The sequence below is a fragment of the Streptomyces sp. NPDC079141 genome (assembly GCF_040686775.1).
Classification (GTDB): Bacteria; Actinomycetota; Actinomycetes; order Streptomycetales; family Streptomycetaceae; genus Streptomyces.
The window spans coordinates 1-109072 of sequence record NZ_JBFBLP010000024.1 but is presented as its reverse complement, the minus strand read 5'-3'; the positions used below and the strand labels follow the sequence as shown (position 1 = coordinate 109072).

Sequence of the window (109072 nt, the reverse complement as noted above, 5' to 3'; positions counted from 1 at the left end):
TGCGCCCGCTGCCGGGCCTGCGCCTGCGGTTGCGCGACGAACTTGGCCAGCTGGTAGCGGGTGCGCAGGCTCTGGTCGGTGACGTCGACGTCGAGAAAGAGCGGCGGGTAGTACTTCACTCCGTACCTGCCGAGACAGCCCCTGGCACGCTCGGCCAGGTCGGCGAGGGCCTTCTCCTCCGTGGCGGTGGCGGTGTTGAGCCGTCCGTCGGCGCACTCCAGGGGTACGTAGTCGATGGTGCTGCCGTCCCGGTCGGTGAGGACCGGCCGGCCGCTCGCGGTGCGCACCACGGTCGCGTCGACGCCGTTGCGGGCGAAGCACTTGCGCCGCTTCTCGGCGAGCCCTGCCAGTTGTTCACGCTCGGCGGCGGGCAGCCGGTACGGGCCCACCACCCGCGGATCGACGCCGCTGCGCTGGGCTCCGCGGTCGGTGTGGGTGTCGCTGGTCAGCGGGTCGACGGTGGCAGCGGCGCGTGGCGGCAGCGGGGTGCCGGGCGGCGCGGAGTCGGCGATCACCCGGCGGTCGGTGGTGGTCAGGGCGATACGCCGGCCGATCTGCCGGGACAGCTCGCGCACGGTGCCCTCCACTCCCGTCCACTCGGGGTGGGTGGCCGCGTAGCCGCTGAGCCGGTCGAGGACGTCCATGTCGTCGGCTAGCACCTGGCCCTGCTCCTCGCGCAGGGCGCGGGTGGTGGTCTCCACCGCGAGCCAGGCCGTCGCCGCCACACAGCACACGGCGATCAGCACGGAGGCGACCAGCAACCGCACCAGCAGCCGCTTGCGCAGGGGTATCCGGGACCTCATCCGCGTCCGCCGCTCAGCTTGTAGCCGACCCCGAAGACCGTCAGCAGCCGGGCCGGGCGGCGCGGGTCGGCCTCGATCTTCCGGCGCAGGTTCATGATGTGCACGTCGACGGCCCGTTCCGTCGAGGCCCGGTCGGTGCCGCGGGTGCACTCCAGCAACTGCCGCCGGGAGAAGACGCGTTCGGGTTCGGCGGCCATGGCGAGCAGGATCTGGAACTCGGCCGGTGTGCACTCCACCGGCTGCCCGTCGCAGGTCACCTCGTGCCGTACCGGGTCCACGGCGATCCCCGCGGCCCGTACGGCGGGGTCCTCCCGCCGGTCCCCCGCCCGCCCGCTGCGCCGCAGGACGGTGCGGATGCGGGCCATCAGCTCGCGTGGGCTGTAGGGCTTGGTCATGTAGTCGTCGGCGCCGAGTTCCAGGCCCAGCAGGACGTCGTCCTCGGCGGAGCGGGCGGTGAGCATCAGGACGGGGATGTCGTCGTCCCGGCGCAGCACCTCGCACACCCCGAACCCGTCGATCACCGGGAGCATCAGGTCCAGCACGACGAGGTCGGGCCGCAGCCGCCGGGCCGCGTCGAGGGCGGCCGGGCCGTCGTGGACCACGGTGGCGGTGTGACCCTCCGCCAGCAGGGAGCGCCGTATGAGTTCGGCCTGCATCTCGTCGTCCTCGGCGACCAGCACATGTGCGCACACCCGGCGGATCCTAAGCGGTTCGGTTGCTTCAGCGGGCAAGGGACTTGGCGTCGCCCATGACGACGACCGGGTTCTTCTCCGGGTCCAGGGCCAGGAGCAGTTCCTTCATGTGCTCGCGCGCGATGCTGACGCAGCCGTGGGTGGGGCCGCCGTGGTCGACGTGCAGCCATATGCCGCCGCCGCGCTCCGCGCCGAGCGGGCGGGTCCAGTCCAGGGGCGAGGTGCCGGGCTTGCGGTTGTAGTCGATGGCGATCACGTAGTCGAAGGAGCCCGCGAGGGGTTCGCCCTCGAAGCCGGTGCCGGTCGCGGTGAACCCGATGGAACGGTCGTACGGGAGCCGGGTTCCGGGGTCGGCGAGCAGGCCGCCGGCGTCCGAGAGGGTGAAGACGCCGATGGGGGTGCGCAGGTCGCCGAGGCGATGGCGGCCGGTCCAGCCCCGCTGTGCGTTGTGGGCGGGCCATGCGCGGCCGGCCTCCCAGCCGGCGTCGGTGCGCTCGTACAGGACGACGGTGGAGCGCGGGGAGTTCTTGTCGCGTCCGCTCACCACGACGGCCTGCCGGGTGTCGGAGGGCACCTCGGCCCAGGTCCCGGGTCCGAGGCCGGGGATCTGCTGCGGGGCCACGTCGAGGGAGATCTCGGGCTGGGGTGCGCCGGTGCTCGTCGTGGGAGCGGCGGCGGTGTGGGCCACGGCACCGCCGCCGCATCCGGTGAGCAGGAGGGAGGCGGCCAGCAGGGCGGCACGAGGCTTCGGCGTGATCATGCGTCGACCTTGACGGACACTTGTGAGGAACCCGTCAGCTCCAAGGGAGAAGGCCCCGTGAGCGTTCGCATCCGCCGCGTCTACGAACCCGCCGAACCCGGCGACGGCGTCCGTGTCCTGGTCGACCGGCTCTGGCCGCGCGGGGTGTCCAAGGATGCCGCGCGCGTGGACGAGTGGCCGAAGGCGATGACCCCGTCGACCGAGCTGCGCCGCTGGTACCACGCGGGCGAGGGCTCCTACGAGGAGTTCACCCGCCGCTACGAGGCGGAGCTGGTCGCCCCCGAGGCGGCCGAGCTCCTCGATCGCGTACGGGAGTTGGCGCGGACGGGGCCGGTGACGCTGCTGACGGCCGCGAAGGCTCCCGAGGAGAGCCACGCGGCCGTGCTCGCCCGTCTGCTGGGCTGACGGCTCAGCGGGTCTGCTCGGCGGCGGCCCGTCCCGCCGCCCGCCCGGAGAACAGGCAGCCGCCGAGGAAGGTGCCCTCCAGGGCGTTGTAGCCGTGGACGCCGCCGCCGCCGAACCCGGCGACCTCGCCCGCCGCGTACAGGCCCTCGACCGGCTGTCCGTCGGCGCCCAGGGCGCGGGAGTCGAGGTCGGTCTGGATGCCGCCGAGGGTCTTGCGGGTCAGGACGTGCAGCTTGACGCCGATCAGCGGGCCCGCCGCCGGGTCGAGGATGCGGTGCGGCGTGGCGACCCGGCCGAGCCGGTCGCCGATGTAGCGGCGGGCGTTGCGGATGCCCTGCACCTGGGCGTCCTTGCTGTACGGGTTGGCGATCTGGAGGTCGCGGGCCTCGATCTGGCGCCGCACCTCGGCCGCGTCCAGCAACGGCTTGTCGGTGAGCGCGTTCATCTTCTCGACGAGCTGCTCCAGGTTGGGTGCGGTCACGAAGTCCGCGCCCTTGCGCAGGAAGGCGTCCACCGGTCCGGGCGCGCCCTTGCCCAGCACCCGCTCCTTCAGGAAGCCCACGCGGTCCTTGGCGGTGATGTCGGGGTTCTGCTCGGAGCCCGAGAGCGCGAACTCCTTCTCGATGATCTTCTGGGTGAGGATGAACCAGGAGTGGTCGTAGCCGGCGATGTCCTCGGTGGTGCGCAGGTACTTGAGGGTGCCGAGGGTGTCGTAGCCGGGCAGGCACGGGTCGGGCAGGCGGCGGCCGAGGGCGTCGAACCACATCGAGGACGGGCCGGGCAGGATGCGGATGCCGTGGCCGGGCCAGATCGGGTCCCAGTTCTGCAGGCCCTCGGTGTAGTGCCACATGCGGTCGCGGTTGACCAGCCGTACGCCCGCTTCGGCACTGATGTCGAGCATGCGGCCGTCGACGTAGGCGGGGACGCCGGTGACCATCTCGGCGGGCGGGGTGCCGAGGCGTTCGGGCCAGTAGCGGCGGACGATGTCGTGGTTGGCGCCGATGCCGCCGCTGGTGACGACGACGGCCTGGGCGGTGAGCTCGAACTCGCCGACGGGGTCGCGGTTGGACTGCACGCCGCGGGCCGAGTCGTCCTCGGCGAGGACGGTGCCGCGTACGCCGCGCGCGGCGCCCTCCTCGATGACGAGTGCGTCGACCCGGTGGCGGTGGTAGAAGGTCAGCAGCCCGTCCCGGGCGGCCTGCTTGGCGTACTGGACGAAGGGCTCGACGACTCCGGTGCCGGTGCCCCAGGCGATGTGGAAGCGGGGCACGGAGTTGCCGTGGCCGTGGGCCCGCAGGTCGCCGCGTTCGGCCCAGCCGACGGTGGGCAGGAACTTGATGCCGTGCCCCTCCAGCCAGGACCGCTTCTCCCCGGCCGCGAACTCGACATAGGCCCGCGCCCAGCGCACTGCCCAGGAGTCCTCGTCGTCCACGCGGTCGAAACCGGCGCTGCCCTGCCAGTCGTTCCAGGCCAGGTCGAAGGAGTCCTTGATGCCCAGGCGGCGCTGTTCCGGGGAGTCGACCAGGAACAGTCCGCCGAAGGACCAGAAGGCCTGTCCGCCGAGGTTGCCCGCGTTCTCCTGGTCCACCAGGGCGACCCTGCGGCCCTTGCTGGTGAGTTCGTGTGCGGCGACCAGGCCCGCGAGGCCCGCTCCGACGACGATGACATCGGCGTCCATGCGACCTTCCCTTCCTATTGGGGGTTGCCGCTGCCGTCGGTCAGCAGCGCGGTGAGGAGTTGTTTGAGCCAGGCGCGGGCGCTGTCGACGTCCTTGTCCAGCAGCAGTTGGGTGGTGACTCCGTCGTAGGCGGCGACCACGGCACGGGCGGCGCCGTCGGCACCGCCGAGCACGGCGGGCAGCCCGGGGAGTCCGGCGAGCCGGTGCTCGATGGTCCGGCGCAGCCGTTCCCTGTGGTCCAGGAGGGAGCGGGCGACGGCCGCGTCGCGTGCGGCGTGCACCAGGAAGTCCGTCTTGACGAGCAGCCAGTCGACGTCGAGCAGCAGCACTTCGGTGACCCGGTCCACGGACGCCGGTACGTCGAGGTCGGGCCCATCGAGGGCGAGGGCGCCCGCGACCTGCTCGGCGATGAGGTCGGCGCGCTGCCGGTAGAGGGCGAAGAACAGTTCGTCGAGGCTGGCGAAGTTCGAGTAGAAGGCGCCCCGGCTGTAGCCGGCGGCCTCGCAGACCTCCTCGATCGACACCCGGCCGAAGCCCTTGGCGGCGAACACCTGGAAGGCGGCGTCGAGCAGGTTGGCGCGGGTGCGCACACGACGCCTGGTCACGCGCCGTGTCGTCTCCTCGACCGCCATGTCGCCCCTCCGTTCGATACGGGAATGTATCCGATACACCGATGTATCGAAAGAGCCGTGCAACCCCTGAATCGAATGGGAACAGATTTTCGAATAAGGAGTACGCTGGATCCATGACCACGCACCTCCAGGGCTCCCTCTTCGACCAGGCCGACCAGCTCCGGCTCGGCCCCCTCGACGGGATCCGCCGCACCGGACTCGGCCGCGGCGCCTGGATCGACGTACTGCCCGGATGGCTGTCCGGCTCCGACACCCTGTTCGAGGAGCTCGCGACCCAGGTCCCGTGGCGCGCCGAACGCCGCACGATGTACGACCAGGTCGTCGACGTCCCCCGCCTGCTCGCCTTCTACGGCGCACACGACCCGCTGCCGCACCCGGTACTGCAGGAGGCGCGTGCCGCACTGTCCGCGCACTACGCCGGGGAACTGGGCGAGCCCTTCACCACGGCCGGGCTCTGCTACTACCGCGACGGCCGGGACAGCGTCGCCTGGCACGGCGACCGCATCGGCCGGGGCGCCCGCGAGGACACCATGGTCGCCATCCTCTCCGTGGGCGCACCCCGCGACCTGCTGCTGCGCCCCATGCACGGCGGCGGCAGCACCGTGCGCCGCCCCCTGGGCCACGGCGACCTGATCGTGATGGGCGGCTCCTGCCAGCGCACCTGGGAACACGCGATCCCCAAGACGACCCGCGCCGCCGGACCACGCATCAGCATCCAGTTCCGCCCGCACGGCGTGCACTGAGGCGACTGAGGCGGCCGCTTCGGGTGCACGCGGGGGCCGCCTCCGGTGGACGGTGCCGGGGGCGGCCCGCGGCGGTGGTCCGCCGCTCTGGTTGGCTGTCCTCCGTCGGACATCCACCTCGGATTGCGGGAAGACCATGCGGGCAGACGTGCACCAAGTCGCGGACGGCACCTACCTGGTGCACGGCAGCGATACCAACTGGGTGATCCTCACCGAGGGGGACGCGGTCACCCTCGTCGACACCGGGTATCCCGGGGACCGTGAGCGGCTGCTCGCCTCCCTTGCGCAGGTGGGGAGTTCACCGGAGGCCGTGACGGCGGTGCTGATCACGCACGCGCACAACGACCACCTGGGATCGGCCGAGTACCTGCGTGCCGCGCACGGCACACCGGTGCTGCTGCACGAGGCCGAAGTGCCGCACGCGCGGCGGGAGTTCCTGCATCAGGTGTCCGTGGGTGAAGTGCTGAAGAACGGCTGGCGGCCGGGGGTGCTGCCGTGGGCGGTGCACGCGCTGCGCTCCGGCGGCACGGCCAAGGTGCCGGTCGCCGCCCCGGAGGCGTTCGCGACGGACGGTCCGCTCGACCTGCCCGGGCGGCCCGTGCCCGTGTTCACGCCCGGGCACACCGACGGGCACTGCGCCTTCCACCTGCCGGACGCCGGGGTGCTGATCTCGGGTGACGCGCTGGTGAGCGGGCATGCGACGTCCCGGATCCAGGGGCCGCAGCTGCTGGCCGACATGTTCCACCACGAGCGTTCCCGCGCCCTGGCCTCGCTGGACGTCCTGGCCGGTCTGGACGGCGACCTCATGCTGCCCGGGCACGGTCCGGTGCACCGCGGTCCAGTCCGTGAAGCGGCACTTCAGGCACGGGAGCGCGCCCTTTAGGGTGAGGTGACGATCACCCCCGCCGAGACGAGGACGCACCGCCCATGGCCCTGCAGATCAGCGCGACCAACCCGGAGCACCCCGCGCTCCTGCTGGAACTGCCGTGGCAGCTGCCCCTGGAGGAGTGGCCGGACGACGTCCTGGTGCCGCTCCCCCGCGGCATCTCCCGGCACGTCGTGCGCTACGCCCGGGCCGGCGCCGAGGTCATCGCCGTCAAGGAACTCGCCGAACGGCCCGCGCTGCGCGAGTACGAGCTGCTGCGCGACCTGGACCGGATCGGCATCCCCGCGGTGGACCCGCTGGCCGTGGTCACCGGACGCATCGACACCGGCAGCGCCCCGCTGGAGTCGGTGCTGGTCACCCGTCACCTGGGCGGCTCGATGCCGTACCGGTCGATGTTCGAGACGACGATGCGCCCGGCGACCATGCACCGGCTGATGGACGCGCTGGCCGTGCTGCTGGTGCGGCTGCACCTGGCCGGGTTCGCCTGGGGCGACTGCTCGCTGTCCAACACGCTGTTCCGCCGCGACGCGGGCGCGTACGCCGCGTACCTGGTGGACGCCGAGACCGGTGATCTGCACCCCCGGCTCAGCGACGGCCAGCGCGACTACGACCTCGATCTCGCCCGCGTCAACATCAGCGGCGAGCTGCTCGACCTGGAGGCGTCCGGCGCGCTGCACCCCTCCGTGGACCCGATCGAGTTCGGCACCGAGATCTGCGCCCGCTACCACGGCCTGTGGCAGGAACTGACCCGCACCTCCGTCTACCCGGCCGGCAAGTACCACTACATAGAGCGCCGCATACGCCGGCTCAACGACCTCGGCTTCGACGTCGCCGAGATGCAGATCGAGCACTCCTCCAACGGCGACTCCGTCACCTTCGTGCCCAAGGTCGTCGACGCCGGCCACCACCAGCGCCAACTGCTGCGCCTGACCGGCCTGGACGCCGAGGAGAACCAGGCCCGGCGGCTGCTGAACGACCTGGAGAGCTGGATGGCCACCCAGGACGACTACGCCCCGGGCGACCCCCTTGCAGCCCGCCCCGAGGTCCTCGCCCACCGCTGGGTGCGCGACGTCTTCCGCCCCACGGTGCGAGCCGTGCCGCTGGAGCTGCGCGGCTCGATGGACCCGGCCGAGATCTACCACGAGCTGCTCGAACACCGCTGGTACCTGTCCGAGCGGGCGCAGCACGACATCGGCCTGGACACGGCCGTCGAGGACTACATCAAGGACATCCTCCCCAAGGCGCGCGAGACGCTCCAGCCGACCTCGGACGCGGCCGACTGACCTACGCCGGCGGCACCACCGCCACCGGGCAGTCCGCGTGGTGCAGCACGCCGTGCGCCACCGAGCCGATCCGGGAGCCCACGGCCGTGCGGTGGGCACGCCGCCCCACGACCATGAGCTGGGCGTGGGCGGCCACCGACAGCAGGACCTGGCCCGCGCTGCCCATCTCCACGTGCTCGATCACATGCACGTCGGGGAAGCGTTCCCGCCACGGCTGGAGTGCCGCGGTCAACGCCTTCTTCTCGTACGGTTCCAGGCCGCCTGCGTCGTCGAGGAGCTTCAACGAGGCCGGGCTGTAGGAGAACAGTGGCGGCAGCGTCCAGGCGCGGACGGCCCGGATCGAGGCACCGCGTGCCGCGGCGGTCTCGAACGCGAAGTGCAACGCCTCGGCGCTGTCCTCCGGTTCGCCCTGCTGGCCGACGACGATCTCCCGCCCGGCGACCTCGTGCGAGGCCTTGTCCCCGGCCCGTACCAGGACGACCGGCCGGGCGGCCTCGACGATCACCTGCTGTCCCACGGAGCCCAGCAGGAAGCCGACGACCGCTCCGTGGCCGCGCGAGCCGAGCACCAGCATCTCGGCGTCCGCCGCCGCGGCGGCCAGCGTGTCCACGGGGTTGCCCTCCTGGACGTCGGTGGACACCTCAAGACCGGGGTGCTTCTCGCGCACGCCCCGCACCGCGTCCGCGACGGCCTCGTTCGCCCACGCCGCCTGTGCGTCGGGGCCGGCCGCCTCGATCGCCTCGTACGGCTGGAACCGCCAGGCATGCACCACATGCAGGGCGCGTCCGCGGCGGACCGCCTCGCGGGCGGCCCAGCCCAGCGCGGCGAGGCTCTCCTGCGATCCGTCCACCCCGGTCGTGATCGGGCGCGTCATCCGACTGCCTCCTTGTGTCGCGGTCACGTGCGTGGGACCAGTCTTCACCACGTCCGGTGCGCCACGGTCGCGCCGGTCAGCCGGGTGTGGTCCCCGTCGAGTGTGATCGACAGTCCGGTGGCGGTGACGTCGACCGCCGTCGCCGTCAGTCCCAGGGGGTAGTCGGCGTCGGTGCGTTCGCCGAGCCCGGTCTCGATCCGGTCGACGAGTGCGGCGGGGGCGGGGCCGCCGAGGAACTCGGCGTCCTCCAGACGCAGGGTCACGTGTCCGTCCTCCAGCCGGGGTTGCAGGGTGGCCCGGCCGAGCCCGCCCTGGAGGTCGAGGGCGATGGTGTCGGCCCGGTCGTCGAGGCGTACGCCGGTCACGGGGAGCCGGCCGGTCATCTCCTGGAGGGAGGCGGCGGGCACCTCGACCTCGGCGTGGGTGCGGGCGACGCTGACCGAGCGGCCGCCGGTCAGCCGCAGGTCGTCCAGGCGGGCCTGTACGGACACGTCGGGGATCCGGCCGAGGGCGGCGTGGCCGCTGGTGAAGGTCACGGCATCGAGGTGCCGGTCGAACAGGTCGAGCACGGCCGGTCCCCCTTCGACGTCGACGTCCACGTCCTGGCCGAGGGCCCGGCCCGCCGCGGCGGTCAGCCGGCCGTGCAGCAGGGTGCGGGCGGCGACCTCGGCGACGACGGCGCCGAGCAGGACGACGGCGAGGACGACGGCGGTGACGGAGGCGGCGCGGTGCCGCCGGAACACGGCGCGGATCATCCCTGGTCCCCCGAACCGACCGGTACGGCGGCCCGGTCCGGGTCCGGGACGGCGGCGGGCGCCGGGCCCTCGGGATCCAGATGCGGCAGGAGGCGGTCCAGCCATGCGGGCAGCCACCAGTTGGCGCGGCCGAGCAGGTACATCGTGGCCGGCACCAGGACCAGCCGGACCACGGTGGCGTCGATGACCACGCTGACGCCCAGGCCCAGCGCCAGCATCTTGATCACCACGTTGGTGGAGAGCAGGAAGGCCAGGAAGACGCTGGTCATGATGAGGGCCGCGCAGGTGATGACGCGGGCGGTGCCGGCCAGGCCGGTGGCGACGCTGAGGTGGTTGTCGCCGGTGTGCAGCCAGGACTCGCGGATCCGGGAGAGCAGGAAGACCTCGTAGTCCATGGACAGGCCGAAGACGATGGCGAACATCATCATCGGCACGTACGACTCGACCGGCACGGGTTCGTCCACGCCGAACAGGGAGCCGCCCCAGCCCCATTGGAAGACGGCGACGACGACACCGTAGGCGGCCCCGATGGACAGCAGGTTGAGCACGGCCGCCTTGAGCGCGACCAGGAGGCTGCGGAAGACGGTGAGCAGGAGCAGGAAGGCGGCCGCGACGACGACCGCGACGATGACGGGCAGTCGGTCCACGACCACGTCACGGAAGGTGAGTTGGGCCGCGGTGACGCCGGTGACGTACCCCTTCGCGCCCTCGTCGGCGACGGTGTCCTCCAGGCGGTGCATCAGGTCGGAGGTGGCCTCCTCCTGGGGGCCGGATTCCGGGGTGACGGTGGCGATGAGGAGGGCGTGGTCGTCGGTGGCGACGGGTGTGGTCGCGTGGGCGACGCCGGGTGTCGCGGTCAGCGCGTCGTGCAGGGCGGCGGCGTCGGTGGGTGTGCCGTCGAGGTCGACGACGATCGTGAACTGGCCGTTGGTGCCGGGTCCGAAGCCGTCGGAGACCAGGTCGTGGGCGCGGCGGTCGGTGTAGCTCGTCGGATCGGCGCCGTTGTCGATGTGGCCCAGGCGCATGGCGGCGGCGGGGACGGCAAGCACGCCCAGGACGAGAGTGCCGACCGTGAGGAAGAGCCAGGGGCGCCGCCCGACCCTGGCGGCCCAGCGGTGCCAGGTGTCGGCCGTGCCGCTCGGCTCGTCGACCGGGGTGCGCACCCGCCAGCGGTCGACACGGCGGCCGACGACGCCGAGGAGCGCGGGGGCCAGGGTGAGCGCGGCGACGGCGGCGACCAGCACGGTCAGGCCCGCCGCGGCGCCCAGGGTGCCGATGAAGGTGACGCCGGACGCGTACAGGCCGGCCAGGGCGAGGGCGACGGTGACGGCGGCGACGATCACCGCGCGGCCGCTGGTGGCCACGGCCCGGCCCGCGGCCTCGACGGGGTCGTCGAGATCGCGCAGGAGCCGCCGGTGACGGGTGATCAGGAACAGGGCGTAGTCGATGCCGACGCCCAGGCCCATCATGGTGGCCAGGGTGGGTGCGGCGTGGCCGAAGGTGAACGCGGCGGCCAGGAGCCCGAGGGCGGCGAGGCCCGACAGCAGTCCCACGAGGGCCGTGAGCAGGGGCAGCCCGGCGGCGGCCAGGCTGCCGAACCCGGCCAGCAGCACGATGACGGCGGTGGCGAGCCCGATCACCTCCGACAGCCGGTCCCCGGCCTCGGGACGGGCCAACTGGCCGAGCGGGCCGCCGTACTCGACCTGGACGCCGTCGGCGCGCAGCCCGTGCACGGCGTCGTCGACGCCGTGCAGGTACGACGTCTCGAAGCGGGCCGGATTGTCCGTGAAGCGGACGGTCACGATGCCGGTCGCGCCGTCCGCGGAGACCGCTCCGGGCGTGGCCAGCGGGTCGGCCACCGAGATCACCTCGGGCAGCCGTTGCAGGTCGGCCACCGTGGCGTCGACGGCGTCGCGGTGGGCGGTGAGGGTGCCGTCGTCGGAGTGCAGCACGATCTGGGAGGCGGTGCCGCGGACGTCGTCGGATCCGTGCGCCTCCAGCAGGTCGGCTCCGGTCTGTACGGAGGTGCCGGGCAGGGCGAAGTCGTCCTCGTAGGTGCCGCCCCAGGCGCGGTCGGCGCCGAGGGCGGTCAGCAGCACCAGCAGCCAGGTGCCGATCACCCACCACGGCCGTCGTGCGCACCAGCGGCCGAGCCGGTGCAGTCGGCCGGGTTCCTGGGTCGGTTCGGTGGCGTTGCTCATTGCGTCGTTCCTTGCGTCTTTCCTTGTCGGGCGGGGTCGTCCGGTCCGGGGCGGGGTCGCTCAGTCCTGCCGCCAGAAGTCGCTGCGGCGTTCGGCCCAGCGGCGCACCTCGTCGCCGTAGGCACCGGCGAGTGCCTTGTCGCGGATCGCCGTGCGCTCCTCGCTGCGCTCGTCCCCGGTGAGGCCGCGCAGCTCCTCGATGTCGTCCTGGAGTTCCTCGGGCAGGGCCCCGAAGCGGTGCCGGGCCGTCTCTGCGCGCAGCTGTACGCGGGCGCCGTACTCCCCGGCCAGCGCGTCCTGCCAGATCCGGGCTGCCGCCTCCCGCCGCTGGTCCGGCTCCGTGGCGCGCAGCTCGCGCAGGTCCGCGCGGAGTTCCCGGGGCAGCCGCCGGAGCGGGGGCAGCGGATCGGTGCCGACCAGGCCGATCGCGTCGGCGTCGGCCAGGGCGACCGCCGAGGTGGTGACGGCGGCCGAGGCCGTGCCGTCGGGCCCGGACGAGACCGCCACCCAGGCGAGTGCGGTCACGGCGGCGACGGTGGTCGCGGCCAGCGCGGCGGTCCGGGTCCGGTGGGTTGCGGCGGTACCGGTGCGGTTCACGATGTCCTCCCCTTGTTCGATCTCGGCGCTCAGCGTGGCCGGGACGTGCGAGCAAGAGGTTCGGCGAATGTTCGGGGCGTGTAAGGGCCGCTCGGGACGGCGTTCGCGCAGGCCGGAGGGTGGCTAGCCTGGAGGCGGGTCGCAAGGGGAGAGGCACATGCCGGAGAACAAGGGGCTCGTCCTGGTCGTCGAGGACGAGCGCAACATCGCCGACCTCCAGCGGCGCTATCTGAGCCGGGAGGGCTTCGGCGTCCATGTCGAGGCCGACGGAGACGCGGCCCTGGCCGCCGCCCGCCGGATGCGCCCGGCGGCGATCGTGCTGGACATCGCCCTGCCCGGCATGGACGGCATGGAGATCTGCCGGCGGCTGCGCGAGGAGGGCGACTGGACGCCCGTGCTGTTCGTGACGGCACGGGACGAGGTCACCGACCGGATTCTCGGGCTGGAGCTCGGCGCCGACGACTACCTCACCAAGCCGTTCTCCCCGCAGGAGCTGGTCGCCCGCGTCAAGAGCCTGCTGCGGCGCGCCGCCAACCCGCAGCGCGACCAGGTGCGCCGGGTCGGCCGTCTCGCCCTGGACGCCGGCCGCCGCACCCTGCACGTCGACGGCGAGCCGGTGGAGCTGACGACCACCGAGTTCAACCTGCTCGCCTTCCTGATGCACCACCCCGGCCAGGTCTTCACCCGCGAACAGCTGCTCGCCCAGGTCTGGGGGTACGCCGGCTACCGGGACACGCGCGTGATGGACGTCTACGTTTCCCAGCTGCGCGCCAAGCTCGGAAAGGCCAGCCCGCTGCGCACGGTGCGCGGGGTCGGCTACGGCATCAGCGACTCCGGCCGGTGAACGTCCTGCGCCGGCACGGATCCCTGGCGGGGAGCATCGTCCTGCTGACCACCGCCGTGGCCGCGGTGGCGGTGGTCCTGACGGCGCTGTTCGCCTGGCGGATGATCCGGACGAACGCCGAGGCGCAGGAGCGCGAGCAGCTCTCCCGCCAGGCGGAGGTCATGGCCCGCACCCCTCCGCTGGCCGCCTGGCTGTTGGAGCGGCAGGAACGCATCGCCGGGCCCGAGGACATCCGGCTCGCCCTCGTCCACCGCTCCGGCGCGGTGGACGGACCGGCGGCAAGCGTGGTCGACGAGGCTCGCCGCAGGGCGTTGCTGGACGGCGAGGAGGTGTCGGCGACCGCCCGGCTCGACGGGCACTCGGTGCTGGTGGAGGGGGTGCCGACTCCGAACGGCGGCGGCCTGGTGCTGACCCAGCCGATGAGCGCCGTCGACGCGGCCACCGACCGGATGCGCGGGGCCCTCGTCCTGCCGCTGGTGCTGGGCCTTATGGGTGCGGCGCTGGCCGGGGCGCTGCTGGGCCGGCGGCTGGCCCGCCCGCTGGTCTCGGCCGCCCGCACGGCCCACCGGCTGTCCGAGGGCGAGCGCGGTCTGACGGTGCCCTCGCGGGGCCCCGCCGAACTGGTGGAGCTGGCCGGGGCGTTGAACACCCTGGACGCGGCCCTGGCCCACAGCGAGAACCGGCAACGGGAGTTCCTGCTCTCGGTCTCCCACGAGATCCGCACCCCGTTGACGACGGCGCGCGGCTACGCCGAGGCCCTCGCCGACGAGGTCGTCACCGGCGCGGAAGTGCCCGAGGCCGGCCGTGTCGTGCGCACCGAGATCGAGCGGCTGGAGCGCTTCGTGGGCGACCTGCTGGCCCTGGCGCGCCTGGAGGCCGACGACTTCCGCCTGGACATCGCCGAGGTCGACCTCGACGCACTGCTGGGCGAGGCGGCGAAGGCCTGGTCGGCGCGGTGCGCCGCGCACGGCGTCGACTTCCGCGTGGAACGCCCGGCACACCCGTTGACCGTGACGACCGACGGCTTCCGCGTACGCCAACTCCTCGACGGTCTCGCCGAGAACGCCCTGCGGGTCACTCCGTCCGGCAGGCCCCTCGTACTGGCCCTGCACGCGGACGGTCCCGGCGCCCGCATCCAGATCCGTGACGGCGGCCCCGGTCTCACCGCCGAGGATCTCGCGGTCGTCTTCGAGCGCGGCGCGCTCGCCGACCGCTACCGCGGCGTCCGCGCCGTGGGCAGCGGCCTGGGATTGGCCATCGCCCACCGCCTGACCACCCGGCTGGGCGCCACCATCACCGCGGAGCGCGGAGCCCCCGAGGGCGGTGCCTGCTTCACCGTCCGTCTCCCGCGGGACCCCGGGCGCCCTTACCCGCCCCGAACACGGGGCTGACACGCGCGTCGCCTCGCGCGGGCACGCTCCGGTCCATGACGAGACGGAGGCAGGAGCGATGCTTTTCCGGAACAGGGAGTCGACACGTGCGCCCGGCGGGCGGCCACGACGGCGCCGAGCCGTCGCCGACGAGGAGCGACTCATGCCGCTGCGCCTGCGCCAGGACCTCGACCGTGCTCTGTCCTCGACCGGCGACGCGGCCCGCCGCGCGGCCGTCGACCGCGTCGTGCGAGGTATCGCCAACGGCGTCTACGGACGAGGCTTCCAGGGGCGTGCGCAGCAGGGCGGCCGACCCAACGCGAACTGAGCCGCCCCGGGAAGAATCCGGGCCCCCGGCGCGCTGTTCCTGGTACGAGGCCGGGTACATGGGCGTCACCCTGACGACCGCCGGGACCGGAGCCGTCGGAAGGGACGTGGACAAGATGACGAGGACCGAGGGCGACTCACCTCTCGTGACCGGCTGCGGGCGCCACATCGAGGTCCGGCGTCTGCGCCTCGCGGCCTCGGACCGGCCCATCAGCCGGCTCGCACTCGACGTGGGCCGGGACCAGGGCGGCGAACCGGGCGTCTGGGCGGCGCTCACCCCCGACGAGGCCCGCCGCCTGGCCCAACTGCTGCTGGCGCAGGCGGGGGCGGCCGAGCGGGACGTCAGGTGAAGATGATCTGGCCCCCGGCGGCGTGCTCGTAGAACTCGCCGACGGTGATGATGCCTTGGACCTGCTCGACGAGGTCGTCCTTGTCCAGCTCGAAGAGGTCCACCGACGCCTTGCAGGCGTAGATGCCCGCGCCGGTGTCGGAGATCATCTCGATGAACTCGGGGACCGGCGGGATGTCGAGCCTCTCCATCTTGCGTTCCATGTACCGGGTGATCAGATCCGGCACCCCGGGCATGCCGCCCAGCAAGGTGGGCAGGTGCAGGCCCGGGTTGCCGACCGTGGCCAGCTTGATGTGCTCCCAGCGCTTCTTCGTGATGGCGTCCAGGCCAAAGAAGGTGAAGAACAGATCGGCCTCGATGCCCTCGGCGCGGGCGCCGTTGGCCATGATCAGGGCCGGGTAGATCCCTTCCAGGGATCCCTTGGAGACGATGATCGAGACCTTCTCGATCGTGGCGGTGCCTGCCATGACGGGCGCCCCTCTCTCAGATGCAGCCGCGCGGCTTGGGAATTCCGGCGATCTTCGCGGCCGTCTTCGCCGGGCCCTTGGGGAAGAGCTGGTAGAGCTCCTTGACGCTGACGCCCGAGGTCTTGCCGAGGACACGCACGGTGGGGCCGGTGCCCTTGGCCGCGTAGGCGGTGCGCATGAAGCGGATGACCTGCCAGTGCCGGTCGGTCAGTTCCTCGATGCCGGACTCGCGGGCGAGTTGTTCGGCCATGGGCTCGGTCCACCGGTCGGGGTCGGTGAAGAAGCCCTCGTCGTCGACGGGGACGGCGGTGTCGGCGTAGGTGACGGTGGGCATGGCGGGTTCTCCTCCGGTCCTGGTTGGATCTCCCGCCGGGTCAGGCGGGCACGTGGGTCTTGCCGTGCTCGGGCATCTCCGAGCCGATTCCGGGCAGTTCGCGGCCGGGCAGCAGGCTGTGCCAGTACAGCCACTCGAAGGCGAGCTTGCCGAGGTGGTTGGCGTGCGACTCCTTCAGCAACGGCAGGCCGACGGTGGCCGGGTAGTGGCCGGGCAGCGGTTCGGTGTCGTAGTTGAAGTCGATCAGCAGGGCCTTGTGGAATCCGGTCTCGACGAAACAGTTGGCGTGTCCGTCGAACGTGGCGTCCGCCGGCTGCCCGGCAAGGTGACGGCCGATGTTGCGCACCAGCGTCTCGCCCTCGAAGTGGGCCACCGAGCCCGCCTTGGACGCGGGCAGCGCCGCCGCGTCACCGATCGCGAACACCTCGGGACGGCCGGGGAGTTGCAGGGTGTGCGGATCGACGGGTACGAAGCCCAGCTCGTCGCCGAGCCCCTCGGAGCGTCCTACGTACTCCGCGCCCCCGTGCAGCGGCACGACCACCGCCAGGTCGAAGGGCAGCTCGCGCTCGTCGTACGACACCAGCCGCCCGCCCGCGCCGTCGACCTCGCCGAGCGTGAACTCGGTCACCAGCTCGATGCCCTTGCGTTCCAGCAGCCCGCCGAGCGTCCTCGCGGCGACCGGCTTGGTGAAGGCGCCGTCCAGCGGTGTGGCGTAGGTCAGGCGCACCTTGTCCCGGATGCCGCGCCGCTGGAAGTACCAGTCGGCGAGGAAGGCGAACTCCAGCGGGGCCACCGGGCACTTGATCGGCAGGTCCGCGACGTCCACGACGACATGCCCGCCCTGGAAGTGCTGCAGGGCCGCGTGCAGACGCACGGCGCCGGGCAGGTCGTAGAAGGTGTGGACGTTTTCGCCCCAGCCGGGTCCGGTCAGTCCCTCGGTCTCCTCGGGCAGGAGTGTGGCTCCGGTGGCGACCACGAGAACGTCGTATCCGAGGCGGATCCCGCCGCCGAGGTGCACCGTGCGCGTGTCCAGGTCGACCCGGTCGATGCGTGCCTGCTTGTAGTCGACGGCCGGGTGCAGCTGCCGTGGGCGGGAGCGGACGAGGTGGTGCGGCTGGGCCGCGCCGAAGGGGACGAACAGCAGGCCGGGCTGGTAGAGGTGGTCGCCGTCCTGGTCGACGACCGTGATCCGGCACGCGTGCTCGTCGTAAGTGCGACACAGGCGGTTGGCCGTCATGGTGCCGGCGGTGCCGCCTCCGAGAATCACGATGTGTGTGCCCATACCCCCACTGTCGTGCGGGAGATGGGGACGAGCCTTGGGCCACTCGTCCCCACTGCGGTACCCACCGGGGTATGTCTGCCCGGTAATCGCCGGAGGGCCGAACGGCCCCCTCGGACTCAGCGGTCGCGCAACGCGGCCAGCGCGGCGTCGAGTTCGGCCGCCCGTGGGCGGTTGTGCGGCAGCTTGCCGAGGACGGCGGCCATGCCGCAGGTGTTGGTGAGCGCGGAGAAGACCAGACCGCCCGCGATGCCCGCCGCGAGGAGCTGGAAGGCCGGGTGCACGAGGAGGCCGAGCGCGAGGCCCAGGAGGACGATGGTGCCGGCGGTGAAGCGCACCTGCCGTTCCATGCTCCAGCCGGAGCGGGTGTCGCAGGCGGCCGGGGTGTGCAGGTCGTGGCCGTCGGCGGCCCAGGCGGCGGTGCCGCCGGTGAGGGTGGCCGTCGGGATGCCGTGCTCGGCCAGCAGCTTGCAGGCGTTCTCGGAGCGGGCGCCGGAGGCGCAGACGACGAGGACGTCACCGCGCTCGGCGGCGTGCCGGATCTCCGGCAGTGCGCGCCGGACGTGGTCCAGCGGGATGTTCACCGCGCCGGGCAGGTGGCCGGAGGCGTACTCACCCGGGGTGCGCACGTCGAGAACGGTGAGTTCGTGCAGCCGCGTGCGTGCCTGGTCGGTGCCGAGGGCGGCGGGGGCGGGGGTGGGGCTGTTGGTCATGGCAGGTGTGATCCTTGATGGTCGACGTCGTCCCGAACCGGGACGTACAGTACCCCTAGGGGTATTTTTGAGGAGTGATCGTGGAACTGGAGCTTGAGGGTGCGGACCTGAAGGCCGTACTCAACCGGCTGCGCCGGGCGCAGGGCCAGATCTCCGGTGTGATCCGGATGATCGAGGAGGGGCGTGACTGCGAGGACGTCGTCACGCAGCTCGCCGCCGCGTCCCGCGCGCTCGACCGGGCCGGTTTCGCGATCATCGCCACCGGCCTGCAGAAATGTGTGGCGGACATCGAGTCCGGCCGCAAGTCCGGCGAGGACGCCGAGCAGATGCGGGCGCGCCTGGAGAGGCTGTTCCTGTCCCTGGCCTGAGCCGCGGCCGGGTGCGCATCAGAGCACCGCGTCGATCAGCATGAACGCGGCGACGGCCAGCAGCACCAGGGCGAAGATCCGCCGGAGTGTGTGCGTGGAGACCTTCGCGGCCAGCCGTTTGCCGTCCCATGCACCGAGGATCGCGGCTCCGGCGAAGGGCGCGACGACCGCCCAGTCCAGCCCGTCGGCCGTGCCGGCGCGCGTCGCCAGCGCGGCCAGCGAGTTGACGGTGATAACGAGCAGGCTCGTGCCCACCGCCTCCCGCATCCGCAGACCGACCGCCCCCACCAGCGCCGGTACGGCGAGAAAGCCGCCGCCGACGCCAAGGACACCGGTGACGGCGCCGAGCCCGGCCCCCGCCGCCGCGGCGCGTCCCGGCCGCACCGGCACCGGGGTGTCCGCGGCCGTGCCGGTCCGCAGCATGCGGGTCGCGGCCACGGCGGCCACGACGCCGAACGCGGCCGTTAGCACGGCCGACGGAACACGGCCGGCCAGCGCACCGCCCAGCATCGCCGGGCCGATCCCCGCCGCCGCGAACAGCGGCCCCGTACGCCATCGGACGTGGCCGTCACGCGCGTGCGCGAACAGCGCGACGGCCGAGGTGAGCGTCACGATGATCAGGCTCGCGGTGGTGGCCGCGACCGGGCTGAAGCCGAGCAGGTAGATCAGGGCGGGCACGGCCAGCACGCTGCCGCCGCCCCCGAGCGCGCCGAGCGCCAGACCGATGACGGCCCCGGCGGCCAGGGCGAGGACGAGAGTGCTCACGCGATGGTGCCGTTTCCGCCGCGCGAGTCCACCACCGGCAGCCCCGCCCCGGCCCAGTCCCGCATCCCGCCGATCACATCCACGGCGTCGACACCTCGGGCCGTCAGCAGTTCGGCCGCCCGCCGGGAGCGGCTGCCGGAGCGGCAGATGACTACCAGGGGCTGTCCCTGCGCCCGGGCCGGCAGCGCGGCTCCGGCCGCCAGCGCGGACAGGGGCAGGTGCACGGCCTGCGGAGCGTGCCCCGCCGCCCACTCGTACGGCTCCCGGATGTCCAGCAGTACGGCGCCGGTGCGCGCGGCCGCCTCCTGCACGGTCACCCGCGCCGGACCCGGTCGGAGGATGCTCATGCCGCCTGCCTCCACACGACGAGTCCGGCCTGTTCGGCCGCGTCGAAGGAGTCGTCCACGGCGACGACGTCACGGCCCGCGGCATCGAGCATCGAGGCGGCGATGGCGGCCCGCATGCCGGCGCCGCAGTGCACCCACACCTCTCCGTCGGGCACCTCGTCGAGACGGCGGTGCAGGGCGTGCACCGGGATGTGGACCGAGCCCTCGACATACCCGCCCGCGCGCTCCGAGCCGCGCCGGACGTCGAGCACGACCACGCCCTCCGCCCGGCGCCGGTCCGCGAGGTCGGCGAAGGTGGCGCGGCGGAAGGAGGCCGGTGTCTCACCCTCGCGCACCCAGTCGGCGGGCCCGCCGGTAGCCGCGGCGGCCGGGCGGTCGATGCCGACCCGGACCAGTTCGCGCTGGGCGGCGGCCAGTTGCCCGGCGGACTCGGCGAGCAGGGTGACCGGCTTGCCCCACGGGATCAGCCAGGCCAGATAGGTGGCGAGTTGCCCGTCCGCCTCGAAGTTGAACGAGCCGGACACATGCCCGGCCGCGAACGCGACGCGCTGACGCAGGTCGACCACCCACTCCCCCGCGGCCAGCCGGGCGGCGATCTCCTCGGCGTCGGCCACGGCAGGCGGCGTCAGATCGACGGGCGCGGGACCGGCGGCGTTGGCCGGGCCCATGTGCGCGTAGTAGGCCGGGATGTCGTCCAGGCCCGCGAGCAGGTCGGCGACGAAGGCGTCCACGTCCCGGGTGAGGGCCGCGTTGGACGCCTTCTCCTTGCCGATGGTGGTGTCGCTGCCCTCCGCCTGGCTGGAGGAGCAGAAGCTGCCGAAGCCGTGCGTGGGCAGCACGGCCGTGTCGTCGGGCAGCTCGGCGGCCAGCCGGCGGGCGGAGGCGTGCTGCGCCCGCGCCAGCCGCTCGGTCAGCCGCGGCTCGACGAGGTCCGGGCGCCCGACGGTACCGATCAGCAGCGAACCGCCGGTGAAGACCGCGACCGCGCTGCCGTTCTCCTCCAGCGCGTAGGCGGTGTGGTGCGGGGTGTGTCCGGGTGTGGCCAGCGCGCGCAGGGTCAGCCCCGAGTCGACCTCCACGCCGTCACCGTCGTGCACGGGCACGCGCTCGAAGGAGACCCGCGCCCCGGCCGGCACGAGGTAGGCGGCACCGACGGTCCTGGCGAGCTCCAGGCCGCCGGTGACGTAGTCGTTGTGCACGTGGGTCTCCACGACGTGCGATATCCGCACCCCACGCCGTGCGGCCACCGCGAGGACCTGGTCGAAGTCGCGCGGTGGATCGACCACGACGGCCGTCCGCCCACCCCCGGCGAGATAGCTGCGATTGCCGAGCCCTGACACCTCGATCGTGTCGATGAAGAACACGAGCTGCTCCCTTCCAGTGAAGAATTACCCCGGGGGGTATGTCTTCGACGGTAGCATGGGTACCCCCGGGGGTATTTTCAGGGACGCGGAAGGCCCGCGCAGAGACGAAGACACGCCACAAGCACCTGAGGAAAGGCCGACACCATGCGCTACGACCGCACAGTCCACCTCGACACCGACTTCGCCACCGCGGTCACCCGGGTCCGCGAAGCCCTGGCCGCCCAGGGCTTCGGCATCCTCACCGAGATCGACGTCACCGCCACCCTCAAGGCCAAGCTGGACCACGACATGGAGGACTACGTCATCCTCGGCGCGTGCAATCCGCCCCTCGCCCACCGCGCCCTGGACACCGACCGCTCCATCGGCCTGCTGCTGCCCTGCAACGTCGTGGTGCGCACCGACGGCGACCGCACCGCCGTACAGGCCCTCGACCCGAACACGATGGTCGCCCTCACGGAACTCGAAGCCCTGCGCCCGGTCGCCGAGGAGGCCACCCGCCGCCTCGACGCCGCCCTCGCGGCCCTGACCGCAGGCGGGGCGACCGACTAGTTGCCGTCATTCCTCCGGCAGTTCCACGATCACCAACGTGCCCCGGCTCCCGGGACGGACCGCGTGTGCGGTTTTCGCCGGCACCATGAACAACTCGCCCGCCCGCACCGACACCGGCACGCCGTCCACTTCCAGCTCCAGCCGGCCGTCGAGGACCAGCAGGGCCTCGGCGGTCCGATGGCTCTCCTCCTCGACGGGCAGCTCGTCCATGCGCAGGACCTTCACACAGGCCGCCCCCACCTTGCCCAGCGTGCGAGAACTCCACGCCTCGGGCAGACCGGCCGCCGTCTCCGCAAGGTCGACCGCATTCATGGCACACCCCTTCCCACGGACCCGGTCGGCATGCCGAACGAGCCCGTGCGTAATGATCATTGGATGCCCTGAAAGCTACCTGACCAGGGAAAACAAGTGGTCGACCGTTTGGCAAAGCCTGCCGGTGGCCCGCGCCGTCAGTTGGACGTGCGGGGGTTGTGGCCGTGCAGGCCGATGTTCAGGGAGCCACCCAGGACCGTGAACCCCGTCACGGACTGCTGTACGACGATGTTGCCGCTGTCGGGGCCTCGGGCGCCCGGTGTGGCCGGGAACGCTTCGACGAGTTCCCGTAGCGCGGGAGCCACATCCGGCTCGTCCGCCAGCCACAGACGCAGACGGGCCACCCAGCCGGGCAGCAACTGAGCCCTCGTCTCGTCCCGGGACTCCTCGGCGGCGTCCTCGACCGCCCGCGCCAGGTCGCTGATACGGCGCTCGACCTCGCGTTCCCGGCCGGCGAAGATCGCGACGAAGCGGTGCCCGACGGCGTGCCACTGCGGCTCGCCGGCCGTCGACACCAAGAGCCGGGCCGCCTGTTCGGCGAGCAGACTCAGCTGGGAATCCATCCGCCCTCCCTGGTCCGATTCGCGCGCAACGTGAGGATACCCGTCATCGATCTCCCCTTACGCCGTTCAGGGCGTTGTGCAGGGACTCCGTCAGAGCGTGGGCTGAACCCAGGGCGCGTGTGGAGACCTCCGCCGCGCGCGCCAACACGGCCTCGGCCCGGTCGAGTCGGCCCTCCGCTCGCAGCGCCTCGCCGAGGTAGAGCTGGGAGCCCAGCGTGTCGGGGTGGTCCTCGCCGAGCACGAACGCACGCTCGGTCGCCGTCCGCTCCAGAAGGCTCATGGCCCGCGCGCGGTCGCCGACCGACAGGAGCACATAAGCCAGCGAGGCGTAGGAGGTCAGGGTGTGGGGGTGGTCTTCGCCCAGCAGTCGGGACCGCTCCGCGGCGACCCGTTCCAGCACTGCGATCGACCTGTCCGGTTCGGTCTCGCTGTACACCAGCGCCAGGCTGTCGAGCGTCGCCAGCGTGCGCAGGTCGTCGTCGCCGAGCACTCCGCGCTGCGCCTCCAGCACCTCTTCGAACAGCCGCCGCGCCTCCTCGACGTCCCCACCGAGGAAGGTGACGTAGGCGAGGTTGCCCCGTGTGGTGATCGTGTCCGGGTGGGTCTCGCCCAGTACCCGCGACAGGTCCTCCAACAGATGGACGTAGCGTTCGCGTGCCCCTTCCAGATCGCCGGCCTCGGCGAGCGCAGCGGCGAGGTTGTTCTCGGTGCCGAGCGTCTGGAGGTGGTGCGCGCCCAGGACCCGGACCTGGTCGGCGAGGACCTGCCGGAAGGTCGCGACGGACCGGTCGAAATCACCGGCCTCTGCATAGGCGGCCGCGAGGTTGTGCCGGGTGACCAGCGTGTGCGGATGGTCGTCGCCGAGCACCCGCAGCTGGAGGTCCAGGATCCGCTCGTAGGACTCCATGGCCCTGGCCACGTCGCCCAGCGACTGATAGGCGAGGGCGAGGTTCGCCCAGGTCACCAAGGTCTGGGGGTGTTCGAGGCCGAGGCTGCGGGACTGACCCTCCAGGGCACGCTCGTACAGCTCGACCGCCCTGTGCACCTGCCCCGCTGATGCACAGGCACCCGCGAGGTTGTTCGTCAACACGAGCGTGTCCGGGTGGTCGCTGCCGAGTGCCGCCATCACGTCGTCGACCGCGTGCTCGAACAGGATGACCGCCTGCCGCACACTCCCCTGCCCGTGCAGGAAATCGCCGGTGCGGCCCCGCAGCACCGCCATGGCCATGCTCGACCAATCGCGCGGGGTGCGCGCGTCGAGCTGGTTGACGTGCGGCGCAAGTGCGCGCCACCACCGCGCGGACTCCGGGCCGGTCGTCGGGGCGTCTGCGAGGGAAGCGAGCAGCAGGTCGACGGCGCGTCCGTGGGCCGTGCGGATGAGGTCGGGGTCGCGGTGGGGATCGGAGGCGTCCGACGTCCGGGCCGTGGCCTGGACCAGGGGATGGACGGCGATGCTGTCGCCGGCGATGAGGATCACGCTGTGCCGGGCCAGTTCCACCAAGGCCCTGGCCACCTCCGTCCGGCGGCCGAGCCCGTCGAGCAGGGCCCGGGGGATGTCGGTCGGGGCGTACCAGGCCAGGATGCGGAAGATGTCGACGGCCAGCGGGACCGGCGCCAGCCGGTCGAGGCTCAGCCGCCACACCCGCGCGATGGTCCGACCGGGGTCCTGCCCCTCGACAGCGGCGTCGAGGATGTCGCCGGTGTACTGGTGGAGCATCTCCAGGTACTGGCCCGGCTCCAGGCAGGCCTCCCGGCAGTAGGCGGCGGCCTGTTCGATGGCGAGGGGTAGATGGCCGAGTTCCCGGCACAGGTCCCGGACGGAGTCGACCTCGACGGTCTGCTCCTCTCCGCCCAGGATCCGGCCGAAGAGTTCGACCGCGGCCTCCTCGTCGAGCACGTCGATCGCCAGGGACGTCGCCAACCCCCGCCAGCCGAAGGCGCGCCGGCTGGTCACCAGGACCCGGCCCGAGGCAGGCAGTTGGGCGAGGAACTCACGCAGATGGTCCGGACTGTCGGCATCGTCCAGCACGATGAGCCATCCGGTGTGTGTCCTGAACCATTCCAGCGCGCGTTCGCGCAGGGTCTCGGCGGGCAGCTCGGCGAGCGCCGGTTGCAGGGCGCGTGCGAAGTCCGCGAGGCCCGCGTCGACCGCCTCCGGGGTCTGGGCCGGGATCCACCAGACCACCCGCTCGTCAGCCGCGTGGTGGGCCGCCACGTACGCGGCGAGGGTCGACTTGCCGATGCCGCCGAGCCCGTGCACCGCGTGCACGACCACCCTGCCGCCGTCGGCCCCCAGGGCCTCCTCCACCAGCGCGACCTCGCGCTCCCGGCCGACGAACACACCGGGGAGATAGGGGATGTTGTGCAGGCCCCGCACGGCCTCCACCTGATCGAGCGGCAGGAAGGCCTCGGGCGGGAGCAGACCCGCGGGCGTACCGTCGCGCAGCGCCTCCGCCGAGGCGTCCGCGCGGACCCCCGCGAGCGCGTGCGCCACTTCGCCGGAGAAGTCGACCCCGGCGGCGCCCGCTGCGCCCTCAGGTGCGGGAACACCGGCCCGGCGCCTGCGCAGTGGCCACTTCACGACGCGACCCTACTCGCCGGACGACGGCCCGTCATGGTCGTACTCCTCGCTGTTCCGGTCACGCCGTTCACCGTTCCCCGCCCCCAGTCCGCGTCCCCGAGCCGTTGGCCGAAGGGCCGCCGAAGAGGATCTCGGCGCGCGCCCGCGCCGCCTCGATCCGTTCCGGCGACCGGTGTTCGCTGCCCTGCCGAGGTGTCCGGGCGACGGCCTGGACGACGCGGTGGACGTGCACGCACTGCTGATCGAGTCCGACGAGGCTGTGCGCCGCGAGCCGTCCCAGCGCACGGATCAGCGCGGGCGGGTCGGCCAGGGGGGCGAGCGCCGCACGGGGCACGCGCGTCATGGGCCGTCCGGCGTCCGCCGCGGGGAACCAGGCGAGTGTGCGCAGGACGTCGCCGGCGAGCGGTGTGTCGCGCAGGCGGTCGAGGCTGGGCTCCCAGACCCCGGCCATGGTCCGGCGCAACTGCTCCCCCTCGTACGGCGCTTGGTGCGTCTCGTCAGGGGCTTCGGCGAGCCGCGCGAGGTACTGGGCGGCCGTCATCCGCTCCAGCAGACAGTGGGCGGCCGCCTGCTGCACCGCCAGGGCCAGATAGCCGAGTTCCGCGCACAGTTCCTCGACCCCGCTCGTGTCCGCGTCGCCGGTCCCGTCGTAGATGCTGGTGAACAGCTGCACCGCGGCCGCTTCCGGCAGCAACGGGACGGGGAGCGTCCGGGCGATGTCGTGCCAGCCGGCCGCCAGCCGGGTGGTGATCAGGACGGATCCGTGGCCCCGGGCGAGCGCCTTCAGGAAGCGCACGTCGTCCGGGTTGGCGACGTCGTCCAGGACGAGCAGCCAGCCGTCGTGCGTGAGCAGCCACTGCTTCGTCCGCTCGCACAGGGCCGTCGGGGAGAACATCTCGGCCGTGACGTCGTGCAGCTGAGCCCCGACGGAGGTGAGCCCGTCGGCGATGGCGTCGGCCGAGCTGCCGTCGATCCACCACACCGGGTCGTGCCGCGCCGCGTGGTGGATCGCCCAGTGGGCGGCCAGTGTGCTGGTGCCGACCCCGCCCAGACCGCACAGCACCTGGATCGTGGCCCCGTCGTCGAAGCCGCTGCTGATCGCCAGCAGCTCCTCCTCGCGACCGACGCAGAACCTCGGCTCGTCGGGGACCGGGCCGAGGCCAGGCCGGGCGGCGATGTCGGCGGGCGAGCTGAACATTTCGGACGGCACGTTGATCGCGTACTTGGTCTGTTGGTTGACCGCCGTGGCGCCGTCCGCCGTCGCTGCCGCACCCACGCCGGCCCCCGCGGCAACCGCCTGCGCACCCGGCGCGGCCACCGTCAGGGTCGTCAGCGGGACCGGGATGTCGGGCGCGGTCTGCTGCCAGAACCGCCACTTCACGCGGGTCGTCCTGTCGCCGCGCGCGGCGCACGGCGGGATCGACGTGCCCGGCAGTCGCACACCCCCATGGCGCCATCATGGCGCGCCCCACACCCGCTGCACCGGGCTTCGGCAAGATGCCGGATTTCTCCCTCCCCTGTGCCGAGCGTGCACGGTGGGGGCCGAGCCTGAGCGAACCGGGGCGATCGAACATACGATGGGCCGCAGCCGGCGCGGTGGCTGTCGTCGCGTGCCGGAAGGACGACCACTCGGGGTGGGAGACGTATGGCACAGGCCGCCGACACAGCGCGGACCGTCATCCTGACCGTGGACGACGACCCGGGGGTCTCCCGTGCCGTCGCCCGCGACCTGCGACGGCGCTACGGCGAGTCGTACCGGATCGTGCGCGCGGAGTCGGGCGAGTCCGCGCTGGAGGCACTGCGTGAGCTGAAGCTGCGCGGTGATCTCGTGGCCGTGATCCTGGCCGACTACCGCATGCCGCAGATGAACGGCATCGAGTTCCTCGAACAGGCCCTCGACGTGTACCCGGGCGCACGGCGGGTCCTGCTGACCGCGTACGCCGACACCAACGCGGCGATCGACGCGATCAACGTCGTCGATCTCGACCACTACCTGCTCAAGCCGTGGGACCCGCCGGAGGAGAAGCTCTATCCGGTCCTGGACGACCTGCTGGAGGCCTGGCGGTGCAGTGACTTCCGGCCGGTGCCCGCCACCAAGGTCGTCGGTCACCGCTGGTCGGCGCGCTCCTCGGACGTTCGGGAGTTCCTGGCCCGCAACCAGGTGCCCTACCGCTGGTACTCCGCCGACGAGCCCGAGGGGCGGCGGCTGCTGGCCGCCGCCGGGCAGGACGGAGAGCGGCTGCCGCTGGTGATCACACCGGAGGGGACCCCGCTCGTGGAGCCGGACGTGCCCGAGCTGGCGTCTCACGTCGGGCTGGCGACGACGCCGACGGCCGACTTCTACGACCTCGTCGTGATCGGCGGCGGTCCTGCCGGGCTCGGCTCGGCCGTGTACGGCGCCTCGGAGGGGCTGCGCACGGTGCTCGTGGAGCGGTCGGCGACCGGCGGGCAGGCCGGGCAGAGCTCGCGGATCGAGAACTACCTCGGCTTCCCCGACGGTGTCTCCGGCGCCCAGCTCACCGACCGGGCCCGCCGTCAGGCCACCAAGTTCGGCGCCGAGATCCTCACCGCGCGCGAGGTCACCGGCCTTGAGGTCAGCGGTGCCGCGCGCATCGTGCGGTTCGACGACGGCTCGGCCATCGCCGCGCACAGCGTGATCCTGGCGACCGGTGTGTCGTACCGGCAGCTGGAGGCGCCCGGCTGTGCCGAACTGACCAGCTGCGGCGTGTTCTACGGCTCCGCGCTGACCGAGGCTCCCGCCTGCCAGGGCCAGGACATCTACATCGTCGGCGGCGCCAACTCGGCGGGCCAGGCGGCGATGTACCTGTCCAAGGGCGCGAAGTCGGTGACGTTGCTGGTGCGCGGCCCGGACCTGTCGGCGTCGATGTCGCACTACCTGATCCAGCAGATCGAGGAGGCGCCGAACATCTCGGTGCGCCCGAGGACGGTCGTCGAGGCGGCGCACGGCGAGGGCCATCTCCAGCAGCTGACTCTGCGCGACACGCAGACCGGGCAGTCCGAACTGGTCGACGCGCAGTGGTTGTTCGTGTTCATCGGCGCGGCCCCGCTGACGGACTGGCTGGACGGGACGGTGCTGCGCGACGAGCGCGGGTTCATCCTGGCCGGCCCGGATCTGACGCCCGACGGGCGGCCGCCGGCCGACTGGGAGCTGGACCGGCCGCCGTACCACCTGGAGACCAACGTGCCCGGCGTGTTCGTGGCCGGTGACGCGCGCGCGGAGTCCGCCAAGCGGGTCGCCTCCGCGGTAGGAGAGGGAGCCATGGCCGTCATGCTCGTCCACCGGTATCTGGAGCAGTCATGAGCGGGCGGCTGATGCCGTGCAGCCCCCAGGAGATCGGGTCGCTGTTCCTGTTCGAGAAGCTGTCCTCCGAGCAGCTGGGCAGGTTGTGCGCCGAGGGGCGGGTGGAGCAGTTCGAGGCCGGTCCGGTGTATGCCGAGGGCGATCCCGCCACCTGCTTCTACGTGATGATCGAGGGCACGGTGGTGCTGTCGCGCCGGGTCGGCGGCGACGACGTGGAGGTGGCGCGGTCCTCGCAGCGCGGCGTGTACTCGGGGGCCATGCAGGCCTACCTCGGGGACCGGGCACGGCAGGTCTACAACAACTCCATGCGGGTGACGGAGCGTTCCCGGTTCTTCGTGCTGCCGGCGGACACGTTCGCGGACATCATGCAGGAGTGGTTCCCGATGGCGGTGCATCTGCTGGAGGGGCTCTTCTTCGGTTCGAAGAACTCCCAGCGGGTCATCGGCCAGCGTGAACGGCTGCTGGCGCTCGGCTCGTTGTCGGCCGGGCTCACTCATGAGCTCAACAACCCCGCCGCCGCGGCCGTACGGGCCACCGCCACGCTGCGCGAACGGGTGGCGAAGATGCGGCACAAGCTGGCCCACATCGCCTCGGGCCCGTACCCGCGGGAGAGCCTGGCGGGCCTCATCGACATCCAGGAGCGCACCGCCGAACTCGTCGGCAAGGCACCGGCCCTGAGCCCGCTGGAGGCCGCCGACCGCGAGGACGCGCTCACCGACTGGCTGGACGACCACGGCATCCCGGACGGCTGGCGGCTCGCGCCGACCTTCGTGCAGGCCGGGCTCGACGTCGACTGGCTGGAGCAGGTCGCGGCGGCCGTGGAGGAGGACATCCTCCCCGGCGCGATCGGCTGGCTCAACTACACGGTCGAGACCGAGCTGTTGATGAGCGAGATCGAGGACTCCACCACCCGTATCTCGCACCTCGTCGACGCCGCCAAGCAGTACTCGCAGCTCGACCGCGCCCCGTTCCGCAGCGTCGATGTGCACGAACTCCTCGACAGCACCCTGCTGATGCTCTCCGGGAAGATCGGCCCGCAGATCAAGGTCGTCAAGGAGTACGACCGTGCGCTGCCGGAGATCCCCGCGTACCCGGCGGAGCTCAACCAGGTGTGGACGAACCTCATCGACAACGCGGTCTCCGCCATCAACAGCGCGGGCGGGGAAGGGACGCTGACCGTGCGCACGGCACCGGACCACGACCGGCTGCTGGTGGAGTTCCGCGACACCGGCGTCGGGATTCCGGCCGAGCACCGCGGGCGGATCTTCGATCCCTTCTTCACCACCAAGCCCGTGGGCGAGGGCACCGGGCTCGGTCTGGACATCTCCTGGCGGATCGTGGTCAACAAGCACCACGGCTCCCTCCAGGTCGAGTCCGAACCGGGCGACACGCGGTTCCAGGTGCTGCTTCCGCTCACCGCCGCGGACAACGACACGCCGGAGGAGCCCGTATGACCGACGTCACCGGAATCGAACCCACCGTCCCGCCCAGTGGCACGGGGTGCGTCGAGTGCGACGAGATCGGCGGCTGGTGGTTCCATCTGCGCCGGTGCGCACAGTGCGGGCACATCGGGTGCTGCGACTCCTCGCCCGCGAAGCATGCGTCGGCCCATTACGAGGCCACGGGGCATCCGGTGATGCGGAGTTTCGAGCCGGGTGAGGAGTGGTTCTGGAACTTCGCGACGAAGGAACTGTACGAGGCGGGGCCGGAGTTGGCGCCGCCGGTGAGTCATCCGGTGGATCAGCCGGCGCCGGGCCCTGCCGGGCGGGTGCCGGAGGGCTGGGCGCGGACGTTGCGATGAGCGCGTGAGAGCTCGGAGGGACTGTCGGAGGCCCGTGTCAGGATGAGGGCATGGTGCAGATCATGTCCCCGTCCCCGCTCGTCGGCCGGGAGGAAGAGCTCGTCCGGCTGACGGGTGTGCTGGAGCGTGCCCGTGGTGGTGAGGCCCGGGCCGTGCTCGTGGCCGGGGACGCCGGTGTCGGAAAGACGCGGGTGCTCGACGAAGTCGCCGTGCTCGCCGACCGGGAGGGCATGACCGTGCTCACCGGGCACTGCGTCGACCTGGGTGATGTCGGTCTGCCGTATCTGCCGTTCACCGAGGTGCTGGGGGTGCTCGCCGGGGATCCGCGGTTCGCCGAGGTGCTGGCGGCGCATCCGGTGGTCGACCGGCTGCTCGGCGCGGGCACGGACGCCGAGGGCGGGCGGCTGCGGCTGTTCGAGGGCATGGCCGGGCTGCTGGCGGATCTGGCGGACGTCACGCCGCTGCTGCTGGTGCTGGAGGACCTGCACTGGGCCGACCAGTCCTCCCGGGATCTGCTGCGGTTCCTGCTGAGCCGGGGTGTGCTGGGCAGGGCGGCCGGGCAGCGGCTCGCGGTGCTGGCCTCGTACCGTGCGGACGATCTGCACCGCCGGCATCCGCTGCGCCCGCTGCTGGCGGAGCTGGTGCGGCTGCCCGCGGTGGAACGGCTGGAGCTGCGGCCGCTGGCCGACGCCGATGTGACGCGGCTGGTGCGGTCCCTGGAGGACCGCCCGCTGCCGGAGAGCACGGTCCGCCGGATCGTGGAACGGGCGGAGGGCAACGCCTTCTACGCCGAGGAGCTGGTCGCGGCCACGGACACCGAGGCCGGCGGTGTGCCCAGCGGGCTGGCCGATGTGCTCCTGCTGCGTTTCGAGCAACTGTCCTCCACCGCCCAGCTGGTGCTGCGCACCGCGGCCGTCGCCGGGCGCCGGGTCGAGGACGATCTGCTGCGGGAGGCCGTGGGCCTGCCGGAGGACGAGCTGGAGTCGGCACTGCGCGAGGCCGTGGGGCGGCAGCTGCTGGTCCCGGGCGACGGCGGCACGTACTCCTTCCGGCACGCCCTGGCCCGCGAGGCGGTCTACGCCGATCTCCTGCCCGGCGAACGGGCCCGGCTGCACGGCGCGTTCGCCCGGCTGCTCGCCGACCGGCCCCGCCGGGCCGAGACCGCGGCCGAGCGCGCCCACCACCACCGCGAGAGCCACGACCCGGCAGCGGCCCTCGCCGCCTCGCTGGAGGCCGCCGACCACGCCCGCCAGGTCGGCGCACCGGCGGAGGAGCTACGGCACCTGGAGACGGCGCTCGATCTGTGGTCGGCGGTGGAGCCGTCGGCGCGCCCCTCGGGCGAGGGCACCGACCGGGTGACGCTCACCCTGCGCGCCTCGGCGGCGGCCGCGCACGCCGGTGACGCGCATCGCGCGGTCGCCCTGACCCGCTCCGCGCTCGCCGCCGTCGACCAGGAGGCGGACCTGGAGCTGGCCGCCCGAGTCCGCTACACCCTCGCCGGCAATCTGATGGGCGTCGACAATCTGACGGCGGCGTTCACCCACAGCAGCGAGGCGCTCGCCCTGATCCCGGCCGAGCCTCCCTCGCTGACCTGGGTGTGGGCCGCGGCCACGCATGTCCTGGCGGCGCGTCAGATCGGGGAGAACGAGACCGCGCTGCGGGTCGCCCGCCAGGCCCTGAGCGTCGCCGAGCAGTTGCAGGTGCCCGATGCCCGGGCCGACCTCCTGGTCTCGCTGGCGGTCCTCGGGGAGGGCGGCCGGCAGACCCCGGAGGGCCGCAAGCGGCTGTTCGAGGCGCGGGACCTGGCCCGGGGTTCGGGCAACGCGCCGGTGGAGCTGCGCGCGCTGTTCCATCTCGCGATGGGCCACTTCGAGGCCGGCGATCTTCAAGGGTGTCTGCCGTGGCTAGCCGAGGGCCTGGACCGGGCGCGCCGCGCGGGCATGCTGTCCTCCCCGTATCCGCTGGAGATGCGCTATCTGCGGCTGCTGGTGCTGTACACGCTGGGCCGCTGGGACGAATGCGTGCGCGAGGCGGCGGCCGATGCCGAGATACTGCCGGCCACGGGCGAATACGCCTCCGGGCCCGCCTGGTACGTCTCCCTGGCACGCGGTGATCTGACGGCCGTCGACCGGGCCCGGGCGCTGCTCCAGAGGCCCTTCGACTGGCTGGGGACGATGGTCGCGTCGGGCGTGCTGACCGACGCCGCCGCGCTGCGGGGTGAAGCCCAGGAGGCGGTCGACCGGGTGCGGTCCACCGTCACGGCGCTCACCGACGAGGCGGGCACGCTGCCCGATGTGACGGTACGGCTCGTCGCGCTCGCCCTGTCCGCGGTCGCCGACCGGGCCGCCGAGCTGCGGCTGTCCGGCGACGAGGCCGGAGCGCGCCGGTGGGTGGACACCGCGACGGAGCTGGTCGAGCTGGCGCGGAAGTCGGCCGCGCAGGGCGCGAACCGTGCGCCGCAGGGGCCGGAGGGCAGGGCCTGGCTGGCGCGTGCCGAGGCCGAGTGGACGCAGGCCCGGTCCGGGCCGGACGCCGAGGCCTGGGCGCAGGCGGTGGCCGCGTTCGAGCACGGGGACGTGTACGAGCTGGCGCGCTGCCGGCTCCGGTACGCCGAGGCCCTGGTGCGGGCCGAGCGGCGCGCGGAGGCGGCCGTCGAGGCGGAAGCCGTGCGGGATACCGCGGCGCGGCTCGGCGCGCTGCCGCTGCTGGAGCGGGCGGACACCCTGATCCGCCGGGGCCGGCTGTCGGACACGTCGTCCGGCGAGGGCGGCACCTCGCCGCTGACGGCCCGTGAGCAGGACGTGCTGCGGCTGCTGGCCCTCGGCCGCAGCAACCGGCAGATCGGCGAGGAGTTGTTCATCAGCGGCAAGACGGCGAGCGTCCATGTCTCCAACATCCTCGCCAAGTTGGGCGCCGCGAGCCGCGGCGAGGCGGTGGCGATCGCCTACCGCGAGGGTCTGATCACGCCGGAGCCGACGGCGTCGAGTTGAGGACACGCGGCCGCGCGGAGGGTGGGCGCCTCCGCCCTGGTCACCCACATGAGCGAGCCATGCCCGGATAAGTCCTAAATGCCCATCATTTCCTCCTCTCCTGGCCATACTGTGCGTCATTCGTGGCGATATGACGGAGCGCCAGATGACGTGGGAGAGGACTCGGATGGTCTCAGCAACGGTGGGCAGGGCTACGGCGTTGGGGACGGCGGTCCTCCTCTCCCTCCTGGCGGTCCCGGCGCACGCGGCGCCCCAGCAGCCGGAGCCCGACCTCGCGGCTCTGCGCGCCGACCTGCGCACGGCGCTGAAGCAGGGCGCGCCCGGCGCGACGGCCCGTGTCGACGACCACGGCACGGTCTCGGTGGCGGCGGCCGGTGTCGCCGACCGCGCGACGCGGCGGTCGATCGGCACCGCCGACCGCTTCCGTATCGGCAGCGTCACCAAGATCTTCTCGGCCGTGGTGCTGCTGCAACTCGTCGACGAGAAGAAGATCCGGCTCGACGCTCCGGTCAACCGCTATCTGCCCGGGCTGCTGCCCGATAACCGGATCACCGTGCGGCACGTCCTCAGCCACCGCAGCGGTCTGTACGACTACAGCAACGACATGTTCGCCAGCACGGTTCCCGGCTTCGAGGCGGTCCGCACCAAGGTCTTCACCCTCCGGCAGCTGGTGGACCGCTCCCTGCGCAAGCCGCGCACCACCGCGCCGGGCGGCCCGTACACGTACTCCAACACCAACTTCGTCGTCGCCGGGATGCTGATCAGGAAGGTCACCGGACGCTCCCTCGCCACGGAGTACCGCACCCGGATCATCGAGCCGCTGGAGCTGGGCGACACCTTCTACGTCCACCCCAGCACGCGGATCCCGGGCCGTTACGCCCGCGGCTATCTCACGCCGGACACAGCCGGAGCCCCGCTGGTGGACGCCACGCAGCAGACGGCGTCCTGGGCGCAGAGCGCGGGCGCGGTGATCTCCACCACCCGCGACCTGAACACCTTCCTGTCCGCGCTGCTCGGCGGCCGACTGACCTCCGCCGCACAGCTGAAGCAGATGCAGCGATGGGTGCCCGCGGGCACCGGTCAGGCCTACGGGCTCGGGCTGCGGCGCCGCGACCTGTCCTGCGGTGTCTCGGTGTACGGGCACACGGGCGCCGTCCAGGGCTATTACACGTACGCGTTCGCCTCGAAGGACGGCAGGCGCACGCTCGCCGCGTTCGCCAACGCCTCCAACAACGGCGGGCTGCACACCACCATGCTGGGGACGCTGGAGTCGGCGTTCTGCGGCAAGCAGACGAAGGCGCCGCGCGGTTCCGCGGTCGCCGAGCGGTACGAGGACGTCGCTCCGGACGGGCCCGTGGGCTGAGCTCGTGCCGCCGGGCGGGAACCCTCGCGTTCCGGTGCGCGTTTTTTGGACATCCCCCTCCGGAACGCGCACCAGCACACCAGGACGGCCCGATGAGCGAGTTGATCCCCGGGGGCAATGTGCCCCTCCCGGGCGGCGCCGTGGCCGTCCGGGTACCCGGCCCCTTCGATGTGTCCGCGCTGATCACGGACGACGGCGGCAAGGTCCGCGGCGACGGCGACTTCGTGTTCTACAACCAGCCGGCCGCTCCCGGCGCCCGGCTGCGCGGCGACACCCTCACCGTCGAACCGGGGCGCCTGCGTGCCGGGGCCACCCGGCTCACGGTGGTCGTCAGCCCCGCCGACCCCGGCGCCGTCCTGGCCCGGCTGCCCTCCCCCACCCTCCATGTCGCGGGTCCGGGCGACCGTCCGCTGGCCCGGTTCGTCCCGCCGCGCCCACGGCAGGAGACGGTGCTGCTGCTCGCGGAGATCTATCGCCGCGGCGACGGCTGGAAGCTGCGGGCCCTCGGCCAGGGGTACGCCGACGGACTGGCGGGGCTCGCCCGTGACTTCGGCGTGGACGTGGTGGAGGACACGCCCCGGCAGGCCGCCGCGCCTCCGGCGGACTCGGACGGCTTCCTCGGCCTCGTCAACTCCGCCCGGTCCAGGGCCGGTTCACCTGCGGTCGTGCTCGACGCCCGGCTGTCCTCCGCCGCCCGGCAGCACGCCGCCGCGATGGCCGCCGCCGGGCGCCTGGGCGGGGAGAGCCATGACGGCGTCTCCGTGCACCAGCGCGTCACCGCGGCCGGATTCGCCTATCTCACCGTCGGCGAACACCTCGTCTCCGGTCCGCGCACGCCCGCCGAGTTCGTCGAGTACTGTCTGCGCACCGACCGGACCCGGCGCACGCTTCAGGACCCGGCCTTCACCCATGCCGGACTGGGACACGTCAGCGGCCGTTCCGGGGACATGTACTGGACGGCCCTGTGGGCCCGGCCGTTCACCCCGGCCGGTCTGGCGCGGACGGCGACGGAGGTCGTGGACTTGACCAACCGGGAGCGCACCCGGGCCGGGCTGCCGCCCCTGGCCGTCGACCCCGTGCTCACCGCGGCCGCGCAGGCGCACAGCGCGGACATGGTCGCGCGGGCCTTCTACTCCCACACCTCGCCCGACGGAAGCCGGCCCTGGGACCGGGCGGCCGCGGCGGGCTCCGCCCGGCGTTCGATCGGGGAGAACATCGCCTGCGGCCAGCGCTCGGCGGCGGAGGTGGTGGAGGGCTGGATGAACAGCCCCGGTCACCGGGCCAACATCCTCAAGCCCGACTTCACCCACATCGGTGTCGGCTTCGCGGGCGGCGGCCGGGCCGGCACGTACTGGACGCAGGTGTTCGGCGCCTGACCCGGCGACGCGATCTGGGCGGAGGGCATGCCTCCGGGACACGATGCCTCCATGAAGGGTGACTTGTTTTCCAGTGAGCACGTAGTCCAGCCCGCCACCGCGCCGGGGATGACCGTCGAGAACGCCAAGTGCATCCAGTACGCGGTGAGCGGCGAGATGCTCGCCCGCCAGGGGGCGATGATCGCCTACCGCGGCAACCTCCAGTTCGAGCGCAAGGGCCAGGGCGTGGGCGGCATGCTCAAGCGTGCGGTCACCGGCGAGGGGCTGCCGTTGATGGCGGTGCGCGGGCAGGGGGAGGCCTGGTTCGCGCACGAGGCGCAGAACTGTTTCGTCGTCGAGATCGACCCCGGCGACGAGTTCACCGTCAACGGCCGCAACGTCCTGTGTTTCGATGCCTCCTTGTCGTACCGGATCGCCACGGTGAAGGGTGCGGGCATCACCGGGGGCGGCCTGTTCAACAGCGTCTTCACCGGACACGGCCGGCTGGGGCTGGTGTGCGAGGGCAATCCGCTGGTCATCCCGGTCTCGGCGCAGTACCCGGTGTACGTCGACACGGACGCGGTCGTCGGCTGGAGCGCGGGCTTGCAGACCTCGCTGCACCGTTCGCAGTCCATCGGGTCGATGCTGCGCGGCGGCTCCGGGGAGGCCGTGCAGCTGATGCTGAGCGGCGAGGGCTTCGTCGTGGTCCGGCCGAGCGAGGCGACCCCGCCCAGGGCCCAGCAGCACTGACGCCCCGTGAGGTGATCTGCGCCTCACGAGCAACCCTCCCGGCTCCGCCCACGTCTTGACCGGCAACAGATGGCACCGCCCCGGCCCCTGCGGGCCGGGGCCGGTTTCCGAGGCTCTATACACCCCATGTATACACGCGATGTAGAGATGGGGTGCATACGGATCGAGAGGCATCCATGTACGGCAAGGCATTCGCCCCCGAGTACCAGGGCACCCTGGCCACCCTGTCCGTGAACTCCTCCCTCACCGACGTACTGGCCGCCGGGACCGAGGAGTTGCGAGCCGCCGAGCGGGCCGGACGGCACGACGAGGCGGCCCGTTCGGGGCTGGCCGTCGCCGAGGCGCACCGCAGGCTGGGACAGATCGGCGAGGCGGACCGGGCGTGGAAGGCGAGCTACCGCGCCGCCCGGGAGGCCGGGGACACCGCGGCGATGGCCTGGGCGCTCTGGAGCGGCGGCACCCTCGCCCGCCAGCGCGGCGGGTTCGCCCTGGCCCGGCGGCTGCTCCAACTCGCCGCGGACCTCGGCGAGCGCGGCGGCGATGTCGTCGTACGCGGCTACTCACTGGCCGGGCTGGCCGAGACCGGCCGGATCCAGGGCGACTACGAGGCCGTCGCCCGCCTCCATGAACAGCTGCTGGCCGAGGCCCGCCGGCGCGGCGAGGCCCGGCACACCGTATGGGCGCTGGAGGGCATCGCGCAGATCCACCGCAACACCGGCTCCTACGACACCGCGTACGCCCTGTTCGAGGAGGCGGCCGAGATCGCCGCGCGTGCCGACGACCGACGCGGGCACGCCTGGGCGCTGCGCGGGCTCGCCGACCTCGTCTCGGTGCGCGACGGCGACACCGAAGAGGCCCTGCGCCTGCTGTCCGAGGCGGAGACGACGTGCCGGGCGATGAGCCTGTCCAGCGCGCTCGCCTACAACCACAAGATGCGCGGCAACGTCCTGTACCGGGCCGGGCGTTACGAGCAGGCCCGGGAGATGTACGAGCTGGCGCTCACGGAGTTCCGCGCCATGCGCGAACCGCGCGGCGAGGCCCTGGCCCGGCTCGGGCTCGCCAAGTCCCGGGCACGGCTGGGCCGGGACCGCGCCGAGACGGCCGACGAACTCACCGAGCTGACACGGACGTTGGGCCGCATCGGCCTGCGGCACGCCCAGGAGATGGCGGAACGGGCCCAGGACGAACTGGGCGTGCGGGCGGAGGCCGTACGGTGACGGCGCTCTCCTCGACGGCTCCCGCGACGGCCCGTCAAGTCCTCGACCGCTGCCGCACGTTGGTCCGCCCGGCACTGACCGAGGCCGTCGGCCGGCTGCATCCCTGGGTGGGCGAGATGGCCGCGTACGCCTTCGGCTGGTGCGAGGTGGGCGGCGCACCGGCCGCCGCCCCCGGCGGAAAGGGCGTACGGCAGGCGCTGGCCGTGCTCGGTGCCGAGGCGGTGGGCGGCGACGAGCGGGCCGGGACGACCGCTGCCGTCGCCGTGGAGCTCGTGCACGCCTTCTCGCTGCTGCACGACGACATCATGGACGGCGACCCGGCACGCCGGTACCGGCCCACGGTGTGGAAGGCGTACGGCACGGGCCCGGCGGTCCTCGCGGGCGACGCCCTGTTCGCGCTCGCCGTCGACACGCTCGCCGCGGCGCCCGCGGGCGGGGACGCCGTACGCACGCTGTCCTCGGCCCTCGGCGACCTGGTGCGCGGGCAGGCGGACGACCTGCTGTTCGCGACCCGTCCGTGGACCGGTCCTGAGCGGGTGCGGCCCGCGGAGTACCGGGCGATGGCCGAGCACAAGACCGGCGCGCTGCTGGGCTGCGCGCTCGCGCTGGGGGCCACGCTCGGCGGTGCGCCGCCCGCGACGGCCGCCGCCCTGGACCGGGCCGGGCGGCACCTGGGCATCGCCTTCCAAGTGGTCGACGACGTGCTGGGGATCTGGGGCGATCCCTCGGTCACCGGCAAGCCCGTCCACGGCGATCTGCGCGAGCGCAAGAAGACCTTCCCCGTGCTGGTCGCGCTCGACTCGCCCGAAGCGCCGCGGCTGGCCCCGCTGTTGGAGTCCGGCGCGGATCCCGGCGCCGCGGCGGCGCTGATCGAGCGGGCGGGCGGACGGTCGGCCTCGCTGGCCGAGGCCCGTCGCCGGGTCGCCGTCGCCGAGGCCGCCCTGGACGGCGTACCGCTGGCGGCAGGGGCGGCCGGGGAGCTGCGGTCACTGCTGGGCTTCCTGGTGCGGCGCGATCTGTGAGCGCTCGATCGGCTCGCGCTTGAACACACCCCGTCACCCCTCGCGTACCTCTGGGAAAGGTGAGAGCCAGGGGTTCAGCGAGGGATGACCATGGTCAAGGCACACGTCTCCACACCCGAGTCGGTCGCCGGAAGATACCGGCTCGTCCAGGTCGTGCACCGCGAGACGAACCGGGTGTGCTGGTACGGCGAGGACGTGGGGGCGCAACGGCCGCTCCTGATCACGCAGATCGGGCTGCCGCACGATCCGGCCGGGGACGGGACGCGCCGGGTCACCGCACGGGTGGTACGCACCAACGAGCGGATGGGGCAGCTGCTTCCCGACCGGATCGCCGAAGTCGTCGACGCGGTGGAGGAGCCGGGAGCTCTGTGGGTCGTCACCGAGTGGGTGGAGGGCACGACGATCGGCGAACTCCTCGACCGGCACGGCACGTTGAACTACGCACGGGCCGCGCGCATCGGCCTGGACCTGCTGGAGGTGCTGGAAGCGGCGCACGGCCAGGGCTTCACGCACGGCGAACTCAGCCCGGGCCAGGTGTTCGTGCGGGACCGGGGCCCGGTCGTGGTCACCGGTTTCGGGCTGGCCGGTGCCACCCTCGCACCCCGGCTGAGCGCACCCGCGTACGCCTCGCCCGAGCAGGCGCGCGACGAGCGGATCGGGCCGGCCGCCGATCTGTGGGCGCTGGGCGCGCTCCTGTACACGATGCTGGAGGGGCGCCCGCCGTTCCGGGACCGGGGCCGCCCGGAGGCCACGCTGAAGGGGGTGGACCGGCTGCCGCTGCGCACGCCGGTGCGTGCCGGGCCGCTCACCCAGGCCGTGCAGGGGCTGCTGCGCAAGGACTGCCGGGAGCGGCTGACCCGCCCGGTGGTCAGAGAGGCCCTGGTCCGCGCCCTGGACGAGGATCCCGAGCCCGCCCTCGTTCCGGGGCCCCGGCTGCGCGGCCGGTGCCTGGCGGCCCCGGGCTGGAGCAGACGCACCATGGCCGCCGGGACCGTGCTGGCCGTGGTCACCGTCTCGGCCGCCGCCCTGGCCGTAACCGGCGGGCCGTCCGGCGGCTCCGACTCCTCGGCGAGCGGAACGCAGCCGCGCCCCGCCCCCTCGGCCCCACAGTCCCCGCGCCCGTCCGGCTCCCCCGCACCGCCCTCGGTCTCCCCTTCCCCGCAGCCGTCCGCCTCCACCACTCCCCCGCCCTCCCCCACCGCGACGCCCACCGGCTTCACCCGCTACGCCGCTCCGGAGGGCTTCTCCGTCACGCTTCCCGACGGCTGGAAGCCGCTGCGCACCACCCGCGTCTCCGACCTGGCCTACCGCGTCACCCTCGGCGCGGAGGGCGACCCGCGCACGCTCGCCGTGACCTACAGCGAACGGGTGGGCCCGGATCCCGTCGCCGTCTGGCGTGATGTCGAGCCGGGCCTGAACCGGGCCGGCGGATACCGCAGGATCGGCGAGATCCGGGCGACGACCCACCGGGGCCGCAAGGCCGCCGAGATGGAGTGGCTCACCGAATCCGACGGCACCCGCGTGCGCACCTTCGGCCGGGGCTTCCTCATCGGCGGCAACCGCGGCTATTCGCTGCGCTGGACGGCCCCGGCGGCCGACTGGGACGACGCGGCCAACCGCCGGGCCCTGGACCTCGCTCTGAGCAGCTTCCGGGAACCCTCACGCTGACGGGCGCGGGGCTCCCATCGCATGCAGGGGCAGGGGGTTCAGCGGCTCCGTGCGCCAGCTCGCGGTGAACGTGCGCTCGGGCAGGGAGCAGGTCACCGCGAGCCGGTGCGGCGTCTCCAGGAAGACCACCTCCACCTCCAGCGTGCCGGCATCCGTCCAGCCGCCGCTCACCGCGGTCGGAACCGGTTCCTCGGCGATGTTCCAGCCGTCCTGGGCGAGCCGCAGCTCCAGCCGGTGACCGTCCTCGACGAGGGTGAGGCGAGCGCCGTCCGCTCCCGTCGCGACCTCCACGGAGGTCTCCCGGCGCAGGCGGGCGCGCATCGAGTCGTCCGGCGTGAACACGGCCGCGGACCAGTCCTCGGCCTGCTCCGCCGGTGCGGGCTTGCCCGCGGCCGGCGGCAGCGCGAGCCCCGCCAGCCGCTCGGCCAGCGCCGCGTCGGCCTGCTCACGGCCGGAGAGCGGACCGGGCCGGAACGCGGGCAGCAGATGCTCCCAGACCAGGTCCAGCACCTTCTGCATCTGCACGGTCGCCGCGGTCGTCGCGATCACGGCGTCCTGCTCGGGCAGCACCAGGCAGAACTGGCCGTAGGCGCCGTCGCCGCGGTAGCCGTGCCGGGCCATCCAGAACTGCAGGCCGTAGCCCTGGTGCCAGTCGGTGCCGCCGATGACGCCGTCGGCGTTGGAGATCTGCACTCGGGTGGCCTCGGCCACCCACTCCTCGGGCAGCAGCCGCTCGCCCTCCCACACGCCGCCCCGCAGATACAGCTGGCCGAGGCGGAGTACCGCGTCCGTGGCGGCGTGCAGCCCGGTGAAGCCCAGTTCCCGCCCGGACCGGTCGCGCTGCCAGGACGCCTCGCCTATGCCGAGGGGATCGAACAGGCGGGGGCGCAGATAGTCGATGAGGGACTGGCCGGTGACGCGCTGGACGATGGCGGCAAGGGTGTAGGTAGTGGGCTGGTTGTAGGCGAAGACCGTGCCGGGATCGCGGTCCGGGGGCAGCCGCAGGAAGCCGCGCACCAGGTTGTCCGGGTCGAGGGCCCGGACCCGGTCGAGCGTCTCGGCTTCGTGGCCGCTGGCCATCGACGCCACGTGCCGGACGAGCATCGCGCGGCTGCGCGGATCGGTGACCTCGGCGTCGAGCTCCGGGAAGTAGGAGAGCACCGGGTCGTCGAGCCGCAGCAGCCCCTCGGCGGCGGCGAGCCCGGCCGCAGTGGAGGTGAAACTCTTGCTGAGCGAGTAGAGCAGATGCGGGCGTTCGGCGGTGTACGGCGCCCACCAGCCGGAGGCCACCAGCCGGCCGTGCCGCATGATCATCAGGCTGTGCGGTTCGATGTCGTGGGCGGTGTCGAGGGCATCGAGGAAGGCAAGCACTCCGGAGGCGTCGACACCCTGGGACGCGGGCGTGCTGGAAGGCAGTGCGCGAGTCGTCATGACGGCATCCTTACCCACGCCGCCGAGGCCTGGGAGCGGCACTGGACAACGCCGTCGCAGGACACACCCGAGCCGGCGCAGGCAAACCATCGCATGCAGGTGCATATAGGCTTCCGGTCTGCACCAGTGCGGTTCCGCACCGCTTCCCTGCCCAGCCCCAGGAGAGTCATCCGTGACCCTAGCGTTCGCCCCCTCCGAGACGTCCCCCGCGCCCCTGTCCGACCTCGTCGCGCGTGACGCGCGCGAGTTCGGGGTGTATGCGCGGACCGGCGGGTGGGCCTTCGGCCTGATGGTGGCGCGCAGCGTGCGGCCCGGTGGCCAGAGCGCGGACGAGACGCCGAAGATCTCGGCGAAGGAGTTCGCCGAGCTCGCCGGCTGCTCCGCCGAGCGTGTCATGCGCTACTACAAGGCCTGGGACCGGGCCGCCGACGACGGTCTCGTCCCGCACTTCGAGGCGCTCGCGCCGGGGCAGGAGGTGGAGCTGCCGGACGCCGACGTGTGGCTCAGCTACTACGTCTCCCGCAGCAGCGCGACCTCCGAGCGCGGCACCGCCATCGCCGAGGCCGCCGAGGCGGAGGGCATCCGGCCGACGAAGGCGCTGGAGGTGGCGGAGAACCCCACCGCGCTGCGCGCCGCGATCCTCGCCGACCCCTCCACCGCCCGGGCGGCCCGCCAGGCGCTGCTGGACCGGGTGCGCGAGGACCCCGACCTCCAGGCCGAGCTGGCCCGTGACGTGGTGCGCACCGACGATCTGAAGAAGGCGGTCGCCAGCGAGAGCAGGGCCGCGGACCGGATCGGGTACGTGCGCCAGATCGCCGAGTCGGGCCAGATCAAGACGCCCGCCGGGCAGACCGTGGACGCGCCCGTCGACGTACGCCAGGAGGCCGAGCGGCACCTGTCGCTGATCGACGAGCTGGAGGACGACGAGGACACCGGCGAGTGGGCCACCGAGGCCTACGACACCATGAAGAACCTCGTCGCCGAGACCGTCGAGGCCGACCCCGAACTCCGGGTCCAGGAACGGCGGACGAAGTTCTACAGCAGCCTGCAGAAGGCGACGAGGGTGTTCGAGGAACTGACCTTCGACGACGTGCAGGAGTTCGTCGAGGACGACATGGTGCAGCAGCTGGAGGAGCTCCAGCAGGCCATCGCCTCGTGCATCGCCTCCCTGCGCGGCGCCAGGAGCGGCGAATCGGCTGAGTAGCCGTACTCATGCCGCGCGGGCGGCGCCCGGCCAGGATGGGGCTCCGACGACAAGGAGCCCCGGAATGACCGCAGTTCGCCGCCCCCTGCTGCCTCTCCTCGCCGGGGTCGTGATCGCTGGAACGGCCCTGTCCGCGTGGTCCCCGCACGACCGCACGACGTGGCTGCTGGAGACGGTGTGGGTGCTGGTCGGGCTGCCGCTGGTGGTCCTGGCCCGGCGGCGCTTTCCGCTGACGAACCTGCTGTGCTGCCTGCTGGCGCTGCACGCGCTCGTGCTGTTGGTGGGCGGGCACTACACCTACGCCGAGGTGCCGCTGGGTGACTGGGTGCGTGACACGTTCGGCCTGGAGCGCAATCCGTACGACCGTTTCGGGCATCTGATGCAGGGCTTCGTGCCGGCGATTCTCGTACGCGAGCTGCTCAGCCGGACCTCGCCGCTCGGCGGCAGCCGCTGGCTGGCGCCGCTGACGGTGTGCGCGTGCCTGGCGTTCTCCGCCGTCTTCGAGATGCTGGAGTGGGCGGCCGCCGTGGTCGGCGGGCAGGCGGCCGACGCCTTCCTGGCCACGCAGGGCGACGTGTGGGACACCCAGTGGGACATGTTCTGCGCGCTGATCGGCGCCACCGTGGCGCTGCTGCTGCTCGGCCGGCTGCACGACCGGCAGCTCGGCGCGCTGCCGGTCACTCCGAGGACGTATAGCGGTGCCGGGTCCACAGCGGCAGCCCGAACCAGCACACGAGGTACCACAGCACTACGCCCGTGACCAGCCACGGAACGTAGCTGTCGTCCGTGGCGACGCGCAGGATCAGCAGCAGCGAGGACGTCATGGTGGCCAGCAGCAGCACCAGGCCGACGAAGGTCAGCCGGGAGGCCCATTGCACCGCACGCGGCTTGATGCGCCGCCCGGACACCAGGCGGTGCAGGGACACGGGTCCGATCAGGGCGCCAGTGGCGGCGGCGCCCAGGACCACGGTCACGATGTAGATGGTCTGCTCGGTGTCGTCCAGCTTGCTGTACGTGGGGGTGAACACGACGGTGAGCAGGAACCCGAACAGGATCTGCACACCCATCTGCGCGACCCGGACCTCCTGGATGAGCTCGGACCACATGCGGTCGGCGCGCTCGTCCTCGGTCTCGTCGCGGCCGGTGCGTCTCTCGGTTGCCTGCGCCATGGGCTCCGGGTGACCCGGGGGTGGTCGGTCAAACGGCACCCGGGTCCCGGCCGGCCTCGCCCGGGGGCGGACGGATCACGCGCCGTCGAGGAGGTGCAGGGCGGCCCGGGCATCGGCGTCGCCGGCGCGGGCGGGGCCGCTGAGCCAGTCGGCCACGGCGGCGAGGTCGGGCACGTCCGGAGGGGCCGGCGCGGCAGGAGTGGGGTCGGCAGTGGCCGCGGCGGAGCGGGCCCAGCGCTCGGCCTCCGCCACGCTGCCCCTGCGCATCAGGGCCTGCGCGAGATTGATCTTCGCGGCGGTGTGCCCCTCGGTCGCGGCGCGGAGCCACAGTCGCTCGGCCCCGTCCCAGTCGCCGCGCTCGGCGAGAACGGCGCCGCAGCTGACGAGGGCGTCGGTGTCGCCCGCGTCGGCCGCCTCGCGCCACCACCGTTCGGCCCCGGCCATATCGCCGCGCTCACGCAGCAGGTTCCCGAGGTTGTTCATGCCGCCGCTGTCGCCCGCCTCGATCGCCTTGCGGTAGTACGACTCGGCGCCGTCCAGGTCACCGCGCCGGCGCAGCAGGACGCCGAGGTTCACATAGGAGTCCACGTTCCCGGAGTCGCTGGCGAGCCGGTAGTACCGCTCCGCCTTGTCCGTGTCCCCGGCCTCGGTCAGCAGCACGCCCATGCTGTGCTGGGCCACCGGGTGACCGGCGTCGGCCGCCCGCCGGATGTGCTCCCGTGCTCCTTGGAGGCCCTCCTCGGCCGCGTGCATCTGGGAGATCCAGAACAGGACGTCGGGGTCGCCGGATGCCACCGCCGCGGCGAAGTGGGCGCGGGCCCGGCCCCAGCGGCCGTCGTGGGCCTCAAGTACCGCCATGGCCATGTGGACATGGGGATGGCCGTCGTCCATGTGGAGAAGCAGCTGCCGGTTGGCCCATTCGACCGCGGACACCGGCGGAGGTGTCGGGGCCGGGGCATCGGGCCTTGGGGGCCGGACGGGCTCCGGGGGTCCGGTGCGGGCCGTGGCGGCGCGCATGGCGCGTACCTCCTCCAGCGCCTGGCGGGCCATGGCGTTGCCCGTGTCGGCCACGGGCCGGAAGTACCGCTCCGCCTCGTCGAGTTCGCCCCGGTCCATCCGTATCGTGCCCAGTGCCATGGAGGCCATCGGGTCACCCGCCGCTCGCGCCCGCTGGAGCCAGTCCTCCGCTTCGGCCATCGCTCCCCGGTTGCCCAGTCCGATGCCGTACACGGTCATCGCCTCTACGTTGCCGGCCTGCGCCGCCCGGCGGGCGAGCTCCTCCGGTATCGGCAGGCCCTGGTGGTAGGCCGCACTGACCAGTTCGTCCCGGTCCGCGGCCGACGTCCCGCCCGCTCCCCGGCCCGTCGCACCGCCGCGGCCTTCTCTCCGCCTCTTCCACCACGCGCTCATGGCCCTCCCCCGCCCGACGTCGTGCCGCCCATTGTGTCCGTCCGGCCGCCCGGTGACAGGCTTCCACCGGGTTTGGCTCGAACGTGCTCACGGTCCGGTGTGCAGGTGGGCCGCCCACAGCGAAGGGGTCGTCGGATACCGGTCGCGCGTCTCCCGGACGGCCGCGCGTACGGCGTACGCGGCGCGGTCGGCCACCGGGCGCGGCGCGCCGAGGCCCGTGTACACCCGCTCGGCGATCCGTACGGCCACGGTGTCGTCGATGTCCCACAGGGTGCCCACCACGTGCCGGAAGCCCGCGAGTTGGAGGGCGCCGGCGAGGTGGAGCGCCTCGTCCATGACGGTGAGGCCGGTCCGGGCCGTGGTGCATGCGGACAGGTAGGCCAGCTCGGCCCCGGGCAGGTCGAGGCGGGAGATCGCGGCGACGGTGAGCGGATGGTCGAGGTGGTCGTGGACGATCAGCCGGCTGCCCGAGGGCGTGGCCGGTTCGGCGGTGCCGTGGCCGCAGAAGTGCAGCCAGGTGTGCTCGCCCAGGCCGTCGACGACCGCGTCCCGGGTGGCCGCTTCCCCGGTGAGCCGGTGCGCTGCGGGCAGCATGCGGGCGAGCAGGGCGGACTCCGCAACGGCTCCGGGCAACGGCCGGGCCGCCGGGGCCTGCGGCACGGCGACCACCAGGAACGAGGAGGCGGAGCCGGCCGCGCGGCGACGGGCCTGGGCAAGGGCCCGCACGGTGGGCGCATAGGACGACACCGTCCGGTCGAGCACGCTGCGTCCGACCCCCTCGCGGTGGTGTCCGGCGGCGTGCAGGGGCAGGAGGGACAGTGGCCCGGTGGGAATCCACCACACGCGGGGAGGCTCGGTGCCGGGCGCGCCGGTGATGCCCAGGCCATCGAGAACCGGACCGGTCACGGTGTCCCACAACCACCTGAGATGCCCGTCGATCTCGTCCTCGGCGGACACCTGGGCCAGGAGATCGGCGCCGCCGGGGTCGTGGAGCCGGTCGAGAGCGCCGAGGAAGGCCGCCGCACGGTCGACGACCTCGGCCAGGGTCAGATGCGGAAGCGGTACGACGCTCAGGCCCGCGGCGTCGATCACCAGCGCGTCGCAGCGGAAGCGGCTGACGTTGACGAGGACGACGGGGCCGTGGGCGCCGTGCGGCAGCAGCCGGTCGGGGCGCGGCGGCCGCAGGAAGTCCTCGAAGCCCTCCCTGGCCCGGACCTGTTCGAGCAGCCGGTCCCACTCCGCGGCCAGGTCATGACGCTCGTCGGTTGTTCCCGCCCCGTCCGCGGCGTCGAGCCGGGTGCGCAGCCGTACGAGCCGGTCGGCCGTCTCCGGTGCGTGGGGGCGCAGTTCGGCCAGCTCGTCGTGGTGCTTCATGCCCTGTCCGAGCAGAACGCCACGCCCCAGCTCCAGGAGGCCGAGCGCACCCGTGGCGTCCCCGGCGGCGAGCGCGCAGGCCGCGGCCTCACCGGCCAGCCCCCGGGTCTCGGACAGTGCCCGCTCGGCATCGAGGGGGGCCAGGTGGCGGGGGACGAGGGCGGGCAGCTGGGCGATCGCCTGGGCGTAGGCGGTGACGGCCTCCTGCGGGCGGCCCGCCTTCATCGCCGCGAGGCCCCAGGCGTAGGCCGCCCGCAGCCGCAGCCGGGGCGCGGCGGCGGGATGGGAGGCGGCGGTACGCAGGCGGGCCGCCGCTCCGGGCCGGTCGCGGGCGGCCAGCACCCGGCCGAGCTGGTACTGGAGCGCGGCGTGGAGCGGGTGCCGGGCCGGCAATGCGGTCTCCGCGGCGCGCAGCAGCTGCTCGGCGCGGTCCGCGTCGCCGTCCTCGGAGGTCGACTCGTGCCGCTCGGCCAGTGCGGAGGCCAGGTTGAGCACGGCGCCGGCCCACGGCCCAAGGGCGTCCGGCCCCACGCCGTCCGCTTCCGGGCCGTCCGATTCCGGGCCGCGGGCATCGTACGCCGCCTCGACCGCCGCCTCAAGGGCGTTGATGCGCGCTCGGAAGTCCTCGGTGTCGGCGCTGAGTTCGAATCGTACGTGGAGCGCGTTGGCCAGGCCTTGCTGGAGCAGGGAGTGGTCGCGGTGGCCCGGCGGGGTGAGGGCGACGGCCTCGCGGTGTACGGCGATGGCCTCCGCCAGGTCCGACCGGTCGCCGGTGCGCTCGTGGCGCGTTCGGAGGGCCAGACCGAGATTGTGCAGCCTGCCTCCGCGGTCGGTGGCGTCGCCCGCCGCCACGGCCGCGCGGGCCACCCGCACCGCCTCCAGCAGATCCTCCAGCGCTCCCGTGCGCTCGTGGCGTTCCCGCAGCGCGGCGCACAGAGCCGAGAGGACGGCCGCCCGGTCGGGGTGACCGCTGCCCGCTCCGGTCTCCGCCTCGCGCAGTGCGGAGATGGCGTCACCGAGGTCCCGCGGGTCACCCTCGCGCTCGTACCGAAGCCGTAGGGCCCGACCCCACAGGGACAGGGCGGACGCTCTGAGCGGGCGGGCGTACGAGGGCGTCGCGTCGACCGCGACGCGGGCCGCCTCCAGGGCTTGCTCCAACAGCGCAGGGTCCCGGGCGCGTTCGGCCGCCACGACCCGGTCGGCGGCCTCCTGGTGCAGTGCGGTCACACGCCGGGCGATTGCCTCGGTCTCCGATGTGTCGGCCTCCTCGGGCCCGGCGAACCGTTCCAGTGCGGCGGCGATGGCGGCGTCCTCCCGGCCTCGCTCCTCTCCCAGCAGCAGGCTCCGGCAGCGGTGCAGGTCGGCGATGGCCCGGACCGCCTCCAGGTCGGTGGAGGGGTCGGCCACCAGGCGCATCAACTCCCCGGCCTGGGAAAGAACTTGAGGATCAAGCACGGCCTCGCGGTCCATCGACAGCTTGAACAGCAGAACACGGGCGGTCAGCGCCCGTACCAGCTCGTCCCGCGCCGCAACCCCCATGATAGTTACGGTACTTGGCGGGCCAGTGTCGAGCGAGGGGGCAGAGGGATGACGGGGGACCACAGGAACCGGCTGGCGCGGCTGTGCGAGCAGCTCGCCGGAATCCACGTCGTCGCGGAGCGTGCGGGCCTGCTGGCAGCCCTGGAGGCCATCCTGACCGAGTTGCGGGCGGGTGGCGACACCGCGGAACTGACCGGCAGGGCCGATGAGTTGCTCCGGCGGTGCGGGGTCGCCCGCGGACTCGGGGATCAGCGTTCCCCCGGCCGGGCCCGGATCCCCTACCTGGGCGGCGGGCACCCCGTGGAGGAGGCCCATGTGTGCCCGGTCGCCCGGTGCGACCGCGTCGCGCTCGACGGCGGCGGTACGTGCGCACTGTTCGGCGAGCCGCTGCGCCCGGTGAGGCTGTGAGATGACCGCGCTCCTCGCCACGCTCGGCGGCAAACTCTTCGACACCTGGCTGTCGTTGCTCGTCCTGCCCGGCCTGCTCTACCTCTCCGTGATGTACGCCGCCTCGGTCCTCGGCCATGGGCACGCGTTCGACCACGGCAGGCTGACCGAACGGATCGACACCCTGGCCGACGGTCCCGCCGCCCACTCGCCCGGCTCCGTCGTCCTGGTCGCCGCGCTCGTCCTCGCGGCCTCCGCCGGGGCCGGCCGGCTCGCCGCCACGCTGGGCGGCGGAGTCGAGCGGCTGTGGCTCGGTGACTGGGTCCCGCCGCTGCGGCCGGCCGCCCGTGCCCTGACCCGGCGACGTGCACGGCGGTGGAGTGCGGCCGATGCCCGATACCGTCAGGCGCTGACCGCCAGGGCCCTACGGGTGGCCGCCGACCCCCTCGGCGTTGGCGCACCGGACCCGTCCGGAACGCCGGCCGGGCCCCCGGAGCATGAGGCCGCCGACACGGTCGAGTTGAACGAGGCCCGCAATCGCGTCGCGCTGACCCACCCGACCCGCCCCACCTGGATGGGCGACCGGCTGATCGCGGCCGACGTCCGCGTACACCGGACGTACCGGATCGACCTCGCCACGGCCTGGCCCAGACTCTGGCTGCTCCTGCCCGACACGGCCCACCAGGAGATACAGGCAGCCCGCGCCGCACTGACCGCGGCTGCCCGCCGCGCGGGCTGGGGCCTGCTCTACCTCCTGCCCGCCCTGTGGTGGTGGCCGGCAGCCCTGATCGTCGCCTTCGCCTGGGCCGGCGCGTGGCGGCAGGGCCGCGTCGCGGTCGACGACTTCGCCGAGCTCGTCGAAGCGGCCGTAGACCTGCACGGCCGGGACCTGGCGAACGCCCTGGGCATCCCCTGCGAGGAGCGGCTCACCAGCGCCGAGGGCCTGGAGATCACCCGAATCCTCCGCAAGGGAGCCTGACCGCGGCGACCTCGCCCCCGCGAGGTCAGGCGAGTGGCGCGGGGGGTCGGCTCGCGTCGGTCAGCAGGGTGAGGGCGGAGCGCAGGTCGGTGCGCAGCGACGGGTCGTGGATCAGCCCGTCGGGTCCGACGAGCTGGCGGGGAACGGGCACGTGGAGGCATGCCTCCGTCACGATCCGGGCGCCGGTGTAGGTGAGGACCCGGCGCAGGGAGTCATGGGCGGGCAGCGCGCCGGTCACCGCGGTGGAGATGTTGATCCAGGCGACGGGCTTGTCGTTGATCTCCGTGCCGCCGACCGTCCAGTCCAGGAGGTTCTTGAACGATCCGGGCAGGGCGCCGGCGTATTCGGGGGTGCAGAACAGCACCGCGTCGGCCTCGCCGATCCGGCCGCGCAGATCCGCAACGGCGGGCGGGAGCGGGTCGTGGTCGTGGTCGGGGTTGAAGTGGGGCAGTGCGTCGGGGGAAGGCGCGAACCGTGCGGTCACTGCGTCCGGTGCGAGGGCGCCTACGGTCCGCAGCGTCGCCTCGTTGGCCGAGCCCGTACGTACGCTCCCGCAGACCAGCAGGACCCCGGTCACCGGGAGGTCCCGGTGACCTTGTCGGCGAGTGCGGCGAGGAGGTCGCGTACGAGAGCGACGGTGGTCTCGTCGACGAGGTTGCCGCCCTCGTCGAAGCGTTCGTGGGAGCGGAACGCGATCACTTCGGGCTTGACGACGACATCGCTCTCGGTCCAGACGAACACCTGGCGCAGCGCGAGTTGGGCGCGGACCGAGCCGAAGTTCGTGGGCGCGGCGCCCACGATCGCGGTGGGCTTGCGCCGCAGCGGCGATCCCGTGGTCCTCGACCAGTCGGTGCTGGCCCAGTCCAGGGCGTTCTTCAGGGTTCCGGGGATGGAGTAGTTGAACTCCGGGGTGGCGATGAGCAGTCCGTCGGCCTCGGTGATGCGGCGGCGCAGATCGGCGACCGGGGCGGGCCACAGGTGGGTGGCGTCGAGATCCATGTCGTAGGGCGGAACCTCGCGCAGCCCCTCGTAGATCTCTATCTCCATGCCGTTCGGCTGGAGCTTCTGGGCGGCGCGGAGCAGAGCGGTGTTGTGCGAGTCGGCGCGCAGGCTGCCGGAGATCGCCAGGATCTTCATGGGGGTTCGCTTCCTGTCGGTATGGGGCGGTCGGGGTGGCCCGGGGCCGGACGGATCCGGCCCCGGGACGGTGGATCAGTGGCGGACGACGGGCCAGTCGATGTCGGTGTCCGCGGTCTTGTTGAGGTAGTTGGTGAAGACGTTGAGGGCGACGTGGGCCACGACCTCGGCGATGTCGCCGTCGCTCAGGCCGGCCTCGCGGGCGGTCTTGAGGTCGGAGTCCTCCACCCCGCCCTTGGCGCGGACGACGGCGGTGGCGAAGGCGAGGGCCGCTTCGGCCTTCGGCTCGGAGGCGTGACCGGTGCGGGCGCGGTCGGCCTCGTCGGCGTCGAGGCCGGCGATGTTGGTGGCGATGTAGGTGTGGGCCGACAGGCAGTAGTCGCAGCCGTTCTCCTGGGCGACGAGGAGCGCGATCCGCTCCCGCACCGCGGCGGAGAGGGCGCCGCCGCTCAGCGCGCCGGAGAAGTCCAGGTACGCCTTGAGCACGGCCGGGCTGTTGGCCATCGCCTTGGTCATGTTCGGGGTGACGCCCAGCGCCTTCTGCACACCGGCCAGCAGGTCGGCGGCGGCACCGGTCGCGGTCTCGGGCTGGATCAGGGGCAGACGGGACATGATCGGTTCTCCTTCAGTGGGTGCCCGGGGGCTGTTCTCTTGATGGGACCGATCTTGGGCGTGGTGGTTGATAGGTTCTCCATGCCTTCTCCATGGGTCACGCATGGAGGCCCGAGGGGGAGTCGGGGGCGGCTGATCGGGGGGCTTTCATGGGTGCGGGCACGGACACGGGTGTGCGGTACACGGTCCTCGGGCCGGTGGAGGTGTCCGCCGTGGGCGCGCCGGTGTCCCGCGTCGAGCCCCGGCACCGGGCCGTACTCGCGTATCTGCTCCTGCACGCCGGCACCGTCATCGGCACCGAGCGGCTGATCGGCGCGATGTGGGGGCCGTCCGCGCCGGACTCGGCCCGCGCGCAGATCCACGCGTCGGTCGCCGTGGTCCGCCGGGTGCTGCGCGGGGCGGGTGCCGCCGACGCCCTGCAGACCCGCGCGGGCGGATATGTGATCCGGCCCGAGCCGGGGCAGCTCGACCTCGCGGAGTTCACCCGTCTGTCCTCGACCGCCGACGCGACCGGGCTGCGCTCCGCGCTCGGGCTGTGGCGCGGCCAGGCGCTCGCCGATGTCAACGGCGACTACGTCGCCGAGGCCCGCGCCCGGCTGGAGGAGCGCCGTCTGACGGTCTGTGAACGGCTGGCCGACCTCGACCTGGCGGCGGGCCGTCACCACGAGCTCGTGGACGAGCTCGCCGCGCAGGTCGCCGCTCACCCGCTGCGGGAACGGGCCACCGTCCAGCTGATGCTCGCGCTGCACCGCTCGGGACGGCAGGCCGACGCGCTCGGCGCCGCCCGCACCTTCCGTACCCTCCTCGCCGACCGGCAGGGTCTCGATCCCGGTCGCGCGTTCACCGCCCTGGAGACCGGCATCCTGCGCGACGACCCGGCCCTCCACCTGGCCAACTCCGCACCCGGCCCGGCCGCACCGCCGAAGGACCCGCAGCCTGCGCCGCGAGGCATGTCGTTCCTGCCGTTCGATCTTCCGGACTTCGCCGGGCGCGCGGACGAGCTCGAACGGCTCGTCACCGAGCGCCCGGACGACGGCGCGACGGTGACGATCTCCGCGGTCAGCGGCATGGCCGGGATCGGCAAGACCGCGCTCGCCGTGCGCGTCGCGCACCGGCTGGCCGGCCACTATCCCGACGGACAGCTGTTCGTGGACCTGCGCGCACACACCGCGGGACAGGAGCCGCTGACCGCCGAGGCCGCGCTGGAGATGCTGCTGCGGCAGCTCGGCGTCCCCGCCGAACGCGTTCCCGCCTCACTGTCGGACCGGGCGGCGCTGTGGCGGGCCGAACTGGCCGGGCGCAAGGCCCTGATCGTGCTGGACAACGCCGCCGACGCCGCCCAGGTGCGGCCGCTGCTGCCCAGCCCGTCCCCCAGTCTCGTCCTGATCACCAGTCGGCGTCGGCTCGTCGACCTGGACGGTGCGCGGGCGCTGTCGATGGACGTGCTCCCCGTCGAGGACGCCCTCGCTCTGTTCCGGACGATCGTCGGTGAGCGGGCGGCCGCTGAGCCCGACGCCGCGCTGGACGTCGTACGGCTGTGCGGGTTGCTGCCGTTGGCGGTGCGGATCGCCGGGGCCCGCCTGCACCACCGGCCGCGCTGGACCGTCGCCTATCTGGCCGAGCGTCTCGCGGACCAGTCACGGCGACTGTCCGAGCTGGCCACCGCCGACCGTGGGGTCGCGGCCGCGTTCGCCCTGTCGTACGGGCAGCTCGACGCCGAACAGCGGCGGATGTTCCGGCTGCTCGGCCTGCACCCCGGCACCGACCTGGACGCCTACGCGGCCGCCGCGCTCGCCGATCTGCCGCTGGACCGGGCCGAGACCGTCCTGGAGGATCTGCTGGACGCGCACGTCCTGGCTCAGCACGTTCCGGGCCGGTACACCTTCCACGACCTGTTGCGTGAGCACGCTCGTACGACGGCGGGGGCGGAGGAGACCGAGGAGTCCCGGTACGAGGCCGTCACCAGGCTCCTCGACCACCTCCTCCACACCACGTGCGTGGCGATGGATCTGCTCTTCCCCGAGGGCAGGAAGCGGCGTCCCCAACCGCCCCCGTCCCCCACTCCCGCCGTTCCGCTCGCGACCGCCGCCCGCGCCACCGCGTGGGTGGAGTCCGAGCGGACCAACCTCATCGCCGCCGGCGTTCACGCCGCCGACGCGGGCCGGCCCGCGTACACCGGCCACCTGGCCGCCGCCCTCAACCACTACCTCGACGTGCACGCCCATCACCAGGACGCCAGGACCCTGCACGCGCAGGCGGTTCAGGCGTGCCGGCGGGCCGGCGACCGGTCCGGGGAGGCGCGGGCCCTGACCGACCTCGGGCGGCTGAAGTCGCACGAGGGCCGTTACGCCGAGGCACTCGACGACTTCGAACGCGCCCTCGACCTCTACCGCGCGACCGGCGAACGGGCCGGCGAGGCCCGCGTGCTGAACCACCTCGGCGACCTGCACCGCCGACAGGGCCGGTCCCGGCAGGCCGACCAGCACTACCGCAGCGCGCTCCCCCTCTTCCGAGCCCTCGGCGTCCGGGTCGGCGAGGCCGCCAGCCTCAGCAGAATCGGCATGGTCCTCGAACAGGAGGGCCGCTACGAGGAGTCCCTCGACCACCTCCGTCAGGCCCTCCGCCTGTACCGCGACCTCGGCTACCACCGCGGGACGGCCACCGCCCTGGACCACCTCGGCGTGGTGCACCGCCGCCTCGGCCGGCACGACGAAGCCCTCGACCACCACCGCCAGGCCCTCCGCGTCCACCACGAACACGGCTACCGCGGCTACGACTTCGAAACCCACAACGGCCTCGGCGAGGCCGCCCAGGCCCTGGGCGAACCCGCACTCGCCGTCGACTCCCACACGACCGCGCTCACCCTGGCCACCGAGGTCGGAAACCGCCCCGAACAAGCCCGCGCCGCCCACGGCCTCGCCCGCGCCCACCACGCCCTCGGCAACCCGGACAAGGCCCGGCACCACGCGCGCCAGGCCCTCACCCAGTACGCCGAGCTCGGCATGCCGGCCGCGGACGAGCTCCACCAGATCCTCGAAGACCTGGCGTAGCCCGCCCTGCGCCCTCGGGAGCCGTGAGGTGCTACCAGCGGCCCTCGACCTGGTCCTTGACGCGCCGGTCGTACAGGTCCCGGATCGCGGCGAGCGTCTGCTCGGACAGTTCCGGCAGCAGGGCCGCGGCGGCGTTGGCGCGCGCCTGCTCGGGCGAGCGGGCGCCGGGGATCACGGTGGTCACGCCGGGCTGCTGGATGATCCAGCGCAGCGCCAGCTGGGCCGGGGTGTACCCGTCGGGGGCGAGGGCGGAGAACTCGGCGGCCGCCTCGACGCCGGTCGCGTAGTCGACGCCGGAGAAGGTCTCGCCGACGTCGAAGGACTCGCCGTGCCGGTTGTAGGTGCGGTGGTCGTTCTCCGGGAAGACGGTGTCCTTGGTGTACTTGCCGGACAGCAGGCCCGAGGCGAGCGGGACGCGGGCGATGATGCCGACGCCGGCTTGCTGGGCGGCGGGGAGCACCTCGCGCAGGGGCTTCATGCGGAAGGCGTTGAGGATAATCTGCACGCTCGCCACGCCGGGGCGGGCGATGGCGGTGAGCGCCTCCTCGCAGGTCTCCACGCTCACGCCGTAGGCGGCGATGCGCTCCTCCTCGACGAGGGTGTCGAGGGCGTCGAACACCTCGTCGGTGGAGTAGACCGGCGTGGGCGGGCAGTGCAGTTGTACGAGGTCGAGGCGGTCGACGCCGAGGTTGCGGCGGGAACGGTCGTTCCAGGCGCGGAAGTTGTCCAGGACGTAGTTCTGCGGGATCTGGTCGACGCGGCGGCCCATCTTGGTGGCGACCAGCATCTGCAGGTCGGGGCGGCCGCGCAGGAAGCCGGCGATGGTCTGCTCGCTGCGTCCGTCGCCGTACACGTCGGCCGTGTCGAAGAAGGTGACTCCCGACTCGGCCGCCGCCTCCAGTACGGAGTGGGCCTCCTTGTCGTCGACGTCTCCCCAGTCGGCACCCAGCTGCCAGGTGCCGAGGCCGACGACGGATGCCTGCTGCTGAGACCTGTCGAATGTGCGCTCGTCCATGGCGTCAGTCTGTCATCCGCCCCGCGGAGGTGCGGAATCGGTGCCTCCGCGGGGCGGGTCCCTACTTGCGGGAGGTCAGCCTGCGCGTGTGCATGGTGCTCGCGAGCTTCGGGCCGAGCCAGCGCTTGAACCGGCGCAGGGCCTCCAGTTGTCCGGCGGCCTTGTCCACGCGGTAGTACAGCTGGGGCGGGACGTAGGGCAGCAGGGGTGAGTGGCGCTGGCCGAGCAGGGCGAACATGTGCTCCGGGGGCAGGCCGATGTAGCGGGGCAGGTTCTCGTACCACTGGGCGCTGTAGCGGGCCGCGCTCTGGACGGGCAGCAGGGCCGCCCTGCGTTCCTGTTCGTAGCGGGCGAGGGCCTGCGGGAGGGCGGTGTGCTCGCCGAGGGCTCCGGCCAGGGCGAGGGCGTCCTCCAGGGCGAGGGTGGTGCCGGCGCCGATGGAGTAGTGCGTGGTGTGGGCGGCGTCGCCGAGCAGGACGAGGTTGTCCCGGTGCCAGGTGCGGTTGGTGAGGGTGCGGAAGTTCAGCCACTGGGGTCCGGAGCGGCCCATCAGGGGATGGCCGTCGAGCACGTCGGCGAAGAGCTTTTCCAGGACGGCCAGTCCGTCGGCCTCCGAGGCGTGGTCGAGGCCGAGGCCGGTCCAGGTGTCGGGGGCGCATTCGATGACGCAGGTGCTGCGGTCGGGGCCGAAGCCGTAGCCGTAGCACCAGATCCAGCCGTGGTCGGTCTCCACGAAGGCGAAGGTGAAGGCGTCGAAGACCTTGGAGGTGCCGAGCCAGAGGTAGCGGTTGCGGCCGGTTCTGAGCTCGGTGCCGAAGTGGTCGGCGTGGCGGGTGCGCAGTGCGCTGTGCACGCCGTCGCTCGCGACGACCAGGTCGGCCCCGGGCGGGTTCGCGGCGTCGATCTCGTGCTCGAACTCCAGCTGTACGCCGAGGGAGCGGGCCCGCGCGGCGAGGATCTCCAGCAGCCGGTGGCGGCCGATACCGAAGCCCTCGTCGCCGCTGTGGCGGGTCGTCAGGTCCCGTACGTGGGCGACGCCGTCGCTCCAGCGGACGGAGTGGTCGGCGAGGGCGCGGGCCGACTCCGGGTCGTGTTCATGCAGTTTGTCGAGCAGTCCGCGCCAGTAGGTGACGCCCCAGCCGTAGGTGGAGCCCTCCGGGTTGCGCTCGTAGACGGTGATGTCGTGGGACGGGTCCTGCAGTTTCAGCAGGATCGAGAGGTACAGGCCGGCGGGCCCGCCTCCGACACAGGCGACCTTCACTCATCCCCCTGGGAGTTACCGAGTGCGTTGAATTGACGACGCACAGTAGCAGTTGTTTGCGCCAGTTTCTCCAGGTGAGACACGCCACCGACAGCGCGCCCGCCCGGCAGAAGATCGCCCGGAACGCGGGGCACGGCGGCAGGAATTCCCCTTTCCGGGGTGGGCGGACCCGATTCACAGCAAGATCATCTTCGTTCAACCTTGCACGACATGTAAGTAATTGTCCGGATCGCAGCCAACCGGTCGCGGGGCCCACTGCCCAGTGGATAGGCATGCGGAGTCATCGAACGAAACCGCTCCGGGAGATCCGTATGCCCGAACTCAGCCGCCGCCACGCGCTCACCGCCGCGGCCGCCCTCGCCACGGCGGCCGGCGCCGCCACGCTCGCCGCGCCCTCCGCAGCCGCCGCCGGTCACCACCCCGACGGCTCCGCTCCCGCCCCCTTCGACGAGGTCTACAAGGGCCGCCGGATACAGGGCCGGACCCGGTCCGGCGGCCACCACGACCACGGCGCGGGCTACGCCGTGTTCGTCGACGGGATGGAACTGCACGTGATGCGCAACGCCGACGGCAGCTGGATCAGCGTCGTCAGCCACTACGACCCGGTGGCCACGCCGCGCGCCGCCGCTTGGGCCGCGGTCGACGAGCTCCAGGGCGCCGCCCTGCTGCCCTTCCCCGCCAACTGACCCGCCCCTCAAGCACGTTCGGGAGCATCCGCACATGACCGTCCGCAAGAACCAGGCGCACCTGACCTCCGACGAGAAGCGGCGCTTCGTCGCCGCCGTCCTGGAGCTCAAGCGCAGCGGCCGCTACGACGAATTCGTCACGACGCACAACGCCTTCATCATGTCCGACGTCGACAACGGCGAGCGCACGGGCCACCGTTCGCCCTCCTTCCTGCCCTGGCACCGCAGATTCCTGCTCGACTTCGAGCAGGCGCTGCAGTCGGTGGACGCCTCGGTCGCGCTGCCCTACTGGGACTGGACCGCCGACCGCACGGCGCGCTCCTCACTGTGGGCGCCCGACTTCCTCGGCGGCACCGGGCGCAGTCGGGACGGCCGGGTGATGGACGGCCCGTTCGCGGCGGCCACCGGCAACTGGCCGGTCAACGTGCGCATCGACGGCCGTACCTACCTGCGCCGCTCGCTCGGCGGCTCCGGGCTGCCGCTGCCGACGCGGGCCGAGGTCGACTCGGTGCTCGCCATGCCGACCTACGACATGGCGCCCTGGAACAGCCTCTCGGACGGCTTCCGCAACCATCTGGAGGGCTGGCGCGGGGTCAATCTGCACAACCGGGTGCATGTATGGGTCGGCGGGCAGATGGGCACCGGCGTATCGCCCAACGACCCGGTGTTCTGGCTGCACCACGCCTTCATCGACAAGCTGTGGGCGGACTGGCAGCGGCGCCACCCCGGCTCCGCCTACCTCCCGGCCGCGGGCACGCCGGACGTGGTCGACCTGGGCGACACGATGAAGCCGTGGAACGACGTGCGGCCCGCTGACCTGCTGGACCACACCCCGCACTACACGTTCGAGGCCGCCTGATCCCGGCACTCCGGGTGGCCCCAGCCCTGCGCGTTCTTCGCGATGGGCTCACCGGCCGCGTAGGGGCGGCCGCACTGGCAGCGGCCGGGGAACTTCGCCTTGATGGTGCGCGAGGAGGAACCGCCGCCGCTCTTCTTGGCGGCCGCGGGGCGGCGGCGCGGCGTCTTGGCGGGAGTGTCCGGGGCGGCCGGCGGCTCCGGTGAGCCGAGGGCGCTGCCCGCGGGCTCCTGCACGGTGGCCGCCTGGCTGGCGGCGCGGTCGGCGAAGTCGTTGAGCTTGTCGCCGTCGACCTGGTGGGCGGGCACATAGCGGAACTCGACCGAGCGGCCCTGCAGGAGCTCGTCGATGCGCACGACGAGCTCCTGGTTGGCGACCGGCTTGCCGGCGGACGTCTTCCAGCCGTTGCGCTTCCAGCCGGGCAGCCAGGTGGTGACGGCCTTCATGGCGTACTGCGAGTCCATCCGGACCTCCAGCGGTACGCCGGGGTCGGTCGCCGCCAACAGGCGTTCCAGCGCGGTCAGTTCCGCGATGTTGTTGGTGGCCCGGCCCAGCGGCCCGGCCTCCCAGCGGGCCGGGGTCTCGCTCTCGTCGGCAAGGACCCAGGCCCAGCCCGCCGGCCCGGGGTTTCCCTTCGAAGCCCCGTCGCACGCGGCCACTGCTCGTTCACGCATGTGCCGATCATGCCATGGGCCGGCGGGCCGCCCGGTCAGACGTCGGTGAGCCCCGGCATCTCGCCCTGGGCGTTCGTGACGTCGACCACCGAGAAGTTGGCGCCCTGCGGGTCGCTGAGCGCCGCGAACCGGCCGAACGGCGAGTCCATCGGCCCGAACCGCAGGATGCCGCCGAGCTTGGTGGCCCTCGACACGGCCTCGTCGCAGTCGGCGACGGAGAAGTAGACGTTGATGTACGCCGGCACCTCGGGCGGGAACTCCTCGGTCATCTTCATCCGGCCGAGCACGGTGTTGTCGCCGACGTTGAAGACGCGGAAGTCCATCGCGTCGTCGTCCATCTGCTGCGCGGTGTAGCCCGGGAAGACGGCCGGGAAGAACGTGTCGGACTTCTCCGGCTCACGGGTGAAGATCTCGGCCCAGCAGAACGCGCCGGGCTGCTCGGGCGGCGCCTCGAAGCCCTCGTGGGCGCCCGCCTGCCACACGCCGAAGACGACGCCGCTCGGGTCGCGGCCCAGGCACATCGTGCCGAAGTCGCCGACCTGCATCGGCTCCATCAGCACCTCGCCGCCGTTGTCCCGGATCCGGGCGGCGGTGGTGTTCGCGTCAGGGGACGCGAAGTAGAGGCACCACTGGGACTGGCCCTCCTGCCCGGGCATCGGCGGGACGACGGCGGCGACCGCCTTGCCGTTCGCGTAGGCCTGGGTGTAGTTGCCGTACTCCGTCGACGCCTCGCCGAAGGTCCAGCCCAGCACGTCGCCGTAGAAGCTCTTGGCTCCCTCGACGTCGGTGAACATCGCATCGGCCCAACACGGGGTTCCCTCTGGCTGTACAGCCATGACTGCGGCCTCTCCGAATCGGTGGTCGGTCCGCTTCCTCACGCTAGCCATGAGCCGCGCGAAGCGCGCGCCGAACGGCAGGGTCCGTTTCAGACTGGAGAGGACGACGCAATACGGGACGGGGAACCCCATGACGGACGCAACGATGCGCGCGTGGTCGGTGGCCGAGCCGGGGCCGGTGGAACAGGGGACGTTGCGGCTCGTGGACAAGCCCGTGCCGGTGCCGGCGGACGACGAGCTGCTGGTGCGGGTGCGGGCGTGCGGGGTGTGCCGCACCGATCTGCATGTCACGGAGGGTGATCTGCCGGTGCGCCGGGCCGGTGTGACGCCCGGGCACGAGGTCGTCGGGGTCGTGGCGGGGCTCGGCGCGGCCGTGAGCGGCTTCACCGCCGGTGACCGGGTGGGGGTGGCGTGGCTGCGGCGCACCTGTGGCACCTGCGCGTACTGCGTGCGCGGGGCGGAGAACCTGTGTCCGGACTCGCGGTACACCGGCTGGGACGCCGACGGCGGCTACGCACCGTACACGACGGTGCCCGCCGCGTTCGCCTACCCGCTGCCCGGCGACCTCGCCGACGTGGCGCTCGCGCCGCTGCTGTGCGCCGGGATCATCGGCTACCGCGCGCTGCGCCGGTCGGCGCTGCCCGCGGGCGGACGGCTCGGGCTGTACGGGTTCGGGGGCAGCGCCCATCTGTGCGCGCAGGTGGCCCTGGCCGAGGGCGCCACCGTGCACGTGCTGACCCGGGGTGCGGCGGCCCGGCGGCTGGCGCTGGAGCTGGGGGCGGCCTCGGCGGGCGACGCCGCCGACCTGCCGCCGGAGCCGCTGGACAGCGCGATCCTGTTCGCGCCGGCCGGTGAGCTGGTCCCGGTGGCGCTGCGGGCGCTCGACCGGGGCGGAGTCCTCGCGGTGGCCGGCATCCATCTCACCGACACGCCCCCGCTGCACTACGAGAGCGAGCTGTTCTACGAGAAGGAACTGCGCAGCGTCACCTCCAACACCCGTGCGGACGGCCGGGAGTTCCTGACCCTCGCCGCCCGCCACGGCGTGCACGCCACCACGCACACCTACCCGCTGTCGCGGGCCGACCGGGCGCTGGCCGACCTCAAGGCCGGGCGGTTCGACGGGGCGGCGGTGCTGGTGAACGACCTGGCCTGAACCGCGCGGGGCGCTCACCCGCACGCGGGGCGCGGCAGGCGCGCGCTCTGTACGCCGGGGGCTTTGCACTCGCCGGGCGGGAAGACGCCCCCTTTGCGCGGTTACGCGGCTCTCCCCGCCGCTGTTTGCCTTGTACATGCAGCGCGTGCTGTCCACCGCGCCACGAGGTTGCCGTCCGCACCGACCACTCCGTTCACCCCTGATCACCCCCCAGGGAGGGAATGTGTCCGCACCAGAAAGCGCCACCGGTCCCGCCACCGACGAACCCCCCACCACCTCGGCCCCGTTCACCAGCCTCAGCACCCAAGCGGCCCGACAGCTCACCACGACCACCAAGTCCGAACCCCAGATGCAGGCCATCACCTCACGGTGGCTGCTGAAGATGCTGCCCTGGGTCGACGTCCGGGGCGGCGCCTACCGGGTCAACCGGCGTCTGCAGCTGCGCTTCGGCCGCGGGCGGGTGCAGTTCGAGCAGAACGGCGCCGACGACGTGAAGGTCATCCCCCAGACGCTCACCGAACTGCCGGTGCTGCACGGCTACTCCGACACCGAAGTCCTCAAGGAGGTCGCCTCCCGGTTCCGGGTCCGTGAGGTGCGGGCCGGGCAGGTCCTCTTCGAGGCCGGGCAGCCGGTCACCGAGGCCTACCTCGTCGTGCACGGCCGCTTCACCCGCTACACCGCCGGCAAGTACGGCGAGGAGGAGGTCATCGGGGTCGTCACCGACGGCGAGGGACTGGGCGACGAGGCGGTCGGCCAGCCCGACCCGCTCTGGCTCAGCTCGGTACGCGCGGAGACGGCCGGCCTGGTGCTGGCTCTGCCCTGGGACCGGCTCCTGGAGTACGTGGAGCGCGCCCCGTCGCTCGCCGCCCACCTGGAGGCCTTCGCCGACCGGCAGAGCAAGCCCATGAACCGCAAGGGCGAGGCCGACGTGCCGGTACAGGCCGGCCATGTGGGCGAGCCGGTGCTGTCCGGCGGCTTTGTCGACTACGAACTCGCCCCGCGCGAGTACGAGTTGTCGCTGACGCAGACGGTGCTGCGGGTGCACACCCGGGTCGCCGACCTCTACAACGACCCGATGGACCAGACCGAGCAGCAACTCCGGCTCACCGTCGAGGAGATCCGCGAGCGCCAGGAGTGGGAGCTGGTCAACAACCGCGAGTTCGGGCTGCTCCACAACACCGCCTACGACCAGCGCATCAGCACCTTCGGCGGGCCGCCGACCCCGGACGACCTCGACGAGCTGCTGTCGATGCGCCGCAAGACCCGGCTCTTCCTCGCCCATCCCAAGGCCATCGCCGCGTTCTTCCGGCAGTGCAACCGGCGCGGCCTGGTGCCCGGCACGGTGAATGTCGAGGGGCACGAGGTGCCGGCCTGGCGGGGCGTGCCGCTCTTCCCGTGCAGCAAGATCCCGGTCGGTGCGCAGCACAACACGAGCATTATCGCGCTGCGCACCGGGGAGGCGGACCAGGGCGTGGTCGGCCTGTACCAGACCGGGATCCCCGAGGAGTACCAGCCGGGCCTGAACGTACGGTTCATGGGCATCGACGACACCGCCATCCTGCGTTATCTCGTCACCGCCTACTACTCCATGGCGATCCTTGTGCCGGACGCCGCCGGGATCCTGGAGAACGTCCAGATCGGCCGGACCGCCGAGTGACGGGGGAGCCACGCAGATGACCACCGCCCCCTCGTTCTGGCCACCCGGTCCGCCGAACCTCGCCCGCTCCGTCCGGGCCCGGCGCACCGGTGCCGTGCCGGGACTGCACTACCGGCCCGCCGTCCCGGCCGATCCCGAGAAGGTCAAGGAGGTGGACCTGCGGCTGGAGGCGTGGGCCCGCGGCCTGGAGCTGTTCCCCAAGGCGTGGACGGGCGACTTCGCCGGCTTCCAGTTCGGCCGGGCCGTCGCGCTCCAGCATCCGGGCGCGGCCGACCTGGAACGCCTCACCGCCGCCGGCAAGCTGCTGCTCGCCGAGAACATCGTCGACAACTGCTACTGCGAGGCCGACGAGGGCAAGGGCGGATCGCCGCGGGGTCTGGGCGGGCGGCTGGTCATCGCCCAGTCGGCGCTCGACCCGTTCCACGGGGTCCCCGAGCTGGAGGACGCGTGGCGGCTCGGCGTCCAGGCCGACGGCCCGCTGCGCTCCTACCACTGGGCCCTGAAGGACTTCGCCGCCTTCGCCACGCCCAGCCAGACCGACCGGTTCGTGCACGACATCGCCCGCCTGCATCTCGGGTATCTCGGGGAGGCCGCCTGGGCGGAGACCGAGTACATGCCCCGCGTGTGGGAGTACCTGGTGATGCGGCAGTTCAACAACTTCCGCCCTTGTCTGTCCGTCGTCGACGCCGTGGACGGCTACGAGCTGCCCGAGGCGCTCTATGCCCGTCCCGAGATCCAGCGGGTCACGGCGCTCGCCTGCAACGCCACCACGATCGTCAACGACCTGTACTCCTTCACCAAGGAACTGGCGAGCGACCCGACCCACCTGAATCTGCCAGTGGTCGTCGCCGCCAACGAGCGCCATGGACTCAAGGCCGCCTACCTCAGGTCCGTCGAGATCCACAACCGGATCATGGACGCCTTCGAGGAGGAGTCCGCGGCCCTGTCCGAGCTCTCGCCCCTCGTGGAGCGCTACACCGAGGGACTCGCGGCCTGGGTGGCCGGCAACCACGAGTGGCATGCCACCAACACCCACCGCTACCACCTGCCCGACTACTGGTAAATCCGCCACCCTGACGTCACGTCAGAAGCACCAGGAGGAACCTGCGTTGACCCCCGCCGACGCCGGCATCACGGCAGCACCGGTGCCGTCCCAGTCCACGTACCAGAACCGAGTGGCGGCCTACTGGAACGCCGAGGAGAATCCGGTCAACCTCGAACTCGGAAAGATCGACGACCTCTATCACCACCACTACGGCGTCGGAGACGTCGACTGGTCGGTGCTCGACACCTCCGATCCCGAGCTGCGCCAGGAGCGGATCACCGCCGAGCTGCACCGCCTCGAACACGCCCAGGCCGAACTGCTCGCCGGCCGGCTCGGGCCCCTCTCCCCCGCCGACCGTGTCTTCGACGCCGGCTGCGGGCGCGGCGGCGGCAGTGTCGTGGCGCATCTGCGCTACGGCTGCGCAGCGGACGGTGTGACGCTCTCCGCCAAGCAGGCCGAGTTCGCCAACGAGCAGGCCCGTAAGCGGGGCATCGACGACAGCGTGCAGTACCACTGCCGGGACATGCTCGACACCGGGTTCGACTCCGCGGCGTACACGGCCTCGTGGAACAACGAGTCCACCATGTACGTCGAGCTGGACCTGCTGTTCGCCGAGCACGCGCGGCTGCTGCGCCGCGGCGGACGGTATGTGGTGATCACCGGCTGCTACAACGACACCTACGGGCGTGCCTCGCGGGAGGTGTCCCTGATCAACGCCCACTACATCTGCGACATCCATCCGCGGTCGGCGTACTTCCGCGCCATGGCCCGCAACCGGCTCGTGCCGGTCCATGTGCAGGACCTCACCGAAGCGACCATCCCCTACTGGGAGTTGCGCCGGCAGGCCGAGCATCTGGTGACGGGGATCGAGGACACGTTTCTGACCGCGTACAAGAACGGCAGCTTCCAGTATCTGCTGATCGCGGCCGACCGGGTCTGAGGCACCCGCACAGCGGAGCGGCCGGGGTCTTCCCCCTGCCGCTCCGCTGTGCTTGCCTGGGGAGCCGATTTCGCTGTCCGGGGCGGGAGTTGCGCATGCGCAAGCCGTTCGTGGTGGGGTTGCTGTCGGCCGTGCTGCTGCTCGGCGCGTGCGGGGATCCTCAGTCGGCGCCGCCCGAGGCACCGGCCGGACTGCCCAAGGCGTCGGCCACCACCCACCAGCGTGCGCCGGCCACCCCGAGCGCGCCCGCAAAGGCGCCCGTGGTGCTCTACCTCGGCGACTCACTCGCCATGGAGGCCCAGCAGGTGCTCGGGCAGGAGCTGCGCAAGGGGCTGCGCGCCACGTACACGAGCGCCCCCTACTCGGGCACCACGCCGTGCGACTACCTGGAGGGCACCGGCGAGCGGTCGCTGGTCCCGGACGCCGCCAAGGCGGCCGCCCTGGTGCGCAAGGTGCGGCCGGACTTCGTGGTGCTGCAGTTCTGGGGCAACGCGTGGGGCTACACCTGGTGCATGGACGGCATCACCCATGCCGACGCCCCAGGGACGTACTTCCGGCGGTACGCGGCCGACCTGAAACGGCTCACCGACCAGATCGCCGCCGCCGGGGACGCCCGCATCGTCTGGGTGCTGCAGGGTCCGGATCCGATCACCCCCGACCGGGTCCGTCAGGTGAACGCCCTCTACGAGGAGCGGGCCGCCGCCTCGGGCGACCTCGTCGCCGACGCCGGACGAACGGTGAGCGCCGCCGGGGCCCGCCACACCTGGGTGCAGCATCTGCCGTGCACGGCGTACGAGCGCGAGCACCCCGACTACTGCACCGAAGCGGGCAGCGACCGGACGGCCCTGCACCGCGACGACGACTACCTGCACTTCTGTCTGGCGCCGACGACGTCCACACCGAAGCCGTGCCCGGCGCGCTCGCCCGGCATCCTGCGGATCGCCCGGGAGATCACTCGGGTGATCGGCAAGCATCTCTAGATCCCGCCGGAACTTCGACACGCCGGGGTGTCGAGAATGCGGCACCGGCTCCGTCCCAGGGGTACCAGTGGCCGGAACGGACTGCGCGACGCAGAAGACGAAGAAGGAGCACCCCGTGACGATCCAGCGGATGGACAACGTAGCCATCGTCGTCGACGACCTGGAGGCTGCCGTCGCCTTCTTCACGGAGCTCGGCATGGAGCTGGAAGGCGAAGCGCAGATCGACGGAAGCGCGGCGGACCGGATGCTCGGCCTCGACGGGGTCCGCAGCGCCATCGCGATGATGCGCACCCCGGACGGCCACAGCAAGCTGGAGCTGACGAAGTTCCACACCCCCGCGGCGATCACTGCCGAACCCCTCAACCCGCCGCCCAACACTCTGGGCCTGCACCGCGTCATGTTCGCCGTCGACGACATCGACGACACGATCACCCGCCTGCGCCTCCATGGCGCCGAACTCCTCGGCGAGGTGGCGAAGTACGAGAACGTCTACCGGCTCTGCAACCTCCGCGGCCCCGCGGGAATCATCGTCGCCCTGGCCGAACGGATCGGGTGACCAGTCGTCGGCGAGGGGCGTAGCCGGGTCTCCGTTGTATGTAGTGTGCGGAAATGACAAGAAGCGAGCGGCTCGCGGACCAACTGGACTGGTACTGGTGCAAGAACCTGCGGCCTCGGCTGGACGGTCTGACCGATGAGGAGTACCTCTGGGAGCCGGTGCGCGGCTGCTGGAGCATCCGTCCACGTGGCACGTCGGCCGCACCGATGTCGCAAGGTTCGGGGCAATGGACGATGGACTCCGCGTCCTCTGCCCCGGTGCCGGCGCCGGTGACCACGATTGCCTGGCGGCTGGCGCACATCATCGTCTCCTGCCTGGGCTATCGGGTCGGATGGTACTTCGGCGGCCAGGACGTCGACTCCGAGACATTCGCCTACGCGGGGACCGCTGACGAGGCGCTGAAACAGCTCGATGAAATGTATGGGAGATGGAACGCGGGGGTCCGCGAACTCTCGGACGCTGATCTGGAGAATCCGCCCCCGGTGGGTCCCGAGCGGTTTCCCATGGAGAACAGGGTCCTGCACGTCAACCGGGAGCTGATCCATCACGGCGCCGAGATTTCCCTGCTGCGCGACCTCTACCGCTGGCAGGACGGAGCCGTACCGCGCCGAATACAGCTTCAATGAGACACGCGCTGGGCGGGGACGGGCTCCGGGCCGGCATCGTCCAGGGGTGGATAGCTGTCGCCGCCCGTGCGCTCGGCCGCGGCTATGTAGTCGGCCAGAGCGCCGCGGGACTGGGCGAGCCTCTCCATCTGGTCGTCCAGCCGCCGGAGCCGTGTCCGCATCGCGGTCAACAACTCGGCACACCCCGGCAGTTGCGGGGCCTCTCCGACCGCACAGGGCAGGACGTACGCGATGTCCTCGGAAGATAATCCGGCACCCAGCAGGTGCCGGATCTGCTTCACCCGCAGTACGGCGCTGTCGTCGTACTCGCGATAGCCGTTGGCGCCACGGTCCGCCTCCAGCAGGCCCTGGGCCTCGTAGTAGCGCAACTGATGGGCGTTGACGCCCGTCCGGCGACTCAGTTCCCCGATCCGCATCGAAAACCTCGCTTGACCTTCACACCGGTATCAACGTTGACGATGCTGCCATGACCAACAACGCCGATACACCTGTGACCGTCATCGGACTCGGACTGATGGGCCGGGCACTCGCCGCCGCGTTCCTCAAGGCCGGGCACCCCACAACCGTGTGGAACCGCACGCCCGCCAAGGCCGGCCAATTGGTCGCCGAAGGCGCGCGGTTGGCGCCCACGGTTGCCGCCGCGGTCAGGGCGAGTTCCCTGACAATCCTCTGTGTCACCGACTACCCGGCCGTGCACGAGTTGCTCGGCGCGAGCGACGTCGAGCTGGACGGCACCTTGCTGATCAACCTGACCTCGGGCGACTCGGCCCAGGCCCGGGAGGCCGCCCGATGGGCCGAGCAGCGAGGTGCCCGTTACCTGGACGGCGCCATCATGGCCGTCCCGCCGGCGATCGGGACCGCCGAGGCGGTGATTCTGCACAGCGGGCCGGAGTCGGACTTCGAGGCGCACAGGTCGACGCTCGACGCGCTGGGCACCGTGACCCACCTCGGTGCGGACCCTGGGCTGGCGTCCCTGTACGACGTGGCGGGCCTGGCGATGATGTGGAGCGTGCTGAACGCCTGGCTCCAGGGCACGGCCCTGCTGCGGACGGCCGGTGTCGACGCCGGAACGTTTGCGCCGTTCGCGCAGCAGATCGCTGCCGGTGTGGCCGCATGGCTGCCCGGTTATGCCGAGCAGATCGACAGCGGGTCCTTCCCGGCCGAGGTGTCGGCCCTGGAGACCGACGCGCGGGCGATGGCGCACCTGATCGAGGAGAGCGAGGCGGTGGGTGTCAACGCCGAACTGCCGAAGCTGATCAAGGCGATGGCCGATCGTGCGATCGCCGCCGGACACGGTGGAGAGCAGTATCCGGTGCTCATCGAGGAGTTCGGCAAGCCCGGCGACGCCTGACGCGAGGCGCCGGCCGCTCCCCCGTGCGAGCGGCCGACAGGGTGGCGTTCACTCGCCCGCGTACGCCTTCTCCAGGGCGGCGAGGTCCATCTTGTGCATGGACAGCATCGCCTTCATCGCGCGCTCCGCCTTCGCCGGGTCCGGGTCGCTGATCATGTCGTCGAGTTTGGTCGGGGTGACCTGCCAGGACACGCCGTACTTGTCCTTGAGCCAGCCGCAGGGGCCGGGCTCCCCGCCGTTCTCGGTCAGCTTGGTCCAGTAGTAGTCGATCTCCTCCTGGTTCTCGCAGAAGATCATGAAGGAGACCGCCTCGTTGAACTTGAACTCGGGGCCGCCGTTGAGCGCGAGGAACCGGTGGCCGTTGGCGGTGAACTCGACGGTCAGCACGGTGCCGACCGGGCGGGGGGCACCCTCGGTGTAGCGGGCGACCTTGCCGATGCTGGAGTTCTTGAAGATCGACACGTAGTAGTGGGCGGCTTCCTCGGCCTCGTTGTCGAACCACAGACACGTGGTGAATCCGTCGGTGGCCATGAGTACCTCCAGGGTGAGAGAACGCGGTCATCTGTATCGACCGATCCTCGCCACGGAACTCATCGGCCGGCGCGGGGATTAATCCGAGTGGCCGCACCACCGCCCCGAACTAGCATCATGATCATGACGTCTTCGCCCGACGAGAGCATCCGCCCCTTCCGCCTCGACATCCCGCAGTCCGACCTCGACGACCTGCACGCCCGTCTCGACCGCACCCGATGGCCGGACGAGCTGCCCGGCACCGGGTGGGCGTACGGCGTGCCGGCGGACTATCTGCGGGATCTCGTCCGGCACTGGCGGCACACCTACGACTGGCGCGCGGCCGAGGCCCGGCTGAACGAGTGGCCGCAGTTCACGACCGTCATCGACGGCTCGAACGTCCACTTCGCGCACATCCGCTCCCCCGAGCCGGACGCCACCCCGCTGATCATCACCCATGGGTGGCCGGGGTCGATCGTGGAGTTCCTCGACGTGGTCGGGCCGCTCACCGATCCGGCCGCGCACGGCGGCGACCCGGCCGAGGCGTTCCACGTGGTGGTACCGAGCATCCCGGGGTTCGGACTGTCGGGGCCGCCGGCCGACACCGGCTGGGGCGCGGACCGGGTCGCCGACGCCTGGGCCGAGCTGATGCGGCGCCTGGGCTACAAGCGGTTCGGCGCCCAGGGCGGCGACTGGGGCTCGGCGATCTCCCGCGAGCTGGGCCGTCTGCACCCCGACCGGGTGATCGGCGTGCACCTCAACCTGCTGCCGGGCGCACAGGCGACCCACGAGCCGACGCCCGATGAGCTGGACGCGCTCGATGCCGAGGAGCGGGAGCGGACGCTGGAGTCGTGGCGCCGGTGGGCGGAGTGGACGCGCGAGGGCACCGGGTACGCCGTGCTGCACTCCTCCCGCCCGCAGACCCTGGCGTACGCGCTCACGGACTCGCCGGTCGGCCAACTGGCGTGGATCGTGGAGAAGTTCAGGGAGTGGACGGACTCGGAAGAGCTGCCCGAGGAGGCGGTGGACCGGGACCGGCTGCTGACGAACGTGATGCTGTACTGGCTGACGGGGACGGCGGGTTCGGCCGCGCGCATCTACTACGAGCGGGCGCACGACCCGAGCTGGGCCGCCAGGGTAACCGAGCCGTCGACGGTGCCGACCGCGCTGGCCGTCTTCCCGGCCGAGCTGCAACTCCCCTTGCGGCACAAGGCGGTTCGGACCGACAACATCGTGCGCTGGACGGAGTTCGACCGGGGCGGTCACTTCGCGGCGATGGAGGAGCCGGACCTGCTGGCGGCGGACGTGCGGGCGTTCTTCCGGCAGCTGCGCGAGACGAGTTGAGGGCGGCGCTCTGCCCGTGGCGAATCTGCCGCGGGCAGAGAAAGGGCTGACGGGCGGCGTCCGCGGTCAAGAGTGGAGTCGACGGCATCCACGCCACGACCGGGAGAACCCATGACTCCACTGACCACGCTCGCGCCACGGGCGGAGGAGGGCGACACCCCGCCCACCCGCTTCGACGACCATCTGGCCGCCCAGCTGCTCGCGCAGCGGATCGTCCTGCTGGGCACGCAGGTCGACGAGGTCTCCGCGAACCGGGTCTGCGCCCAGCTGCTGATCCTGTCCGCGGAGGACCCGCGCACCGACATCGCCCTGTACATCAACAGCCCGGGCGGCTCGGTGCACGCGGGGCTCGCCATCTACGACACGATGCGGCTGATCCCGAACGACGTCGCGACGCTCGCCATGGGCTTCGCCGCCAGCATGGGGCAGTTCCTGCTCAGCGTCGGCACGGCCGGCAAGCGGTTCTCGCTGCCGAACGCGCGGATCATGATGCACCAGCCGTCGGCGGGCATCGGCGGCACCACCGCGGACATCGAGATCCAGGCGGAGAACCTGGAGCACACCAAGCGGACCATCGAGCGGCTCACCGCGGAGCACACCGGGCAGAGCCCGGAGACCATCTCCGCCGACGGCGACCGCGACCGCTGGTTCACGGCCGAGGAGGCCCGGGAGTACGGCATGGTCGACCGGGTGGTGGAGTCCCTCGCGGACGTCCGCCCGGCCGCCTCGAAGCGACGGATGGGGCTGTAGACATGGGCAGTTACACGATTCCGAACGTCATCGAGCGCACCCCGCAGGGCGAGCGGTCCTTCGACGTGTTCAGCCGGCTGCTCAACGAGCGGATCATCTTTCTCGGCACGGAGATCGACGACGGGGTCGCCAATGTCGTCATCGCCCAACTCCTCCATCTGGAGTCGTCGGCGCCGGAGAACGAGATCGCGATCTACATCAACTCCCCCGGCGGCTCGTTCACTTCGCTGATGGCGATCTACGACACGATGACCTATGTGCAGGCGCCGATCTCCACGTTCTGCGTGGGGCAGGCGGCGTCCACGGCAGCGGTGCTGCTGGCGGGCGGGGATCCCGGGCGGCGGTTCGTGCTGGAGCACGCGCGGGTGCTGCTGGGCCAGCCGGCCAGCGGCGGACGGCAGGGCACCGTCTCCGATCTGGCGCTCCAGGCCAAGGAGATGGTCCGGATCCGCGCGCAGGTCGAGGAGGTGCTGGCCCGGCACACGCGGCACGACGTGGCCACACTGCGCGCGGACATGGACCGCGACAAGGTGTTCACCGCGGAGGAGGCCGTGGCCTACGGCCTGGCCGACGAGGTGGTCAGCCGGCGCCTCGTACGGGTCTGAGGCGCCGGGACGGCATCATCAGGCGGCCAGGCAGAGTCCGTTGTACGACGATCCGGCCGTGCCGCGGCTCGGCGCGGAGCTGTGACGGCTGGTGAGCCGGATCAGTTCGCCCTGCGCCCGCGACAGCAGGTCGCCCAGGCCAAGGCCGAGGGCGTGCGCGGCGGCCGCGAGGACCTCCGACGAGGCCTCCTTGCGGCCGCGTTCGACCTCGGAGAGGTAGGGCATGGAGATCCGGGCGGTGTCGGCGACATCCTTCAGGGTGCGTTCCTGGGCGAGGCGCTCGCGCCGGAGGACGTCGCCGATCAGGTCGCGCCAGAGGGGTTCCTTGGGCGCGGGCTCCCCGGGCCGCGCCGGGCCCTGGGGGGTGGTCGGGGCGACCGGGCCGGCGGCCGGCGGGCGCAGCGGGATGACGCGGGCTTGGTTGGGCGCTCGGTTGCTCACCCCTTCAGCCTAGAAGCCGTGGACGCCGGGGGAAGGCATCGGCATTCCGCCCTGGGGGAAATCGCCGGGATCGCGGGCCCCCGGCCGCTCACCCGAACGCAGGGCTCCGGTCGACCCCGGCCGGGCTCTCCCCTAGCGTCCGGAATATCGAGCAGGTGATCTTTCCCTGCCTTCCCTCGGCACCGACCTGGACCGCTGTGTCCAGGAACCGGAGGTCTCGCACGACTATGGACGCCAACTCCCGCTCAGCACCGGTTCGCAGACTCCGCCCTCCGGCATCCCGGTGGACTTGGGCGGCCGGAATCACCACGACAGCACTTCTCACGCTCGGGCTGCCCGCGACCGCCGCAGCGGCGGCGCAACCGACGTGTTTCGGCAGCCCGGCGACCCTCACCGGTGCGGGCACCCTCAACGGCACGCCGGGCGACGACGTCATCGTCGGCTCCCCCGGCGCCGACTCGATCGACGGCAGGGGCGGCAACGACCGCATCTGCGGGCTCGACGGCGCCGACAACATCACCGGGGGCCTGGGGAACGACCGGATCGACGCGGGCGCCGGTGACGACCGCTTGCGCGGCGACCGGTTCAACCCGAGCGGCGGCGCCGTCGGCGGGGGCAACGACGTGCTGCTCCTCGGGCCGGGGAACGATCGCGCGGCGGGCGACAGCGGCGCCGTGGACGGCGATGCCGTAGGGGGCGGGCAGGACCGGATCGAGGGCGGGCCGGGCAACGACCTCATGACCGGCGACTCCATCGCGACCAACGGTGACGCGGTGGGCGCCGGCCGGGACCACATCACCGGCGGTCTCGGCGCCGACTCGATCGTCGGCGACAGCAACGCGACCTTCGACGCGAGCGGGGCCGGCGGCGACGACGTACTGGACCTGGGACCGGACGGTGGGTTCCTCGTCGTCGGGGACCACAACTCGGGGACGCCCGGACACCGTGCGGCCGGGGCGGGTGCGGACCGGATCACGGGTGGATCCGGCGCCGAACTGCTCGTGGGCGACAGTTCCGCGGACCTCGCCGCGGGGGCCGATGACGACCTGATCGACGGCCGCGCGGGCGACGACACCCTCTTCGGTGACAACGTGAACTTCGACGGAGTCGCGAGCGTCGGCGCGGGCGGCGGCGACGACCTGCTCAACGGCGGCAGCGGGAACGACACCCTGCGGGGTGGCGCGGCCGACGACGCCCTCGACGGGGGAGAGCAGACCGACGACTGCGACGGGGAGACGGGCAGCGGCGACACGGCCGTGCGCTGCGAGACGGTCAACGGCATCCCGTAGAAGCCGGCAGACGGGCTGAGCGAGGGCCGGCGGACGCCTACCGGCCCTCGCTCACCCGCATGACCGCGCGCACCCGCTTGCCGACCGGAACCCGTTCGACGGTGACCTCCGTCGCCAGTGCGTGCACTATCTCCAGGCCGTGCCGGCCGACGCGCTCGGGGTCCCTCGGGTAGTGCCGGGGCAGGGCGGCGCTGCTGTCATAGACGCAGACCGCGACCTGGGCGTCCGTGCCCTCCAGGTCGAGGATGTACGGGCCGTTGCTGTGCCGGTCGGCGTTGGTGACCAGTTCGCTCACCACGAGGAGCAGTTCCTCCTCGGCGCGGGCGCCGATCTCGGCGCACCATTCGGTCCTGAGCCGGCCGACGAAACGGGCGGCGAAGGAGCGCGCCTCGGCGATGCATCCCGGTTCGCCGCTGTAGTGCGCCGCCCGCCGCAGCGGTTCCACGGGCACGTCGAAACCAGTAGGAATCACTGCCCCGTCCACGTGCTCGATCATGCGTTTCTCTCTCGGGAAGCCGGTCCGGCCGGATGCTGCTGCACCAGTCCTCGTACCCAGTGCCGGACGCGGCAGTCCCCGTCACGGGTTCCGCTGTGTCACACCGCGGGCGACTGGGCGCTCGGGAACGTGGGTGCCGACTGTGTCGTCGTGGCCGTCGTGTCGGACGCGAGCGGCGCCTCAGGGGCGGATGTCTCGGGCGTCTCCGGCTCCGTCGTCGGGGGCTCGGACGACGGCGACTCGGACGTGGGCGGTGTGGTGGAGGTCGGCGGGCAGGTGGTCTCCGTGCCGGTGGGCGTGCCCGTGGGCGTGTCCGTCGGCGGGCACGGGGTCGTGCTGCCGGGGGACGGCGTCGTCGAGGGCTCCTCGCTCACCGACGGGGAGGGCTGGTGGGCCGGCGGGTCGGTCTTCTGGTCCTTGCCGCCGGTGTCGCCGGGCTCACGCTCGAACCAGTCGTCGCCGTCGGGGTCGTAGACGACGAAGACGTTGATGACGACCGTGGCGGGCGCGACCACGACGACGTTCGAGGAGCGGTACGACGACCAGGAGTCGCCGGTTTGCTTCGGTGCGCTCTGCTGGGCCACCGGCGGGGTCAGCGGGTTGCCGCAGGCGCAGCGCACCCGGGGCACTCCGCGGTCGTCGACGAGGACGGCGGTGCCGGACTGGAGGACGGCCTGGTAGCTGGTGGCGGCGCCGTCGCGGTAGCCGTGGTTGGTGACGCGGGTGTCCAGGCGCAGCTGGAGCGGGGTGAGCGAGCGCAGGTAGGCGGGGACGCCGGAGGGCTCGACGCCCGCGACGGAGGCGAAGGCCCGGTTCTTGTCCGGCTGCTCCTGCAGCGCCTTGATCTGCCGCTCCACGTCACAGCTGGCGACGTTGCGGGTGCCTCCGTACAGGCCGGGCGCGCCGCCGTCGACCCCGCGTACCGCGCCCTCCGTGGCGGACTCGGTGGCCGGGGAGGCGGAGACGGGCGGGGCGGAGCTGTCCGTGGCGGTGGACTCGGTGAACGGGTCGGGGCCGCTCTTTCCGGCGGCCTGGAGGAAGACCTCGCTGTCGGAGCCGGAGCCGCCGTCGGTCCGGCTGAAGACGAGGGCGAGCACCACGGCTGCCACCACGACGGTGGCGAGCACGGCGACACGGGGCACGGAACGCCACCACGGGCGGTGGGGTTCCGGCCCGGGGCCGGTGCTGCCGCCGCCGCTGCCCGGGGGCTGGGACGGCGGCTCGGAGGGCGGCTGCGAGGGACCCGACAGAGGACCCGAGGGGGGTCCTGTGGGGCGGCCGGACGACGGAGGTTCGACGCTCACGAGCCCTTCTTCCCGATGTGGCACCCGAACGGCATTGAGACGATTTCGCCTATTTGATCCACATCATCACCATTGTGTGCTCCGGTCGGGTGTCGTCCGCAAGCGGACGCGGACGGACCTCCCGGCAGGCGGGCGGGGCGGTGGCTGCTTAGCGTGGCAGGGTGAGTCCGCGAACCCCCTCCGACCAGGCACTCCCCCGCCACGGCTGGGTGCAGGCCGTCGTCGCCGTGCTGGCCGCGGCGATCTCCATGGGCGTCGTCGCCGCACTGGGCCTGTGGGCGGCCGGGGCGACGGACCTGCCGGACAACGCCTTCCCACGGGTCGTCGCCGCCACGGTGGTCACGGCCGTCGGCGGCACGATCGAGCTCTCCGGTGACGCGGGCGGGCTCGCCGAGTCCTCGGCGGACCTCACCGTGATCCCGCTGTCGGTGACGCTGGTCGGCGCCCTCGTCCTGGCCGCCGGTTTCCTGCGGCCGCTGCGGCACCGGGCCGTCGCCGGCGCGCGCGAACTGGCCGGATGGGCCGCCCGCGTAGCCGTGCTGTGGCTGCTCGCGCTGCTCGGCCTGGCCCTGGCCGCCCGCCAGACCTTCGACCTGTCCCTCGGCGACGACACGCTCGGCGAGCTCGGCGACGTGTTCGGTGTCTCGCCGCAGGTCGGCTTCACCACGGACGTACCGGCGACGCTCTTCTTCGGCCTGCTGTGGCTGGCGGGAGTCCTGGTGCTGGCGCTGCTGGTCTCGCGCGGCGCTCCGCTGCCGGCCCGGCTGCTGCGGTTCCAGGAGTCGGTGCGCCCGGCCGCGTACGCCATGGTCGTGCTGCTGCTCGCCCATGTCGCCCTGGGCGTCGTCATCGGCCTGGTGGTCGCGGTGACCCAGGGCCATGCGGTGGAGACGCTCGCCGTGCTGCTGCTCGGGTTGCCGAACCTGGTGTGGCTGGCGCTCACCATCGGCCTCGGCGCCACCTGGGAGGGCCGGGTCGACGGGCCGTTCGGGCTGCCGATGCCGCATGTCCTGGACGAGGTGCTGCGCGGCTCCGACACCGCGACGCTCAACCTGAGCACGCTCGCCGACCACGACGGCCGGGTGTGGTGGCTGGTCGCCGTCGAGGCGGTCCTGGTACTGGCCGCCGCGTTCGTCATGGCGGCACGGTCACCGCGCCGGATGCGCGTCTGGCAGCACGCCGTGCACCTGGCCGTCGCACTGGCCCTGACCGTCCTGGTGATCTGCCTGCTCGGCCGGATCTCCGCGCACTACGGTCTGTCGGTGCTGGGCATCGGGGACCTGGGCGGCGATCTGGGCGGGGAGCTGTTCCTGGAACCGCAGCTGTGGGGCGCGCTGGGTTTCGCCCTGCTGTGGGGCCTGGTCGCCGGGTTCCTCGGCGGACTGCTGGCGGGGCCGGTGCACCGGCGGGGCGCGGTCGACGCGCGGCGCTGAAGAGCGGCCGGTTCAGTCGTCGGCCGCGACGAGCAGCGTGATCCGCCCGGCCGTGCGGTCGAGGAGCACGAACTCGTGGAACTCCCCGTGCACTCCGCCCCAGTCGTGGAACGCCTCGTCCCCGAGCCCGCTCAGGTGGTGGACGGCATCGGCCGCTGCCAGGGGGTCGAACACCAGCCGCCGGAGATCGGCCTCCAGCTCGCCGGGGAGCACCCCGAACCGGTCCGCCCACTCCCGCAGGACGTGCGCGCTCTTCTCCCGGCCGACGTCTTCGTAGGCGTCGGGTGTGACCAGCCTCAGCCAGTACGGGCCGTGTCTGGTTCCCTCCGGCAGTACTCCGCCGCCCGCGTAGTCGTCCCGGAACTGCTCGTGCCCGACGAGCGCGGCCAGCAGCTCCCGGTCACCGGCCGGCTCCGCAGGCAGCCGCAGGTACTTCACATCGACCCATCGGAACGTTCCGTCCCTGAAGTTGAGGAAGGCGCTGTCCTCGTGAATGAGCCCGTTCTGCATGACACCGCAGCTTAGAGGCCCCGCCCGAAGACGGGTTCGGCCCACCGCGGCGGCGCCTTGGGGCCCTCCGCCCGCTCCGCCACGACCTTCAGGTCGACCTGTGTCGCCGGGTGCCCGGAGTCCCCGGTGCCGCGCAGCGCGGCGCGCAGGGCGGCGACGAAGGCGAGGCACGACTCGTACCGGTCGTCGGGGCTCTTGGCCAGGGCGCGGGCGAAGACCGCGTCGACCGCGGCGGGCAGGTCGGGGCGGGCCTCGGTCAGCGGGGGCGGGTCGTCGTACTGGTGGGCCCACAGCAGGGCCATGTCGTCGTCGCGCCGGAAGGGCGGGCGGCCCGCCAGGCACTCGTGGACGACGCAGGCGAACCCGTACACGTCGCAGCGGGCGTCCACCGGCTTGCCGGAGATCTGCTCGGGCGCCACGTAGTCGAGGGTGCCGACGAACTGGCCGACCGTGGTGAACCCGGTCAGCGACAGCGACTTCTTCGTCAGGCCGAAGTCGGTCAAGTAGGCGTGCTCGGGGTGGTCGCTGTCGGTGCCGCGGGCGACCAGGATGTTGCCGGGTTTCACGTCCCGGTGGACCAGCCCGTGCTCATGGGCGGCATCCAGCGCGGAGGCCACCTGGGCGGCGATGCGCACGACCGTGGCGGGCGTCAACGGGCCCTCGCGGTCCAGGAGATGGCGCAGGTCTCGGCCGGCGACGTAACGCATGGCGATGTACAGGACGCCGTCCGTCTCGCCCGCCTCGAAGACCGGCACGATGTGCGGGTGGTCGATCGCGGCGGCGGCCCGGGACTCGTGGGTGAAGCGGCGGCGGAAGGTGTCGTTGCGGGCGAGTTCCGGGGCGAGCAGCTTGAGCGCGACGGTGCGGTCCAGGCGCAGGTCGCGGGCGCGGTAGACGACGGCCATGCCGCCGCGGCCGATCTCGCGCTCGATGCGGTAGCCGGCGATCTTCTTGCCGATCAGCTCGGAGGGCCGGCCCGAGAACAGGCTCGTCTCACGGGCCATCGGGGGTCACCACCTGGGTGGGGGCATGGCCGGGGTCCGGGGCGGCGGCGCGGGGCGCCTCGTCCGGCGCGTACGTACTCAGCCGCAGGCCGTCCGCGTACGCCCAGTGCCCGCGCTCGGCGTCGTACAGCCAGATGTGCTCGCCCTCGACGACCACGCCGATCCGCAGCCCGCGCGTGCGGCCGCGGAAGGACTCGCCGTCCAGGCCGCCCGCCGCCAGCTCCTCCACCGCGGCCCGGTAGCGGGCGAGGGTCTGCTCGGCGCGGGCGAGCTGCGGGCGCGGGTCGGCGGTGCGGGTCATGGGTCCGTCCGCGGTGGGCGGGTCCTGGGGTACGGCGACCAGGAGGCGGCCGTCCACCCAGGCCGACCAGCCGTTGGCGCACAGCACGTGCGCCCAGTCACCGCGCCGTTCGACGAGCTGCACCGGCAGCAGCGGGTCGAGGGGCACGGTGGGCCGGGCGGGGTCGGGGGCCTCCCAGGCGGGCGTCCCGTGCTGCGGGACGACGTGGGTGGGCAGGAAGCCGGGGGTCGCCATGGGGTGCGCCTACTTCCGCATCACGACGGGTTCGTGCCGGCGCAGCAGCCGGGAGACCAGGTAGCCGAAGAGCGCCGAGAGCACCACGAGCATGGCCACATTGAGCAGCCACACGCCGGCCGAGTGCTCGAAGAGGGGGTCGCCGGTCAGCTCGCCGGGCACGATCCGGGCCAGGTCGACGGTGCCCGCCATCGCGCCGAGCGCCCACCGCGAGGGCACCAGCCAGGCCAGCTGTTCCAGCCCGGGCACGCCGTCGAGTTTCAGCAGGGCGCCGCAGAAGACGACTTGGACGATGGCGAGCAGCACGAGCAGCGGCATCGTCACCTCTTCCTTGCGCACCAGCGCCGAGACCAGCAGCCCGAGCATCATCGCGGTGAAGCCCAGCAGGGCGACGGCGACGGTGATTTCGACCAGTGGCGGCATCAACACGCCTTCGCCGCCCGGCGCGTTGAGGTCCACGCCGAGCAGGGCGACCAGGGTCAGCACCACCGACTGGAGCACGGTGACGGTCCCCAGCACCACGATCTTCGACAGCAGATACGCCGATCTGGACAGTCCGACGGCACGCTCGCGCCGGTAGATCACGCGCTCCTTGACGAGTTCGCGCACGGCGTTCGCGGCACCCGTGAGGACGGCGCCGACACACAGGATGAGCAGCGCGTTCATCGCCGTCTCCTGGGTCAGCTCACCGCCGGCCAGCGCCCGGCCCATGGCGCCCATCACGAACGGCAGGGCGATCATGATGGCGAGGAAGGTCCGGTCGGCGCTGAGCGCGGTCGTGTAGCGGCGGACCAGCGTGCCGAGCTGGGCGCCGCGGCTGCGCGGCCGGCGGGGCGGGGTGATGACGACGGGCCCGGTGCGGGGCAGCCGGGGCTGCGCGGTGGCGTCGGCCACGTAGCGGCGGTGCAGGGGGGAGGTGCGGTAGTCCCCGGACCAGTCGCGGTCCTGGTCGCGTTCGAAGGATTCGAAGGCCTCGGGCCACTGCTCGAAGCCGAAGAAGGCGAGGGCGTCCTCGGGCGGGCCGTAGTAGGCGATGCGGCCGCCGGGGGCGAGCACCAGGAGGCGGTCGCAGACGTCGAGGCTGAGGACGCTGTGGGTGACCACGATGACGGTCCGGCCGTCGTCGGCGAGGCCGCGCAGCATGTGCATCACCGAGCGGTCCATGCCGGGGTCGAGTCCGGAGGTCGGTTCGTCGAGGAAGAGCAGGGAGGGCTTGGTCAGCAGTTCCAGGGCCACACTCACGCGCTTGCGCTGGCCGCCCGACAGGCTGTGCACGGGCTGTCCGGCCCGCTGCTCCAGCCCGAGTTCTCCGATGACCTCATCCACCCGGGCGCGGCGCTCGGCCTTGGCGGTGTCCTGCGGGAAGCGCAGTTCGGCGGCGTAGGACAGGGCGCTGCGGACGGTGAGCTGGGCGTGCAGGATGTCGTCCTGCGGGACCAGGCCGATGCGCTGGCGCAGCTCGGCGTAGTCGCGGTAGAGGTCGCGGCCGTCGTAGACGACGGTGCCGTGGTCGGCGGGGCGCTGTCCGGTCAGCGCGTTCAGGAGGGTGGACTTTCCGGCGCCGCTCGGGCCGACGACCGCGAGCAGGCACTTCTCCCCCACCGGGAAGGAGACGTGGTCGAGGAGGGTCTTGCGGCCGCGGTCGACGGCGACGGTGAGGTCCTGCACCTCCAGGGAGATCTCGCCGGTGTCGACGTACTCCTGCAGCTCGTCGCCGACCAGGCAGAACGCGGAGTGGCCGATGCCGATGACGTCGCCGGGGCCGAGGGGGGCGGCGGTGACGGGGCTGCCGTTGAGGTAGGTGCCGTTGTGGCTGCCGAGGTCGGCGATCTCGTAGCTGCCGTCGGGCAGGGCCCGCAGTTCGGCGTGGTGGCGCGAGACGACGAGGTCGTCGATGACGAGGTCGTTGTCGGCGGCGCGGCCGATGCGGACGGTCCGGGTGGGCAGCGGTCTGACGCTGGTCGGCCGCCGGAAGGTGCCGGTCAGGGCGGGCATGGAGACCGCCGAGGGGCGCTCCGGGGTCGGTTCGGCGCGGCCGAGCAGGATGGCGCGCGGGCCGTCGGCGGGGTTGCCGAAGCGGATCACGGTGCCGGGGCCGACGTCGTCGTCGAGGACGCGGTGGCCGTCGGTGTAGGTGCCGTTGGTGCTGCCCTCGTCGTGGAGCGTCCAGTGGTCGGTCTCCGGGTGGAGCACCGCGTGGTGCCAGGAGACCCGGGCGTCGTCGATGACGACGTCACTGAGCGGGTCGCGTCCGACGTGGTAGTCGCGGACCGGGGTCATCACGGTGGAGCCCGACTCGGTCTCCAGCACGAGCACGGGCGCAGTCGGTGCGAGCGGTCGCTCCGCCATGCCAGAATTCTACCGATTCGTTCATGTATGCGCCTGGCCGCGGGGGCAGCGGCGGCTCAGCCGACGGGCACGACCAGCGCCGGGATCGTCCGCTGCATGCGCAGGGCGTCCACCGACTCGGCGAGGAGTTCGTACTCGGTGGTGTCGTCTCTGGTGGCGATCCGGATCAGCCGCCCGGCGGCCAACTGCTCGGCGATCAGCTCCTGTTGACGGACGTCACCGCACCAGGCGCGGAGCACGGCCGGTACGTCGGGCACCGTCTGGGCGACCGGGACGAGCGCGCTGGGCGGGAAGTGCTCGGCCTCCGGCAGCGGGTCCAGACGCTCGGCGATCCAGGAGGCACGGTCGCGCAGCCACCACAGGGCGAGGGCCAGGGTGGGCGCCCGGTAGGTGCCCAGCGGCACCCCGATGCGTCGGCCGCCGCAGGTGCCGTACGCGGTGACATGGCACAGGAATTCGTCGTGCACGTCTCACTCCCCCGTGGTGCGCTCGCCTGTCGGCCGGGCCTCGCTTTCCGTGCGGCTCATGTCTGTGCGTGATGGGCCCTTCGCTCCGCGTGAAGGCCCTCTGTTGTTGAGTATGTTCACTACTGAAACACTGTCACCATGACTTTCCGGCCAGTCTCCTGGCATATTCACAGCCGGAGTTGGCCGAAATATGGCGGGTGCGCGTCAATCCCCGCATTACCCCGGACGTAATCGACCCGCGCGCCCTGTGCGGGCAGGGTGGTTCGTGCCGGGTCCGCACGACCGGATCCGGGACCTGACCTGCACAAACGACCCCGCCGGAGGCTGATCTCCCATGCCCGCGCACACCGATCTGTACAAGGACGCCGTCGCCCGCTACTTCGAGGCCTGGAACGCCGAAGGCCCGGCCGAGCTGGCCAAGGCGGTCGCCAACGCCTGGGCCCCGGAGGGCAGTTACACCGACCCGCTCGCCGATGTCCGCGGGCCGGAGGGAATCGTGGCCGTGATCAGCGCGGCGCAGGCCCGCTTCCCGGGCTTCGCCTTCCGGCTCGCCGGCGGGGTCGACGGCCATCACGACACGGCACGCTTCTCCTGGGAGCTGGTCAGCGAAACCGACGGATCGGCCCCCGTCGCCGGGTTCGACGTGATCACCCTGGACGCGGAGGGCCGTATCCGCTCCGTCCTGGGCTTCCTGGACCGGGTGCCCGAGGGGGCGTAATCGCGATGAGTTTTCGCGCTCGCGGTGGTCTCTTGTTACAGGAGAGCACCGCGAGCGGAGGACGTCATGGCTGCAACAGGAAAAGCGATCGCGGAATTCACCGCAGTCCTGCGCAAACGCCCGGAGACAGGCAGCTGGACATACGTCGTCTGGCCCGAATCGGTCACCTTCTTCGGCACCCGCGGCCTGGTCAAGGTCCGCGGAACCATCGACGGACACCCCTTCCGGAGCTCCTTCATGGCCCTCGGCGACGGCACCCACATGCTGCCGGTGAAGGCGGAGGTGCGACGGGCGATCGGCAAGGAGGAGGGGGACAGGGTGACGGTACGGCTGGAGGAGCGGCTCGGTTCCTAGGCCGACGGGCGCCTCAGGATCACCGTTGACGGCCCGCAGGTCGCCGCGTCCGGCGCCGCACGCCGGGCCGGGGCCGGTGGCGGTCGCCCGCCACCGGTCGCGCGAGGGGGTGTGCTAGGAGTTGATCACCGCGTCGATCCGGGCCAGCTCCTCCGTGTCGAAGTCCAGGTTGCGGATGGTGCCGACGCTGTCCTCGATCTGCTGCGGGCTGCTGGCGCCGACCAGCGCGGAGGTGACCCGGCCGCCGCGCAGGACCCAGGCCAGGGCGAGCTGGGCGAGGGTCTGGCCGCGGGACTTGGCGATGTCGTTCAGTTCGCGGAGCTTGCGGACCAGGTCCTCGGTGAGGGCGTCCGAGTTCAGGAACGGGCTGTCGCTCGCGGCCCGCGAGTCCTCCGGGATGCCGTCGAGGTAGCGGCCGGTCAGCAGGCCCTGCTCCAGCGGGGAGAAGACGATGGAGCCGACCTGGAGCTCGTCCAGGGCGTCGAGGAGACCCTCGTCCTCGGGGCGGCGATCGAGCATCGAGTAGCGCGGCTGGTGGATCAGGAGCGGGGTGCCCAGCTCGCCCAGGATGCGGGCGGCCTCGCGGGTCTGCTCGGCCGAGTAGTTGGAGATGCCGACGTACAGCGCCTTGCCCTGCTGCACCGCCGAGTGCAGGGCGCCCATCGTCTCCTCCAGGGGAGTCTCCGGGTCGGGGCGGTGCGAGTAGAAGATGTCGACGTAGTCCAGGCCCATCCGCTTCAGGCTCTGGTCCAGCGACGACAGCAGGTACTTGCGGGAGCCCCATTCGCCGTACGGGCCTGGCCACATGAGGTAGCCGGCCTTGGTGGAGATGATCAGCTCGTCGCGGTACGGCGCGAGGTCGGCCTGCAGCGCCTCGCCGAACGCGGACTCGGCGGCGCCGGGCGGCGGGCCGTAGTTGTTGGCGAGGTCGAAGTGGGTGACGCCGAGGTCGAAGGCGCGGCGCAGGATGGCGCGCTGGGTGTCGACCGTGCGGTCCGCCGGGCCGAAGTTGTGCCACAGGCCGAGCGAGATCGCGGGGAGTTTCAGGCCGCTGCGTCCGGTGCGCCGGTAGGGCATGTCCGCGTAGCGGTCGGGGTGTGCGGTGTACAACGCGACTCCAGAGGGGTTGGCACACAGGGGTGGGTTCAGACGCCTCCGACTGAACCGGTATCCACTCTTTCGCGACCTGTGGGCATTGGTCCAACAGGTAAATCAGATGGGATTCAGCGGTTACGCTGCTCAATCATGGAACTGCGCCATCTCCAGCACTTCGTGGCGGTCGCCGAGGACCAGCACTTCACCCGGGCCGCCGAACGCCTGATGGTGTCCCAGTCGGGCCTGTCGGCCTCGATCCGGGCCCTGGAGCGGGAGTTGCAGACCCCGCTGTTCGTGCGCACGACGCGCAGTGTCACGCTCACACCGGCCGGGCGCGCGCTGCTGGGCGAGGCGGAGCGGATCCTGGCGCAGGTCCGGGCGGCCCACGAGGCGGTGGCCGCGGTGCAGGGCGTGCTGCGCGGGATGCTGGCCCTCGGGTCCGAGCAGTGCATCGCCGGGGTGCATGTGGCGGGGCTGCTGGCCGCGTTCCGCAGGGAGCATCCGGATGTGGAGATCTGTCTGCGGCAGGCGGGCTCGGGCGCTCTGGCGGAGGAGGTCGCGGCCGGGCGCCTGGACCTGGCGTTCGCGGTCCGCGCGGCGCAGGAGGACACCGACCAGCTGCGCGCCGTACCCCTGACCAGCGAGCCCATGACGGTGCTGTGCCATCCCAGCCACCGGCTCGCGACCGCCGGCGCGGCGGTGACTCCGGAGGACCTGGGCGGCGAGGTCTTCGTCGACTTCCATCCGGACTGGGGGCCGCGCCGCACCACCGACGCCGCGTTCGCCGCCGCGGGCGTACGGCGCAGCGTCGCGCTGGAGGTGAACGACGTGCACAGCCTGCTGGACCTGGTGGACGAGAACCTCGGCATCGCCGTCGTACCGCGCCACTTCCGGCACAAGCGGCGCTCCCTGACCGCGCTGCCCGTGAAGGGCACCGGCGAGCGGGTGTACGAGACGGTCGCCCTGCTGCCGCCCCCGCAGGCCACGAGCCCGGCGGCGCGGGCGCTGATGGCGCTACTGGAAACAGAGGGCGCGTGACGGACGCCGATGCGCGATGGTGGAGCCATGCATGCCAAGGACATCCTCATTGACGCGTACAGCCGCATCCAGGAAGAAGTCCACGCCGCCGTCGAGGGCCTGGGCCCCGACGAGCTCCACGCCCGCCCCGCCCCCGACGCCAACTCCGTCGCCTGGCTGATCTGGCATCTCAGCCGCGTCCAGGACGATCACATCGCCGACGCCTTCGGCCTGGACCAGGTGTGGCTGGCCCAGGACTGGCAGAAGACCTTCGGGCTGGACCTGCCGCGCCGCGACACCGGCTACGGCCACAGCGCCGCGAAGGTCGCCAGGGTGCGGGTCGACTCGGCCGACCTGCTGACCGGTTACTACGACGCCGTACACGCCCAGACCCTAGGGGTGCTGCGCGAACTGGCCGCCAAGGATCTGGAGCGCATCGTGGACGAGCGCTGGGATCCGCCGGTCAGTCTGGGCGTACGGCTGGTCAGCGTCCTGTCCGACGATCTGCAGCACGTCGGACAGGCCGCCTATGTGCGCGGGCTGCTTCAGAGCGCGTAGCCCGGCAGGACGACGTCCTCGATGAGGGCCTTGCGCTCGTCGAACGGGATGAACGCGCTCTTGAGGGCGTTCACGGTGACCGTGCGCAGGTCCTCGACCGTCCAGCCCGCCTCCTCGACCAGCAGGGACATCTCGCGCGTCATCGTCGTGCCCGACACCAGACGGTTGTCGGTGTTCAGGGTGACGCGGAAGCCGAGGTCCTTCAGCGCGGTGATGGGGTGCTCGGCTATCGAGGTGGCGGCGCCGGTCTGGAGGTTGGAGGTGGGGCACATCTCCAGGGCGATGCGGCGGTCGCGCACCCAGCCGGCCAGGCGGCCGAGCTTGCCGTCCACGATGTCGTCGGTGATGCGCACGCCGTGGCCGATGCGCTGGGCGCCGCAGATCTGGAGCGCCTGGTGGATGCTGGACAGGCCGTCGGCCTCACCGGCGTGGATGGTGAAGGGCACGCTCTCGCGGCGCAGGTGCTCGAAGGCGGCGAGGTGGTCGGCGGCGGGGAAGCCCGCCTCGGCACCGGCGATGTCGAAGCCGACGACGCCCGCGTCCCGGAAGGCCACGGCGAGGTCGGCCGCCTCGCGCACGCGGTCGAACATCCGCATGCCGCACAGCAGGGTGCCGACACGCACCGGAGTACCGGCGGCCGCGGCCTTGGCCATACCGGCGGCGAGCCCCTCCTGGACGGTCTCGACGACCTCGGCGAGGGTCAGCCCGCCGTTGGTGTTCAGCTCGGGGGCGTAGCGCACCTCGCCGTAGACCACACCGTCGGCGGCGAGGTCGAGGACGTACTCCTCGGCGGTGCGCAGCAGGCCCTCGCGGGTCTGCATCACGGCGAGGGTGTGCTCGAAGGTGGCGATGTAGCGGACCAGGTCACCGGAGTTCGCGGCCTCGAAGTACCAGGCGGCGAGCTCGTCCGGGTCGGTGGTGGGCAGGGTGTGGCCGACCGTCTCGGCGAGCTCCACCACGGTGGCGGGGCGCAGGCCGCCGTCGAGGTGGTCGTGCAGGACGGCCTTGGGGAGGCGGCGGATCACATCGGCGTCTACGCGCGTAGCAGTCACGGTGAGGTCTTTCCTTGAGCGGGGGCGGTTCGGGGCGGCGGGAGGGTGGGTCAGCCGGCGGGCTGGAGCAGGTCCCAGCGGTTGCCGTACAGGTCCTGGAAGACGGCGACCGAGCCGTAGGGCTCGTGGCGCGGCTCCTCCAGGAAGGTCACACCCGCGGCGAGCATGCGGGCGTGGTCGCGGGCGAAGTCGTCGGTGTGCAGGAAGAACCCGACGCGCCCGCCGGTCTGGTCGCCGACCCGCGCGCCCTGGGCCTCGCCCTTGGCGCGGGCCAGCAGCAGGCCGGTGCCCTGGCCGCCGGGGGCCACGACGACCCAGCGGGAGCCGTCGGGGCGCGGGGCGTCCTCGACGAGCCGGAACCCGAGAGCTTCCGTGTAGAAGCGGATCACCTCGTCGTAGTCGTCGACGACAAGGGTGACCAGGGCGATGCGACTCATCGATACCTCTCGGACGTGCGGTTGACGAGAGAGGTTATACGTAAAACCCCGGGCGCGCCAGTCCCTGCCCGCGAGCTCCTTCCGCAGACCTAGGGCCGTGGCCCGAGGCGCCCGGGCGCACCGGTCGGTAGCGTCCCGGCCCATGACGATCACCGATACCCCCCGCACCCCCGCACAGCGCAAGCAGGACGTACTGGACCGGCTGGAGAGCGAGATCGACATCTGGGTGGCCACGGCGGACAGCGAGGGGATGCCGTGCCTGGTGGCGCTGTGGTTCGTCTGGCACGGGGAGGCGCTGTGGCTGTCGACGCGGGCCGGCAATCCGACGGGCCGGAATCTGCGGGACGGCGGGCGGGCCCGGCTGGCGTTCGGTGACACCCGGGACGTGGTGCTCATCGACGGCGACGTCTCGACGTTCACCTCGCGGGAGGTACCGGACGCGCCGGCGCAGGCGTTCCTGGCGAAGACCGGCTGGGATCCGCGCGCGGACAGCTCGTCGTACGCCTTCTTCCAGGTGCGCCCGCGGGCGGTGCAGGCCTGGCACGAGGTGCGGGAGCTGCCGCAGCGGCATCTCATGCGGGACGGGAGCTGGCTTGTCTGAACAACTTCCGTACGTACGTCCTCGCGCCATCTATTTCCCGCACAAGTGTTACCTGAGAGTAATCCCTGATGATTTGATGTGCGGCGCCACTCAACACCCTTCAATCACAGGGAGATCCAGTGACGCTCATCGCACACCGCCGTGCACAGGGCTCGGCCGTGCTCGCACTCTCGCTCGCCGCCCTCGGACTGGCGGGCGCGGCGCCCACCGCGTCGGCCGCCGAGCAGACGCCGCCGCTTGAGGTGCTGTCGTACAACGTCTTCCTGTTCAGCAAGTCCCTGTACCCGAACTGGGGCCAGGACCACCGGGCCGCCGAGATCGCCAAGGCGCCGTTCGTGCAGGGCAACGACGTCGTCGTGTTCCAGGAGATGTTCGACAACTCCTCCTCGGACGCGCTGAAGAGCTCCCTGGCCGGCCAGTACCCGTACCAGACGCCCGTGATGGGCCGCAGCAAGACCGGCTGGGACGCCACCGGCGGTGCCTACTCGGCGACGACGCCGGAGGACGGCGGGGTCACGATCCTCAGCAAGTGGCCGATCCTGCGCAAGGAGCAGTACGTCTACAAGGACGCCTGCGGCGCGGACTGGTGGTCCAACAAGGGCTTCGTCTACGTCGTGCTCGACGTCAACGGCACCAAGGTGCACGTCGTCGGCACGCACGCCCAGTCCACCGACCCGGGCTGCGACGCCGGTGAGGCCGCCGCGATGCGCAGCCGGCAGTTCAGGGCGATGGACGCGTTCCTGGACGCCAAGAACATCCCGGCAGGCGAACAGGTCATGGTCGCGGGCGACTTCAACGTCGACTCGCGCACCGCGGAGTACGGCACGATGCTCTCCGACGCGGGCCTGGCCGGCGCCGACGCGCGCACCGGCCACCTGTACTCCTTCGACACGCAGGACAACTCCATAGCCCACGACCGCTACCCGAGCGACCCGCGCGAGGACCTGGACTACGTACTGCACCGCGCGGGGCACGCCCGCCCGGCCGTGTGGAAGAACGACGTGTTCAAGGAGCAGAGCGCGCCCTGGACGGTGTCGAGCTGGGGCACGGACTACACGTACACGAACCTCTCCGACCACTACCCGGTGACCGGTTCGGCGGGCTGATCAACCGGCCTTGCCTCGGGTGGCGTCGAGGCGGGCCAGCTCTTCGTCGGTGAGACGGAGGGCGCCCGCCGCGACGTTCTCGACGAGGTGGTCGGGGTTGCCGGTGCCGGGGATGGCGAGCACGTGCGGGCCCTGGTGCAGGGTCCAGGCGAGGGAGATCTGGACGGGGCGCACGCCGTGGGGGCGGGCGACGTCGGCCACCACCTCGTCGTGGGCGGAGGTCACGCCCTGTGCTCCGCCGTCACCGGCCATGGCGAAGAACGGCACGAAGGCGATGCCCTGTTCGCCGCAGATCCGCAGGAGTTCGTCCGTCGCCGGGTCGTGGAAGCCGAGTCCGTAGCGGTTCTGCACGCAGACGACGGGGGCGATGGCCTGCGCCTCGGCCAGGTGACGGGGCTCGACGTCGGAGATGCCGAGGTGGCGGATCAGCCCGGCCTCGCGCAGTTCGGCGAGCGCCCCGAAGTGCTCGGCGATCGAGTCCTGCCGCATCCGGCGGAGGTTGACGACGTCGAGGTGGTCGCGGCCGAGCTGGCGCAGGTTCTCCTCGACATGCCCGCGCAGGTCCTCGGGGCGGGCCGCGGTGCCCCACTCCCCCGCGTAGTCACGGAACGGGCCGACCTTGGTGACGATCACCAGATCGTCCGGGTACGGCGCGAGTGCGGAGTTGATGAGCTCGTTGGCCGAACGCAGGGCGGAGAAGTAGAAGGCGGCGGTGTCGATGTGGTTGACGCCGAGCTCGATCGCCTTGTGCAGTACGCCGATCGACCGTTCCCGGTCGCTCGGCGTGCCGAGGTGGAAGGCGGCGCTGCCCGTCAGCCGCATCGCGCCGAGGCCGAGGCGGTTGACGGGCAGGTCGCCGAGTTTCCAGGTGCCCGCGGCGTCCGCGGTGATCGTGTGTGAGCTCATCGGGGGAGTCTCGCACAGCCCCGCTCCGTCACCGGCGGCCGCGCCATTCCTCGGCCAGCAGCTCGTACGAGCGCACCCGGGCCGCGTGATCGTGGGTGATCGTCGTGATGAGCAGTTCGTCGGCGTCGGTCGCCTCCTGGAGTTGTTCCAGCCGGTCGGCGACCTGGCCGGGTGAGCCCACGAACCGGGTGTCGACGCGGTCTTGGACGAGTCCGCGGTCCTCGTCCGTCCACGCGTGGGCGCGGGCCTCCTTCGGCGTCGGGTACTCGATCGCGCCCTCGGCGGTGCGGATGCCGCGCACCCACAGGCCGTAGCCCTCGGCGAGTTCGCGGGCCGTCTCGTCGTCCTCGGCGACGACCACGTCCGCCGAGACGCTGACGTGCGGTTTGTCGAGGAACTCGGACGGCTGGAAGAAAGCCCGGTAGCCGTCCACCGCTTCGAGGACCGTGGCCGGGCTGACGTGGTAGTTCGCGGCGAAGCGCAGGCCCCGGGCGCCGGCGACCTCGGCGCTCTGGCCGCCGCTGCTGCCGAGGATCCAGATCTCGACGTCCGCGCCCTCGCCCGGCACGGCGTGCGCCTCGATGCCCTCCGGGGAGCGGTAGGTGCCGGCGAGGAGGGCCAGGATGTCGTCGATCTGCTCGGCGTACTCCTGGGACTCGGCGTGGGGCAGCATCAGCAACTTGCGCTGGAGGGCGATTCTCGGGGAGCCGAGCAGGCGCTCGAAGGAGAAGCGGGGCGGGATGAGCAGGCCGTTGGGGGCGCGTCCGGCGACCGCCGGGGTCGCCGTCGGCTGTCCGGGCGGGCGCCCACCGGAGTGGCCGAGGCCCAGGTCGAGGCGGCCGGGGTGCAGGGTGTCGATCAGGCCGAACTCCTCGACCGTCGACAGTGCGGTGCGGTGGCCGAGCTGGACGGCGCCGGAGCCCAGCCGGATGGTGGAGGTGGCCGACGCCGTCAGGGCGAGGACGACTGCCGGCGACGTACCGGCCACGCCGGGGTTGAGATGGTGTTCGGCAAACCAGTACCGGGTGTAGCCGAGGCGTTCGGCGTGCCGGGCGAGGTCGATGGAGTTGCGCAGGGCCTCGGCCGGGGTGGCGCCGGACGGGATCGGCACCAGGTCCAGGACGCCGAGGGGGATGGCTGACACGGGTGGACTCCTCAGGGGCGGGCGGGTGAGGGTTCGGGCAGGACGTGAGCCCACGGGAAGGGTGGATCCGGGATGCTGCGCCGCAGTACGGGTGCGACCTCCGACTGGAACAGCTCCAGCGAGTCGCGGTGCTGAGTGGCCGTCAGTCCGCCTGCCTCGGCGTGCAGATGCAGGACGGTGTGGCCGAACTCCTCGTGGTATCGGTGCACTTTGTCGACGATCTGCTGCGGGCTGCCGATCAGCGCCGAACTGCGCGCGACGAAGTCCTCGACCGTCGTGAAGACCGGCTCCAGGCCCAGCCGCTTCTGGAGGGCCGAGTTGCCCTCGAAGACCGGGCGGTAGGCGTCGATCGCCTCCTGCGAGGTCCTGGCCACGTACATACCGGCCGTACCGGCCCCGATCGCGATCCGCGCCGGGTCGTGGCCGTAGTACTGCCAGCGTTCGCGGTAGTGGCGGATCAGCTCGGCGTACGGCTCGATGGGATGGGTGACGTTCGCGGAGAACAACGGGTCGCCGTAGCGTGCCGCGAGGTCGACGCTCTGCCTGCTGGTCGCGCTGCCGTGCCAGACCCGGATCGGCTGCTGGTACGGCCTCGGCCAGACCTCCGCGTCCTTGAGTGCGGGGCGGAAACGCGTCGTCGCGGAGACCTGGTCCTGGCGCCAGATCCGCCGGAACAGCTCGTAGCTCTCGGCGTTGCGCTCCCACTGGTCCTCGGGCGTGACCTGGAACAGCTCGCGTTGGGCGGCGCCGTTGCCCTTGCCGATGATCAGCTCCAGGCGCCCGTCGGACAGGTGGTCGAGGGTGGCGTAGTCCTCGTAGGCGCGTACCGGGTCCAGGAGGCTGAGCGTGGTCACGGCGGTGAACAGCCGGATGTGCCGGGTGAGGGCGGCGACATGGCTGAGCACGACGGGCGGCGAGGAGGAGATGAAGGGCCGTTCGTGTCGCTCCCCCACGCCGAATCCGTCGAAGCCGAGCTCCTCGGCGAGCAGGGCGTTGTCGAGGACCTCCTGGAAGCGTTCGTGGGTGGACTTGTGCGCTCCGGTGACCGGATCGGGGCCGTGCACGATCAGGGTGATCGCGAGGAACTTCACGACGCCACCCGCTCGTTGTGGGCCTCGTCCGGGTGTGCGAGGCCGAGGTGGTCGCGCAGGGTGGTGCCTTCGTACTCGGTGCGGAAGACGCCCTTGTCCTGGAGCAGCGGGACGACCTTGTCGGCGAACTCGTCCAGTCCGCCCGGGGTGAGGTGCGGGACGAGGATGAAGCCGTCGCTCGCGTCGGCCTGTACGTAGGCGTTGATGGTGTCGGCGACGGTGGCCGGGCTGCCGATGAAGTTCTGGCGGTTGCCCGTCTCAATGACCAGGTCGCGGATGGACCAGTTGCGGGCGGCGGCCAGCTCGCGCCACTCGCGGGCGGTGGCGAGCGGGTCGCGGTACATGCGGACCTGGGCGCGGCCGCGGGCAACGGTGTGTTCGCCGGGCAGCGGGTCGATGTCGGGGAGCGGTCCGTCCGGGTCGTAGGAGGAGAGGTCGCGGTTCCACACCCACTCCAGGTGCTTGACGGCGGTGGCGCCGCTCACCTGCTGCCGGCGCACCTCGTGGGCGATCTCCTGGGCCTCGGCGTCGGAGTCGCCGAGGACGAAGGTGGCCGCAGGGAGGATGAGCAACTGATCGGGGCGGCGGCCGTACTTGGCGAGGCGGGACTTGACGTCCGTGTAGAAGGCGCGGCCGGTGTCGAGGGCGGCGTACCGGCTGAAGATGGCGTCGGCGCTTGCGGCGGCGAACTCGCGGCCCTCGTCGGAGTCGCCGGCCTGGAAGACGACCGGGCGGCCCTGCGGGGAGCGGGGGACGTTGAACTGGCCGTGGATGTCGAAGTGTTGCCCCCGGTGGACGAAGGCGCCCGCCCGGGCGTCGCGCAGGAAGGTGCCGGTGGCCGGGTCGGCGATGATCTCGTCGCCGTGCCAGGAGTCGAACAGTTCGTTCGCCGTGGCCAGGAACTCCTTCGCCCGGGAGTAGCGCTCCTCCTGCGGCAGGAAGCCGCCGCGGCGGAAGTTCTCGCCGGTGAAGGCGTCCCAGGAGGTGACGACGTTCCAGGCGGAGCGGCCGCCGGAGAGGTGGTCGAGGGTGGCGAACTGGCGGGCGACCTCGTAGGGCTCGTTGAAGGTGGAGTTGATGGTGCCGGTCAGGCCGAGGTGTTCGGTGACGGCGGCGAGGGCGGACAGGACGGTGAAGGTGTCGGGGCGGCCGACGACGTCCAGGTCGTAGATCCGACCGCCCTGTTCGCGCAGCCGGAGTCCTTCGGCGAGGAACAGGAAGTCGAACCTGGCGCGTTCGGCGGTGCGCGCGAAGTGGGCGAAGGAGGCGAACTCGATGTGGCTGCCGGCCTCGGGATCGCTCCACACGGTGGTGTTGTTGACGCCGGGGAAGTGTGCGGCCAGGTGGATCTGCTTCAGGGGCTTGGGCATGGGGGTTCCTTCCGGCTCAGGCGGCGTAGCGGTTGGCGGGGCGGGGCAGCCCCAGCAGGCCGCGGAGCGTGTCGGCCTCGTAGGCGCGGCGGAGGGCGGAGCGGCGCTGGAGTTCGGGGACCAGGTCCCGGGTGATGCGCGGCAGGTCGTGCCCGAGGACGGCGGGCCGGAGCCGGAAGCCGGTCAGTCCCGCGGTCTGCAACTCCTGGAGCAGGTCGGCGAGTTGGTCGGCGGTGCCGGTGAAGACGCGGGCGTCGCTGGTGTACGGCTGTCCCGCGAGGGCGTCGAGGCGTTCCCGGCGGGCCGCCGCCGTGCCGGGGGTGTCGTCGAGGAGGACGACGAGGTCGCCGAAGATGTGCAGCGGCTCGCCCGCGCGGCCGGCCGCCTCCTGCTCGGCGCGGATCTCCGCGACGATCGCACGCGCCTGGTCCGGGTCGTGCGGGGTGACATGGCCGATGTCGGCCTGGCGGGCGACCAGCCGGTACGGGACGGTCTGGTGGGCGAGGGCGGTGACGACCGGCTGGCCCTGAGGCGGGCGCGGGGTGATGGAGGGGCCCTTGACGTCGAAGTGCCTGCCCTGGAAGTCGATGTAGTGCAGCTTGTTCCGGTCGATGAAGCGGCCGGTGGCGGCATCCCGGATCTCGGCGTCGTCCTCCCAGCTGTCCCAGAGCCGGCGGACGACCTCGACATGGTCGGCGGCCTCGTCGAACAGCTCGGTCACCACGGGGCTGTCGTAGCTTTCGACCGGGGGGACGGTGCGGCGGCCGAAGTGCGCGGCCTCGTTCGGGCGGGCGGTGATCTGCACGCGCAGGCCCGCCCGGCCCGTGCTGACGTAGTCGAGGGTGGCGATCGCCTTGGAGATGTGGAAGGGCTCGGTGTGCGTGGCCACCACGGTCGGGACGAGGCCTATGTGCCGGGTGAGCGGGGCGACTCGGGCGGCGACGAGGACGGCGTCGAGGCGGCCCCGGACCTGGTCGGTGCGCCCGTCCGGGTCCAGGAAGTGGGAGGACTGGAGACCGAGGCCGTCCTCGAAGGTGACGAAGTCGAGCAGGCCGCGTTCGGCCTCGGCGACCAGGTCGGCCCAGTATCCGGCGGTGAGCAGTTCGCGGGGCCGGGCCACCGGCTCGCGCCAGGACGCGGGGTGCCAGCCGGTGCCGTCCAGTGCGACGGCAAGGTGCAGTGGAGCAAGGGGTGTTGAGGACACGAAGGGGTGCCTTCCTGAGGGGTCCGTACGAGTTCACCGGCCCGCGTGTCGTGCGTGGGCGCGGTGGCGGAGCGACGCGTCAGGGGCAACAGAGCGCGCCGGCCACGCGCTGGAGGTCGATGTGGGGCCGGGAGTGGAGGTGCACGGTGCGCAGGCGGGGGGTCACGTCCGTCGCCTCCGCGGAGCGCTGTGAGCCGCCCAGTCCAGGATCTGGACGGCCGCTCCCGCCGCTTCGAGGCCCTGGCAGCGGGCGTGGTGGCGGCGGGCGATCCCTTCGAGATCGAGGTGGGCGCCGAAGGCGGGACGGGCGGCGAGGCGGCGGGCGTAGGACCACAGGGTGGGGTGGTCGGCGATGCGCTCGACCGTGCCGGCGTCCAGGTGGTGGCGGTGAACCGTGTCGAGCTGGACGAGCGCGACCCACAACTCGACGTCGGCCGCGGTGATCTGATCGTGGATCAGGTGGGCGCGCCGGACGAGCCTGTGCTCCAGCGCGTCCAGCGTCTCGATCAACTGCTCGGCCGCGGCGGCACGTTCGTGCTCGTCACCGCCGGCCGACCCGGCGCTCTGCGCGGCCTGCTCGATGCCCTGTACGCACATGCGCTCGACGGCCTCGATCTCCGGCTGCGCGTCGCACGGGTACAACTGCGGGCGGTCGCCGCCGAAGTGGCGGGCCAGGTCGCGGGCGATGCCGGGCGCGTACGTGCTCACGATCCGCCCCGACCAGTCGTCGCTGAGGACAGGGGCGTGCGCCGGTCCGGTGTAGCGGTGGGCGCTGGCGTCGTAGAGCGGGAGCAGTGCGGCGTATCCGCCGTCGGGACGGTCGGGGACGGCGGGCAGGTAGGTGGCCGGACAGATCTCGTCCAGGTCCAGCAGGCTGTGGGTGACGGCGATCCGCAGGCCGTCGGGGCAGGCGGTCGACAGGTGGAGGCGGTAGCGGCGCGGCACGGCGTAGTGGCCGCTGCGCGCGTCGTGGCCGATACGGCCCTGGAACGCGGCGGCGGGCCACGCGGACGGGTGGCCGGCCAACGGTGCGACGGACATGACTCTCCCCGGGGCAGGCGCGCGGACGGGCGCGCGGCGGAAGCGGCGACGGACAGGGCGGCAGCGAGGGCGGGGGCGCGCGCCGACGTCTGCGGCACGGGTCGGGTGGGCGCGGCCCGGTCAGCCGAGGGGACCGATCGCGCTGCACACGCGCAGCAGATCGATGTGCCGGCGGGAGGTCAGAAGCGGGCACGCCGCAGACGCATGGCCCGCTCGGCCGGTGACCCGCTCAAGGCGCCCCATGCTTCCCTACCTGTTCACTAGGATTCCCATCCGGAGTCTCTGTCGGACGCAGACCGACGTCAAGAGGGTGTCCGCAGCGTGGGCTCCAGGAGCGCGTGATCACGGGTTCTCCGCGGGGAGACTCCCGTCCGCTGCTGGAGGGCGCCATGGGGGACTGTGGCTGTCGACGTACCAGTCGAAGCCCTCCGCCACCAGGGCGGTGATCTGCGGCAGATCGATCTCCTCGCCGGCGGGCCCGGGTCGGCGCAGGTGATAGGGCGGCGGGTAGAAGCAGTCGCCGAGCAGCAGCACCCCGGAGTCGGGGACGGCCACCACCGCGGAGTCCGCCGCGTGCCGGCCGCCCACATGCCGGACCTCGACCCCTCCGGGCAGGCGCAGCCGGTCGGTGAAGGTCCGGGTCGGCGGCCGGACGGCGAAGCCCTCCCAGGTGGGCATGGCCCGCGCCCGGGCCGTGAAGCTCGGCCTCAGCCGGGGGTTGGCGGCCATCTCCTGCCGCAGGTATGCGTGGCTCCAGGGGCGGCGCGCCTCGGCGGACAGCAGTTCGGCGCCCGCCCGATGTCCGACGATCTCCTCGACCTCCCAGGCGCAGGCGCCCCATGTGTGGTCCCAGTGGTGGTGGGTGTACACCAGTCGGACGGCGGCCGGGAGCCCCGCCTGCGCCATGGCCGCCTGCACGAGCCGGGCGTGCGCGGGGCTCTGCCCGGCGTCGACGACTGTGCTGCCCGCGTCGTCGACGACCACCGCGACACAGGGTTTGACGGCCTCGGCAGCCGGATCTGCGGGGTGGATCCAGACCCGGCCGGACAGCCGACTCAACGCAGGTGCCATGCGCGCAGTCTGTCAGGAGCCGGGAAACGTGGCGGTCGTCATGCGTCCTCCTCCGTGAACAGTGACCCGGCATGGCGCAGCACATGGCGGGCCACGTCGGCGCCGAGGACGACTCCGGCCTCGTCGGCAAAGCGGGTGTGGATGCCCGAGAAGACGCGGGCGTCGACGTTCTCGGTCGTCAACCGGTGCCAGCCGGTATAGGTGCGGGTGACTCCGGGTGCGGTGGGGCTGGTCAACTCGAACGGCGCGGTGCGCGGTCCGGCGAACGCGGTGAGGACCGTCTCGGCGGCTCCCGAGTAGGTGGTGTGGCCGCTGGGGTAGTCGGGGTGGGCCGGTGTGGAGTGCAGGGGCGTCCAGTCGGGGTCGGGGTCGATCGCGCCGGCGCGGAGGGCGGTGACCGGGCGCCAGCGCACATACGTGTACTTGCTGTCGGAGGTGGCGATCTGCGTGTCCACCAGGGCGATGTGGAACAGGGCCACGAGTTCCGCCCGCCACGCGGGAGAGCTGTCGGACCGCTCCAGCGCGACGCGCAGCGGTTCGGTGTAGAGGACGAGTGAGGAGCCGTACCAGAAGGCGGCGGTCTCCGTCTGCCGGGCGCTGCGCCGTGAACCGTCGAGCGATCCGTACGCCCGCACCTCGGCCAGGTCCGCCCGGTACCGCGCGGAGTCGAGCGCGGGCGGCGGACCGAGACGGAACCGGTCGGCGCGGTCCAGCACGAAGGGCCTGGCGATCCGATTGCCGTACTGGGCGGCCGGGGCGTACCCGGGCGGTGTCGGCTGCCACACTCCGGGCGCGGGCTCGGGCACCGGGAACGGGGCGTTCACCGACGCCGGGTCCAGTCCGTCGCCAGCGCGGGACTCCAGCACCAGCCGGGCCTGCCGCCGCCCCGCCGCCACTCCCCCGTCCTCGGCGGGACCGTCGGGGACGGCCTGAAGGGTCCGGCTCAGCGCGGCGTCCAGTTGCTCGGTGCGGGCGGGCACCAGTGCGACGAGGGAGTCGTGTACGGCCGTGGCGAGCGCGGCGTCCTGGAAGGCGGCGCGGTCGACGCCGCTGGGCACCTGCCGAGCGGCGCGGGCCGCGGCGAGCCAACTGATCGCCCAGGTGCGGCTGTTGGTGATCTGGGTCGGGGCCCCCGCCACCGCGACGGTCTCGGCCGTGGTGTCGTACCAGTCGAGCGCCACGGACGAGCGCGGCTGCCCCGCCTGCGCGGTGGCGGGGGCGACGGTGGCGGCCAGCAGGGCGGCGGTACCCAGCGCCACCAGGGCGGTTCGGCGAGGTCTGGGAGTCATCGCGCACTCCCCGCACCGGCGAAGGGGATCCGCGACAGCGCTTCGTCCGCCTTCGTGCGGAAGGGGTGCGCCCACAGCCCCTGTGTCTCCAGCCGCGGCAGCACGCCCTCGCCGAACCAGTACGCCTCTTCCAGGTGCGGATAGCCGGAGAGAACGAACTCGTCGATGCCCAACTCGTGGTACTCGGCGATGCGTTGGGCGACCTCGTCATGGCTGCCGACCAGGGCGGTGCCCGCGCCGCCGCGCACCAGGCCGATGCCGGCCCAGAGATTGGGGGCAATCTCCAGATCGTCGCGGCTGCCGCCGTGCAGCGCGATCATGCGCCGCTGCCCCTCGGACTCGCTGCGGGCGAGACCGGCCTGCACGGCGCGCACGGTCTCGGCGTCGAAGCCGTCCAGCAGCCGCCGGGCCTCGGCCCAGGCCTGCTCGGCGGTGTCGCGGGTGATGACGTGCAGGCGGATGCCGAAGCGGAGGGTACGTCCGTGCCGCGCGGCCAGTCCCCTGATCCAGGCGATCTTCTCGGCGACCTGCGCGGGCGGTTCGCCCCACGTCAGGTAGACGTCGGCGTGCCGGGCGGCGATCTCGCCGGCGACGGGCGAGGAGCCTCCGAAGTACACCTCGGGGACGGGATCGGGCACGCGGGCCAGCCGGGCGTCCTCGACCCGCAGATGCTCGCCGTGGAGGTCGACGCACTTGCCGTCCCACAACTCCCTTACGATCTGCAGGAATTCGCCGGTACGGCGGTAACGGGCGTCCTTGTCGAGGAAATCGCCGTAGGCGCGCTGCTCCTGGCTCTCGCCGCCGGTGACGACGTTGAGCAGCAGCCGTCCGCCCGTCCGGCGCTGGAAGGTGGACGCCATCTGCGCGGCCAGCGTCGGTGAGACGGAGCCGGGGCGGAAGGCGACCAGGAACTTCAGTCGCTCGGTGTGCTGGCTGACCATGGCGGTTGTCAGCCAGGCGTCCTCGCACCAGGCGCCGGTGGGGGTGAGCGCGCCGGCGAAGCCGACGTCCTCGGCTGCGCGGGCGATCTGGCTCAGGTAGGCGACCGTCGGCGGCCGGTCGCGTCCGGAGGCGGTGGCGGGGGTGCCGTGGCCGCCGCCGACGACATGGCGGCTGTCGCCGTTGGTGGGCAGGAACCAGTGGAACGTGAGGGTCACGGGGTCTCCGATCGGGTCGTGCGGTGCGGCGAGGGGCTATTTCGCAACAGGCCCTAACCGGCGGCGGCAAGTACGGTCGGACGGCCGCCGAGGGCGAGGGAGAACTGGTCGGTGACCTGGGCCAGGGCCTCGGCCGAGCCGGGGGCGACGGTCAGGGTGCCGTCGTCGCCGACGGTGATGTCCTTGTCCAACGTGAACCAGCCCGGGGTGATGTAGGCGGGGCCCATGGAGCTCAGGACGGGACGCAGGGCGTAGTCGATGGCGAGGACATGGGCGGTGGTGCCGCCGGTGGCCAGCGGCAGTACGGTCTTGCCGGCCAGGGCGTACTGGGGCAGCAGGTCGAGCAGCGCCTTGAGCAGCCCGGAGTAGGCGGCCTTGTAGACGGGGGTGCCGATGACGACCCCGTCCGCGCGCTCGAAGAGAGCGGTGGTCTCGACGATCGCCGGGTGCCGGAAGTCGGCGCCGAGGAGCGCCTCGGCGGGCAGGGTGCGCACGTCCAGGGGGATCACCTGGTGTCCCTGGGCCGTGAGCCGGTCGTCGAGGTGGCGCAGCAGGCGTGCGGTGCGGGAGGTGGCGGAGGGGCTTCCGGAGACGGACAGGACGGTGGCCATGGGTGAACCTCTCGGGAGTGCCGGTGGGCTGAAATGCCGTCGTACGGCTACTGGTTGCTCTTCGGCAGGCCGGGCGGGTTGATCTCCGACCCGGTGACCGCCTCGTCGCTCAGGCCCCAGCGCTTCAGCACCTTCGCGTAGGTGCCGTTGTCGATGATTTCGTTGAGGGCGTCGGCGAGCGGTTCGGCCAGGCCGCTGTCCTTCTTGGTGGTGGCCGCGATGAGGCCCTGGAGGGTGTCACCGGCGCCGGAGTAGGTGCCGACGACCTCGGTCTTGCCGGTGGTGGCCGCGTGGTGGGCGGCGGTGGGGTTGGGTCCGAGGTAGAGGTCGATCCGGCCGGACTGGAGGGCGAGGTAGGTGTCGCTGTCGTTCTGGTAGTACTTGATGTCCACCGGTTCGCGGCCGGCCTTCTCGTTCGCCGCACTCCACTCGATCAGCAGCTTCTCCTGGTTGGTGCCGCTGCCCACGGCGACGGTCTTCCCCGCCACGTCCTCGGGCCCGGTGACGGTCAGGCCGCTGCCCTTCTTCGCCTCGAAGCCGAGGTTGTCCTTGCGGTAGGTGGCGAAGTCGTACTTCTCCTTGCGCTCCTCGGTGACGGTGATGTTGCTGAAGCCGACGTCGTACTTGGCACTGTCGAGGCCGACGAAGATGTTCTCCCAGGACACGGTGTTGAGGTGGAGCTTGAGGCCCAGGACGTCGGCGACCAGGGAGGCGAGGTCGGGTTCGACACCGATGACCGTCTTGTTGTCGGTGGCGAAGAAGGTCAGCGGCGCGGCGGAGCCGGAGGAGTCGACGACCTCCAGGGTGCCTCTGCGGCGGATCTCCGCCGGGACCTCGGCGGCTATGGAGTCGACCTTGGCGGTGGTGATCCGGTCCTGGTCCGGGCTCAGATTGATCCTCGTCCTGGCTCCCGAGCTGTCCGCGACCTCGGTCGTCCGGCCGTCGTCGGGGTTGCCGCAGGCGGCGAGGAGGAGGGTGGCGGTGAGTCCCAGCGCGGCTGCGGTGGTGCGGCGGGCGGTCGGGGTGGGCATGGCTGTACTCCTGGCTCGGGCGGGTTTCAGAGGACTTTGGAGAGGAAGGCGCGGGTGCGCTCGTGCTGCGGTGCGTCCAGTACGGCCGCCGGCGGTCCCTGTTCGACGACGACACCGCCGTCCATGAACACCACGGTGTCGGCGGCCTCGCGGGCGAAGCCGATCTCGTGCGTCACGACGATCATGGTGGTTCCGGTGCGGGCCAAGTCCTTGATGACATCGAGGACTTCGCCGACCAGCTCGGGGTCGAGCGCCGAGGTGGGCTCGTCGAAGAGCAGCACCTTGGGTTCCAGGGCCAGCGCGCGGGCGATGGCCACGCGCTGCTGCTGGCCCCCGGACAGCTGCCGCGGATAGGCGCCGGCCTTGTCGGCGAGGCCTACGCGTTCCAGCAGCCGGCGTGCGGTGGCCTCCGCCTCCTTGCGTGGTCGGCGCAGCGCGGAGACCGGGGCCTCGACGAGGTTCTCCAGCACGGTCAGATGCGGGAAGAGGTTGAAGTTCTGGAAGACGAAGCCGATGTTCGTGCGCTGTTTGAGGACGTCCTTCTCCTTGAGCTCGTACAGCTTGCCGCCGGAGCGGCGGTAGCCGATGAGCTCGCCGTCGATGCTGATCCAGCCGCGGCTGACCTTCTCCAGATGGTTGATGGTGCGCAGCAGCGTGGACTTCCCGGAGCCGGACGGGCCGAGGACGACGGTGACCTCGCCGGCGCGGACCTGCAGGTCGACGCCGCGCAGCACCTCCAGCGGGCCGAAGCTCTTGTGGACCGCGTGGATGTCCACCATGACCTCGCTCATGTGCTCTTCTCCGTGAGGTGTCGGGCGGCCAGGAAGCGGCGGGCGCGCTGGAGCGGGGTGGGTGGCGGGGTGCGGTTCGCGCCCCGGGCGAAGTGGCGTTCCACGTAGTACTGAGCGACCGACAGCAGGGAGGTGAGGACCACGTACCAGGCGGTGGCGACCAGCAGCAGCGGGACGACCCGGCCGTTGCGGCCGTAGATGACCTGTACCTGATAGAAGAGCTCGCCGATGGACATGACGTAGACCACCGAGGTGCCTTTGAGCAGGCCGATGATCTCGTTGCCGGCGGTGGGCAGGATGGCGCGCATGGCCTGGGGCAGAACGATGCGGCGGATCTGGCGCAGCCGGGGGATGCCGAGCGCGGCGGCGGCCTCCAGCTGTCCGTGCTCCACGGCGATGACGCCGCCGCGCACGATCTCGGCCGCGTAGGCGGCCTGATGCAGTGTCAGGCCGATGACGGCGGCGCCGATGGTGCCGATGAGGCTGTTGCTGTCAACGGACCAGAACACCGGGCCGAAGGGGATGCCGACGCCCAACTCCTCGTACAGCGCGCTCAGGTTGAACCAGAACACCAGCTGCACGATCATCGGGATGGAACGGAAGATCCAGACGTAGGTCCAGGCGACGGTGGAGAGCACCGGGCTGCGCGACAGTCGCATGAACGCAATCACGGTGCCGAGCAGGAAGCCCAGCACGGTGGCGTACGCGGTGAGTTGCAGCGTCACCCACACCGCCTGGACGATCGTCTCGGAGAAGACGTAGGCACCAAAGACGTGCCACTCCCAGACGGGGTTGGTGGCCAGGCCGTGGGCGAACTGGGCGACCAGCACGATCACGGCGACGGCGGCGGCCCAGCGGGCGCGGTGGCGGGCGGGTACGACCTTCAACTCGGCGAGCCGGCTGGTCGGTTCGGTCAAGGTGTCGATACTCATGGGTCACCCGTGCTCAGGCGGGTTGATGCGCGACGTCTCGATGGCGGAGGCGCCGGTGCCCCACTTGTCGAGGATCCGCTCGTACGTGCCGTCCTCGATCAGCTCGTTGACGGCCGCCTGGAAGGCCTTGGTCAGCGGGGAGCCCTTCTTGAAGGCGAAGCCGACGTCGAGCCGGTGGTACTCGCCGAGGAAGGTGGTCTGCGAGGCGGGTTGGGCGGCCTGGTAACGCAGACCGTTGATGGTCGACATGATCACGTCGATCCGGCCCTGCTGGAGCGCGGTGAGGGTGGCGCCGTTCTCCGCGTAGACCTTCACGTCGTACGGCTTCTTGCCCGCCTTCGCGCACACTGCCTTCTGGGCCGTCAGGGTCGCTTCGAAGGTGGTGCCGGCTCCGGTGCCGATGGTCAGGCCGCACAGCTGGACGAGGTCGGTGACCTTCGACTTGAGCGTGGAGCTGCCCTTCTTCACCGCGAAGCCCTGGCCGTCGTTGATGTAGGTGACGAAGTCGATCGTCCGCAGGCGCTCGCTCGTCACCCCGAAGTTGCCGGTGCCGAAGTTGTACTTGCCGCTGCCGAGGGCGGGCAGGATCGTCTCGAAGGAGGCGTCCTGGCGGTCGAGTTCGACGCCGAGGACCTTGGCGACCGCGTTCGCAAGGTCGATGTCCTGTCCGGCGGGCGCCTTGTCCGAGCCGTTCGGGTAGTAGGCGCCCGGCGGGAATCCGACCGAGCTGCCGACCCGCAGCGTGCCCGCCTCGCGGACCTCGGCGGGCAGCAGTGCGGCCACCGAGTCCACCTTCCGCACGGCGGCGACCGGGTCGCCGGTCGGCGCCGGGGAGGCCTGTGCGGCCGCAACGCTGTCGGCCCCTCCGGAGCCGCAGGCGGTCAGGGCCGTCAGAGGCAGCAGCGCGAGGGCGGCGGCGCCACACAGACGGACCGCAAGAGCGTGACGGGTCACCGGGGAGACCTTTCCTGTGGAGCCAAGTACTTCTCGAAGGGCAGGGGGCCGACGGTTTCCGGGTCGGCCTCGGTGTCGAACAGCGGTGTGTAGCCGGTGGCCAGATACAGGGCGCGGGCCTCGGGCTGGCGTGGCCCGGTGGTGAGGTGGATCCGCCGGTAGCCGCGGGCGCCCGCTTCCTGCTCCAGTTCGGCGACGACACGGCGGGCGAGGCCGCGTCGGCGGTGGGCGGAGTGGGTCCAGATCCGTTTCAGTTCGGCGGTGCTCGCGTCGTACCGGCGGAAGGCGCCGCCCGCCACGGGCTCGCCGTGTTCGAGGAGCAGCAGCAGAACGCCGCCGTGGGGTGCGGTGAACTCCTCCTCGGGACAGCGGGCGAGTTCGGCGTGGGCGTCCCTGCCGTACCGGGCGGAGTACTCGTCGCCGAGTTCGCGCAGCAGCGGCCGCACTCTGGGGTCGGAGAGGGCGACCTGAGTGACCGTCAGTCGGGTGGCGGAGGTCATGCGCGTGCCGCCGCCAGGGTCTGTGTGCCGCGCGCCGCGCGTTCGGCGTCGCGCTTGGCGACCTCCTCGCGGACGATCGGGATCACGTACCGGCCGAAGTCGACGGCGTCGCCGAGCAGGTCGTAGCCGCGGGCGGAGAGGATGTCGACGCCGAGGTCGTAGTAGTCGAGCAGGGCCTGGGCGACCGTTTCCGGGGTGCCGACGAGGGCGTTGGAGTTGCCCGCGCCCGCGGTGGCGGCCGCAGTCGGGGTCCACAGGGCGCGGTCGCAGCGCTCCCCCGCCTCGGCGATGGCGATCAGCCGCTGTGAGCCGGTGTTCTCGGGCGTTCCGGTACGGTGGCGCCGCTGGAGCCTCGCCTGCTGGATGGCGCCGACCGTGCGGTGGGCCTTCTCCCAGGCCAGTTCCTCGGTGGGGGCGATGATCGGGCGGAAGGCGACCTGGATGCGGGGGATGTCGGTGCGTCCCGCGGCCCGCGCGGCGGCCTGCACGGCCTCGATCTGCTCCGCGGTCCGCTGAAGCGGTTCGCCCCACAGGCAGTAGATGTCGGCCTCGGCTCCTCCCGCGGCGTAGGCAGCGGGTGACGAGCCGCCGAACGAGACGCCGGGGCGGGGCTGTTGGACGGGGAAGACGTCGCTGACGAAGTCGTGGAAGCGGTAGTGCTCGCCCTCGTGGTCGAAGGGCTCGCGGGTGGTCCAGATCTTCTTGACGATCCGGATGTACTCGCGGGTGCGGGCGTAGCGTTCGTCCTTGGTGAGGGTGTCGCCCTCGCGTGCCTGCTCGTGGTCGTTGCCACCGGTGATGAAGTGCACGGTCAACCGGCCCTCGCTGATCCGGTCGAGGGTGGCGAAAGTCTTCGCGGCGAAGGTCGGGTACGACACGTTGGGCCGGTGGGCGAGAAGGATCTGGAGGCGGTCCAGCCGGCTCGCGATGTACGCGGCGGCCGGGGCGGGGTCGGGCGATCCGGATCCGTAGGCGAACAGCACCCGGTCCCAGCCGTGGTCCTCGTGGGCTCGGGCGAGCCTGAGTGTGTACTCCTTGTCGAAGGTGGCGCCGGAGCGCGGGGTGGTCTCGGAGCCGTCGTTGGTGGCGGCGATGCCGAGGAATTCCACAGGCATGAAGGTGGCCTTTCGCAGGCAGCAGAGTGCGGGGGCATGGCTCAACGGCCATGCACGCAGGCATGAGTGAGGGTCCGTCAGAGCGACGGGGAGCTGCGGGTGTGACGACGCCGGGCGTCGGGGGCAACGGTGCTGCGGCAGCAGGCGCGCAGAAGGGACTGGGCCCGCGACGGGGTCACCGAGGGAGGGAAGGGCCGGTCAGACGGCCCGCTGCCGAGTCAGACGCAACACGCGGCAGACCACACCCGACCGAAGTCGATGTGGTCACGCGAGACCAAGCGCTGCTGGGCGTTCATGCGACCAATTGAGCAGGGCATCGGCCTCTTCGTCAAGCGGCGACCGGATGCCGGACCGTCTCGACGGGCGGCGCGGCAGGCCTGGTTGACACATCCTCGCCTGGGGCCCCTACGATCGACGGCGGACGGCTCCGCCCTGTGCGGCGGGCCTTCTCCGGCCGCGTTGAGGGACGCGGCGCATGTGACGACACCGGGCCCCGGCGGCCTTCGCAGGGCTGCCGGGCGATCCGCCACGCCCTGCGCTTCCCTCCCCTGGAGAGCCCTGATGGTCACGTCTTCCGATGTCTCACCCGCCCTTGCCCGGCAGCCGTCGAAAGCCCCGGACGACGACCTGCCGATCGTGCCGCGCCGGCACGTCGGCCGCTGGGTGACGGCGGCCGCCGCACTGCTGGTGTTCGCGATGGTGGTCAACTCCGTCGTCCGCAACCGCGCGTTCCAGTGGGACGTGGTCGCCCGGTACTTCACCACCGCCGCCGTGCTCGACGGCCTGCTGCTCACCCTGTGGCTGACCGCAGTGGTGATGGTGCTCGGCTTTCTGCTCGGCACCCCGCTGGCCGTGATGCGGCTGTCCGCCAACCCGGTGCTGTGCACGCTGAGCTGGGGCTATGTGTGGATCTTCCGGTCCACGCCGCTGCTGGTGCAGCTGCTGTTCTGGTTCAACATCGGCGCGCTGTACCCGACGCTCGGCCTCGGTATCCCCTTCGGGCCTCAGTTCGTCACCGTGCAGACGGTCAACCTGCTCGGCCCGACCCTCACCGCCGTCATCGGCCTGACGCTGCACGAGGCCGCCTACGCCGCCGAGGTGGTGCGCGGCGGGATCCTCTCGGTGGACGCCGGCCAGACGCAGGCCGCCCAGGCGCTGGGCCTCGGCAGACGGCGCACGCTGCGCCGGATCGTCGTTCCGCAGGCGATGCGCTCCATCGTGCCGACCGCCGGGAACATGCTGATCGGCACCCTGAAGGGCACCAGCATCGTCAGCGTGCTGGCCGTGCACGACCTGCTGTACTCGGTGCAACTCGTCTACAACCAGACATACCAGGTCATTCCCCTGCTGATGGTGGCCACGCTCTGGTACATCGCGGTCACGAGCGTGCTCAGTGCGGGCCAGTTCTACGTGGAGCGCTACTACGCGCGCGGATCGGCCCGACCCTGATGCATTCCCGAGTTTCCCTATCGAATTACTAGGAAAGCATTGACGGGGCTTCCCCGAGCCCCGCAGGATGGTGGACATGTCCCACACGCAGCAACGACTCGTACGTCGTCGGCATGTCGACTTTGGTCACGTCGTCAGTGCCGCCTGCTGTCGCGCGTAAGGCACGCGCCCCACACCTCTCGCGTGCCGCTTCCGTTCCTTCTCCCTCCGAACACTCGGGCGAACCCGCCCGCCCTCCTGAAGGACGAAACGCCATGACCACGGCACTTCCGGCCCCGGCCACCCCCGACACCGCACCACTGTCCGACGTGCGCCACCTTCGCCTGGTGGACGACACCGCACAGGACGGGGACCCCGCCTCCCCGCCGCTCGTCGGCTATCTCGTGTTCGTGCCCGAGGGCACCGATCCGGCCGAGCTGTTCCACCGCGCCGGGGTACGCCCAGCAGTCCGCCCGGCCCCGGGAGGCGACGCCGTACGCGTCGACCCCGCGCGCCACGTGGCCGAGGTCGACGGACACGAACTCGACCTCACCTACCTGGAGTTCGAGCTGCTGAAGCATCTGGTGCTGCGCCCCCACCGGGTGCACTCCCGCGAGCAGCTGATGTCCGACATCTGGGGCTACGACCACGTCGGCGACGGCCGCACCGTCGACGTCCACATCGCACGCCTGCGCCGCAAGCTGGGCGCGGCCCATCGGCAGCGGATCGTCACCGTGCGGAGCGTGGGCTACAAGTACGTGCCCGACCAGCGGCCGCGCTCCGCGGCCGAACTCGATTAGGAGCGTTTCCATGGGCGTTGCCCCCGCACCGTCCCGCGCCACCACGGCGTCCGACCCGACCGGCCCCGGCCACGCGCACTGGCTGCGCGTGGCCCGCGAGACGGCGGACGACCTGGCCACGGACGCGGTGACCCGGGACCAGGCGGGCAAGGCCCCGTTCGACGAGGTCTCCCGGCTGCGCGAGGCCGGACTGCTGACGCTGCTCACCCCGGCCGAGTCCGGGGGCGGCGGCACCGACTGGGCCACGGCCTACGCCGTCGTCCGGGAGATCGCGGCGGCCGACGGCGCGATCGGTCAACTCCTCGGCTGCCACTGCTTCGTGTCGTGGAGCGCGCGCTTCTTCTCCGAACCCGCCCTCGCCGCACGGCTCGACGAGCGGTCCGCCGCCGAACAGTGGTGCTGGGGAGGCGGCTTCACCCGCCAGGAACCCCCGCTGATGCTCGCCGAAACCGGCGGCGGCCTGGTGCTCGACGGTCGGCAGAGCTACGTCAGCGGGGTGCTGGTCGCCGACCGCATCGCCGTGCGCGCCGTACGGGAGGACACCGGCGAACCGCTCGCCGTCGCCGTGGATGCCACCCGCCAGGGGGTGGTGGTCGACGGCGACGCCGACACCTTCGGCCAGCGCCTCGCGGCCGGCGGCAGCGTGGAGTTCGACGCGGTACGGCTGACCGCCGACGACGTACTCGGTTCCCTCTCCGCGGACGAGGACGTCCTCACCCCGCGGGCCGCGCTGGCTGCGCCGGTCGGGCGCCTGCTGTCCGCCCAGTTGTGTCTCGGCATGGCCGAGGGCGTGCTCGCCGAAGCCCGCGAGTACAGCAGGGCGAGCCAGTCCCCCTGGCACCCCGCCCGGACGGTCGGCTCGACCCGGGATCCGCACGTGCTGACCGTCCACGGCGAGCTCACCGTCCTCACCCGCGCCGCGTCCGCCCTCGCCGGCCAGGCGCTGGACGCCGTTCAGGCCGGGTTGGCGCGCGGCGAGGACATCACCTACGAGGAGTACGCGGAGGTCTCCGTCCTCGCGACGATGGCCGAGTCCGCCGCCTCCCGGGCCGTGCAGGAGTGCACCGCACGCGCCCTCGAAATCATCGGCGCGCGCTCCGCCTCCGCCCGGCTGGGCTTCGACCGCTTCTGGCGCAACGCCCGTACCCACACGCTGTACGAGCCCGTCGCGCCCCGGCTCCGCGAGGTCGGCGACTACTTCCTCAACGGCGCGCACCCGCCGTTCACGCTGCCGGTCTGAGCCCTGTACGGCTGAGCCGCATCCCAATCTGCAAGATCAGCCAGTCCATCATGTGAACACCCCCTTGGGGTCGACCCCTCCTTCTGCAACTATCCCTATCAGCCAGGTAGGAAAACTAGGATTCAGTGGGGGGTGGCCATGCGTGCGTTCGATCGCACCGCGCCGTCGCCGATCCTGCTCACCTCGCGTCGACACATCGATCTCGGCCGCACGTCCAGCGCCCTCTGTCGGTCCGTCTGAGACCGCCCACGGCATCACGACGCCGACGGGCCGCACGTCACGCCGCTTCGTACGCGTACCTCCCTGCTCACCAACATCCCGAGAGGACACCTCCGTGTCTCCCGCACGACCGCTCAGCGCCCTGCGCACCCTCGCCGTCATAGCCGCGCTTCCCCTCCTCGTCACCGCCTGCGGCTACGGTTCCGAGTCCGACGACGACGATCAGACCCAGGTCGCGGCGGACGCCAAGAAGCTCTCCGCCGACGAGGTGCGGATCGGCTACTTTCCCAACCTCACCCACGCCACCGCGCTGGTGGGCGTAGAGAAGGGCATCCTCCAGAAGGAGCTCGGCGGCACCGAGATCAAGTCCTCGACCTTCAACGCCGGGCCGTCCGAGATCGAGGCGCTGAACTCGGGCTCGATCGACATCGGCTGGATCGGACCCTCCCCCGCCATCAACGGCTACACCAAGTCGGACGGCACGAACCTGCGGATCATCAGCGGTTCGGCCTCCGGTGGCGTGAAGCTCGTCGTCAACCCGGACAAGATCAAGACGACGGACGACCTCAAGGGCAAGAAGATCGCCACCCCACAGCTGGGCAACACCCAGGACGTGGCGTTCCTCAACTGGATCGCCGAGCAGGGCTGGACGGTCGACGCGCAGAGCGGCAAGGGCGACGTCTCCGTCGTCCGCACCGACAACAAGGTCACCCCGGACGCCTACAAGTCCGGCTCCATCGACGGCGCCTGGGTGCCCGAGCCCACCGCCTCGAAGCTGGTCGCCGAGGGCGCGAAAGTGCTGCTGGACGAGGCCGACCTGTGGCCCGACAAGAAGTTCGTGATCACGAACATCATCGTCCGGCAGGACTTCCTCAAGGAGCACCCGGACGTCGTCGAGGCGGTGCTGCGCGGCTCGGTGAAGACCAACGCCTACATCAACGCCAAC

The 109072-nt window shown here is 72.1% G+C and carries 113 protein-coding genes (1 of these 113 cut by a window edge); 51 read left to right on the top strand and 62 right to left on the bottom strand.

The window, feature by feature from the left end:
- The 3 genes in view from AB0Q90_RS39245 to AB0Q90_RS39235 are tightly spaced (at most 28 nt apart) and all read right to left on the bottom strand, a layout consistent with a single transcriptional unit that may run on beyond the window.
- Positions 1-803 carry the beginning of a HAMP domain-containing sensor histidine kinase gene (locus tag AB0Q90_RS39245; RefSeq protein WP_363164515.1) on the bottom strand. Its footprint begins 1024 nt before the window's first position, so the window shows 803 of its 1827 coding nt (coding positions 1-803); it begins with the start codon at positions 801-803; its stop codon lies off the left edge, out of view.
- Entirely contained in the window at positions 800-1495 is a 696-nt protein-coding gene (locus AB0Q90_RS39240) for a response regulator transcription factor (protein WP_363164514.1), read from the bottom strand. Before AB0Q90_RS39240 ends, AB0Q90_RS39245 begins: the two co-directional genes overlap by 4 nt.
- Before the next feature lie 28 nt (positions 1496-1523).
- Positions 1524-2255 carry a L,D-transpeptidase family protein gene (locus AB0Q90_RS39235; RefSeq protein WP_363164513.1) on the bottom strand — a complete coding sequence of 244 codons (732 nt, stop codon included), beginning with the start codon at positions 2253-2255 and terminating at the stop codon, positions 1524-1526.
- Between the two features lie 57 nt (positions 2256-2312).
- Here AB0Q90_RS39235 and AB0Q90_RS39230 point away from each other — a divergent pair, with 57 nt between their 5' ends.
- Entirely contained in the window at positions 2313-2660 is a 348-nt protein-coding gene (locus AB0Q90_RS39230) for a DUF488 family protein (protein ID WP_363164512.1), read from the top strand.
- Between the two features lie 4 nt (positions 2661-2664).
- On the opposite strand, the gene AB0Q90_RS39225 is transcribed toward AB0Q90_RS39230, so the two are convergent.
- Both AB0Q90_RS39225 and AB0Q90_RS39220 read right to left on the bottom strand, forming a co-directional pair.
- Positions 2665-4338 carry an FAD-binding dehydrogenase gene (locus AB0Q90_RS39225; protein WP_363164511.1) on the bottom strand — a complete coding sequence of 558 codons (1674 nt, stop codon included), beginning with the start codon at positions 4336-4338 and terminating at the stop codon, positions 2665-2667.
- A 14-nt stretch (positions 4339-4352) separates the two neighbouring features.
- Positions 4353-4970, bottom strand: coding sequence for a TetR/AcrR family transcriptional regulator (locus AB0Q90_RS39220; protein WP_363164510.1), 618 nt, complete (start codon positions 4968-4970; stop codon positions 4353-4355).
- Positions 4971-5083: 113 nt separating this feature from the next.
- Between AB0Q90_RS39220 and AB0Q90_RS39215 the strand changes: the two genes are divergently transcribed.
- The 3 genes from AB0Q90_RS39215 to AB0Q90_RS39205 all read left to right on the top strand — a co-directional run bounded on the left by AB0Q90_RS39215 (position 5084) and on the right by AB0Q90_RS39205 (position 7882).
- Positions 5084-5713 carry an alpha-ketoglutarate-dependent dioxygenase AlkB gene (locus AB0Q90_RS39215; protein WP_363164509.1) on the top strand — a complete coding sequence of 210 codons (630 nt, stop codon included), beginning with the start codon at positions 5084-5086 and terminating at the stop codon, positions 5711-5713.
- Positions 5714-5849: 136 nt separating this feature from the next.
- Positions 5850-6596: an MBL fold metallo-hydrolase gene (locus AB0Q90_RS39210; RefSeq protein WP_363164508.1), complete on the top strand. Its 747-nt coding sequence runs from the start codon at positions 5850-5852 to the stop codon at positions 6594-6596.
- Positions 6597-6640: 44 nt separating this feature from the next.
- Positions 6641-7882, top strand: coding sequence for a DUF4032 domain-containing protein (locus AB0Q90_RS39205; RefSeq protein ID WP_363164507.1), 1242 nt, complete (start codon positions 6641-6643; stop codon positions 7880-7882).
- Between the two features lies 1 nt (position 7883).
- On the opposite strand, the gene AB0Q90_RS39200 is transcribed toward AB0Q90_RS39205, so the two are convergent.
- Genes AB0Q90_RS39200 through AB0Q90_RS39185 form a run of 4 tightly spaced genes read right to left on the bottom strand, consistent with a single transcriptional unit; the run spans position 7884 to position 12309 of the window.
- Complete coding sequence (locus AB0Q90_RS39200) at positions 7884-8756, bottom strand: universal stress protein (RefSeq protein WP_363164506.1); 873 nt, start codon at positions 8754-8756, stop codon at positions 7884-7886.
- A gap of 44 nt (positions 8757-8800) precedes the next feature.
- Positions 8801-9511 carry an LmeA family phospholipid-binding protein gene (locus AB0Q90_RS39195; protein ID WP_363164504.1) on the bottom strand — a complete coding sequence of 237 codons (711 nt, stop codon included), beginning with the start codon at positions 9509-9511 and terminating at the stop codon, positions 8801-8803.
- On the bottom strand, positions 9508-11712 hold the full coding sequence (locus AB0Q90_RS39190; protein WP_363164503.1) for an MMPL family transporter: 2205 nt from the start codon (positions 11710-11712) through the stop codon (positions 9508-9510). Before AB0Q90_RS39190 ends, AB0Q90_RS39195 begins: the two co-directional genes overlap by 4 nt.
- 60 nt (positions 11713-11772) lie before the next feature.
- Positions 11773-12309 carry a hypothetical protein gene (locus AB0Q90_RS39185; RefSeq protein WP_363164502.1) on the bottom strand — a complete coding sequence of 179 codons (537 nt, stop codon included), beginning with the start codon at positions 12307-12309 and terminating at the stop codon, positions 11773-11775.
- Between the two features lie 157 nt (positions 12310-12466).
- On the opposite strand from AB0Q90_RS39185, the gene AB0Q90_RS39180 reads away from it, so the two are divergent.
- From AB0Q90_RS39180 to AB0Q90_RS39165, 4 genes are all read left to right on the top strand, one after another.
- Positions 12467-13153, top strand: coding sequence for a response regulator transcription factor (locus tag AB0Q90_RS39180; protein ID WP_363164501.1), 687 nt, complete (start codon positions 12467-12469; stop codon positions 13151-13153).
- Positions 13150-14544 carry a HAMP domain-containing sensor histidine kinase gene (locus AB0Q90_RS39175; RefSeq protein WP_363164500.1) on the top strand — a complete coding sequence of 465 codons (1395 nt, stop codon included), beginning with the start codon at positions 13150-13152 and terminating at the stop codon, positions 14542-14544. The genes AB0Q90_RS39180 and AB0Q90_RS39175 overlap by 4 nt, the downstream gene beginning before the upstream one ends.
- Positions 14545-14686: 142 nt before the next feature.
- Positions 14687-14851, top strand: a complete 165-nt coding sequence (locus AB0Q90_RS39170; protein WP_363164499.1) for a hypothetical protein — start codon at positions 14687-14689, stop codon at positions 14849-14851.
- Positions 14852-14966: 115 nt separating this feature from the next.
- On the top strand, positions 14967-15200 hold the full coding sequence (locus tag AB0Q90_RS39165) for a hypothetical protein (RefSeq protein WP_363164498.1): 234 nt from the start codon (positions 14967-14969) through the stop codon (positions 15198-15200).
- Here AB0Q90_RS39165 and AB0Q90_RS39160 read toward each other — a convergent pair.
- The 4 genes from AB0Q90_RS39160 to AB0Q90_RS39145 form a co-directional block, all read right to left on the bottom strand.
- Positions 15193-15666, bottom strand: a complete 474-nt coding sequence (locus AB0Q90_RS39160) for a DsrE/DsrF/DrsH-like family protein (RefSeq protein WP_363164497.1) — start codon at positions 15664-15666, stop codon at positions 15193-15195. The genes AB0Q90_RS39165 and AB0Q90_RS39160 overlap by 8 nt on opposite strands.
- Before the next feature lie 16 nt (positions 15667-15682).
- Entirely contained in the window at positions 15683-16000 is a 318-nt protein-coding gene (locus AB0Q90_RS39155) for a TusE/DsrC/DsvC family sulfur relay protein (protein WP_363164495.1), read from the bottom strand.
- A gap of 40 nt (positions 16001-16040) precedes the next feature.
- Positions 16041-17282, bottom strand: a complete 1242-nt coding sequence (locus AB0Q90_RS39150) for an FAD/NAD(P)-binding oxidoreductase (RefSeq protein ID WP_363164494.1) — start codon at positions 17280-17282, stop codon at positions 16041-16043.
- A gap of 116 nt (positions 17283-17398) precedes the next feature.
- Positions 17399-17992 (bottom strand): rhodanese-like domain-containing protein, encoded by a 594-nt coding sequence (locus tag AB0Q90_RS39145; RefSeq protein WP_363164493.1) that lies wholly within the window; start codon positions 17990-17992, stop codon positions 17399-17401.
- Between the two features lie 80 nt (positions 17993-18072).
- On the opposite strand from AB0Q90_RS39145, the gene AB0Q90_RS39140 reads away from it, so the two are divergent.
- Entirely contained in the window at positions 18073-18360 is a 288-nt protein-coding gene (locus AB0Q90_RS39140) for a metal-sensitive transcriptional regulator (protein ID WP_363164492.1), read from the top strand.
- Positions 18361-18378: 18 nt separating this feature from the next.
- Here AB0Q90_RS39140 and AB0Q90_RS39135 read toward each other — a convergent pair whose 3' ends face one another.
- The 3 genes from AB0Q90_RS39135 to AB0Q90_RS39125 are packed head-to-tail and all read right to left on the bottom strand — an operon-like array spanning position 18379 to position 20836.
- Complete coding sequence (locus tag AB0Q90_RS39135; protein WP_363164491.1) at positions 18379-19125, bottom strand: sulfite exporter TauE/SafE family protein; 747 nt, start codon at positions 19123-19125, stop codon at positions 18379-18381.
- Positions 19122-19472 carry a rhodanese-like domain-containing protein gene (locus tag AB0Q90_RS39130; protein WP_363164490.1) on the bottom strand — a complete coding sequence of 117 codons (351 nt, stop codon included), beginning with the start codon at positions 19470-19472 and terminating at the stop codon, positions 19122-19124. Before AB0Q90_RS39130 ends, AB0Q90_RS39135 begins: the two co-directional genes overlap by 4 nt.
- Positions 19469-20836, bottom strand: coding sequence for an MBL fold metallo-hydrolase (locus tag AB0Q90_RS39125; protein WP_363164488.1), 1368 nt, complete (start codon positions 20834-20836; stop codon positions 19469-19471). The genes AB0Q90_RS39130 and AB0Q90_RS39125 overlap by 4 nt, the downstream gene beginning before the upstream one ends.
- Before the next feature lie 144 nt (positions 20837-20980).
- Here AB0Q90_RS39125 and AB0Q90_RS39120 point away from each other — a divergent pair, with 144 nt between their 5' ends.
- Complete coding sequence (locus AB0Q90_RS39120) at positions 20981-21385, top strand: DUF302 domain-containing protein (RefSeq protein WP_363164487.1); 405 nt, start codon at positions 20981-20983, stop codon at positions 21383-21385.
- 6 nt (positions 21386-21391) lie between these two features.
- Here AB0Q90_RS39120 and AB0Q90_RS39115 read toward each other — a convergent pair whose 3' ends face one another.
- From AB0Q90_RS39115 to AB0Q90_RS39100, 4 genes are all read right to left on the bottom strand, one after another.
- On the bottom strand, positions 21392-21697 hold the full coding sequence (locus AB0Q90_RS39115) for a cupin domain-containing protein (protein ID WP_363164486.1): 306 nt from the start codon (positions 21695-21697) through the stop codon (positions 21392-21394).
- 137 nt (positions 21698-21834) lie between these two features.
- A complete protein-coding gene (locus AB0Q90_RS39110) occupies positions 21835-22260 on the bottom strand; it encodes a hypothetical protein (protein ID WP_363164485.1) in 426 nt (141 codons plus the stop codon).
- A 43-nt stretch (positions 22261-22303) separates the two neighbouring features.
- On the bottom strand, positions 22304-24841 hold the full coding sequence (locus AB0Q90_RS39105) for a tetratricopeptide repeat protein (RefSeq protein WP_363164484.1): 2538 nt from the start codon (positions 24839-24841) through the stop codon (positions 22304-22306).
- A 67-nt stretch (positions 24842-24908) separates the two neighbouring features.
- Positions 24909-26282 carry an NB-ARC domain-containing protein gene (locus AB0Q90_RS39100; protein WP_363164483.1) on the bottom strand — a complete coding sequence of 458 codons (1374 nt, stop codon included), beginning with the start codon at positions 26280-26282 and terminating at the stop codon, positions 24909-24911.
- Positions 26283-26486: 204 nt separating this feature from the next.
- On the opposite strand from AB0Q90_RS39100, the gene AB0Q90_RS39095 reads away from it, so the two are divergent.
- The 10 genes from AB0Q90_RS39095 to AB0Q90_RS39050 all read left to right on the top strand — a co-directional run bounded on the left by AB0Q90_RS39095 (position 26487) and on the right by AB0Q90_RS39050 (position 40329).
- Entirely contained in the window at positions 26487-28163 is a 1677-nt protein-coding gene (locus AB0Q90_RS39095; RefSeq protein ID WP_363164482.1) for an FAD-dependent oxidoreductase, read from the top strand.
- Positions 28160-29617 (top strand): ATP-binding protein, encoded by a 1458-nt coding sequence (locus tag AB0Q90_RS39090; RefSeq protein WP_363164481.1) that lies wholly within the window; start codon positions 28160-28162, stop codon positions 29615-29617. The genes AB0Q90_RS39095 and AB0Q90_RS39090 overlap by 4 nt, the downstream gene beginning before the upstream one ends.
- Positions 29614-29964: a UBP-type zinc finger domain-containing protein gene (locus AB0Q90_RS39085; protein ID WP_363164480.1), complete on the top strand. Its 351-nt coding sequence runs from the start codon at positions 29614-29616 to the stop codon at positions 29962-29964. Before AB0Q90_RS39090 ends, AB0Q90_RS39085 begins: the two co-directional genes overlap by 4 nt.
- Before the next feature lie 50 nt (positions 29965-30014).
- Entirely contained in the window at positions 30015-32954 is a 2940-nt protein-coding gene (locus AB0Q90_RS39080) for an AAA family ATPase (RefSeq protein ID WP_363164479.1), read from the top strand.
- 166 nt (positions 32955-33120) lie between these two features.
- On the top strand, positions 33121-34317 hold the full coding sequence (locus tag AB0Q90_RS39075; RefSeq protein WP_363164478.1) for a serine hydrolase domain-containing protein: 1197 nt from the start codon (positions 33121-33123) through the stop codon (positions 34315-34317).
- Between the two features lie 92 nt (positions 34318-34409).
- Positions 34410-35693: a CAP domain-containing protein gene (locus AB0Q90_RS39070; RefSeq protein ID WP_363164477.1), complete on the top strand. Its 1284-nt coding sequence runs from the start codon at positions 34410-34412 to the stop codon at positions 35691-35693.
- A gap of 51 nt (positions 35694-35744) precedes the next feature.
- Positions 35745-36422, top strand: a complete 678-nt coding sequence (locus AB0Q90_RS39065; protein WP_363164476.1) for an AIM24 family protein — start codon at positions 35745-35747, stop codon at positions 36420-36422.
- A 176-nt stretch (positions 36423-36598) separates the two neighbouring features.
- The gene (locus tag AB0Q90_RS39060; protein ID WP_363164475.1) at positions 36599-37639 is read left to right on the top strand and encodes a tetratricopeptide repeat protein; all 1041 of its coding nucleotides are present in this window, start codon (positions 36599-36601) and stop codon (positions 37637-37639) included.
- Positions 37636-38661, top strand: coding sequence for a polyprenyl synthetase family protein (locus AB0Q90_RS39055; RefSeq protein ID WP_363164474.1), 1026 nt, complete (start codon positions 37636-37638; stop codon positions 38659-38661). The genes AB0Q90_RS39060 and AB0Q90_RS39055 overlap by 4 nt, the downstream gene beginning before the upstream one ends.
- Before the next feature lie 84 nt (positions 38662-38745).
- Complete coding sequence (locus tag AB0Q90_RS39050) at positions 38746-40329, top strand: serine/threonine-protein kinase (protein WP_363164473.1); 1584 nt, start codon at positions 38746-38748, stop codon at positions 40327-40329.
- On the opposite strand, the gene AB0Q90_RS39045 is transcribed toward AB0Q90_RS39050, so the two are convergent.
- Positions 40321-41760, bottom strand: a complete 1440-nt coding sequence (locus tag AB0Q90_RS39045) for a serine hydrolase domain-containing protein (protein WP_363164472.1) — start codon at positions 41758-41760, stop codon at positions 40321-40323. The genes AB0Q90_RS39050 and AB0Q90_RS39045 overlap by 9 nt on opposite strands.
- Positions 41761-41932: 172 nt before the next feature.
- Here AB0Q90_RS39045 and AB0Q90_RS39040 point away from each other — a divergent pair, with 172 nt between their 5' ends.
- Both AB0Q90_RS39040 and AB0Q90_RS39035 read left to right on the top strand, forming a co-directional pair.
- On the top strand, positions 41933-42964 hold the full coding sequence (locus AB0Q90_RS39040) for a hypothetical protein (protein WP_363164471.1): 1032 nt from the start codon (positions 41933-41935) through the stop codon (positions 42962-42964).
- A gap of 64 nt (positions 42965-43028) precedes the next feature.
- On the top strand, positions 43029-43724 hold the full coding sequence (locus AB0Q90_RS39035) for a DUF2238 domain-containing protein (RefSeq protein WP_363164470.1): 696 nt from the start codon (positions 43029-43031) through the stop codon (positions 43722-43724).
- Here the strand turns inward: AB0Q90_RS39035 and AB0Q90_RS39030 are convergent.
- The 3 genes from AB0Q90_RS39030 to AB0Q90_RS39020 all read right to left on the bottom strand — a co-directional run bounded on the left by AB0Q90_RS39030 (position 43642) and on the right by AB0Q90_RS39020 (position 48456).
- Entirely contained in the window at positions 43642-44133 is a 492-nt protein-coding gene (locus tag AB0Q90_RS39030) for a DUF6328 family protein (RefSeq protein WP_363164469.1), read from the bottom strand. The genes AB0Q90_RS39035 and AB0Q90_RS39030 overlap by 83 nt on opposite strands.
- Before the next feature lie 75 nt (positions 44134-44208).
- Entirely contained in the window at positions 44209-45543 is a 1335-nt protein-coding gene (locus AB0Q90_RS39025) for a tetratricopeptide repeat protein (protein WP_363164468.1), read from the bottom strand.
- Between the two features lie 87 nt (positions 45544-45630).
- On the bottom strand, positions 45631-48456 hold the full coding sequence (locus AB0Q90_RS39020; protein ID WP_363164467.1) for a CHAT domain-containing protein: 2826 nt from the start codon (positions 48454-48456) through the stop codon (positions 45631-45633).
- Between the two features lie 48 nt (positions 48457-48504).
- Here AB0Q90_RS39020 and AB0Q90_RS39015 point away from each other — a divergent pair, with 48 nt between their 5' ends.
- Positions 48505-48864 carry a hypothetical protein gene (locus AB0Q90_RS39015; RefSeq protein WP_363164466.1) on the top strand — a complete coding sequence of 120 codons (360 nt, stop codon included), beginning with the start codon at positions 48505-48507 and terminating at the stop codon, positions 48862-48864.
- 1 nt (position 48865) lies between these two features.
- Entirely contained in the window at positions 48866-49822 is a 957-nt protein-coding gene (locus AB0Q90_RS39010) for a hypothetical protein (RefSeq protein WP_363164465.1), read from the top strand.
- 25 nt (positions 49823-49847) lie between these two features.
- On the opposite strand, the gene AB0Q90_RS39005 is transcribed toward AB0Q90_RS39010, so the two are convergent.
- From AB0Q90_RS39005 to AB0Q90_RS38995, 3 genes are all read right to left on the bottom strand, one after another.
- Positions 49848-50399 (bottom strand): NAD(P)H-dependent oxidoreductase, encoded by a 552-nt coding sequence (locus tag AB0Q90_RS39005; RefSeq protein WP_363164464.1) that lies wholly within the window; start codon positions 50397-50399, stop codon positions 49848-49850.
- Complete coding sequence (locus tag AB0Q90_RS39000; RefSeq protein WP_363164463.1) at positions 50396-50959, bottom strand: NADPH-dependent FMN reductase; 564 nt, start codon at positions 50957-50959, stop codon at positions 50396-50398. The genes AB0Q90_RS39005 and AB0Q90_RS39000 overlap by 4 nt, the downstream gene beginning before the upstream one ends.
- Before the next feature lie 75 nt (positions 50960-51034).
- Positions 51035-51571 (bottom strand): carboxymuconolactone decarboxylase family protein, encoded by a 537-nt coding sequence (locus tag AB0Q90_RS38995; RefSeq protein WP_363164462.1) that lies wholly within the window; start codon positions 51569-51571, stop codon positions 51035-51037.
- 149 nt (positions 51572-51720) lie between these two features.
- On the opposite strand from AB0Q90_RS38995, the gene AB0Q90_RS38990 reads away from it, so the two are divergent.
- Positions 51721-54621, top strand: a complete 2901-nt coding sequence (locus AB0Q90_RS38990; protein WP_363164461.1) for a tetratricopeptide repeat protein — start codon at positions 51721-51723, stop codon at positions 54619-54621.
- A gap of 31 nt (positions 54622-54652) precedes the next feature.
- Here AB0Q90_RS38990 and AB0Q90_RS38985 read toward each other — a convergent pair whose 3' ends face one another.
- Positions 54653-55636 (bottom strand): aldo/keto reductase, encoded by a 984-nt coding sequence (locus tag AB0Q90_RS38985; RefSeq protein ID WP_363164460.1) that lies wholly within the window; start codon positions 55634-55636, stop codon positions 54653-54655.
- Between the two features lie 61 nt (positions 55637-55697).
- Positions 55698-56897: an FAD-dependent monooxygenase gene (locus AB0Q90_RS38980; RefSeq protein WP_363164459.1), complete on the bottom strand. Its 1200-nt coding sequence runs from the start codon at positions 56895-56897 to the stop codon at positions 55698-55700.
- A gap of 311 nt (positions 56898-57208) precedes the next feature.
- On the opposite strand from AB0Q90_RS38980, the gene AB0Q90_RS38975 reads away from it, so the two are divergent.
- Both AB0Q90_RS38975 and AB0Q90_RS38970 read left to right on the top strand, forming a co-directional pair.
- Complete coding sequence (locus tag AB0Q90_RS38975) at positions 57209-57583, top strand: tyrosinase cofactor (RefSeq protein WP_363164458.1); 375 nt, start codon at positions 57209-57211, stop codon at positions 57581-57583.
- Positions 57584-57617: 34 nt separating this feature from the next.
- Positions 57618-58442 carry a tyrosinase family protein gene (locus tag AB0Q90_RS38970; RefSeq protein WP_363164457.1) on the top strand — a complete coding sequence of 275 codons (825 nt, stop codon included), beginning with the start codon at positions 57618-57620 and terminating at the stop codon, positions 58440-58442.
- Here AB0Q90_RS38970 and AB0Q90_RS38965 read toward each other — a convergent pair.
- Together AB0Q90_RS38965 and AB0Q90_RS38960 are read right to left on the bottom strand one after the other, a co-directional pair.
- Positions 58421-59113: a ribonuclease H gene (locus AB0Q90_RS38965; protein ID WP_363164456.1), complete on the bottom strand. Its 693-nt coding sequence runs from the start codon at positions 59111-59113 to the stop codon at positions 58421-58423. The genes AB0Q90_RS38970 and AB0Q90_RS38965 overlap by 22 nt on opposite strands.
- A gap of 35 nt (positions 59114-59148) precedes the next feature.
- Positions 59149-59949 (bottom strand): VOC family protein, encoded by an 801-nt coding sequence (locus tag AB0Q90_RS38960; protein WP_363164455.1) that lies wholly within the window; start codon positions 59947-59949, stop codon positions 59149-59151.
- A gap of 145 nt (positions 59950-60094) precedes the next feature.
- Here AB0Q90_RS38960 and AB0Q90_RS38955 point away from each other — a divergent pair, with 145 nt between their 5' ends.
- The 7 genes from AB0Q90_RS38955 to AB0Q90_RS38925 all read left to right on the top strand — a co-directional run bounded on the left by AB0Q90_RS38955 (position 60095) and on the right by AB0Q90_RS38925 (position 66906).
- Positions 60095-61102, top strand: coding sequence for a zinc-binding alcohol dehydrogenase family protein (locus tag AB0Q90_RS38955; protein WP_363164535.1), 1008 nt, complete (start codon positions 60095-60097; stop codon positions 61100-61102).
- Positions 61103-61325: 223 nt separating this feature from the next.
- Positions 61326-62759 (top strand): family 2B encapsulin nanocompartment shell protein, encoded by a 1434-nt coding sequence (locus AB0Q90_RS38950; RefSeq protein WP_363164454.1) that lies wholly within the window; start codon positions 61326-61328, stop codon positions 62757-62759.
- A 16-nt stretch (positions 62760-62775) separates the two neighbouring features.
- The gene (locus AB0Q90_RS38945; protein ID WP_363164453.1) at positions 62776-63822 is read left to right on the top strand and encodes a family 2 encapsulin nanocompartment cargo protein terpene cyclase; all 1047 of its coding nucleotides are present in this window, start codon (positions 62776-62778) and stop codon (positions 63820-63822) included.
- A 46-nt stretch (positions 63823-63868) separates the two neighbouring features.
- Positions 63869-64744, top strand: a complete 876-nt coding sequence (locus tag AB0Q90_RS38940; protein WP_363164451.1) for a geranyl diphosphate 2-C-methyltransferase — start codon at positions 63869-63871, stop codon at positions 64742-64744.
- Positions 64745-64839: 95 nt separating this feature from the next.
- Complete coding sequence (locus tag AB0Q90_RS38935; protein WP_363164450.1) at positions 64840-65724, top strand: SGNH/GDSL hydrolase family protein; 885 nt, start codon at positions 64840-64842, stop codon at positions 65722-65724.
- 130 nt (positions 65725-65854) lie between these two features.
- Positions 65855-66280 (top strand): VOC family protein, encoded by a 426-nt coding sequence (locus AB0Q90_RS38930; protein ID WP_363164534.1) that lies wholly within the window; start codon positions 65855-65857, stop codon positions 66278-66280.
- 53 nt (positions 66281-66333) lie between these two features.
- Entirely contained in the window at positions 66334-66906 is a 573-nt protein-coding gene (locus AB0Q90_RS38925; protein WP_363164449.1) for a DinB family protein, read from the top strand.
- Here AB0Q90_RS38925 and AB0Q90_RS38920 read toward each other — a convergent pair.
- Entirely contained in the window at positions 66900-67322 is a 423-nt protein-coding gene (locus AB0Q90_RS38920) for a MerR family transcriptional regulator (protein WP_363164448.1), read from the bottom strand. The genes AB0Q90_RS38925 and AB0Q90_RS38920 overlap by 7 nt on opposite strands.
- A 50-nt stretch (positions 67323-67372) precedes the next feature.
- Here AB0Q90_RS38920 and AB0Q90_RS38915 point away from each other — a divergent pair, with 50 nt between their 5' ends.
- Positions 67373-68257 (top strand): NAD(P)-binding domain-containing protein, encoded by an 885-nt coding sequence (locus AB0Q90_RS38915; RefSeq protein WP_363164447.1) that lies wholly within the window; start codon positions 67373-67375, stop codon positions 68255-68257.
- Between the two features lie 48 nt (positions 68258-68305).
- Here the strand turns inward: AB0Q90_RS38915 and AB0Q90_RS38910 are convergent, their stop codons facing one another.
- Complete coding sequence (locus AB0Q90_RS38910) at positions 68306-68788, bottom strand: VOC family protein (protein ID WP_363164446.1); 483 nt, start codon at positions 68786-68788, stop codon at positions 68306-68308.
- 123 nt (positions 68789-68911) lie between these two features.
- Between AB0Q90_RS38910 and AB0Q90_RS38905 the strand changes: the two genes are divergently transcribed.
- The 3 genes from AB0Q90_RS38905 to AB0Q90_RS38895 all read left to right on the top strand — a co-directional run bounded on the left by AB0Q90_RS38905 (position 68912) and on the right by AB0Q90_RS38895 (position 71466).
- On the top strand, positions 68912-70111 hold the full coding sequence (locus tag AB0Q90_RS38905; RefSeq protein ID WP_363164445.1) for an epoxide hydrolase family protein: 1200 nt from the start codon (positions 68912-68914) through the stop codon (positions 70109-70111).
- Between the two features lie 111 nt (positions 70112-70222).
- Positions 70223-70861 (top strand): ATP-dependent Clp protease proteolytic subunit, encoded by a 639-nt coding sequence (locus tag AB0Q90_RS38900; RefSeq protein ID WP_363164444.1) that lies wholly within the window; start codon positions 70223-70225, stop codon positions 70859-70861.
- A 2-nt stretch (positions 70862-70863) separates the two neighbouring features.
- Positions 70864-71466: an ATP-dependent Clp protease proteolytic subunit gene (locus tag AB0Q90_RS38895; protein ID WP_363164443.1), complete on the top strand. Its 603-nt coding sequence runs from the start codon at positions 70864-70866 to the stop codon at positions 71464-71466.
- Positions 71467-71484: 18 nt separating this feature from the next.
- On the opposite strand, the gene AB0Q90_RS38890 is transcribed toward AB0Q90_RS38895, so the two are convergent.
- Complete coding sequence (locus AB0Q90_RS38890; protein ID WP_363164442.1) at positions 71485-71907, bottom strand: helix-turn-helix transcriptional regulator; 423 nt, start codon at positions 71905-71907, stop codon at positions 71485-71487.
- Positions 71908-72134: 227 nt separating this feature from the next.
- On the opposite strand from AB0Q90_RS38890, the gene AB0Q90_RS38885 reads away from it, so the two are divergent.
- Positions 72135-73196 carry a calcium-binding protein gene (locus tag AB0Q90_RS38885; RefSeq protein WP_363164441.1) on the top strand — a complete coding sequence of 354 codons (1062 nt, stop codon included), beginning with the start codon at positions 72135-72137 and terminating at the stop codon, positions 73194-73196.
- A 37-nt stretch (positions 73197-73233) separates the two neighbouring features.
- Here the strand turns inward: AB0Q90_RS38885 and AB0Q90_RS38880 are convergent, their stop codons facing one another.
- Complete coding sequence (locus tag AB0Q90_RS38880; protein ID WP_363164440.1) at positions 73234-73692, bottom strand: ATP-binding protein; 459 nt, start codon at positions 73690-73692, stop codon at positions 73234-73236.
- Positions 73693-73790: 98 nt separating this feature from the next.
- Positions 73791-74996: a DUF6777 domain-containing protein gene (locus AB0Q90_RS38875; protein ID WP_363164439.1), complete on the bottom strand. Its 1206-nt coding sequence runs from the start codon at positions 74994-74996 to the stop codon at positions 73791-73793.
- A 161-nt stretch (positions 74997-75157) separates the two neighbouring features.
- Here AB0Q90_RS38875 and AB0Q90_RS38870 point away from each other — a divergent pair, with 161 nt between their 5' ends.
- Positions 75158-76429, top strand: coding sequence for a streptophobe family protein (locus tag AB0Q90_RS38870; RefSeq protein WP_363164438.1), 1272 nt, complete (start codon positions 75158-75160; stop codon positions 76427-76429).
- A gap of 12 nt (positions 76430-76441) precedes the next feature.
- Here the strand turns inward: AB0Q90_RS38870 and AB0Q90_RS38865 are convergent, their stop codons facing one another.
- From AB0Q90_RS38865 to AB0Q90_RS38845, 5 genes are read right to left on the bottom strand one after another with little or no spacing between them, the layout of a single operon-like run.
- A complete protein-coding gene (locus AB0Q90_RS38865) occupies positions 76442-76939 on the bottom strand; it encodes a hypothetical protein (RefSeq protein WP_363164437.1) in 498 nt (165 codons plus the stop codon).
- Positions 76940-76950: 11 nt separating this feature from the next.
- Positions 76951-77943 carry a serine/threonine-protein kinase gene (locus tag AB0Q90_RS38860; protein ID WP_363164436.1) on the bottom strand — a complete coding sequence of 331 codons (993 nt, stop codon included), beginning with the start codon at positions 77941-77943 and terminating at the stop codon, positions 76951-76953.
- Complete coding sequence (locus tag AB0Q90_RS38855; protein ID WP_363164435.1) at positions 77933-78478, bottom strand: hypothetical protein; 546 nt, start codon at positions 78476-78478, stop codon at positions 77933-77935. The genes AB0Q90_RS38860 and AB0Q90_RS38855 overlap by 11 nt, the downstream gene beginning before the upstream one ends.
- Before the next feature lie 9 nt (positions 78479-78487).
- A complete protein-coding gene (locus AB0Q90_RS38850) occupies positions 78488-80827 on the bottom strand; it encodes an FHA domain-containing protein (RefSeq protein ID WP_363164434.1) in 2340 nt (779 codons plus the stop codon).
- A 56-nt stretch (positions 80828-80883) separates the two neighbouring features.
- A complete protein-coding gene (locus AB0Q90_RS38845) occupies positions 80884-81294 on the bottom strand; it encodes a hypothetical protein (RefSeq protein ID WP_363164433.1) in 411 nt (136 codons plus the stop codon).
- Positions 81295-81628: 334 nt separating this feature from the next.
- On the opposite strand from AB0Q90_RS38845, the gene AB0Q90_RS38840 reads away from it, so the two are divergent.
- Together AB0Q90_RS38840 and AB0Q90_RS38835 are read left to right on the top strand one after the other, a co-directional pair.
- Positions 81629-82012, top strand: a complete 384-nt coding sequence (locus AB0Q90_RS38840) for a nuclear transport factor 2 family protein (RefSeq protein WP_363164432.1) — start codon at positions 81629-81631, stop codon at positions 82010-82012.
- Positions 82013-82078: 66 nt separating this feature from the next.
- On the top strand, positions 82079-82366 hold the full coding sequence (locus AB0Q90_RS38835; protein WP_363164430.1) for a DUF1905 domain-containing protein: 288 nt from the start codon (positions 82079-82081) through the stop codon (positions 82364-82366).
- 114 nt (positions 82367-82480) lie between these two features.
- Here the strand turns inward: AB0Q90_RS38835 and mgrA are convergent, their stop codons facing one another.
- Entirely contained in the window at positions 82481-83476 is a 996-nt protein-coding gene (gene mgrA, locus AB0Q90_RS38830; protein ID WP_363164429.1) for an L-glyceraldehyde 3-phosphate reductase, read from the bottom strand.
- 135 nt (positions 83477-83611) lie between these two features.
- Here mgrA and AB0Q90_RS38825 point away from each other — a divergent pair, with 135 nt between their 5' ends.
- Together AB0Q90_RS38825 and AB0Q90_RS38820 are read left to right on the top strand one after the other, a co-directional pair.
- A complete protein-coding gene (locus AB0Q90_RS38825) occupies positions 83612-84499 on the top strand; it encodes a LysR substrate-binding domain-containing protein (RefSeq protein ID WP_363164428.1) in 888 nt (295 codons plus the stop codon).
- A gap of 27 nt (positions 84500-84526) precedes the next feature.
- On the top strand, positions 84527-85036 hold the full coding sequence (locus AB0Q90_RS38820; protein ID WP_363164427.1) for a DUF664 domain-containing protein: 510 nt from the start codon (positions 84527-84529) through the stop codon (positions 85034-85036).
- Here AB0Q90_RS38820 and AB0Q90_RS38815 read toward each other — a convergent pair.
- Together AB0Q90_RS38815 and AB0Q90_RS38810 are read right to left on the bottom strand one after the other, a co-directional pair.
- Positions 85024-86088: an adenosine deaminase gene (locus AB0Q90_RS38815; protein WP_363164426.1), complete on the bottom strand. Its 1065-nt coding sequence runs from the start codon at positions 86086-86088 to the stop codon at positions 85024-85026. The genes AB0Q90_RS38820 and AB0Q90_RS38815 overlap by 13 nt on opposite strands.
- Before the next feature lie 50 nt (positions 86089-86138).
- A complete protein-coding gene (locus AB0Q90_RS38810) occupies positions 86139-86525 on the bottom strand; it encodes a VOC family protein (RefSeq protein WP_363164425.1) in 387 nt (128 codons plus the stop codon).
- A 142-nt stretch (positions 86526-86667) separates the two neighbouring features.
- Between AB0Q90_RS38810 and AB0Q90_RS38805 the strand changes: the two genes are divergently transcribed.
- On the top strand, positions 86668-87126 hold the full coding sequence (locus tag AB0Q90_RS38805; protein WP_363164424.1) for a pyridoxamine 5'-phosphate oxidase family protein: 459 nt from the start codon (positions 86668-86670) through the stop codon (positions 87124-87126).
- Between the two features lie 119 nt (positions 87127-87245).
- Positions 87246-88232: a sphingomyelin phosphodiesterase gene (gene sph, locus AB0Q90_RS38800; protein WP_363164423.1), complete on the top strand. Its 987-nt coding sequence runs from the start codon at positions 87246-87248 to the stop codon at positions 88230-88232.
- Here the strand turns inward: sph and AB0Q90_RS38795 are convergent, their stop codons facing one another.
- The 18 genes from AB0Q90_RS38795 to AB0Q90_RS38710 form a co-directional block, all read right to left on the bottom strand.
- Positions 88233-89138 (bottom strand): oxidoreductase, encoded by a 906-nt coding sequence (locus AB0Q90_RS38795; protein ID WP_363164422.1) that lies wholly within the window; start codon positions 89136-89138, stop codon positions 88233-88235.
- A 28-nt stretch (positions 89139-89166) separates the two neighbouring features.
- Complete coding sequence (locus tag AB0Q90_RS38790) at positions 89167-90282, bottom strand: LLM class flavin-dependent oxidoreductase (RefSeq protein WP_363164420.1); 1116 nt, start codon at positions 90280-90282, stop codon at positions 89167-89169.
- Between the two features lie 11 nt (positions 90283-90293).
- The gene (locus AB0Q90_RS38785) at positions 90294-91373 is read right to left on the bottom strand and encodes an LLM class flavin-dependent oxidoreductase (protein ID WP_363164419.1); all 1080 of its coding nucleotides are present in this window, start codon (positions 91371-91373) and stop codon (positions 90294-90296) included.
- Positions 91370-92743 (bottom strand): NtaA/DmoA family FMN-dependent monooxygenase, encoded by a 1374-nt coding sequence (locus tag AB0Q90_RS38780; RefSeq protein WP_363164418.1) that lies wholly within the window; start codon positions 92741-92743, stop codon positions 91370-91372. The genes AB0Q90_RS38785 and AB0Q90_RS38780 overlap by 4 nt, the downstream gene beginning before the upstream one ends.
- Before the next feature lie 16 nt (positions 92744-92759).
- Positions 92760-93947, bottom strand: coding sequence for an LLM class flavin-dependent oxidoreductase (locus AB0Q90_RS38775; protein ID WP_363164417.1), 1188 nt, complete (start codon positions 93945-93947; stop codon positions 92760-92762).
- Between the two features lie 79 nt (positions 93948-94026).
- Positions 94027-94092, bottom strand: coding sequence for a putative leader peptide (locus AB0Q90_RS38770; protein WP_363164533.1), 66 nt, complete (start codon positions 94090-94092; stop codon positions 94027-94029).
- Between the two features lie 17 nt (positions 94093-94109).
- Positions 94110-94988, bottom strand: a complete 879-nt coding sequence (locus tag AB0Q90_RS38765; protein ID WP_363164416.1) for a glutathione S-transferase C-terminal domain-containing protein — start codon at positions 94986-94988, stop codon at positions 94110-94112.
- 120 nt (positions 94989-95108) lie between these two features.
- Positions 95109-95231: a putative leader peptide gene (locus tag AB0Q90_RS38760; RefSeq protein ID WP_363164415.1), complete on the bottom strand. Its 123-nt coding sequence runs from the start codon at positions 95229-95231 to the stop codon at positions 95109-95111.
- Between the two features lie 99 nt (positions 95232-95330).
- Positions 95331-96059: an MBL fold metallo-hydrolase gene (locus AB0Q90_RS38755; RefSeq protein ID WP_363164413.1), complete on the bottom strand. Its 729-nt coding sequence runs from the start codon at positions 96057-96059 to the stop codon at positions 95331-95333.
- A gap of 38 nt (positions 96060-96097) precedes the next feature.
- A complete protein-coding gene (locus AB0Q90_RS38750) occupies positions 96098-97348 on the bottom strand; it encodes a vanadium-dependent haloperoxidase (RefSeq protein ID WP_363164412.1) in 1251 nt (416 codons plus the stop codon).
- Positions 97345-98505: an LLM class flavin-dependent oxidoreductase gene (locus AB0Q90_RS38745; protein WP_363164411.1), complete on the bottom strand. Its 1161-nt coding sequence runs from the start codon at positions 98503-98505 to the stop codon at positions 97345-97347. Before AB0Q90_RS38745 ends, AB0Q90_RS38750 begins: the two co-directional genes overlap by 4 nt.
- A 53-nt stretch (positions 98506-98558) precedes the next feature.
- Positions 98559-99116, bottom strand: a complete 558-nt coding sequence (gene ssuE / locus AB0Q90_RS38740; RefSeq protein ID WP_363164409.1) for an NADPH-dependent FMN reductase — start codon at positions 99114-99116, stop codon at positions 98559-98561.
- 47 nt (positions 99117-99163) lie between these two features.
- The gene (locus AB0Q90_RS38735) at positions 99164-100147 is read right to left on the bottom strand and encodes an ABC transporter substrate-binding protein (RefSeq protein WP_363164408.1); all 984 of its coding nucleotides are present in this window, start codon (positions 100145-100147) and stop codon (positions 99164-99166) included.
- A 26-nt stretch (positions 100148-100173) separates the two neighbouring features.
- The gene (locus tag AB0Q90_RS38730) at positions 100174-100938 is read right to left on the bottom strand and encodes an amino acid ABC transporter ATP-binding protein (RefSeq protein WP_363164407.1); all 765 of its coding nucleotides are present in this window, start codon (positions 100936-100938) and stop codon (positions 100174-100176) included.
- On the bottom strand, positions 100935-101870 hold the full coding sequence (locus tag AB0Q90_RS38725) for an amino acid ABC transporter permease (RefSeq protein WP_363164406.1): 936 nt from the start codon (positions 101868-101870) through the stop codon (positions 100935-100937). The genes AB0Q90_RS38730 and AB0Q90_RS38725 overlap by 4 nt, the downstream gene beginning before the upstream one ends.
- 3 nt (positions 101871-101873) lie before the next feature.
- Positions 101874-102755: an ABC transporter substrate-binding protein gene (locus tag AB0Q90_RS38720; RefSeq protein ID WP_363164532.1), complete on the bottom strand. Its 882-nt coding sequence runs from the start codon at positions 102753-102755 to the stop codon at positions 101874-101876.
- Positions 102756-102820: 65 nt separating this feature from the next.
- Positions 102821-103324, bottom strand: coding sequence for a GNAT family N-acetyltransferase (locus AB0Q90_RS38715; protein WP_363164405.1), 504 nt, complete (start codon positions 103322-103324; stop codon positions 102821-102823).
- Positions 103321-104439: an LLM class flavin-dependent oxidoreductase gene (locus tag AB0Q90_RS38710; RefSeq protein WP_363164404.1), complete on the bottom strand. Its 1119-nt coding sequence runs from the start codon at positions 104437-104439 to the stop codon at positions 103321-103323. Before AB0Q90_RS38710 ends, AB0Q90_RS38715 begins: the two co-directional genes overlap by 4 nt.
- Positions 104440-105000: 561 nt before the next feature.
- Between AB0Q90_RS38710 and AB0Q90_RS38705 the strand changes: the two genes are divergently transcribed.
- The 5 genes from AB0Q90_RS38705 to AB0Q90_RS38685 form a co-directional block, all read left to right on the top strand.
- The gene (locus AB0Q90_RS38705; protein ID WP_363164403.1) at positions 105001-105888 is read left to right on the top strand and encodes an amino acid ABC transporter permease; all 888 of its coding nucleotides are present in this window, start codon (positions 105001-105003) and stop codon (positions 105886-105888) included.
- A gap of 254 nt (positions 105889-106142) precedes the next feature.
- Complete coding sequence (locus tag AB0Q90_RS38700; RefSeq protein ID WP_363164402.1) at positions 106143-106667, top strand: winged helix-turn-helix domain-containing protein; 525 nt, start codon at positions 106143-106145, stop codon at positions 106665-106667.
- A 10-nt stretch (positions 106668-106677) separates the two neighbouring features.
- Positions 106678-107907: an acyl-CoA dehydrogenase family protein gene (locus AB0Q90_RS38695; protein WP_363164401.1), complete on the top strand. Its 1230-nt coding sequence runs from the start codon at positions 106678-106680 to the stop codon at positions 107905-107907.
- A gap of 138 nt (positions 107908-108045) precedes the next feature.
- Positions 108046-108147 carry a putative leader peptide gene (locus AB0Q90_RS38690; RefSeq protein ID WP_363164400.1) on the top strand — a complete coding sequence of 34 codons (102 nt, stop codon included), beginning with the start codon at positions 108046-108048 and terminating at the stop codon, positions 108145-108147.
- Positions 108148-108241: 94 nt separating this feature from the next.
- Positions 108242-109072, top strand: an 831-nt coding sequence (locus AB0Q90_RS38685) for an ABC transporter substrate-binding protein (RefSeq protein ID WP_363164399.1), incomplete at its 3' end; no start/stop codon positions are given.

Coding starts and splice junctions, on each gene's coding strand:
- AB0Q90_RS39235 (WP_363164513.1), bottom strand. CDS start 2,255: ATGATCACGCCGAAGCCTCGTGCCGCCCTGCTGGCCGCCTCCCTCCTG.
- AB0Q90_RS39225 (WP_363164511.1), bottom strand. CDS start 4,338: ATGGACGCCGATGTCATCGTCGTCGGAGCGGGCCTCGCGGGCCTGGTC.
- AB0Q90_RS39220 (WP_363164510.1), bottom strand. CDS start 4,970: ATGGCGGTCGAGGAGACGACACGGCGCGTGACCAGGCGTCGTGTGCGC.
- AB0Q90_RS39215 (WP_363164509.1), top strand. CDS start 5,084: ATGACCACGCACCTCCAGGGCTCCCTCTTCGACCAGGCCGACCAGCTC.
- AB0Q90_RS39210 (WP_363164508.1), top strand. CDS start 5,850: ATGCGGGCAGACGTGCACCAAGTCGCGGACGGCACCTACCTGGTGCAC.
- AB0Q90_RS39205 (WP_363164507.1), top strand. CDS start 6,641: ATGGCCCTGCAGATCAGCGCGACCAACCCGGAGCACCCCGCGCTCCTG.
- AB0Q90_RS39200 (WP_363164506.1), bottom strand. CDS start 8,756: ATGACGCGCCCGATCACGACCGGGGTGGACGGATCGCAGGAGAGCCTC.
- AB0Q90_RS39195 (WP_363164504.1), bottom strand. CDS start 9,511: ATGATCCGCGCCGTGTTCCGGCGGCACCGCGCCGCCTCCGTCACCGCC.
- AB0Q90_RS39190 (WP_363164503.1), bottom strand. CDS start 11,712: ATGAGCAACGCCACCGAACCGACCCAGGAACCCGGCCGACTGCACCGG.
- AB0Q90_RS39180 (WP_363164501.1), top strand. CDS start 12,467: ATGCCGGAGAACAAGGGGCTCGTCCTGGTCGTCGAGGACGAGCGCAAC.
- AB0Q90_RS39170 (WP_363164499.1), top strand. CDS start 14,687: ATGCCGCTGCGCCTGCGCCAGGACCTCGACCGTGCTCTGTCCTCGACC.
- AB0Q90_RS39165 (WP_363164498.1), top strand. CDS start 14,967: ATGACGAGGACCGAGGGCGACTCACCTCTCGTGACCGGCTGCGGGCGC.
- AB0Q90_RS39160 (WP_363164497.1), bottom strand. CDS start 15,666: ATGGCAGGCACCGCCACGATCGAGAAGGTCTCGATCATCGTCTCCAAG.
- AB0Q90_RS39155 (WP_363164495.1), bottom strand. CDS start 16,000: ATGCCCACCGTCACCTACGCCGACACCGCCGTCCCCGTCGACGACGAG.
- AB0Q90_RS39150 (WP_363164494.1), bottom strand. CDS start 17,282: ATGGGCACACACATCGTGATTCTCGGAGGCGGCACCGCCGGCACCATG.
- AB0Q90_RS39145 (WP_363164493.1), bottom strand. CDS start 17,992: ATGACCAACAGCCCCACCCCCGCCCCCGCCGCCCTCGGCACCGACCAG.
- AB0Q90_RS39130 (WP_363164490.1), bottom strand. CDS start 19,472: ATGAGCATCCTCCGACCGGGTCCGGCGCGGGTGACCGTGCAGGAGGCG.
- AB0Q90_RS39120 (WP_363164487.1), top strand. CDS start 20,981: ATGCGCTACGACCGCACAGTCCACCTCGACACCGACTTCGCCACCGCG.
- AB0Q90_RS39115 (WP_363164486.1), bottom strand. CDS start 21,697: ATGAATGCGGTCGACCTTGCGGAGACGGCGGCCGGTCTGCCCGAGGCG.
- AB0Q90_RS39110 (WP_363164485.1), bottom strand. CDS start 22,260: ATGGATTCCCAGCTGAGTCTGCTCGCCGAACAGGCGGCCCGGCTCTTG.
- AB0Q90_RS39095 (WP_363164482.1), top strand. CDS start 26,487: ATGGCACAGGCCGCCGACACAGCGCGGACCGTCATCCTGACCGTGGAC.
- AB0Q90_RS39090 (WP_363164481.1), top strand. CDS start 28,160: ATGAGCGGGCGGCTGATGCCGTGCAGCCCCCAGGAGATCGGGTCGCTG.
- AB0Q90_RS39085 (WP_363164480.1), top strand. CDS start 29,614: ATGACCGACGTCACCGGAATCGAACCCACCGTCCCGCCCAGTGGCACG.
- AB0Q90_RS39080 (WP_363164479.1), top strand. CDS start 30,015: ATGGTGCAGATCATGTCCCCGTCCCCGCTCGTCGGCCGGGAGGAAGAG.
- AB0Q90_RS39075 (WP_363164478.1), top strand. CDS start 33,121: ATGGTCTCAGCAACGGTGGGCAGGGCTACGGCGTTGGGGACGGCGGTC.
- AB0Q90_RS39070 (WP_363164477.1), top strand. CDS start 34,410: ATGAGCGAGTTGATCCCCGGGGGCAATGTGCCCCTCCCGGGCGGCGCC.
- AB0Q90_RS39065 (WP_363164476.1), top strand. CDS start 35,745: ATGAAGGGTGACTTGTTTTCCAGTGAGCACGTAGTCCAGCCCGCCACC.
- AB0Q90_RS39060 (WP_363164475.1), top strand. CDS start 36,599: ATGTACGGCAAGGCATTCGCCCCCGAGTACCAGGGCACCCTGGCCACC.
- AB0Q90_RS39050 (WP_363164473.1), top strand. CDS start 38,746: ATGACCATGGTCAAGGCACACGTCTCCACACCCGAGTCGGTCGCCGGA.
- AB0Q90_RS39045 (WP_363164472.1), bottom strand. CDS start 41,760: ATGACGACTCGCGCACTGCCTTCCAGCACGCCCGCGTCCCAGGGTGTC.
- AB0Q90_RS39035 (WP_363164470.1), top strand. CDS start 43,029: ATGACCGCAGTTCGCCGCCCCCTGCTGCCTCTCCTCGCCGGGGTCGTG.
- AB0Q90_RS39030 (WP_363164469.1), bottom strand. CDS start 44,133: ATGGCGCAGGCAACCGAGAGACGCACCGGCCGCGACGAGACCGAGGAC.
- AB0Q90_RS39025 (WP_363164468.1), bottom strand. CDS start 45,543: ATGAGCGCGTGGTGGAAGAGGCGGAGAGAAGGCCGCGGCGGTGCGACG.
- AB0Q90_RS39020 (WP_363164467.1), bottom strand. CDS start 48,456: ATGGGGGTTGCGGCGCGGGACGAGCTGGTACGGGCGCTGACCGCCCGT.
- AB0Q90_RS39015 (WP_363164466.1), top strand. CDS start 48,505: ATGACGGGGGACCACAGGAACCGGCTGGCGCGGCTGTGCGAGCAGCTC.
- AB0Q90_RS39010 (WP_363164465.1), top strand. CDS start 48,866: ATGACCGCGCTCCTCGCCACGCTCGGCGGCAAACTCTTCGACACCTGG.
- AB0Q90_RS39000 (WP_363164463.1), bottom strand. CDS start 50,959: ATGAAGATCCTGGCGATCTCCGGCAGCCTGCGCGCCGACTCGCACAAC.
- AB0Q90_RS38995 (WP_363164462.1), bottom strand. CDS start 51,571: ATGTCCCGTCTGCCCCTGATCCAGCCCGAGACCGCGACCGGTGCCGCC.
- AB0Q90_RS38990 (WP_363164461.1), top strand. CDS start 51,721: ATGGGTGCGGGCACGGACACGGGTGTGCGGTACACGGTCCTCGGGCCG.
- AB0Q90_RS38985 (WP_363164460.1), bottom strand. CDS start 55,636: ATGGACGAGCGCACATTCGACAGGTCTCAGCAGCAGGCATCCGTCGTC.
- AB0Q90_RS38975 (WP_363164458.1), top strand. CDS start 57,209: ATGCCCGAACTCAGCCGCCGCCACGCGCTCACCGCCGCGGCCGCCCTC.
- AB0Q90_RS38970 (WP_363164457.1), top strand. CDS start 57,618: ATGACCGTCCGCAAGAACCAGGCGCACCTGACCTCCGACGAGAAGCGG.
- AB0Q90_RS38965 (WP_363164456.1), bottom strand. CDS start 59,113: ATGCGTGAACGAGCAGTGGCCGCGTGCGACGGGGCTTCGAAGGGAAAC.
- AB0Q90_RS38960 (WP_363164455.1), bottom strand. CDS start 59,949: ATGGCTGTACAGCCAGAGGGAACCCCGTGTTGGGCCGATGCGATGTTC.
- AB0Q90_RS38955 (WP_363164535.1), top strand. CDS start 60,095: ATGCGCGCGTGGTCGGTGGCCGAGCCGGGGCCGGTGGAACAGGGGACG.
- AB0Q90_RS38945 (WP_363164453.1), top strand. CDS start 62,776: ATGACCACCGCCCCCTCGTTCTGGCCACCCGGTCCGCCGAACCTCGCC.
- AB0Q90_RS38935 (WP_363164450.1), top strand. CDS start 64,840: ATGCGCAAGCCGTTCGTGGTGGGGTTGCTGTCGGCCGTGCTGCTGCTC.
- AB0Q90_RS38930 (WP_363164534.1), top strand. CDS start 65,855: ATGGACAACGTAGCCATCGTCGTCGACGACCTGGAGGCTGCCGTCGCC.
- AB0Q90_RS38925 (WP_363164449.1), top strand. CDS start 66,334: ATGACAAGAAGCGAGCGGCTCGCGGACCAACTGGACTGGTACTGGTGC.
- AB0Q90_RS38920 (WP_363164448.1), bottom strand. CDS start 67,322: ATGCGGATCGGGGAACTGAGTCGCCGGACGGGCGTCAACGCCCATCAG.
- AB0Q90_RS38915 (WP_363164447.1), top strand. CDS start 67,373: ATGACCAACAACGCCGATACACCTGTGACCGTCATCGGACTCGGACTG.
- AB0Q90_RS38910 (WP_363164446.1), bottom strand. CDS start 68,788: ATGGCCACCGACGGATTCACCACGTGTCTGTGGTTCGACAACGAGGCC.
- AB0Q90_RS38905 (WP_363164445.1), top strand. CDS start 68,912: ATGACGTCTTCGCCCGACGAGAGCATCCGCCCCTTCCGCCTCGACATC.
- AB0Q90_RS38900 (WP_363164444.1), top strand. CDS start 70,223: ATGACTCCACTGACCACGCTCGCGCCACGGGCGGAGGAGGGCGACACC.
- AB0Q90_RS38895 (WP_363164443.1), top strand. CDS start 70,864: ATGGGCAGTTACACGATTCCGAACGTCATCGAGCGCACCCCGCAGGGC.
- AB0Q90_RS38885 (WP_363164441.1), top strand. CDS start 72,135: ATGGACGCCAACTCCCGCTCAGCACCGGTTCGCAGACTCCGCCCTCCG.
- AB0Q90_RS38880 (WP_363164440.1), bottom strand. CDS start 73,692: ATGATCGAGCACGTGGACGGGGCAGTGATTCCTACTGGTTTCGACGTG.
- AB0Q90_RS38865 (WP_363164437.1), bottom strand. CDS start 76,939: ATGCAGAACGGGCTCATTCACGAGGACAGCGCCTTCCTCAACTTCAGG.
- AB0Q90_RS38860 (WP_363164436.1), bottom strand. CDS start 77,943: ATGGCCCGTGAGACGAGCCTGTTCTCGGGCCGGCCCTCCGAGCTGATC.
- AB0Q90_RS38855 (WP_363164435.1), bottom strand. CDS start 78,478: ATGGCGACCCCCGGCTTCCTGCCCACCCACGTCGTCCCGCAGCACGGG.
- AB0Q90_RS38850 (WP_363164434.1), bottom strand. CDS start 80,827: ATGGCGGAGCGACCGCTCGCACCGACTGCGCCCGTGCTCGTGCTGGAG.
- AB0Q90_RS38840 (WP_363164432.1), top strand. CDS start 81,629: ATGCCCGCGCACACCGATCTGTACAAGGACGCCGTCGCCCGCTACTTC.
- AB0Q90_RS38835 (WP_363164430.1), top strand. CDS start 82,079: ATGGCTGCAACAGGAAAAGCGATCGCGGAATTCACCGCAGTCCTGCGC.
- AB0Q90_RS38825 (WP_363164428.1), top strand. CDS start 83,612: ATGGAACTGCGCCATCTCCAGCACTTCGTGGCGGTCGCCGAGGACCAG.
- AB0Q90_RS38820 (WP_363164427.1), top strand. CDS start 84,527: ATGCATGCCAAGGACATCCTCATTGACGCGTACAGCCGCATCCAGGAA.
- AB0Q90_RS38810 (WP_363164425.1), bottom strand. CDS start 86,525: ATGAGTCGCATCGCCCTGGTCACCCTTGTCGTCGACGACTACGACGAG.
- AB0Q90_RS38805 (WP_363164424.1), top strand. CDS start 86,668: ATGACGATCACCGATACCCCCCGCACCCCCGCACAGCGCAAGCAGGAC.
- AB0Q90_RS38795 (WP_363164422.1), bottom strand. CDS start 89,138: ATGAGCTCACACACGATCACCGCGGACGCCGCGGGCACCTGGAAACTC.
- AB0Q90_RS38780 (WP_363164418.1), bottom strand. CDS start 92,743: ATGCCCAAGCCCCTGAAGCAGATCCACCTGGCCGCACACTTCCCCGGC.
- AB0Q90_RS38765 (WP_363164416.1), bottom strand. CDS start 94,988: ATGTCCGTCGCACCGTTGGCCGGCCACCCGTCCGCGTGGCCCGCCGCC.
- AB0Q90_RS38760 (WP_363164415.1), bottom strand. CDS start 95,231: ATGGGGCGCCTTGAGCGGGTCACCGGCCGAGCGGGCCATGCGTCTGCG.
- AB0Q90_RS38755 (WP_363164413.1), bottom strand. CDS start 96,059: ATGGCACCTGCGTTGAGTCGGCTGTCCGGCCGGGTCTGGATCCACCCC.
- AB0Q90_RS38750 (WP_363164412.1), bottom strand. CDS start 97,348: ATGACTCCCAGACCTCGCCGAACCGCCCTGGTGGCGCTGGGTACCGCC.
- ssuE (WP_363164409.1), bottom strand. CDS start 99,116: ATGGCCACCGTCCTGTCCGTCTCCGGAAGCCCCTCCGCCACCTCCCGC.
- AB0Q90_RS38735 (WP_363164408.1), bottom strand. CDS start 100,147: ATGCCCACCCCGACCGCCCGCCGCACCACCGCAGCCGCGCTGGGACTC.
- AB0Q90_RS38730 (WP_363164407.1), bottom strand. CDS start 100,938: ATGAGCGAGGTCATGGTGGACATCCACGCGGTCCACAAGAGCTTCGGC.
- AB0Q90_RS38725 (WP_363164406.1), bottom strand. CDS start 101,870: ATGAGTATCGACACCTTGACCGAACCGACCAGCCGGCTCGCCGAGTTG.
- AB0Q90_RS38715 (WP_363164405.1), bottom strand. CDS start 103,324: ATGACCTCCGCCACCCGACTGACGGTCACTCAGGTCGCCCTCTCCGAC.
- AB0Q90_RS38710 (WP_363164404.1), bottom strand. CDS start 104,439: ATGCCTGTGGAATTCCTCGGCATCGCCGCCACCAACGACGGCTCCGAG.
- AB0Q90_RS38705 (WP_363164403.1), top strand. CDS start 105,001: ATGGTCACGTCTTCCGATGTCTCACCCGCCCTTGCCCGGCAGCCGTCG.
- AB0Q90_RS38700 (WP_363164402.1), top strand. CDS start 106,143: ATGACCACGGCACTTCCGGCCCCGGCCACCCCCGACACCGCACCACTG.
- AB0Q90_RS38695 (WP_363164401.1), top strand. CDS start 106,678: ATGGGCGTTGCCCCCGCACCGTCCCGCGCCACCACGGCGTCCGACCCG.
- AB0Q90_RS38690 (WP_363164400.1), top strand. CDS start 108,046: ATGCGTGCGTTCGATCGCACCGCGCCGTCGCCGATCCTGCTCACCTCG.